The organism is Enterobacter sp. 04-C-12-SI-ECC (assembly GCF_047530715.1).
Classification (GTDB): domain Bacteria; phylum Pseudomonadota; class Gammaproteobacteria; order Enterobacterales; family Enterobacteriaceae; genus Enterobacter; species Enterobacter bugandensis.
This window is the reverse complement of the sequence record NZ_JBLKDI010000019.1, coordinates 1-113,402: the sequence shown is the minus strand read 5'-3', so window position 1 is coordinate 113,402 and position 113,402 is coordinate 1. Positions and strand designations below refer to the sequence as shown.

The 113,402-nt window shown below is 56.2% G+C and carries 101 protein-coding genes, 1 rRNA gene, 1 pseudogene and 1 riboswitch; of the genes and pseudogenes, 53 read left to right on the top strand and 50 right to left on the bottom strand.

Annotated features, from left to right (window positions below):
• Positions 1 to 433 precede the first annotated feature (433 nt).
• The gene (murI, locus tag ACMWL8_RS20415; RefSeq protein ID WP_028014824.1) at positions 434 to 1,285 is read right to left on the bottom strand and encodes a glutamate racemase; all 852 of its coding nucleotides are present in this window, start codon (positions 1,283 to 1,285) and stop codon (positions 434 to 436) included.
• Positions 1,230 to 3,077 (bottom strand): TonB-dependent vitamin B12 receptor BtuB, encoded by a 1,848-nt coding sequence (gene btuB / locus ACMWL8_RS20410; protein WP_045260264.1) that lies wholly within the window; start codon positions 3,075 to 3,077, stop codon positions 1,230 to 1,232. Before btuB ends, murI begins: the two co-directional genes overlap by 56 nt.
• Positions 3,078 to 3,142: 65 nt before the next feature.
• A riboswitch (cobalamin riboswitch) is annotated at positions 3,143 to 3,319 on the bottom strand.
• A 104-nt stretch (positions 3,320 to 3,423) separates the two neighbouring features.
• Here btuB and trmA point away from each other — a divergent pair.
• The gene (gene trmA, locus ACMWL8_RS20405) at positions 3,424 to 4,524 is read left to right on the top strand and encodes a tRNA (uridine(54)-C5)-methyltransferase TrmA (protein WP_045260263.1); all 1,101 of its coding nucleotides are present in this window, start codon (positions 3,424 to 3,426) and stop codon (positions 4,522 to 4,524) included.
• Between the two features lie 55 nt (positions 4,525 to 4,579).
• On the opposite strand, the gene ACMWL8_RS20400 is transcribed toward trmA, so the two are convergent.
• The gene (locus tag ACMWL8_RS20400) at positions 4,580 to 4,939 is read right to left on the bottom strand and encodes a YijD family membrane protein (protein ID WP_008501783.1); all 360 of its coding nucleotides are present in this window, start codon (positions 4,937 to 4,939) and stop codon (positions 4,580 to 4,582) included.
• 9 nt (positions 4,940 to 4,948) lie between these two features.
• A complete protein-coding gene (gene fabR / locus ACMWL8_RS20395) occupies positions 4,949 to 5,587 on the bottom strand; it encodes an HTH-type transcriptional repressor FabR (RefSeq protein WP_008501784.1) in 639 nt (212 codons plus the stop codon).
• Between the two features lie 196 nt (positions 5,588 to 5,783).
• Between fabR and sthA the strand changes: the two genes are divergently transcribed.
• On the top strand, positions 5,784 to 7,184 hold the full coding sequence (gene sthA, locus ACMWL8_RS20390) for a Si-specific NAD(P)(+) transhydrogenase (protein WP_045260262.1): 1,401 nt from the start codon (positions 5,784 to 5,786) through the stop codon (positions 7,182 to 7,184).
• Here sthA and oxyR read toward each other — a convergent pair.
• From oxyR to argC, 4 genes are all read right to left on the bottom strand, one after another.
• Positions 7,167 to 8,084: a DNA-binding transcriptional regulator OxyR gene (gene oxyR, locus ACMWL8_RS20385; RefSeq protein ID WP_025758848.1), complete on the bottom strand. Its 918-nt coding sequence runs from the start codon at positions 8,082 to 8,084 to the stop codon at positions 7,167 to 7,169. The two genes, sthA and oxyR, sit on opposite strands and share 18 nt — an antisense overlap.
• 303 nt (positions 8,085 to 8,387) lie before the next feature.
• The gene (argH, locus tag ACMWL8_RS20380; protein ID WP_045260261.1) at positions 8,388 to 9,761 is read right to left on the bottom strand and encodes an argininosuccinate lyase; all 1,374 of its coding nucleotides are present in this window, start codon (positions 9,759 to 9,761) and stop codon (positions 8,388 to 8,390) included.
• Between the two features lie 75 nt (positions 9,762 to 9,836).
• Positions 9,837 to 10,613, bottom strand: a complete 777-nt coding sequence (argB, locus tag ACMWL8_RS20375; RefSeq protein WP_098946274.1) for an acetylglutamate kinase — start codon at positions 10,611 to 10,613, stop codon at positions 9,837 to 9,839.
• A 6-nt stretch (positions 10,614 to 10,619) separates the two neighbouring features.
• Positions 10,620 to 11,624 carry an N-acetyl-gamma-glutamyl-phosphate reductase gene (gene argC / locus ACMWL8_RS20370; RefSeq protein ID WP_045260260.1) on the bottom strand — a complete coding sequence of 335 codons (1,005 nt, stop codon included), beginning with the start codon at positions 11,622 to 11,624 and terminating at the stop codon, positions 10,620 to 10,622.
• Positions 11,625 to 11,712: 88 nt separating this feature from the next.
• On the opposite strand from argC, the gene argE reads away from it, so the two are divergent.
• The 5 genes from argE to gldA all read left to right on the top strand — a co-directional run bounded on the left by argE (position 11,713) and on the right by gldA (position 18,504).
• Complete coding sequence (gene argE, locus ACMWL8_RS20365; RefSeq protein ID WP_028014830.1) at positions 11,713 to 12,864, top strand: acetylornithine deacetylase; 1,152 nt, start codon at positions 11,713 to 11,715, stop codon at positions 12,862 to 12,864.
• 259 nt (positions 12,865 to 13,123) lie between these two features.
• A complete protein-coding gene (ppc, locus tag ACMWL8_RS20360; protein ID WP_045260259.1) occupies positions 13,124 to 15,775 on the top strand; it encodes a phosphoenolpyruvate carboxylase in 2,652 nt (883 codons plus the stop codon).
• Positions 15,776 to 15,832: 57 nt separating this feature from the next.
• Positions 15,833 to 16,597 carry a helix-turn-helix domain-containing protein gene (locus ACMWL8_RS20355; RefSeq protein WP_045260258.1) on the top strand — a complete coding sequence of 255 codons (765 nt, stop codon included), beginning with the start codon at positions 15,833 to 15,835 and terminating at the stop codon, positions 16,595 to 16,597.
• A 128-nt stretch (positions 16,598 to 16,725) separates the two neighbouring features.
• Positions 16,726 to 17,388, top strand: coding sequence for a fructose-6-phosphate aldolase (gene fsa, locus ACMWL8_RS20350; protein ID WP_045260257.1), 663 nt, complete (start codon positions 16,726 to 16,728; stop codon positions 17,386 to 17,388).
• A gap of 12 nt (positions 17,389 to 17,400) precedes the next feature.
• Positions 17,401 to 18,504, top strand: a complete 1,104-nt coding sequence (gldA, locus tag ACMWL8_RS20345) for a bifunctional L-1,2-propanediol dehydrogenase/glycerol dehydrogenase (protein WP_045260256.1) — start codon at positions 17,401 to 17,403, stop codon at positions 18,502 to 18,504.
• Positions 18,505 to 18,594: 90 nt separating this feature from the next.
• On the opposite strand, the gene katG is transcribed toward gldA, so the two are convergent.
• From katG to metB, 4 genes are all read right to left on the bottom strand, one after another.
• Positions 18,595 to 20,775: a catalase/peroxidase HPI gene (gene katG / locus ACMWL8_RS20340; protein ID WP_028014834.1), complete on the bottom strand. Its 2,181-nt coding sequence runs from the start codon at positions 20,773 to 20,775 to the stop codon at positions 18,595 to 18,597.
• Positions 20,776 to 20,921: 146 nt separating this feature from the next.
• Positions 20,922 to 21,809: a methylenetetrahydrofolate reductase gene (gene metF, locus ACMWL8_RS20335; protein WP_041911801.1), complete on the bottom strand. Its 888-nt coding sequence runs from the start codon at positions 21,807 to 21,809 to the stop codon at positions 20,922 to 20,924.
• Positions 21,810 to 22,034: 225 nt separating this feature from the next.
• Positions 22,035 to 24,467: a bifunctional aspartate kinase/homoserine dehydrogenase II gene (locus ACMWL8_RS20330; protein WP_041911800.1), complete on the bottom strand. Its 2,433-nt coding sequence runs from the start codon at positions 24,465 to 24,467 to the stop codon at positions 22,035 to 22,037.
• 2 nt (positions 24,468 to 24,469) lie between these two features.
• Positions 24,470 to 25,630 (bottom strand): cystathionine gamma-synthase, encoded by a 1,161-nt coding sequence (gene metB / locus ACMWL8_RS20325; protein WP_021242813.1) that lies wholly within the window; start codon positions 25,628 to 25,630, stop codon positions 24,470 to 24,472.
• A gap of 275 nt (positions 25,631 to 25,905) precedes the next feature.
• Here metB and metJ point away from each other — a divergent pair, with 275 nt between their 5' ends.
• Entirely contained in the window at positions 25,906 to 26,223 is a 318-nt protein-coding gene (gene metJ, locus ACMWL8_RS20320; protein WP_003862042.1) for a met regulon transcriptional regulator MetJ, read from the top strand.
• 48 nt (positions 26,224 to 26,271) lie between these two features.
• Here the strand turns inward: metJ and rpmE are convergent, their stop codons facing one another.
• Positions 26,272 to 26,484, bottom strand: coding sequence for a 50S ribosomal protein L31 (rpmE, locus tag ACMWL8_RS20315; protein WP_003862040.1), 213 nt, complete (start codon positions 26,482 to 26,484; stop codon positions 26,272 to 26,274).
• Between the two features lie 200 nt (positions 26,485 to 26,684).
• Between rpmE and priA the strand changes: the two genes are divergently transcribed.
• The 7 genes from priA to rraA all read left to right on the top strand — a co-directional run bounded on the left by priA (position 26,685) and on the right by rraA (position 34,641).
• On the top strand, positions 26,685 to 28,880 hold the full coding sequence (gene priA, locus ACMWL8_RS20310) for a primosomal protein N' (RefSeq protein WP_045260255.1): 2,196 nt from the start codon (positions 26,685 to 26,687) through the stop codon (positions 28,878 to 28,880).
• 119 nt (positions 28,881 to 28,999) lie between these two features.
• Positions 29,000 to 30,025 (top strand): DNA-binding transcriptional regulator CytR, encoded by a 1,026-nt coding sequence (gene cytR / locus ACMWL8_RS20305; protein WP_045260254.1) that lies wholly within the window; start codon positions 29,000 to 29,002, stop codon positions 30,023 to 30,025.
• A gap of 93 nt (positions 30,026 to 30,118) precedes the next feature.
• On the top strand, positions 30,119 to 31,105 hold the full coding sequence (gene ftsN, locus ACMWL8_RS20300; protein WP_028014839.1) for a cell division protein FtsN: 987 nt from the start codon (positions 30,119 to 30,121) through the stop codon (positions 31,103 to 31,105).
• 94 nt (positions 31,106 to 31,199) lie between these two features.
• Positions 31,200 to 31,730, top strand: coding sequence for an ATP-dependent protease subunit HslV (gene hslV / locus ACMWL8_RS20295; protein ID WP_014072345.1), 531 nt, complete (start codon positions 31,200 to 31,202; stop codon positions 31,728 to 31,730).
• Between the two features lie 9 nt (positions 31,731 to 31,739).
• Positions 31,740 to 33,074, top strand: coding sequence for an HslU--HslV peptidase ATPase subunit (hslU, locus tag ACMWL8_RS20290; protein ID WP_028014840.1), 1,335 nt, complete (start codon positions 31,740 to 31,742; stop codon positions 33,072 to 33,074).
• 68 nt (positions 33,075 to 33,142) lie between these two features.
• Positions 33,143 to 34,063: a 1,4-dihydroxy-2-naphthoate polyprenyltransferase gene (gene menA / locus ACMWL8_RS20285; protein WP_045260253.1), complete on the top strand. Its 921-nt coding sequence runs from the start codon at positions 33,143 to 33,145 to the stop codon at positions 34,061 to 34,063.
• Between the two features lie 92 nt (positions 34,064 to 34,155).
• Complete coding sequence (gene rraA, locus ACMWL8_RS20280; RefSeq protein WP_014885702.1) at positions 34,156 to 34,641, top strand: ribonuclease E activity regulator RraA; 486 nt, start codon at positions 34,156 to 34,158, stop codon at positions 34,639 to 34,641.
• A gap of 584 nt (positions 34,642 to 35,225) precedes the next feature.
• Here rraA and zapB read toward each other — a convergent pair.
• The gene (gene zapB / locus ACMWL8_RS20275) at positions 35,226 to 35,465 is read right to left on the bottom strand and encodes a septal ring assembly protein ZapB (RefSeq protein WP_028014842.1); all 240 of its coding nucleotides are present in this window, start codon (positions 35,463 to 35,465) and stop codon (positions 35,226 to 35,228) included.
• 398 nt (positions 35,466 to 35,863) lie between these two features.
• Between zapB and ACMWL8_RS20270 the strand changes: the two genes are divergently transcribed.
• The 4 genes from ACMWL8_RS20270 to fpr all read left to right on the top strand — a co-directional run bounded on the left by ACMWL8_RS20270 (position 35,864) and on the right by fpr (position 40,195).
• Positions 35,864 to 36,709 (top strand): MIP/aquaporin family protein, encoded by an 846-nt coding sequence (locus tag ACMWL8_RS20270; protein WP_028014843.1) that lies wholly within the window; start codon positions 35,864 to 35,866, stop codon positions 36,707 to 36,709.
• 21 nt (positions 36,710 to 36,730) lie between these two features.
• Entirely contained in the window at positions 36,731 to 38,239 is a 1,509-nt protein-coding gene (glpK, locus tag ACMWL8_RS20265; protein ID WP_028014844.1) for a glycerol kinase GlpK, read from the top strand.
• 102 nt (positions 38,240 to 38,341) lie between these two features.
• Entirely contained in the window at positions 38,342 to 39,352 is a 1,011-nt protein-coding gene (gene glpX / locus ACMWL8_RS20260; protein ID WP_028014845.1) for a class II fructose-bisphosphatase, read from the top strand.
• A gap of 96 nt (positions 39,353 to 39,448) precedes the next feature.
• Entirely contained in the window at positions 39,449 to 40,195 is a 747-nt protein-coding gene (gene fpr / locus ACMWL8_RS20255; RefSeq protein WP_045260252.1) for a ferredoxin--NADP(+) reductase, read from the top strand.
• Here fpr and ACMWL8_RS20250 read toward each other — a convergent pair whose 3' ends face one another.
• Positions 40,196 to 40,615, bottom strand: coding sequence for a DUF805 domain-containing protein (locus tag ACMWL8_RS20250; RefSeq protein ID WP_028014847.1), 420 nt, complete (start codon positions 40,613 to 40,615; stop codon positions 40,196 to 40,198).
• A 112-nt stretch (positions 40,616 to 40,727) separates the two neighbouring features.
• Here ACMWL8_RS20250 and ACMWL8_RS20245 point away from each other — a divergent pair, with 112 nt between their 5' ends.
• Both ACMWL8_RS20245 and tpiA read left to right on the top strand, forming a co-directional pair.
• A complete protein-coding gene (locus tag ACMWL8_RS20245; RefSeq protein ID WP_045260251.1) occupies positions 40,728 to 41,324 on the top strand; it encodes a DUF1454 family protein in 597 nt (198 codons plus the stop codon).
• A gap of 111 nt (positions 41,325 to 41,435) precedes the next feature.
• The gene (gene tpiA / locus ACMWL8_RS20240) at positions 41,436 to 42,203 is read left to right on the top strand and encodes a triose-phosphate isomerase (protein WP_006808674.1); all 768 of its coding nucleotides are present in this window, start codon (positions 41,436 to 41,438) and stop codon (positions 42,201 to 42,203) included.
• Between the two features lie 38 nt (positions 42,204 to 42,241).
• Here tpiA and ACMWL8_RS20235 read toward each other — a convergent pair whose 3' ends face one another.
• The 6 genes from ACMWL8_RS20235 to cpxP all read right to left on the bottom strand — a co-directional run bounded on the left by ACMWL8_RS20235 (position 42,242) and on the right by cpxP (position 48,285).
• The gene (locus tag ACMWL8_RS20235) at positions 42,242 to 43,546 is read right to left on the bottom strand and encodes an SLC13 family permease (protein WP_045260250.1); all 1,305 of its coding nucleotides are present in this window, start codon (positions 43,544 to 43,546) and stop codon (positions 42,242 to 42,244) included.
• A gap of 73 nt (positions 43,547 to 43,619) precedes the next feature.
• A complete protein-coding gene (locus tag ACMWL8_RS20230) occupies positions 43,620 to 44,363 on the bottom strand; it encodes a CDP-diacylglycerol diphosphatase (protein WP_045260249.1) in 744 nt (247 codons plus the stop codon).
• A gap of 107 nt (positions 44,364 to 44,470) precedes the next feature.
• Entirely contained in the window at positions 44,471 to 45,460 is a 990-nt protein-coding gene (locus ACMWL8_RS20225) for a sulfate ABC transporter substrate-binding protein (RefSeq protein WP_028014851.1), read from the bottom strand.
• A 134-nt stretch (positions 45,461 to 45,594) separates the two neighbouring features.
• Complete coding sequence (gene pfkA / locus ACMWL8_RS20220; RefSeq protein WP_028014852.1) at positions 45,595 to 46,557, bottom strand: 6-phosphofructokinase; 963 nt, start codon at positions 46,555 to 46,557, stop codon at positions 45,595 to 45,597.
• Between the two features lie 174 nt (positions 46,558 to 46,731).
• Positions 46,732 to 47,625 carry a CDF family cation-efflux transporter FieF gene (gene fieF / locus ACMWL8_RS20215; RefSeq protein WP_028014853.1) on the bottom strand — a complete coding sequence of 298 codons (894 nt, stop codon included), beginning with the start codon at positions 47,623 to 47,625 and terminating at the stop codon, positions 46,732 to 46,734.
• 153 nt (positions 47,626 to 47,778) lie between these two features.
• Positions 47,779 to 48,285: a cell-envelope stress modulator CpxP gene (gene cpxP, locus ACMWL8_RS20210; protein ID WP_028014854.1), complete on the bottom strand. Its 507-nt coding sequence runs from the start codon at positions 48,283 to 48,285 to the stop codon at positions 47,779 to 47,781.
• A gap of 150 nt (positions 48,286 to 48,435) precedes the next feature.
• On the opposite strand from cpxP, the gene cpxR reads away from it, so the two are divergent.
• Positions 48,436 to 49,134, top strand: a complete 699-nt coding sequence (gene cpxR / locus ACMWL8_RS20205; RefSeq protein ID WP_006179159.1) for an envelope stress response regulator transcription factor CpxR — start codon at positions 48,436 to 48,438, stop codon at positions 49,132 to 49,134.
• Positions 49,131 to 50,504 (top strand): envelope stress sensor histidine kinase CpxA, encoded by a 1,374-nt coding sequence (gene cpxA, locus ACMWL8_RS20200; RefSeq protein WP_003862003.1) that lies wholly within the window; start codon positions 49,131 to 49,133, stop codon positions 50,502 to 50,504. The genes cpxR and cpxA overlap by 4 nt, the downstream gene beginning before the upstream one ends.
• A 52-nt stretch (positions 50,505 to 50,556) precedes the next feature.
• On the opposite strand, the gene yiiM is transcribed toward cpxA, so the two are convergent.
• On the bottom strand, positions 50,557 to 51,231 hold the full coding sequence (gene yiiM, locus ACMWL8_RS20195) for a 6-hydroxyaminopurine reductase (RefSeq protein WP_045260248.1): 675 nt from the start codon (positions 51,229 to 51,231) through the stop codon (positions 50,557 to 50,559).
• Between the two features lie 71 nt (positions 51,232 to 51,302).
• Positions 51,303 to 51,923, bottom strand: a complete 621-nt coding sequence (sodA, locus tag ACMWL8_RS20190) for a superoxide dismutase [Mn] (RefSeq protein WP_045260247.1) — start codon at positions 51,921 to 51,923, stop codon at positions 51,303 to 51,305.
• 288 nt (positions 51,924 to 52,211) lie between these two features.
• Here sodA and rhaT point away from each other — a divergent pair, with 288 nt between their 5' ends.
• On the top strand, positions 52,212 to 53,246 hold the full coding sequence (gene rhaT, locus ACMWL8_RS20185; RefSeq protein WP_045260246.1) for an L-rhamnose/proton symporter RhaT: 1,035 nt from the start codon (positions 52,212 to 52,214) through the stop codon (positions 53,244 to 53,246).
• On the opposite strand, the gene rhaR is transcribed toward rhaT, so the two are convergent.
• Together rhaR and rhaS are read right to left on the bottom strand one after the other, a co-directional pair.
• Positions 53,247 to 54,095 (bottom strand): HTH-type transcriptional activator RhaR, encoded by an 849-nt coding sequence (rhaR, locus tag ACMWL8_RS20180; protein WP_028014857.1) that lies wholly within the window; start codon positions 54,093 to 54,095, stop codon positions 53,247 to 53,249.
• Positions 54,096 to 54,168: 73 nt separating this feature from the next.
• The gene (gene rhaS / locus ACMWL8_RS20175) at positions 54,169 to 55,005 is read right to left on the bottom strand and encodes an HTH-type transcriptional activator RhaS (protein WP_041911785.1); all 837 of its coding nucleotides are present in this window, start codon (positions 55,003 to 55,005) and stop codon (positions 54,169 to 54,171) included.
• 301 nt (positions 55,006 to 55,306) lie between these two features.
• On the opposite strand from rhaS, the gene rhaB reads away from it, so the two are divergent.
• The 5 genes from rhaB (at position 55,307) to rhaM (ending at position 60,449) form a co-directional block, all read left to right on the top strand.
• On the top strand, positions 55,307 to 56,776 hold the full coding sequence (gene rhaB, locus ACMWL8_RS20170) for a rhamnulokinase (protein ID WP_045260245.1): 1,470 nt from the start codon (positions 55,307 to 55,309) through the stop codon (positions 56,774 to 56,776).
• Positions 56,773 to 58,032, top strand: a complete 1,260-nt coding sequence (gene rhaA / locus ACMWL8_RS20165; RefSeq protein ID WP_045260244.1) for an L-rhamnose isomerase — start codon at positions 56,773 to 56,775, stop codon at positions 58,030 to 58,032. The genes rhaB and rhaA overlap by 4 nt, the downstream gene beginning before the upstream one ends.
• Positions 58,033 to 58,128: 96 nt before the next feature.
• Positions 58,129 to 58,959 (top strand): rhamnulose-1-phosphate aldolase, encoded by an 831-nt coding sequence (gene rhaD, locus ACMWL8_RS20160; protein WP_045260243.1) that lies wholly within the window; start codon positions 58,129 to 58,131, stop codon positions 58,957 to 58,959.
• 30 nt (positions 58,960 to 58,989) lie between these two features.
• Positions 58,990 to 60,138 (top strand): lactaldehyde reductase, encoded by a 1,149-nt coding sequence (fucO, locus tag ACMWL8_RS20155; RefSeq protein WP_045260242.1) that lies wholly within the window; start codon positions 58,990 to 58,992, stop codon positions 60,136 to 60,138.
• Positions 60,135 to 60,449 carry an L-rhamnose mutarotase gene (gene rhaM / locus ACMWL8_RS20150; RefSeq protein WP_045260241.1) on the top strand — a complete coding sequence of 105 codons (315 nt, stop codon included), beginning with the start codon at positions 60,135 to 60,137 and terminating at the stop codon, positions 60,447 to 60,449. Before fucO ends, rhaM begins: the two co-directional genes overlap by 4 nt.
• Positions 60,450 to 60,487: 38 nt before the next feature.
• Here the strand turns inward: rhaM and ACMWL8_RS20145 are convergent, their stop codons facing one another.
• The 5 genes from ACMWL8_RS20145 to ACMWL8_RS20125 form a co-directional block, all read right to left on the bottom strand.
• Positions 60,488 to 61,426, bottom strand: coding sequence for an Abi family protein (locus tag ACMWL8_RS20145; RefSeq protein WP_052682972.1), 939 nt, complete (start codon positions 61,424 to 61,426; stop codon positions 60,488 to 60,490).
• Positions 61,427 to 61,626: 200 nt separating this feature from the next.
• Positions 61,627 to 62,898, bottom strand: coding sequence for an MFS transporter (locus ACMWL8_RS20140; RefSeq protein WP_045260240.1), 1,272 nt, complete (start codon positions 62,896 to 62,898; stop codon positions 61,627 to 61,629).
• 44 nt (positions 62,899 to 62,942) lie between these two features.
• Entirely contained in the window at positions 62,943 to 65,066 is a 2,124-nt protein-coding gene (locus tag ACMWL8_RS20135; protein ID WP_045260239.1) for an alpha-galactosidase, read from the bottom strand.
• Between the two features lie 104 nt (positions 65,067 to 65,170).
• Positions 65,171 to 66,166 (bottom strand): LacI family DNA-binding transcriptional regulator, encoded by a 996-nt coding sequence (locus ACMWL8_RS20130; protein WP_045260238.1) that lies wholly within the window; start codon positions 66,164 to 66,166, stop codon positions 65,171 to 65,173.
• Positions 66,167 to 66,183: 17 nt separating this feature from the next.
• Positions 66,184 to 66,732: a helix-turn-helix domain-containing protein gene (locus tag ACMWL8_RS20125; protein ID WP_003861973.1), complete on the bottom strand. Its 549-nt coding sequence runs from the start codon at positions 66,730 to 66,732 to the stop codon at positions 66,184 to 66,186.
• A 103-nt stretch (positions 66,733 to 66,835) separates the two neighbouring features.
• Between ACMWL8_RS20125 and ACMWL8_RS20120 the strand changes: the two genes are divergently transcribed.
• Positions 66,836 to 67,495: an AzlC family ABC transporter permease gene (locus ACMWL8_RS20120; RefSeq protein WP_028014867.1), complete on the top strand. Its 660-nt coding sequence runs from the start codon at positions 66,836 to 66,838 to the stop codon at positions 67,493 to 67,495.
• The gene (locus ACMWL8_RS20115) at positions 67,495 to 67,818 is read left to right on the top strand and encodes an AzlD domain-containing protein (protein ID WP_028014868.1); all 324 of its coding nucleotides are present in this window, start codon (positions 67,495 to 67,497) and stop codon (positions 67,816 to 67,818) included. Before ACMWL8_RS20120 ends, ACMWL8_RS20115 begins: the two co-directional genes overlap by 1 nt.
• A gap of 40 nt (positions 67,819 to 67,858) precedes the next feature.
• On the opposite strand, the gene ACMWL8_RS20110 is transcribed toward ACMWL8_RS20115, so the two are convergent.
• Together ACMWL8_RS20110 and fdhD are read right to left on the bottom strand one after the other, a co-directional pair.
• Positions 67,859 to 68,071 (bottom strand): DUF1471 domain-containing protein, encoded by a 213-nt coding sequence (locus tag ACMWL8_RS20110; protein WP_028014869.1) that lies wholly within the window; start codon positions 68,069 to 68,071, stop codon positions 67,859 to 67,861.
• Between the two features lie 114 nt (positions 68,072 to 68,185).
• Positions 68,186 to 69,022, bottom strand: coding sequence for a formate dehydrogenase accessory sulfurtransferase FdhD (gene fdhD, locus ACMWL8_RS20105; RefSeq protein ID WP_045260237.1), 837 nt, complete (start codon positions 69,020 to 69,022; stop codon positions 68,186 to 68,188).
• A 371-nt stretch (positions 69,023 to 69,393) separates the two neighbouring features.
• Here fdhD and fdnG point away from each other — a divergent pair, with 371 nt between their 5' ends.
• The 4 genes from fdnG to fdhE are packed head-to-tail and all read left to right on the top strand — an operon-like array spanning position 69,394 to position 74,917.
• Entirely contained in the window at positions 69,394 to 72,444 is a 3,051-nt protein-coding gene (gene fdnG, locus ACMWL8_RS20100) for a formate dehydrogenase-N subunit alpha (protein ID WP_120266861.1), read from the top strand.
• A 12-nt stretch (positions 72,445 to 72,456) separates the two neighbouring features.
• A complete protein-coding gene (gene fdxH, locus ACMWL8_RS20095) occupies positions 72,457 to 73,359 on the top strand; it encodes a formate dehydrogenase subunit beta (RefSeq protein ID WP_003861960.1) in 903 nt (300 codons plus the stop codon).
• The gene (gene fdoI, locus ACMWL8_RS20090; RefSeq protein WP_015569914.1) at positions 73,356 to 73,991 is read left to right on the top strand and encodes a formate dehydrogenase cytochrome b556 subunit; all 636 of its coding nucleotides are present in this window, start codon (positions 73,356 to 73,358) and stop codon (positions 73,989 to 73,991) included. The genes fdxH and fdoI overlap by 4 nt, the downstream gene beginning before the upstream one ends.
• A complete protein-coding gene (fdhE, locus tag ACMWL8_RS20085) occupies positions 73,988 to 74,917 on the top strand; it encodes a formate dehydrogenase accessory protein FdhE (RefSeq protein WP_028014872.1) in 930 nt (309 codons plus the stop codon). Before fdoI ends, fdhE begins: the two co-directional genes overlap by 4 nt.
• A gap of 38 nt (positions 74,918 to 74,955) precedes the next feature.
• On the opposite strand, the gene ACMWL8_RS20080 is transcribed toward fdhE, so the two are convergent.
• Both ACMWL8_RS20080 and ACMWL8_RS20075 read right to left on the bottom strand, forming a co-directional pair.
• A complete protein-coding gene (locus ACMWL8_RS20080; protein ID WP_045260265.1) occupies positions 74,956 to 75,330 on the bottom strand; it encodes a PIN domain-containing protein in 375 nt (124 codons plus the stop codon).
• A complete protein-coding gene (locus tag ACMWL8_RS20075) occupies positions 75,330 to 75,572 on the bottom strand; it encodes a ribbon-helix-helix domain-containing protein (protein ID WP_015569912.1) in 243 nt (80 codons plus the stop codon). Before ACMWL8_RS20075 ends, ACMWL8_RS20080 begins: the two co-directional genes overlap by 1 nt.
• Before the next feature lie 198 nt (positions 75,573 to 75,770).
• On the opposite strand from ACMWL8_RS20075, the pseudogene ACMWL8_RS20070 reads away from it, so the two are divergent.
• Positions 75,771 to 76,689: pseudogene (locus ACMWL8_RS20070) on the top strand (alpha/beta hydrolase).
• Positions 76,690 to 76,697: 8 nt separating this feature from the next.
• Here the strand turns inward: ACMWL8_RS20070 and fabY are convergent.
• The 6 genes from fabY to ACMWL8_RS20040 form a co-directional block, all read right to left on the bottom strand.
• Positions 76,698 to 77,639, bottom strand: a complete 942-nt coding sequence (gene fabY / locus ACMWL8_RS20065; protein ID WP_028014875.1) for a fatty acid biosynthesis protein FabY — start codon at positions 77,637 to 77,639, stop codon at positions 76,698 to 76,700.
• A gap of 44 nt (positions 77,640 to 77,683) precedes the next feature.
• Entirely contained in the window at positions 77,684 to 78,121 is a 438-nt protein-coding gene (gene dtd, locus ACMWL8_RS20060) for a D-aminoacyl-tRNA deacylase (protein ID WP_008501836.1), read from the bottom strand.
• Positions 78,118 to 78,999 carry a virulence factor BrkB family protein gene (locus ACMWL8_RS20055; protein WP_045260235.1) on the bottom strand — a complete coding sequence of 294 codons (882 nt, stop codon included), beginning with the start codon at positions 78,997 to 78,999 and terminating at the stop codon, positions 78,118 to 78,120. The genes dtd and ACMWL8_RS20055 overlap by 4 nt, the downstream gene beginning before the upstream one ends.
• Positions 78,993 to 79,592, bottom strand: coding sequence for a glucose-1-phosphatase (gene yihX / locus ACMWL8_RS20050; RefSeq protein WP_045260234.1), 600 nt, complete (start codon positions 79,590 to 79,592; stop codon positions 78,993 to 78,995). Before yihX ends, ACMWL8_RS20055 begins: the two co-directional genes overlap by 7 nt.
• A gap of 87 nt (positions 79,593 to 79,679) precedes the next feature.
• Positions 79,680 to 80,150 (bottom strand): hypothetical protein, encoded by a 471-nt coding sequence (locus ACMWL8_RS20045; RefSeq protein ID WP_045260233.1) that lies wholly within the window; start codon positions 80,148 to 80,150, stop codon positions 79,680 to 79,682.
• Complete coding sequence (locus ACMWL8_RS20040) at positions 80,147 to 80,890, bottom strand: winged helix-turn-helix domain-containing protein (protein WP_045260232.1); 744 nt, start codon at positions 80,888 to 80,890, stop codon at positions 80,147 to 80,149. The genes ACMWL8_RS20045 and ACMWL8_RS20040 overlap by 4 nt, the downstream gene beginning before the upstream one ends.
• Positions 80,891 to 81,437: 547 nt before the next feature.
• Here ACMWL8_RS20040 and ACMWL8_RS20035 point away from each other — a divergent pair.
• Positions 81,438 to 82,055 carry a transcriptional regulator gene (locus ACMWL8_RS20035; protein WP_045260231.1) on the top strand — a complete coding sequence of 206 codons (618 nt, stop codon included), beginning with the start codon at positions 81,438 to 81,440 and terminating at the stop codon, positions 82,053 to 82,055.
• A gap of 71 nt (positions 82,056 to 82,126) precedes the next feature.
• A complete protein-coding gene (locus ACMWL8_RS20030; protein ID WP_045260230.1) occupies positions 82,127 to 85,057 on the top strand; it encodes an autotransporter outer membrane beta-barrel domain-containing protein in 2,931 nt (976 codons plus the stop codon).
• Between the two features lie 35 nt (positions 85,058 to 85,092).
• Here ACMWL8_RS20030 and ACMWL8_RS20025 read toward each other — a convergent pair whose 3' ends face one another.
• Entirely contained in the window at positions 85,093 to 85,887 is a 795-nt protein-coding gene (locus ACMWL8_RS20025) for a DeoR/GlpR family DNA-binding transcription regulator (RefSeq protein ID WP_045260229.1), read from the bottom strand.
• Between the two features lie 34 nt (positions 85,888 to 85,921).
• Complete coding sequence (locus ACMWL8_RS20020; RefSeq protein ID WP_045260228.1) at positions 85,922 to 86,818, bottom strand: sugar kinase; 897 nt, start codon at positions 86,816 to 86,818, stop codon at positions 85,922 to 85,924.
• 155 nt (positions 86,819 to 86,973) lie between these two features.
• Here ACMWL8_RS20020 and yihU point away from each other — a divergent pair, with 155 nt between their 5' ends.
• From yihU to ompL, 7 genes are all read left to right on the top strand, one after another.
• Positions 86,974 to 87,864, top strand: a complete 891-nt coding sequence (gene yihU, locus ACMWL8_RS20015) for a sulfolactaldehyde 3-reductase (RefSeq protein WP_414751612.1) — start codon at positions 86,974 to 86,976, stop codon at positions 87,862 to 87,864.
• 17 nt (positions 87,865 to 87,881) lie between these two features.
• Positions 87,882 to 88,757, top strand: coding sequence for a sulfofructosephosphate aldolase (gene yihT / locus ACMWL8_RS20010; RefSeq protein ID WP_045260226.1), 876 nt, complete (start codon positions 87,882 to 87,884; stop codon positions 88,755 to 88,757).
• Positions 88,758 to 88,771: 14 nt separating this feature from the next.
• On the top strand, positions 88,772 to 90,013 hold the full coding sequence (yihS, locus tag ACMWL8_RS20005; protein WP_023345127.1) for a sulfoquinovose isomerase: 1,242 nt from the start codon (positions 88,772 to 88,774) through the stop codon (positions 90,011 to 90,013).
• A gap of 16 nt (positions 90,014 to 90,029) precedes the next feature.
• Positions 90,030 to 92,054, top strand: a complete 2,025-nt coding sequence (locus ACMWL8_RS20000; protein WP_045260225.1) for an alpha-glucosidase — start codon at positions 90,030 to 90,032, stop codon at positions 92,052 to 92,054.
• Positions 92,055 to 92,099: 45 nt separating this feature from the next.
• On the top strand, positions 92,100 to 93,482 hold the full coding sequence (locus ACMWL8_RS19995; RefSeq protein WP_045260224.1) for an MFS transporter: 1,383 nt from the start codon (positions 92,100 to 92,102) through the stop codon (positions 93,480 to 93,482).
• Between the two features lie 43 nt (positions 93,483 to 93,525).
• On the top strand, positions 93,526 to 94,950 hold the full coding sequence (locus ACMWL8_RS19990) for an MFS transporter (protein WP_045260223.1): 1,425 nt from the start codon (positions 93,526 to 93,528) through the stop codon (positions 94,948 to 94,950).
• A 74-nt stretch (positions 94,951 to 95,024) separates the two neighbouring features.
• Complete coding sequence (gene ompL, locus ACMWL8_RS19985; protein WP_045260222.1) at positions 95,025 to 95,711, top strand: porin OmpL; 687 nt, start codon at positions 95,025 to 95,027, stop codon at positions 95,709 to 95,711.
• 51 nt (positions 95,712 to 95,762) lie between these two features.
• On the opposite strand, the gene typA is transcribed toward ompL, so the two are convergent.
• Entirely contained in the window at positions 95,763 to 97,586 is a 1,824-nt protein-coding gene (typA, locus tag ACMWL8_RS19980; protein ID WP_028014891.1) for a ribosome-dependent GTPase TypA, read from the bottom strand.
• Between the two features lie 378 nt (positions 97,587 to 97,964).
• Between typA and glnA the strand changes: the two genes are divergently transcribed.
• The 4 genes from glnA (at position 97,965) to ACMWL8_RS19960 (ending at position 102,238) form a co-directional block, all read left to right on the top strand.
• Positions 97,965 to 99,374: a glutamate--ammonia ligase gene (gene glnA / locus ACMWL8_RS19975; protein ID WP_008501856.1), complete on the top strand. Its 1,410-nt coding sequence runs from the start codon at positions 97,965 to 97,967 to the stop codon at positions 99,372 to 99,374.
• A 169-nt stretch (positions 99,375 to 99,543) separates the two neighbouring features.
• Positions 99,544 to 100,593, top strand: a complete 1,050-nt coding sequence (gene glnL / locus ACMWL8_RS19970) for a nitrogen regulation protein NR(II) (protein ID WP_014172250.1) — start codon at positions 99,544 to 99,546, stop codon at positions 100,591 to 100,593.
• Positions 100,594 to 100,604: 11 nt separating this feature from the next.
• On the top strand, positions 100,605 to 102,017 hold the full coding sequence (gene glnG, locus ACMWL8_RS19965; protein ID WP_045260221.1) for a nitrogen regulation protein NR(I): 1,413 nt from the start codon (positions 100,605 to 100,607) through the stop codon (positions 102,015 to 102,017).
• Between the two features lie 110 nt (positions 102,018 to 102,127).
• Positions 102,128 to 102,238 (top strand): YshB family small membrane protein, encoded by a 111-nt coding sequence (locus ACMWL8_RS19960; RefSeq protein WP_017382667.1) that lies wholly within the window; start codon positions 102,128 to 102,130, stop codon positions 102,236 to 102,238.
• Positions 102,239 to 102,291: 53 nt separating this feature from the next.
• Here the strand turns inward: ACMWL8_RS19960 and hemN are convergent, their stop codons facing one another.
• Together hemN and yihI are read right to left on the bottom strand one after the other, a co-directional pair.
• Complete coding sequence (gene hemN, locus ACMWL8_RS19955; protein ID WP_045260220.1) at positions 102,292 to 103,665, bottom strand: oxygen-independent coproporphyrinogen III oxidase; 1,374 nt, start codon at positions 103,663 to 103,665, stop codon at positions 102,292 to 102,294.
• A 188-nt stretch (positions 103,666 to 103,853) separates the two neighbouring features.
• Positions 103,854 to 104,369: a Der GTPase-activating protein YihI gene (gene yihI / locus ACMWL8_RS19950; protein ID WP_028014895.1), complete on the bottom strand. Its 516-nt coding sequence runs from the start codon at positions 104,367 to 104,369 to the stop codon at positions 103,854 to 103,856.
• Positions 104,370 to 104,946: 577 nt separating this feature from the next.
• On the opposite strand from yihI, the gene yihA reads away from it, so the two are divergent.
• On the top strand, positions 104,947 to 105,576 hold the full coding sequence (yihA, locus tag ACMWL8_RS19945) for a ribosome biogenesis GTP-binding protein YihA/YsxC (RefSeq protein ID WP_014885764.1): 630 nt from the start codon (positions 104,947 to 104,949) through the stop codon (positions 105,574 to 105,576).
• A gap of 312 nt (positions 105,577 to 105,888) precedes the next feature.
• Here yihA and polA read toward each other — a convergent pair whose 3' ends face one another.
• Positions 105,889 to 108,681, bottom strand: a complete 2,793-nt coding sequence (gene polA, locus ACMWL8_RS19940) for a DNA polymerase I (RefSeq protein ID WP_045260219.1) — start codon at positions 108,679 to 108,681, stop codon at positions 105,889 to 105,891.
• Positions 108,682 to 109,121: 440 nt separating this feature from the next.
• Here polA and ACMWL8_RS19935 point away from each other — a divergent pair, with 440 nt between their 5' ends.
• Positions 109,122 to 110,030 carry an acyltransferase gene (locus tag ACMWL8_RS19935; protein WP_045260218.1) on the top strand — a complete coding sequence of 303 codons (909 nt, stop codon included), beginning with the start codon at positions 109,122 to 109,124 and terminating at the stop codon, positions 110,028 to 110,030.
• Between the two features lie 23 nt (positions 110,031 to 110,053).
• Here the strand turns inward: ACMWL8_RS19935 and dsbA are convergent, their stop codons facing one another.
• From dsbA to ACMWL8_RS19920, 3 genes are all read right to left on the bottom strand, one after another.
• Positions 110,054 to 110,677: a thiol:disulfide interchange protein DsbA gene (gene dsbA / locus ACMWL8_RS19930; protein WP_028014899.1), complete on the bottom strand. Its 624-nt coding sequence runs from the start codon at positions 110,675 to 110,677 to the stop codon at positions 110,054 to 110,056.
• A gap of 27 nt (positions 110,678 to 110,704) precedes the next feature.
• Positions 110,705 to 111,691 (bottom strand): serine/threonine protein kinase, encoded by a 987-nt coding sequence (locus ACMWL8_RS19925; protein ID WP_045260217.1) that lies wholly within the window; start codon positions 111,689 to 111,691, stop codon positions 110,705 to 110,707.
• Positions 111,692 to 111,766: 75 nt separating this feature from the next.
• Positions 111,767 to 112,036: a YihD family protein gene (locus tag ACMWL8_RS19920; protein WP_045260216.1), complete on the bottom strand. Its 270-nt coding sequence runs from the start codon at positions 112,034 to 112,036 to the stop codon at positions 111,767 to 111,769.
• A gap of 68 nt (positions 112,037 to 112,104) precedes the next feature.
• Between ACMWL8_RS19920 and mobA the strand changes: the two genes are divergently transcribed.
• Positions 112,105 to 112,689 (top strand): molybdenum cofactor guanylyltransferase MobA, encoded by a 585-nt coding sequence (mobA, locus tag ACMWL8_RS19915; RefSeq protein WP_045260215.1) that lies wholly within the window; start codon positions 112,105 to 112,107, stop codon positions 112,687 to 112,689.
• The gene (gene mobB, locus ACMWL8_RS19910) at positions 112,686 to 113,189 is read left to right on the top strand and encodes a molybdopterin-guanine dinucleotide biosynthesis protein MobB (RefSeq protein ID WP_045260214.1); all 504 of its coding nucleotides are present in this window, start codon (positions 112,686 to 112,688) and stop codon (positions 113,187 to 113,189) included. The genes mobA and mobB overlap by 4 nt, the downstream gene beginning before the upstream one ends.
• Before the next feature lie 98 nt (positions 113,190 to 113,287).
• On the opposite strand, the gene rrf is transcribed toward mobB, so the two are convergent.
• Positions 113,288 to 113,402, bottom strand: a 5S ribosomal RNA gene (rrf, locus tag ACMWL8_RS19905).

The following is a 113,402-nucleotide window of genomic DNA, read 5'->3' as shown; positions in this document are numbered from 1 at the left end:
TTAGGCCTGCCGCCAGCGTTCAATCTGAGCCATGATCAAACTCTTCAATTTAAGTTTGATGCTCGTGAATTAAACTTCGTAATGAATTACGTATGTTCACTCAGAGACTTGGTATTCATTTATTGTCCGAAGACATTAAGAATCCATGTCACTTTGAGTGCCCACACAGATTGTCTGATAAATTGTTAAAGAGCAGTGCAACGCGGCTTTCAGCTCACCGTTGCGAGGTCACGTATATTACGTTTTCCTCATTCAGAGTCAAGCGATTATTTTCACTTTTCTCTGTTGGCGTTCATCTCTGAACCCCGCTAACCCGGCGGCCTGTAAGCCGTTGTTCCGTGTCAGTGGAGGCGCATTATAGGGAGTTCTCAGACGTTGACAACCCCTCTTTTAAAAAAAACTTTCAACCGTCTCTTTTTTGCTCAAAACCGTGCTACAGCGCCAGTTTTTCGAGCGTTTCAAAGCCATAACGGCGTAAAACGGGTAAAAGTTGCTCAGTCTCTTTCGTGATAGCCATGCAAAATGCGATATTTGCATCGGTAGATTTCGCATCCGGCGCTTCATGCTCCAGCAGCCAGGCCGTACGACGGGCGATCGCCGCACCAGAATCCACCAGCCGCGTCCCCTCCGGAAGCACTTCTAATAGCTCTTCCTGCAAGAGAGGGAAGTGGGTGCAGCCCAGCACAACCGTATCCGGTGGTTCGGGCATCCGCAGCCACGGACGAAGAATACGACGCAGCTCTTCGAGCGATACCGTCTCGCCGTGCAGTTTCGCTTCCGCCATCTCCACCAGCTCTGCGGAGCCAAGCATTGCAATCTGGCATTCGTTAGCAAAACGGTCGATCAGCTCGCGGGTATAAGGACGCTTCACCGTGCCACGCGTGGCCAGCAAGCCCACGATACCGTTCGCCGTCAGGCGCGCGGCAGGCTTTATGGCAGGAACAACGCCCACAACCGGGAACTGGAATTTCTCACGCAGGGCGGGAAGAGAAACGGTGCTCGCCGTATTACAGGCAATGACCGCCAGCGCAAGGGGATAGCGCTTTTGTACCGCGGTGACGATTTCAACCACGCGCTCAACGATAAAGTCTTCACTCTTCTCCCCATACGGAAAAGCGACGTTATCGAAGGCGTAGATGTAATGGAGATCCGGCAGGAGATGCCGAATCTCATCGTAGACCGAAAGCCCACCGACGCCGGAATCAAACACCAGCACGGTAGGGCGCGGATTAGAAGGTGTAGCTGCCAGACAAGGTGTATTCCCGTCCTGCAGTTTGGTAGCCATAAACTGTCTCGTAATCTTTATCGAACAGGTTGGCTATTTTACCACGAACTGTGAGGTGTGAGGTGACCGGATATGAAACTGCGACATCCCACAGGCTCACACCGCCCATTTTCACTTTTTCTGACGGATAAGAACCAAAATCAGTGTCGTAACGCGTGCCGAGATAGTGATACGTCAGGCTCCAGTCGAACTCATAGATCTGCGTATCGAGCTGATATTTCACCTGCTGCTTAGCACGACGGTCCAGAAGTTCGTTGGTCGCCGCATTGCGGGCATCCACATAGTCGTAACCAACGGTATGCGTCAACGGACCTGTATCAAACGACGCCGTCGCTTCCACACCCTTAATGCGTGCTTTGCCGACGTTGTAATATTCCTGAAGGTTATTATTGAAGTCGATGAGATTATCAACGTCATTACGATAGCCGGACACGCGCCAGCTCACGCCTGCCGTCAGGCCTTCAAACGCCCCTTCCCATTGCTTGCTCTCTTCTGGATCAAGATGGTCATTGCCATAGAAGCCATAGAGTTGACCCAGATTCGGGGCCTTATAGGCCGTACCATAAGAAGCAATGAAGCGGTAACCGTCCACGAACTCCCACGCTGCACTGCTTTGCCAGGTGCCATGGCGACCAAACTGAGAGTTGTCATCGCTGCGAACCGCCCCTTCCAGAGTGAAATCGCCCAGCTGCTGCAGCCCGGTCAGGTAGACGCCGGTGTTACGCAGCTTGTAGCCGTTGGTCACGTAGTTTGTACCCGGCTCGGTGCTCTGCTTCTGCCAGTCAACGCCCGCACCAATGTTCCCGTGCCCCACATCAACGGAGTTGAGCCACTGGACGTTGTACTGTTTGATTTCATCCAGCGTGGCCGTCGAATCGTAACGGCCCAAATTAGGGTCGTAGTTATAGTCTTTGCTGTGGCTATAGCTGGTGAGCAGCTGTGAATGGAATATATCCTCGTTAAAGCGTAGTCCTGCGTCCCAGGTTTGGCTATAGAGCTGGCGGGTATCGACCAGAACGTCAGGGGTAAATGAGCTGTAGTAACCGTCATAGGCCGTACGGTTGCTGTAGCCAAAGCCGCGAACAAATCCGCTCCACTGGTCTGAGAATGCATGATCCAGTGCGCCGTAGAGCGTTTTATTCATAAATCCGTCGCGATCGGTCTGGGCAAGGCCACCATTGTTGCCGTCCGCAACCACATCGAAACCTTTGGTATAGGTGTAATCCCCCGCCAGCGTGACGCGCGTGCTGTCGCCCAGCGTTTGCTGGGTACTGCCGCCATAATTCTGGTAACCGTGCGACCCTACGCCGGCATTCAGCGTCGTACCGTCCTTCGCGCGAGTGGTAATAATGTTGACTACACCGCCAATCGCATCCGAGCCGTATACCGCCGAACGCGGTCCACGCACATATTCGATACGCTGCACCAGGGAGATCGGGAACTGGCTGAGATCGGACGACCCCGTGACGCCCGCCTGGTTAAGGCGGATGCCGTCAACGAGAATCAGGACGTGGCTGGAGTTGGTGCCACGGATAAAGAGAGAAGAGAGTTGCCCCATCCCGCCATTTTGCGCCGTGTCCACGCCGGGCAAGCGACGCATAACGTCCAGCACCGAGGTTGACTGCCAGCGGTCAATATCGGCACGCGTAACCACCGACGTTGCTGCCAGAATAGTTTTTTCAGGTTGTTCAAAACGATTTGCCGTCACCACCAACGAGTCAGCGCTATCCTGCGCCCAGCCCGAAAATGCCGTGACGGACAGCGCCGTCAACAGCGATACTTTTTTAATCATTGTTAAAGCATCCACAATATAAGAAGGATGCCGCAGGCCTCATCTATAGCACGCGATGATGAAACCAAATGCGACGTGATCCCGGCAGGTCTTCGGGCTAGGTGGCGTTATACGGATGAAGACTTCCCATTTTCACAGTGTCTACAGCTCTCATCCCGCCAGTCTTTACCGCTGCGCGTCAGCTCCAGATTTTCACTGGATTCCCTTTTCACTCTCAGGAGACCGGAAACAGAATGCTACAATTAGACACGTATAGATGTCCAGACAGCTATTGGCCATTAAATCTGGACATCCCCTGAACAATCCCTACAATCCCCGCGTAATTCTTTATCACTCAGGACGCATCATGACCCCAGAACACCTCCCGACAGAACAGTACGACGCGCAGCTGGCCGAGAAAGTTGTCCGCCTGCAAAGTATGATGACGCCTTTCAACGCGCCCGTTCCCGAGGTGTTCCGCTCCCCTGTCAGCCACTACCGCATGCGCGCCGAGTTCCGCATCTGGCATGACGGCGACGACCTGTACCACATCATTTTCGATCAGCAGACCAAATCACGCATTCGCGTGGACAGCTTCCCGGCAGCGAGCGAGCTTATCAACCAGCTGATGACGCTGATCATTGAAGGCGTGCGCAACAATCCGGTGCTGCGCAACAAGCTGTTCCAGATTGACTATCTGACCACGCAAAGCAATCAGGCGATTGTCTCTCTGCTGTACCACAAAGCGCTGACCGACGAATGGCGCGAGCAGGCCGAAGCCCTGCGCGATGCGCTGCGTGCGCAGAACATCAACGTGCACCTGATTGGCCGCGCGACCAAAACCAAAATCATGCTGGATCAGGATTACGTCGACGAGCGTCTGCCGGTGGCGGGTAAAGAGATGGTTTACCGTCAGGTGGAGAACAGCTTCACCCAGCCGAATGCCGCGATGAACGTGCAGATGCTGGAGTGGGCGCTGAAGGCGACGGAAGGATCTAAGGGCGATCTGCTTGAGCTGTACTGCGGTAACGGCAACTTCTCGCTGGCGCTGGCGCGTAACTTCGAACGCGTGCTGGCAACGGAAATCGCCAAGCCGTCGGTAGCGGCCGCGCAGTACAACATCGCCGCTAACCATATCGATAACGTGCAGATCATTCGCATGGCGGCAGAAGAGTTCACCCAGGCCATGAACGGTGTACGCCAGTTTAACCGCCTGGAAGGGATCGATTTGAAGAGCTATCAGTGTGAGACGATTTTTGTCGACCCGCCGCGCAGCGGCCTGGACAGCGAAACCGAAAAGATGGTGCAGGCGTACCCGCGTATTTTGTACATCTCCTGTAACCCGGAGACGCTGTGCAAGAATCTGGAAACATTAAGCCAGACGCACAAGGTTGAACGTCTGGCGCTGTTCGATCAGTTCCCGTATACACACCATATGGAGTGCGGTGTACTGCTCACGGCGAAGTAACTAGCCGGCGTTTTCGGCAGGTGGCGCTTCGCTTACCTGCCCTACTCAGACCTCATTACTCTGGCAGTTGGCTCTTGCGGCTACGCATGCGCGAGCCAATCCAGAACACCAGCGCCACGGACAGTACCGCAGGGAAGAAGTTAGAGCCGATATCAGGATACTCCGCGCGCACCACGGTGCTATACAGCAATACGCCCAGAATAAAACAGGCAGCGGCCAGCCCCGGTAACCCAACCGGCATCGTACGGTTCAGGTAACGCTGATGCAGGCAGTAGACCGTCAGCACCAGCGCAATAAGCGGGAAAATCGAAAATGGCACGATGGAGCTAAAAATAGCGGCAAACGTGCCATTAATGGATAAGCCAGCGATCAATGCCAGCAACAGCGTCCCTTTATCCTGACCTGACTGTTTCATTACTCACCTTCACTCTTCGGTTTGATGTGCCAGTTTCTCTTGTTCACGGCGATACCAGTAGTACGCGCCTTTGGAGATCATCCTGAGCTGCAATACCAGTCGCTCTTCAAGCTGCTTGCGTTGTTCAATGCTGACGTCCAGCGCTTCGGCACCCGCGCTGAACACAATCGTCACCATCGCCTCGGCCTGTGCTTCAGTAAAGGCACGCGGCATATGGTTTTCGAGTTCAAGATAGTCGGCAAGTTCCGCGATGAAGTGCTGAATTTCCCGCGCGACGGCGGCACGAAACGCTGCCGATGTGCCCGAACGCTCGCGCAGAAGCAGACGAAACGCGTTGGGGTTATTGCCGATAAATTCCATAAACGTCGACACGGAGGTGCGGATCACGCTGCCGCCTTTGGCGATACGCTGACGCGCCTGGCGCATCAGCTGGCGCAGCATCAAACCGCTCTCGTCGACCATGGTCAGGCCCAGTTCATCCACATCACGAAAGTGACGATAGAAGGACGTTGGCGCAATCCCGGCCTCGCGTGCGACTTCGCGCAGGCTCAAACTGGCAAAACTCCGCTCAGCACTCAGTTGACTGAATGCGGCTTCCACCAGCGAACGCCGGGTTTTCTCTTTTTGTTGTGCTCTTACGCCCATCACGATAGTTGAATCCTTCCAAAGGCCTGATGGCACTATACCAGAGAATAAAATTAATCTGTTTGCTCAGCTTTGTGAATGATTGTTTACGTGCGGTTTGTGCTCCACTGCCGGAAAAAAGCACAACGATAATTGGGTTACCCTGGCAATGATGTTATGATTCTGTTGCTTTTATGTATAAGAACAGGTAAGCCTTGCCATGCCACATTCCTACGATTACGACGCAATAGTTATTGGTTCCGGCCCCGGCGGCGAAGGTGCTGCTATGGGTCTGGTGAAACAGGGAGCCAGAGTAGCGGTCATCGAGCGCTACCATAATGTCGGCGGCGGTTGCACCCACTGGGGCACCATCCCATCGAAAGCCCTCCGCCACGCCGTTAGCCGCATTATCGAATTTAACCAGAACCCTCTTTACAGCGACCACTCCCGACTTCTTCGTTCCTCCTTTGCCGACATCCTGAATCACGCGGATACCGTCATTAACCAGCAGACGCGCATGCGTCAGGGCTTTTATGAGCGTAACCATTGTGAAATCCTGCAGGGCAACGCGCATTTTGTGGATGAACACACCCTGGCACTCGAATGCCACGACGGTTCGATTGAGACGATCACCGCTGAAAAATTTGTGATTGCCTGCGGTTCACGCCCTTACCATCCGGCCGACGTCGACTTCTCACACCCACGCGTCTACGACAGCGACTCCATTCTGAGCCTGCACCATGAACCCCGCCACGTCATTATCTATGGCGCAGGGGTCATCGGCTGCGAATACGCGTCGATCTTCCGCGGAATGGATGTCAAAGTTGACCTGATTAACACCCGCGATCGCCTGCTGGCGTTCCTCGATCAGGAAATGTCAGACTCCCTCTCCTACCACTTCTGGAACAGCGGCGTGGTGATTCGTCACAACGAAGAGTACGAGAAAATAGAAGGCTGCGATGACGGTGTGATCATGCACCTGAAGTCCGGTAAGAAGCTGAAGGCGGACTGCCTGCTGTACGCCAACGGCCGTACCGGCAATACCGATTCACTGCGGCTGGAAAATATCGGGCTTGAAACAGACAGCCGCGGTCAGCTGAAGGTCAACAGCATGTATCAGACCGCGCTGCCGCACGTATACGCGGTGGGCGACGTAATTGGCTACCCGAGCCTGGCCTCCGCCGCTTACGATCAGGGCCGCATTGCCGCTCAGGCGCTGGTGAAAGGCGAAGCGACGGCGCATCTGATCGAAGATATCCCGACGGGGATCTACACCATTCCGGAAATCAGTTCCGTGGGAAAAACCGAGCAGCAGCTGACGTCAATGAAGGTGCCTTACGAGGTAGGTCGTGCGCAGTTTAAACATCTGGCGCGGGCGCAGATCGTGGGGATGAGCGTAGGTACGCTGAAAATTCTGTTCCATCGCGAGACGAAAGAGATCCTCGGGATTCACTGCTTTGGTGAACGCGCGGCGGAAATCATTCATATCGGCCAGGCAATCATGGAGCAGAAAGGTGGTGGTAACACCATTGAGTACTTCGTTAACACCACCTTTAACTACCCGACCATGGCAGAAGCCTATCGGGTAGCCGCGCTGAACGGCTTAAACCGCCTGTTTTAACGCGCTGTCAAAATGGCCATCCATCGCACCGCGGATGGCCTCTGCCAGCTGCTCATAGCGGCTGCGCAGCGGTGACCCTGGGCGATACACCAGGCCAATGGTGCGACGCGGCTCCGGCTTAATGCACGGCAGGTACACCACGCCATCACGCTTACGCTCGCGTGGCACGGCCAGCGCAGGCAGCAGCGTAATACCGCTTCCCGCCGCCACCATATTACGCAGCGTTTCCAGACTGGTTGCGCGGAAGTGGGTATCTTCGTCAGCGCCCGCTTCGAAGCAGAAGCCCATCGCCTGATCGCGCAGGCAGTGACCGTCTTCCAGCATCAGCAGCTTTTCACCCGCCAGATCGGCCATCGGCACGCGATCGCGGTTCGCCCACGGGTGATCTTCATAGATCGCCAGCATCATCGGCTCATCGAACAGCGGTACTTCAATAAACGCTTCGCTCTCTTTTACCAACGCCAGAATGGCGCAGTCGAGCTTGCCGCTGTCCAGCTGCGCCAGCAGCTGATGGGTTTGCGCTTCGTGCAGGTACATTTCGAGTTTCGGGAACGTCTGGTGCAGCATTGGAATGATGTGCGGTAACAGGTACGGGCCAACGGTTGGGATCAGGCCAATATGCAGCGGGCCGGACATGGCCTCTCCCTGCTGGCTTGCCATTTCCTTGAGCACTTTGACCTCGCGCAGCACGGTGCGCGCCTGATCCACCAGCAGAAGACCGGCCTGGGTGAACAGCACCTTACGGCTGGTGCGCTCCAGCAGCATCACGCCCAGCTCGTCTTCCAGCTTGCGGATCTGCCCGCTCAGCGTCGGCTGGCTGACGTGGCAGGAATCTGCCGCGCGGCGAAAGTGACGATGCTCGGCTAACGCTACCAGGTATTCAAGATCACGAATATTCATTATTCATCCTCCGTCGCCACGATAGTTCATGGCGATAGATAGCATAGCAATGAACGATTATCCCTATCAAGCATTCTGTTGAATAATACACCACATAGACGAGGCGGCCGTGTTTGACCCTTGACGTCCCCGCACCGTCAGCGAGTTTCTCTCAAAACTCGAACAACTAAAGCCAACGTGAACTTTTGCGGACCCCGTGGTCCGCTTTTTTTTTGCGTAAAAAAGCCTGGCGCTAAGCCAGGCTCCGTTTTTCTCCCTCTCCCTGTGGGAGAGGGCCGGGGTGAGGGCACCAGCCCGCACGGTTCAAATCAGGCGGTTTTTCGCATCCGCAATCGCCTGCGCCACCTGCTTCGGCGACACGCCGCCTTTCGCCGCACGTTTATCCAGGCAGGACTGCAGCGCCAGAATCGGGTACACATCCTCCCCGATCGCCGCGCTGAATTTTTGCAGGTCGGCAAGCGCCAGATCTTCCAGCGGTTTACCCTGACGAATCGCTTCCACCACCGCTTCGCCCACAATATGGTGCGCCTCGCGGAACGGTACGCCCTTCGCGACAAGGTAGTCCGCCAGTTCAGTAGAGTTGGCATAGCCCTGCTGCGCCGCTTCCTGGCAGCGCGGACGTTTCACCTGAATGCCGTCCAGCACCAGCGCGCCCATGTGCAGGCAGTCAAGCCAGGTGTCGAGCGCGTCGAACAGCCCTTCCTTGTCTTCCTGCATATCTTTGTTATACGCCAGCGGCAGCCCTTTCAGGGTCATCATCATACCGGTCAGCGCGCCCTGCACGCGACCGCACTTGCCGCGGATCAGCTCCAGCGCGTCCGGGTTTTTCTTCTGCGGCATCAGGGATGAGCCTGAGGTCACGCGGTCGGACAGCTCAACGAAGCCCGCTTCACCGGAGTTAAAGAAGATCAGGTCTTCGGCAAAGCGCGAAAGATGCACCATCCCGATAGAGGCATTGGAGAGCAGCTCCAGCACGTGGTCACGGTCAGAGACGCTGTCCAGGCTGTTACGGGTGGCGGAGGCAAAGCCCAGCCATCCTGCCAGCTGCTCGCGGTCGATTTCATACGCCGTACCGGCCAGCGCACCGCTGCCCAGCGGGCTGACGTCCAGACGCTTCAGGGTATCCTGCAGACGGCTTTCGTCACGCGCCAGCATCTCAACATAGGCCAGACACCAGTGCGCAAAGGTCACCGGCTGCGCGCGCTGCAGATGGGTATAACCCGGCATCACCGCATCCTGATTGTTCTGCGCGGTCTCTACCAGCGCACTTTGAAGCTGACGGTTGGCCGCCAACAGTTCGCCAACGGTCTCTTTACACCACAGCTTCAGGTCGGTGGCGACCTGGTCGTTACGGCTACGGCCGGTGTGCAGCTTTTTACCCAGCTGACCGACTTTGTCGATCAGCTTGCCTTCCACCCAGCTGTGAATATCTTCGGCATCGCTCTGCAGGATTTGCTGCGGATCCAGACGCACCTCTTCCAGCAGGTTGTTCAGCGCCTCTTCCAGCTGCTGCTGTTCGTCTGCGGTCAGTACGCCAACGGTCACCAGCGCTTTGGACCAGGCCACAGAGCCGACAATATCCTGTTCGGCCAGGCGGTAGTCGAAGCGCAAAGAGTCGTTGAACTGTTTGAACCGTTGATCCGCTGCCTGTGTAAAACGCCCACCCCAAAGTGCCATAACATCGTTCCTTTATTCGTTAGTTCCGCCGGGTGCGCTTCGCTTACCCCGGCCTACGGTCATTCAATAAAAAACTTACGCCAGAATACGCGTGCCAATCGGCGTGCCGTTAAACAGCGCCGGGAGCTGCTCCGCGTGACGCCAGGAGGCGATATCCACCGGGCGGCCCAGCGTGCGCGCTGCATCCAGCGCGGCGTTCACTTTGACGATCATGCCGTCGGTAATAATGCCCTGAGCGATCAGCTGCTCGGCTTTGGCGGCGGTCATTTCCGCTATGCGCTGGCCTTTACCGTCAAGAATGCCGCTCACGTCGGAGAGCAGGATCAGGTCTGCGCCCAGCGTGGCCGCCAGCGCGGTTGCCGCCTGGTCCGCGTTAACGTTCATCAGCTCGCCCTCTTCGGTCACGCCGATAGAGCTCACCACCGGCAGGAAACCGCCTTCCAGCAGGGTGTTAATCAGCTTAGGCGAACCTGGCTGCGCCAGTCCAACATGGCCGAGCTCTTCATCGAGCTGGGTCACTTTTACGCTATCACCGTCGCCCAGGTAGAGGCCAACGGACGCAATATGGTGTTTCTTCGCCCATGCCAGCAGCGTTTTGTTCGCCGTGCCCGCCAGCGCGCCGGTAATGATGTCAATCTGGTCAGCAGGCGTGACGCGCAGGCCATTTTTCTTTTTCACCGGCAGATTCAGCCCTTTCATCAGCTCATCCACCACGCAGCCGCCGCCGTGCACAATCACCAGCGGACGCTGGTGCGATTCGCGATAGTTCACCAGCGCGGTAAACAGGCGCTCCAGCGCTTCTTCGCTGTCCAGCAGTACACCACCGAGTTTGATAATTAATGGGTTCATCATCACACCTTAAATAAGAGCCTGCGTTTCAGGGAAGCCGAAACGAATATTTGCACACTGCATTGCCTGTGCGGCAGCGCCTTTGAGTAAGTTATCTTCTGCGGCGACCACAATCAGATGCTCGCCCTGTACGGCAAAGCCGATATCGCAGAACGGCAGGCCAACCACGTTTTTGAGCGCCGGCACGCCTTTGTCGTACAGACGCACCAGCGGTTTATCCGCATACGCCTGCGTGAAGGCCTCGCTCACCTGGTCTTTCGTCACGCCCGACTTCAGGCGACAGGTGATGGTTTCGAGGATCCCGCGCGGGAAGCTGCCCAGGTGCGGGGTAAAAATCACCTCCGCGCCCAGATGGGTGGTGATTTCAGGGTGATGGCGGTGATTAAACACGCCATACGGCTGAAGGCTCACTTCGCAGAAGCTGTTGGAGATAGCGGCCTTGCGCCCCGCACCACTCACGCCGCTGGTGGCGTTGATCACCGGCCACTGGCTCAGATCCAGCAGACCGGCGTCGATTAGCGGCTTCAGGGAGAGCTGCGCCGCCGTCGGGTAGCAGCCCGGAACGGCAATCAGGTCCGCTTCTTTCAGTTTATCCGCACTCCACTCCGCCAGGCCGTACACCGCTTTTTCAAGCAGATCCGGATGCTGATGAGTGAAGCCGTAATATTTTTCGTAGAACGCGCCGTCGTTAACGCGGAACGCGCCGGAGAGGTCAAACACCACGCAGCCGGCCGCCAGGAACTGCGGCGCAAGGTCGTGGCTGACCTCGTGCGCGGTGGCTAAAAACACCACGTCGACGCCGTTAGTAAACTCGCTGATGTCAGACATCGGCTGCAGCGGCAGATCGACCATGCCCTTAAGCTGCGGATGCAAATCGGAAATTAACTTTCCTGCATCATTGCTTTGCGCTGACACGGTCAAAGCGGTTATGGTCATATGAGGGTGGCGATTTACGTAGCTTACAAGCTCTGCGCCCGCATAACCGCTAGCGCCTACAATCAGCGTATTCAACATCGGGTTCCTTTATGCTCAACGTTAATGTATTTTTATTCACATTTATTGCATGAATATTGATACTATCACGACCTAAGGTGTGTCAACAATGAAAATGAACTTACCGCCATTTATCGAGATCTACCGCGCCCTGATTGCCACACCGTCCATCAGTGCGACCGAAGAAGCGCTGGATCAGAGCAATGAGTCTTTAATCAATCTGCTGGCGGGTTGGTTTAGCGATCTTGGGTTTAACGTTGAGGTTCAGCCCGTCCCCGGTACTCGCCACAAATTTAACCTGCTCGCCAGCACCGGAACCGGCGCGGGCGGGCTGCTGCTGGCCGGCCATACCGACACCGTACCGTTTGACGACGGCCGCTGGACGCGCGATCCGTTCACCCTGACCGAGCATGACAACAAGCTCTACGGTCTGGGCACCGCCGACATGAAAGGCTTCTTTGCCTTTATCCTCGACGCGCTGCGTGACGTGGACGTGACGAAGCTGAAAAAACCGCTCTACATTCTGGCAACCGCCGATGAAGAGACCAGCATGGCGGGCGCACGTTATTTCTCTGAAAACACGTCGATTCGTCCGGACTGCGCGATCATCGGTGAACCGACCTCTCTGCAGCCGATTCGTGCGCACAAAGGCCATATTTCTACCGCGGTGCGCGTGCTGGGCCAGTCCGGTCACTCCAGCGATCCGGCGCGCGGCGTGAACGCCATTGAGCTGATGCACGACGCCATTGGCCGCATTATGACCCTGCGCGACGATTTGAAAGAGCGGTATCACTACGAGGCATTCACCGTGCCGTATCCGACGCTGAACCTCGGTAGCCTGCACGGCGGCGATGCGTCCAACCGCATCTGCGCCTGCTGCGAACTGCATATGGATATCCGTCCGCTGCCGGGCATGACGCTGAGCGATCTGGATGGCCTGCTGAATGAAGCGCTGGCCCCGGTGAGCGAGCGCTGGCCGGGACGCCTGACAGTCTCCGAACTGCATCCGCCAATCCCGGGCTACGAATGCCCGCCAGACCATCAGCTGGTTCAGGTGGTGGAAAAACTGCTCGGCGAGAAAACCGACGTGGTGAACTACTGCACCGAAGCGCCTTTTATTCAAACGCTTTGCCCGACGCTGGTCCTCGGCCCTGGCTCCATTAATCAGGCCCACCAGCCGGATGAATATCTGGAAACCCGCTTCATCAAGCCCACCCGCGAGCTGATTACCCAGGTTGTGCATCACTTCTGCTGGCATTAAAACCGCACCGAATAGTCCCCTCTCCCACGTGGAGAGGGCAACAAATCGCATGATCGCCGTCACATTTCCATAAGCATTTCTTATCTGACGCAATGCGAATTAAATTTCGTAAATTGCCCGCATTTATTCGTTTGCTGAACCGTTTTCGCAGCAATTGACGACGGGGGTTTTACGTGGCTTTATAAAGGGAGATGACAAAATAATGTCCAGAAGATTTTCGCCTGGGCATAAACAAAAATGATGGGGTGACTGGGTTTTTATGAACGAACAATATTCCGCGTTGCGTAGTAATGTCAGTATGCTCGGCAAAGTGCTTGGAGATACCATCAAAGATGCGTTGGGGGAGAACATCCTCGACCGCGTTGAAACCATCCGCAAGCTGTCTAAATCTTCCCGTTCAGGTAACGAGGCCAGTCGTCAGGAGCTGCTTACCACCTTGCAGAACCTTTCGAACGATGAGCTGCTGCCCGTTGCCCGCGCCTTCAGCCAGTTCCTGAACCTGGCCAACACCGCTGAGCAATACCACAGCATTTCGCCAAACGGCGAAGCGGCCAGCAACCCGGAAGTCATTGCCCGCACCCTTCGTAAACTGAAAGACCAGCCAGACCTCAACGAAGCCACCATCAAAAAAGCGGTGGAGTCCCTTTCGCTGGAGCTAGTGCTGACCGCACACCCAACCGAAATCACCCGTCGTACGCTGATCCACAAGATGGTGGAAGTAAACAGCTGCCTGAAGCAGTTGGATAACAAAGACATTGCCGACTACGAGCGCAACCAGTTGATGCGCCGTCTGCGCCAGCTGATTGCCCAGTCCTGGCATACCGATGAAATTCGTAAGCATCGCCCAAGCCCGGTCGACGAAGCCAAATGGGGCTTTGCGGTGGTGGAAAACAGCCTGTGGGAAGGGGTACCGAACTACCTGCGCGAGCTGAACGAACAGCTGGAAGCGAACCTGGGCTACCGCCTGCCGGTAGACTTTGTGCCGGTGCGCTTCACCTCCTGGATGGGCGGTGACCGCGACGGCAACCCGAACGTGACCGCGGAAATCACCCGTCACGTCCTGCTGCTGAGCCGCTGGAAAGCGACCGACCTGTTCCTGAAGGATATTCAGGTGCTGATCTCCGAGCTGTCGATGGTTGAAGCGACGCCGGAACTGCGCGCGCTGGCCGGTGAAGAAGGTGCCAGCGAGCCGTACCGTTTCCTGATGAAAAAGCTGCGCGGTCAGCTGATGGCCACCCAGGCGTGGCTGGAAGCGCGCCTTAAAGGCCAGCGCCTGCCGAAGCCGGAAGGTCTGCTGAGCCAGAACGAACAGCTCTGGGAGCCGCTGTACGCCTGCTATAAATCACTCCAGGCCTGTGGCATGGGCATCATCGCCAACGGCGAACTGCTCGATACCCTGCGCCGCGTGAAGTGTTTCGGCGTACCGCTGGTGCGTATCGACGTGCGTCAGGAAAGTACCCGCCATACTGAAGCCCTGGGCGAGCTGACCCGCTATCTCGGCATCGGCGACTATGAAAGCTGGTCAGAAGCCGACAAGCAGGCGTTCCTGATCCGCGAATTGAACTCCAAGCGCCCTCTGCTGCCGCGCAACTGGGAGCCAAGCAACGACACCCGCGAGGTGCTCAACACCTGTAAAGCGATCGTCGATGCGCCGAAAGGATCGGTGGCCGCCTACGTGATCTCCATGGCGAAAACCCCGTCCGACGTGCTGGGCGTTCATCTTCTGCTGAAAGAAGCGGGCATCGACTACGCCCTGCCAGTCGCCCCGCTGTTTGAGACCCTCGACGACCTGAACAACGCCAACGACGTCATGACCCAGCTGCTGAACATCGACTGGTATCGCGGCTTTATTCAGGGCAAGCAGATGGTAATGATTGGCTATTCCGACTCCGCGAAAGATGCGGGCGTGATGGCGGCGTCCTGGGCGCAGTATCAGGCTCAGGATGCGCTGATCAAAACCTGCGAGAAAGCCGGTATCGAGCTGACCCTGTTCCACGGTCGCGGAGGCTCCATTGGCCGCGGTGGCGCGCCTGCTCACGCGGCGCTGCTCTCTCAACCGCCGGGAAGCCTGAAAGGCGGCCTGCGCGTGACCGAGCAGGGCGAGATGATCCGCTTCAAGTATGGCCTGCCGGAAGTGACCATCAGCAGCCTGTCGCTCTATACCAGCGCGATCCTGGAAGCGAACCTGCTGCCACCGCCGGAGCCAAAAGAATCCTGGTGCCGCATCATGGACGAGCTGTCAGACATCTCCTGCGATCTGTACCGCGGCTACGTGCGTGAAAACAAAGACTTCGTGCCTTACTTCCGTTCAGCAACGCCTGAGCAGGAGCTGGGTAAACTGCCGCTGGGCTCGCGTCCTGCAAAGCGTCGCCCGACCGGTGGCGTTGAATCCCTGCGCGCCATTCCATGGATCTTCGCCTGGACGCAGAACCGCCTGATGCTACCCGCCTGGCTGGGTGCCGGTGCCGCGCTGCAAAAAGTGGTGGAAGACGGCAAACAGAACGAACTGGAAACCATGTGCCGCGACTGGCCCTTCTTCTCTACCCGTCTTGGCATGCTGGAGATGGTCTTCTCGAAGGCCGACCTGTGGCTGGCGGAATACTACGACCAGCGGCTGGTGAAACCAGAGCTGTGGGCGTTGGGTAAAGAACTGCGCGAGCTGCTGGAAGGCGACATCAAAGTGGTGCTGGATATCGCCAACGACTCCCACCTGATGGAAGACCTGCCGTGGATCGCCGAGTCAATCCAGTTGCGTAACATCTACACCGACCCGCTGAACGTTTTACAGGCTGAACTGCTGCACCGTTCCCGTCTGGCGGAAGAGGAAGGTAAAGAGCCGGATCCTCGCGTTGAACAGGCACTGATGGTGACGATTGCGGGCGTTGCGGCGGGTATGCGTAACACTGGGTAATGCTTTATGCCGGGCAGGCGTTTTTAGCGCCGCCCGGCACGTTTCGGTAGTCTTCTCATGTATTCCGATATCACCCAAATTTTGACTGACCTGGTGAACCGCACGTTACCGCTGGGCCAGATTCATTTCTCAGCGCTGGCTGAACAGCATCCCCGAACATCTCCCTGCCTCGTCATTACCCTTGCTACCCCCTGTGAGGCGATATTTTCATCCTTTGGACACATCACGCTTCCACCGCCTAACGCCCTGAGCATACATTTCGGTAAGCAGCAGCTGACTCTCGATTTACAGCGTGACAACGCGTTTTTGCAGCAGCTACAGGTTCCCCGGCGTGGCCCGCGAACGGGTGCTTTTCTTCTGCAAGCGCTCACCGAATTACAGATGCAGCCAGACGAGCAAGACACAGCCATGCTGGTGGTATTAAGCTTGCTCAGCCACTGCCGGGATCTGCTTGGCAGTGACATCCACACCGCTAACCGCAGCCGGGCACTATTCGAAGCCGTTCGTAACTATATCGAAGAAAATTACGCCTCTTCGTTAACACGCGAATCCGTGGCACAGGCGTTCTACATCTCGCCGAATTACCTTTCCCATCTCTTTCAGAAGATCGGCCACATGGGGTTCAACGAGTATCTGACACAAACGCGGCTGGAACATGCCCGCCAGTTGCTGAAAGGCTACGATCTCAAAATTAAAGATATTGCCGCACGCTGCGGATTTCCTGACAGCAACTACTTTTGTCGCCTCTTTCGCAAGCACACCGAGCGTTCCCCTTCCGAATATCGTCGCCAGTATCACAGCCAGCTTATCGCCAAAAAATAGCATTGTGATCGCTATCGCACTTCGCTAAGGACATTACATTTGTCCAGTATTTGGCAAAATTGACCTGTATCCGCCGCACTCAGCCGGGCCTTATCCTTTATTCAACCTTTCTGACTTAAGGAAAAATAATGGAACTGTATCTGGATACCGCCAACGTGGCGGAAGTTGAGCGCCTGGCGCGCATTTTTCCCATCGCGGGCGTCACCACAAATCCGAGCATCATTGCCGCCAGCCGTGAATCCATCTGGGACGTGCTGCCGCGGCTGCAACAAGCCATCGGGGCGGAGGGCACGCTGTTTGCTCAAACCATGAGCCGCGACGCCGAAGGCATGGTGGCGGAGGCCAAACGCCTGAGTAACGCCATCCCGGGTATTGTGGTGAAAATTCCGGTCACCGCGCAGGGGCTTATCGCCATTAAAGGGCTGAAAAGAGAGGGTATTACCACGCTGGGCACCGCCGTTTACAGCGCCGCTCAGGGTTTACTGGCCGCGCTGGCAGGCGCGAAATACGTTGCGCCGTACGTCAACCGCGTCGACGCACAGGGCGGCGACGGTATTCGCATGGTACAGGAGCTGCAGTCCCTGCTGGAATTGCATGCGCCGGAAAGCATGGTGCTGGCTGCCAGCTTTAAAACACCGCGTCAGGCGCTGGACTGCCTGCTGGCCGGATGCGAGGCAATCACGCTCCCCTTAGACGTAGCGCAACAAATGCTCGGTACCCCAGCGGTAGAGTCGGCCATAGAAAAGTTCGAGCAGGACTGGAAAAACGCGTTTGGTAACCTCAATCTCTAAGGGAGAACTGTTATGGACCGTATCATTCAATCGCCGGGGAAATATATCCAGGGCGCGGATGTGCTGACCCGTCTCGGCGACTATCTGAAACCCCTGGCAAACCGCTGGCTGATCGTCGGCGATAAGTTTGTGCTGGGTTTTGCCGAAGACACCCTGCGCCAGAGTTTTAAAAAAGCCAAACTGCATGCCGAAATCGCGCCGTTTAGCGGCGAATGTTCGCAAAATGAAATCGATCGCCTGAAAAAGTTGGCCGACAGCGCCGACTGCCTGGCAGTACTGGGGATTGGTGGCGGTAAAACGCTTGATACCGCGAAAGCGCTGGCTCACTTTATGGACGTACCGGTCGCCATTGCGCCGACTATCGCTTCCACCGACGCGCCGTGCAGCGCCCTTTCCGTTATTTACACCGACAGCGGCGAGTTCGATCGCTACCTGATGCTGCCGCACAACCCGAATATGGTCATTGTGGATACGCAAGTGGTAGCAGGTGCGCCTGCACGTCTGCTGGCCGCCGGGATTGGCGACGCGCTGGCGACCTGGTTTGAAGCACGCGCCTGCTCGCGCAGCGGCGCGACCACCATGGCCGGGGGTAAATGTACACAGGCGGCATTAGCGCTCGCCGAGCTGTGCTACAACACGCTGGTTGAAGAGGGTGAAAAAGCGATGCTGGCGGCGGAACAGCATGTGGTAACGCCTGCGCTGGAACGCATTATCGAAGCCAACACCTATCTCAGCGGCGTCGGCTTTGAAAGTGGCGGGCTGGCGGCTGCACACGCTATTCATAACGGCATGACGGCGGTGCCTGACGCGCATCACTTCTATCATGGGGAAAAAGTGGCGTTTGGTACGCTGACGCAGCTGGTGCTGGAAAACGCGCCGGTAGAAGAAATTGAGACCGTCGCGGCGCTTTGCCACAGCGTAGGGCTGCCGATCACCCTGGCACAGCTGAACATCAAAGAGGATATTCCGGCCAAAATGCGTCTGATTGCCGAAGCCTCTTGTGCGGAAGGAGAAACGATCCACAACATGCCGGGAGGCGTCACGCCGGATCAGGTGTATGCGGCGCTGCTGGTGGCAGACCAGTATGGACAGCGATTCCTGCAGGAGTGGGAGTAATAAAAAGCCGGGTGGCGCTGCGCTTACCCGGCCTACATGGCACTTTAATTTGTAGGCCGGGTAAGGCGTAGCCGCCACCCGGCACAATGGCTACTTCACGTCAAACCGATCCAAATCCATCACCTTCGCCCATGCGGCAACGAAGTCACGGACAAACTTCTCGTGCGCATCGCTGCTGGCGTAAACCTCGGCCAGCGCGCGCAGGACGGCGTTCGAACCGAAGACCAGGTCGGCGCGGGTCGCGGTGTATTTCACTTCACCGCTGGCGCGATCGCTACCGGCAAACAGCTCGTTTGAATCGTCGGTCGCTTTCCACTGCGTGTTCATGTCCAGCAGATTCACGAAGAAATCATTGCTCAGCACGCCTTCGCGGTTGGTGAACACGCCGTTCTTACTGCCATCAAAGTTCGTGCCCAGCACGCGCAGGCCGCCGATCAGCACCGTCAACTCAGGTGCGGTCAGGGTCAGTTGCTGGGCTTTGTCGATCAGCAGCGACTCGGTGGTAGACACATCCACCTGTGCGCGATAGTTGCGGAAGCCGTCGGCAATCGGTTCGAGCAGGTTAAACATCTCGATATCCGTCTGATCCTGACGTGCATCCACACGGCCCGGCGTGAACGGCACGTTGACGTAAACGCCCGCGGCTTTCGCCGCCTGCTCAACGCCCACAACGCCCGCCAGCACGATGATATCCGCCAGCGAGGCTTTATTGGTGGTGCGCTGAATTGCTTCCAGAGCCGGTAACGCACGTACCGCCGCGGCGTTCACATCCCAGTCGCGCTGAGGCGCCAGCGCCAGACGCGCGCCGTTGGCGCCGCCGCGCTTGTCGCCACCGCGGAAGGTCGATGCAGACGCCCATGCCACTGAAACCAGCTCGCTCACGGAGAGGCCAGAGGCCGCGATTTCCGCTTTCAGGCTTTCAATGTCTTCCTGCGTCGGATGGAACACCGGCTGAGGCAGCGGATCCTGCCAAATCAGATCTTCTTTCGGCACTTCCGGGCCGATGTACCGCGCTTTTGGCCCCATATCACGGTGGGTCAGTTTGAACCACGCGCGCGCGAAGGCTTCGTTAAAGGCCTGCGGATCGTTCAGGAAGCGACGGGAAATTTTCTCGAATTCCGGGTCGAAACGCAGCGTCAGGTCGGTGACCAGCATGGTTGGCTTACGTTTTTTCGACGGGTCAAACGGGTCAGGCATGATTTCCGGCGCATCCACGGCTTCAAACTGAATCGCGCCTGCCGGGCTGCGGGTCTGCACCCATTCGTATTTGAACAGGTTCTCGAAGAAGTAGTTGCTCCACTGGGTAGGAGTTTGCGACCAGATGACTTCCAGCCCGGAGGTGATGGCGTCAGCGCCAATACCGGTGCCGTGCGTGCTGGCCCAGCCTAAGCCCTGCGCTTCAATCGGCGAGGCTTCCGGATCGGTACCTACGTGCGTGGCTTCACCCGCGCCGTGGGTTTTACCGAGCGTATGGCCGCCGGCAATCAGCGCGACGGTCTCTTCGTCGTTCATACCCATGTTGCCAAAGGTGGCGCGGATCGCCGCCGCAGCAGACAGCGGTTCACCGCTGGCGTTTGGCCCTTCCGGGTTCACGTAAATCAGCCCCATTTCGGTGGCCGCCAGCGGGCGTTTCGCCAGTGCTTCCGGGTCACGGTGGGTCAGCCAGGCTTTTTCATCACCCCAGTTCACGTCCAGATCCGGTTCCCAGACGTCTTCACGACCGGCGCCAAAACCAAAGGTGCGGAAGCCGGAGTTCTCCAGCGCCACGTTACCCGCGAGAATAAACAGGTCGGCCCAGGAGATTTTTTGTCCGTATTTTTGCTTGATTGGCCACAGCAGGCGGCGCGCTTTATCCAGGCTGACGTTATCAGGCCAGGAGTTCAGCGGCGCAAAGCGCTGTTGGCCGCGTCCGGCGCCGCCGCGTCCGTCAACGGAGCGGTAAGTACCGGCACCGTGCCAGGCCATGCGAATAAACAGACCCGCGTAGCTGCCCCAGTCGGCAGGCCACCACGGTTGAGAATCGGTTAACAGGGCTTTGAGATCGCCCTTGAGGGCGGAATAGTCGAGCTTGCTGAATTCTTTGCGGTAGTCGAAGTCTTCACCCAGAGGGTTCGAACGGTTGGAATGTTGGTTGAGAAGATCGATGCGGAGTTGTTTAGGCCACCACTCTTTGCTGCCGGTACCTGCGCCCGCGCTGTGATCGACGCCGCCCTGATGGAACGGACATTTGCCGGCGGATGCCGCGTTATTGGTCTCGTCTGACGTGCTCATCGCTATGCTCCCTTTACAGTGATACCGTTACGATATACACCACTAGCAATAAGATATAGTTGAATTAATCCACAGATTCGATAGTTAATACCTTTTAACTTTTTATATGATTAAAAAGCCCTCACTTTATGAGGGCTTTTTGCTGATTACGCCGGACGAACGCCCAGCGTATGACAAATGGCGTAGCTCATCTCCGCGCGGTTAAGCGTGTAGAAGTGGAAGTCTTTCACCCCTTCGCGGCTTAAGATCTTCACCATGTCCATCGCGATATTGGCCCCCACCAGCTTGCGGGTTTCCGCATCATCGTCCAGCCCTTCGTACATTTTGGACATCCACAGCGGAATGCGAACGTTGGTCATATCGGCGAACTTCTTCGCCTGTTTGAAGTTAGAGACTGGCAGAATGCCCGGGATAATTTCGACGTCGATACCTGCCGAGACGCAGCGGTCGCGGAAGCGCAGATAGCTTTCCACGTCAAAGAAGAACTGGGTGATGGCGCGGTTGGCACCGGCCTCCACCTTACGCTTCAGGTTAAGCAAATCCGCCTGGGCGCTTTTCGCTTCCGGGTGGACTTCAGGGTAGGCGGCCACGGAGATATCAAAATCAGCAACGTCTTTCAGCAGCGCGACCAGATCGGTAGCGTACATGTCCGGCTTGCCGCTTCCCGGCGGCAGATCGCCACGCAGGGCAACGATATGGCGAATCCCGTTGTTCCAGTAGTCCTGGGCAATGGCGCGCAGCTCATCGCGGGTGGCGTCAATACAGGTCAGATGCGGCGCTGCTTCCAGACCAGTACGATCTTTGATGCCTTTAATAATGCTGTGCGTGCGGTCACGCTCGCCGGAGTTGGCGCCGTAGGTCACGGAGACAAATTTCGGCTTCAGGCTGCTCAGGCGATCGATAGAGCTCCACAGGGTTTGCTCCATTTCACTGGTGCGCGGCGGGAAAAATTCAAAAGAGACGTTAATCTGGCCGTTTACTTCGGCCAGGCTCTGATTCAGTGCTTCCCGCTGGTTGGCGTGAAAAAAGCTCATACCTTACCTCTATCTTTCGCGTGTCATTGTCTGTTGTGTTGTGAACTTCTATACGTTTAGACGTCCAGATGTAAAAATGACGGAAAAGCGGCGTGACGTCAACAGAAATAATCACAATAACGGTGAGGTTTGCTCAGGGAAAATGAGGGAAATTCATGATGGGGGTGAGCGCGGTCTGATGCCCTCACCCTAACCCTCTCCCACAGGGAGAGGGAAATTCACTTTTTACAGCAGCTTAGCCAGACGGTTAATATCGGACTGGATAGCCCCAGCGGTGACATCGCGCCCCGCGCCCGGGCCGCGGATCACCAGCGGGTTATCGCGGTACCAGCGGCTTTCAATGGCAAAGACGTTATCGCACGGCAGCAGGGCCGCCAGCGGATGGTCAGGACGCACCGCCTCAACACCCACACGCGCCTTACCGTTCGCCTCGAAACGCGCCACGTAGCGCAGCACCAGCCCCATCTCGTTTGCCGCTTCCAGACGCTGCACCATCTGGTCATTCAGCTCGTCGCCGTTTTCGAAGAAGTGGTCAACAGAACCTTCTTCGCAGCCTGCAGGCACCAGCGACTCGACGCGGACGGAATCCGGTTCGATGTCATAACCGGCTTCACGCGCCAGGATCACCAGCTTGCGCATCACGTCTTTACCGGAGAGGTCAACGCGCGGATCGGGCTCGGTTAAGCCCTGCTGCCACGCCTGATCCACCAGGTCGGTGAACGGTACGGTGCCGTCAAACTGCAGGAACAGCCAGGAGAGCGTGCCGGAGAAGATCCCGCTCAGCGCCAGAATACTGTCGCCGCTTTCAATCAGGTCACGCACGGTATGGTTAACCGGCAGGCCCGCGCCAACGGTGGCATTATAGAGCCAGTGGCGGCCGGTTTTTTCAAACGCGTCGTGGATCTGACGGTATTTATCGGTGCTGCTCGCCCCCGCCAGCTTGTTGGCGCTGATGACGTGGAAACCGTGGCTGGCGAAATCCAGATACTGATCGGCAAGCTGTTCGCTGGCGGTGACGTCCAGCACCACCAGATCGTCATACGGGTGCGCGCGCATCCACAGGAACAGCGACTCTTCATCCTGCTCAACCGCTTCATCGTTAAAGAAGGCCAACGCCCGGCTGGCGTCCAGCCCTTCGTAGTTCAGCAGGCTGCGGCGGCTATCCACCACGCCCGCAAGAATAAATTCAAACCCGGTACGCGCCGAAAGCGTGACCTGTTCGCGGGCGAACAGCTCCAGCCAGCGGGAACCGATGTTACCCTTACCAAACAGCACCAGGCCGATGCGTTTTTCCGCGCGGAACAGCGAGGTGTGCAGACCCTGAATCAGGCTTTCGGTTGGGCCTTTACGCAGCACGGCGACCAGGCTGATGCCCTCTTCCGACTGCCAGGTGAACTCCACCGGCTGGCCCTTCAGCTGCTGCCAGAAACGGTGGCAGTGCAGCGGGTTACGGGTGACGCCCGCGCCGACCATCGCCACCAGCGCCAGCCCCTGACGCAGGCGAAGCTCGCCCGGCAGGCCCGCTTCGTCGAGAATTTTCAGCGCGCTGTCCGCCACTTCGGCGGTATAGCAGAACTGCAGCAGCTGACGATCGTTATGCACCCCAACGGCCAGCGGACGCACCTGGGCGCGTTTCAGGATCGTGTCGATATCTTTATGCGCCAGCCTGAAGTCCTGGCCCGCAGGGACCTGGAACTCGATCAGGCAGATGTCGTCGTGGCTGGTGACAATACGCGCCCCGGTTCCGGACGCCAGCACGCGCTCAATGCGGGTAGACCCCTGATCCGGCGTATAGCTACAGCGCAGCTGCAGGTCAATATCGCTGCCGGAAACCGGCTGCAGCGTACGGGCGTGCAGAACCGGTGCCGCCAGACGCGCCAGCTCGCTCGCTTCGTCGAGACGCAGCAGCGGAAGCAGGCAGGCATCTTTCACTTTACGCGGGTCCGCGCTGTAGACACCGGCCACGTCGCTCCAGATGGTAACGCGGGACACGCCCGCCAGGGCACCGATCTGCGTTGCCGAGTAGTCCGAGCCGTTACGGCCCAGCAGCACGGTTTCACCCGCGTTGCTGCGGCTGATAAAGCCAGTGACGACAATACGTTTGCCAGGATGCTGCACCAGCAGCTGTTGCAGCAGCGGATAGGACAACCCTTCGTCCACCTGCGGCTGCGCGGCGCGTTCCGCACGCAGGAAATCACGCGCGTCGAGCCAGGCCGCGTCCACGCCCAGGTGTTGCAGCACGGCGGCCATCAGGCGCGCGGACCACACTTCACCGTGGCCCACCACTTCGGCATACACCGCGTCGGTAATCCCGCTATCCAGCAGAGCAGCCAGACGCTCAAGGTCATGCGTGAAGGCGCTGATCAGCCCGTCCGCCACGTCCGCAGGCAGCAGGCCGGCAATCAGCTCGCTCTGGTAACGACGTAAGGACTGTTGCACCTGATGCGCAGAAAGGCGATCGGTCTGGCTCAGTTTCAGCCAGCTAATCAACTGGTTGGTGGTGCTGCCCGCCGCCGAGACAACCATCATGTCACCCGGCTGTGAATATTCGGTCATGATCCCTGCGACGCGCAGATAACATTTCACATCAGCAAGACTACTACCACCAAACTTGTGCAGCTGACGACCCTTCGCCCCTGCCTGCGCTATCACACTCATGATTACCCCTTGGCTGCGACCCGGAAGCCATTTTCCAGATCGGCAATTAAATCTTCAGAATCTTCAATACCGGTCGAGATACGCAGCAGCGTCTCGGAAATCCCGGCGGCGGCACGTGCTTCCGGTGCCATACCTGCGTGCGTCATGGTCGCGGCGTGGGAGATCAAGCTTTCAACCCCACCTAAGGATTCCGCCAGCGTAAACAATGACAGCCCGCTCAGGAAGCGACGCAGCGTTTGCTCGTCACCGTCCAGTTCAAAACTTAACATCGCGCCAAATCCCTTCTGCTGGCGCGCGGCAATCTCATGCCCCTGGTTTTCCGGCAGCGACGGGTGATAAAGCTTCTTCACCAGCGGCTGGGTTTTCAGGAAATCGACAATCGCCTGGGCATTACGCTGCGCCACGTCCATGCGCGGCGACAGCGTGCGGATGCCGCGCAACAGCAGGTAGCTGTCGAACGCGCCCGCGGTGACGCCGATGTTATTAGCCCACCATGCCAGTTCCGTGACAACGTCGGGATCTTTTGCAATCACCACGCCCGCCACCACGTCAGAATGGCCGTTCAGATATTTAGTGCATGAATGCAATACCAGATCCGCACCCAGTGCTAACGGGTTCTGAAGGGCCGGACTGAGGAAGGTATTATCCACTACACTTATCGCTCCCGCATCCCTTGCGAGCTGACAAATTTTCGCAATGTCGACAACGCGCAACAATGGGTTGCTTGGACTTTCCACCAGAACCAGCTTCGGCTTCTCTGCCAGCGCCTGTTTCAGCGCCTGTTCGTCGTTTTGATCGACAAACAGCACGCGGTAGCAGCCGCGCTTTGCCAGGCTATCAAACAGACGATAACTGCCGCCGTAACAGTCGTGCGGCGCAACCAGCAGATCGCCAGGCTTCAGGAACACCGTGGTCACCAGGTGAATGGCAGACATACCGGTATTGGTTAATACCGCACCCGCGCCGCCTTCCAGTTCCGCCAGCGCGCGCTGGGTTACATCACGCGTAGGGTTGCCGCGACGCGAGTAGTCATGCGCGCGCGGTTCATTAAATCCGGTGAAATTGTAGGTGCTGGAAAGATGAATGGGCGGGACAACGCAGCCGTACTGCTCGTCATCATTTAATCCGCTACGCACTGCGATCGTGGCCTGTTTACGCGTCATGGTGAGGGCTTCCTGGCGAATGAGGTGAAAAGTCAGCCACCAGAGTAAACATTGAAAGTATGGACGTCAATACATCTGGACATCTAAACTTCTTTGCGTATAGATTGAGCAATGCGCAAATAGCCGTTAAAATTATATGCTTTAGTGCACGCTGCAGCGGCAATATCCGTGCCACGGTATCGTCTCTACGGTAAACTACGCAAGATTACGGTTCAAAACGGGCAGTGACCGGTTTGCACCTTTAGATTAATGACTGAGAGGATTAAAGGTATCTCATGGCTGAATGGAGCGGCGAATATATCAGCCCATACGCTGAGCACGGTAAGAAGAGTGAGCAAGTAAAGAAAATTACGGTTTCCATTCCTCTGAAGGTGTTGAAGATCCTCACCGATGAACGTACGCGTCGTCAGGTGAACAACCTGCGTCACGCGACCAACAGCGAACTGCTGTGCGAAGCGTTCCTGCATGCGTTTACCGGCCAACCGTTGCCGAACGATGACGATCTGCGCAAAGAGCGTAGCGACGAAATCCCGGAAGAGGCGAAGGTGATCATGCGTGAACTGGGTATTGACCCGGAGACGTGGGAATACTGAGAAGCGGATACAAAAAAGGCACCTTGCGGTGCCTTTTTTTCGGGAAACTTATTTAGCGCCCGGGATGCTGAAACGCTTGTTGAAGCGGTCAACACGGCCACCGGTTGCAACATCACGCTGCTTACCAGTGTAGAACGGGTGGCATTTGCCGCACACGTCCAGGTTCAGATCGTGACCCACGGTAGAGCGGATCTGGATAGAGTTACCGCAAGAGCAGTTTGCAGTAATCATTTCGTATTTCGGGTGAATATCTTTTTTCATGGGAGAACCTCAGTTAAGGCCGCGTCGCTCTTCCAGCCCTAACGCCAGACACCACGCGATGTTGAATGTAAGTTCTTTGGCGTAAAGTACACCAAAGGCGGCGAATCATACAGAATTTAACCAACGTATGCAAACTGATCCGCACGCCGCTTTTACTAATGTGTATACTAACGCGCCACTTTTCAAGTCAGGAAGATTCGATGCCCGTCGCTCACGTTGCCCTGCCCGTTCCGCTTCCCCGCACCTTTGACTACCTGCTGCCCGACAGCATGAGCGCCAAAGCGGGCTGTCGCGTGACCGTGCCGTTTGGCAAACAGCAGCGCGTGGGGATCGTCGTCTCCGTCAGCGATAAAAGCGAATTGCCCCTCAATGAACTGAAATCGGTGGTTGAGGTGCTGGACAGCGAGCCGGTTTACTCCACCAGCACCTGGCGACTGCTGCTGTGGGCGGCAGATTATTATCATCACCCGATTGGCGACGTCCTGTTCCACGCCCTGCCGATCCTGCTGCGCCAGGGCAAGAGCGCCAGCCACGCCCCGATGTGGTACTGGTTTGCCACCGAACAGGGGCAGGCCGTGGACATCAACAGCCTGAAGCGTTCGCAGAAACAGCAGCAGGCGCTGGCAGCGCTGCGCCAGGGAAAAATCTGGCGGCACCAGGTCGACGAGCTTGAGGTCAGCGAAACGGCGCTACAGGCATTAAGAAAGAAAGGGTTGAGCGAGCTGGCCAGCGAAGCGCCCGCCCTTCACGACTGGCGCGACGGCTTCTCCGTCTCGGGCGATCGCCTGCGTCTGAATACCGAGCAGGCCACCGCGGTAGGCGCCATTCATAGCGCCTCGGACCACTTTTCCGCCTGGCTGCTGGCGGGCGTGACGGGCTCCGGCAAGACCGAAGTCTATCTGAGCGTGCTGGAAAACGTGCTCGCGCAGGGCAAACAGGCGCTGGTGATGGTGCCGGAAATCGGCCTGACACCGCAGACCATTGCCCGCTTCCGCGAGCGCTTTAACGCGCCCGTTGAGGTGCTGCACTCCGGGCTGAACGACAGCGAGCGCCTCAGCGCCTGGCTGAAAGCGAAAAACGGCGAAGCGGCGATTGTGATCGGCACCCGCTCGTCGCTGTTTACGCCGTTTAAAAACCTCGGTGTCATCGTCATCGACGAAGAGCACGACAGCTCCTATAAACAGCAGGAAGGCTGGCGCTATCACGCCCGCGATCTGGCGGTCTACCGTGCACACAGCGAGCAAATTCCCATTATTCTCGGATCCGCCACGCCTGCGCTCGAAACGCTGCACAACGTGCGCCAGCGTAAATACCACATGCTGCGCCTGACGCGCCGCGCGGGGAATGCCCGCCCGGCCATTCAGCACGTGCTGGATCTCAAAGGCCAGCAGGTGCAGGCCGGCTTAGCGCCCGCCTTGATTTCCCGCATGCGCCAGCATTTGCAGGCGGGGAACCAGGTCATTCTGTTCCTCAACCGTCGCGGATTTGCCCCCGCCCTGCTGTGCCACGACTGCGGCTGGATTGCCGAGTGCCCGCGCTGCGACCACTACTACACCTTCCATCAGGCCCAGCGACATTTGCGCTGCCACCACTGCGACAGCCAGCGTCCCGTGCCTCGCCAGTGCCCGTCATGTGGTTCCACGCATATCGTGCCGGTGGGGCTGGGAACGGAACAGCTGGAACAGGCGCTTGGCCCTTTCTTCCCGGACGTGCCTATTTCCCGAATCGACCGGGACACCACCAGCCGCAAGGGGGCGCTGGAGCAGCAGCTGGCGGAAGTGCATCGCGGCGGCGCGCGCATCCTGATTGGCACCCAGATGCTGGCCAAAGGGCACCACTTCCCGGACGTGACGCTGGTCGCCCTGCTCGACGTCGACGGCGCGCTGTTCTCGGCAGATTTCCGCTCCGCCGAGCGCTTCGCCCAGCTTTATACCCAGGTTGCCGGGCGTGCCGGACGCGCGGGTAAACAGGGCGAGGTAATACTGCAAACGCATCACCCTGAGCACCCGCTGCTACAGACTCTGCTGCACAAAGGTTATGACGCCTTTGCCGAGCAGGCGCTGGCCGAACGCCAGACCATGCAGCTGCCGCCGTGGACCAGCCACGTCATCATCCGCGCGGAGGATCATAACAACCAGCAGGCGCCGCTTTTCCTGCAACAGCTGAGGAATCTCCTGCAGGCCAGCCCGCTGGTGGATAACCAGCTGTGGATCCTGGGCCCGGTGCCGGCGCTGGCGCCAAAACGCGGTGGACGTTTCCGCTGGCAAATTTTGCTTCAGCACCCCTCGCGTATTCGCCTGCAGCACATCGTCAGCGGCACGCTGGCGCTCATCAATACCCTACCGGAAGCGCGTAAAGTGAAGTGGGTACTGGACGTCGATCCCATCGAAGGCTGAAGACGGATCGAAAAATTTAACGCGCCTCACACTTTTTATGAAAATTCTGTAACCGATTCCATTAACTATCTGTAAAAATGGTGATGTCCGCAGTTCGGTGTTCAGGCGAGGAGAAGACGTTGAAGTCCAGGAAAGAGGTTGCCACGGCGACCATGAAAGACGTTGCCGAGAAAGCACAAGTCTCAACGGCAACCGTGTCCCGCGCATTAATGAACCCGGATAAAGTCTCCCAGGCGACCCGTAACAAGGTTGAACAGGCGGCGCTGGAAGTGGGGTATTTCCCGCAGGCGATGGGGCGGAACGTCAAGCGCAATGAATCCCGGACCATCCTGGTAATAGTGCCGGATATCTGCGATCCCTTCTTCAGCGAGATCATTCGCGGTATCGAAGTGACGGCGGCGGAGCAGGGCTATCTGGTGCTGATTGGCGACTGCGCTCACCAGAACCAGCAGGAAAAAACCTTTATCGACCTCATTATCACCAAGCAGATTGACGGCATGCTGCTGCTTGGCTCGCGCCTGCCGTTTGATGCCAGCATCGAAGAACAGCGCAATTTACCGCCGATGGTAATGGCCAACGAATTTGCGCCTGAGCTTGAGCTACCGACGGTCCACATTGATAACCTCACCGCCGCGTTCAACGCCGTAAACTATCTCCAGGAGCTGGGGCATAAGCGGATTGGCTGCATTGCCGGGCCGGAAGAGATGCCGCTGTGCCACTACCGCCTGCAGGGCTATGTTCAGGCGCTGCGCCGTACCGGTGCGATTGTCGATCCGCACTATATTGCGCGCGGTGATTTTACCTTTGAAGCGGGCGGACAGGCGCTGGAGAAACTGCTGGCGCTGCCGGAACCGCCAACGGCGGTGTTCTGCCACAGCGACGTGATGGCGCTGGGTGCGCTTTCACACGCCAAGCGCCGTGGCTTACGTGTGCCGAAAGATTTGTCGATTATCGGATTCGATAACATTTCACTTTCAGAGTTTTGCGATCCACCGCTCTCCACCGTTTCACAACCGCGCTATCAGATTGGCCGCGAAGCGATGCTACTTCTGCTGGATCAGCTGCAGGGTCAAACGGTTAGCAGCGGCTCGCGTTTGCTGGACTGCGAGCTGATTATTCGCGGCACTACCCAGGCATTGACTTAAAGTAAACGCCTTTCGGACACCCTTATCTGGTCAAAGCCCCGCCGCTTAAGTAACATGGCGGGCTGACGAACGAATAAATACAGCGAAACGATAGTGGCACAACGAGATTATGTACGTCGCGGCCAGCCGGCACCTTCGCGACGCAAAAAGAGCAGTTCAAAAAGCAAGCAGCGTAATCTGCCTGCGGTCTCGCCAGCAATGGTCGCTATTGCTGCGGCCGTGCTGGTGGCCTTTATTGGCGGCCTGTACTTCATCACGCACCATAAAAAAGAAGAGTCCGAGGCCCTTCAGGGCAACAAAGTGGTGGGAAATGGTCTGCCGCCGAAACCTGAAGAGCGCTGGCGCTATATTAAAGAGCTGGAAAGTCGTCAGCCCGGCGTGCGTGCGCCTACTGAGCCCTCAGCCGGTGGCGAAGTGAAGAATGCCGATCAGCTGACGGACGAGCAGCGCCAGCTGCTGGCACAGATGCAGGCCGATATGCGCCAGCAGCCGACGCAGCTGAATGAAGTGCCGTGGAATGAACAAACGCCAGCGCAGCGTCAGCAAACGTTGCAGCTGCAGCGTCAGCGCCAGGCACAAATTCAACAGCAGCAACAGCAGCAGTGGACGCAAACTCAGCCGGTACAGCAGCCGAAGGCCCAGCCATACCAGCAACCGCAGCAGCAGACGCGTACGGTGCAGTCGCAGCCTGTTCAACAGCCAAAAGCGCAGCCGCCAAAGCAAGCGGCGCAGCCGTATCAGGATCTGCTCCAGACGCCAGCGCATACCACCGCGCAGCAGCCGAAAACGCAGCAGGCCGCGCCGGTAACCAAAGAGACCGAAGCGCCGAAGCAGACGGCAGAGAAAAAAGACGAGCGCCGCTGGATGGTGCAGTGCGGTTCGTTTAAAGGTGCCGAGCAGGCGGAAACGGTACGTGCTCAACTGGCATTTGAAGGGTTTGACTCACGCATTACCACCAATAACGGCTGGAACCGCGTGGTGATCGGCCCGGTTAAAGGCAAAGAAAACGCAGACGGCACCATTTCACGTTTGAAAGTGGCTGGCCACACAAACTGCATTCGACTCGCCTCCGGGGGTTGAAACCCCCAAAATCCCCCCCATCTATCATTTAATTCAGCCCTGAGCACAGGCTCAGGGCTTCTGTTTCCCGAATCTGTAACCAGGGGGTCTGCTCGTGACAACAATAGTAAGTGTACGCCGTAACGGCCAGGTGGTAATTGCCGGTGATGGCCAGGCCACGCTGGGTAATACCGTCATGAAAGGCAACGTGAAGAAAGTCCGTCGTCTCTACAACGACAAAGTGATCGCCGGTTTCGCAGGCGGCACGGCGGATGCCTTCACGCTGTTTGAACTGTTTGAACGCAAGCTGGAAATGCACCAGGGTCATCTGGTGAAAGCTGCCGTTGAGCTGGCAAAGGACTGGCGTACCGACCGTATGCTGCGCAAGCTCGAAGCGCTGCTGGCGGTCGCGGATGAAACCGCTTCGCTTATCATCACCGGTAACGGTGACGTGATTCAGCCAGAAAACGACCTGATTGCCATCGGCTCTGGCGGCCCTTATGCCCAGGCTGCAGCCCGCGCGCTGTTGGAAAATACCGACATGAACGCGCGTGATATCGCGGTGAAGGCGTTGGATATTGCAGGTGATATCTGCATCTATACCAACCACAACCACACCATCGAAGAATTGACCTCCAAAGCGTAAGGATCTCCCATGTCTGAAATGACCCCACGCGAAATTGTCAGCGAACTGAACAAACACATTATCGGCCAGGATAACGCCAAGCGCTCCGTGGCTATCGCGCTGCGTAACCGCTGGCGTCGTATGCAGCTTGACGAAGAGCTGCGTCACGAAGTCACCCCGAAAAACATTCTGATGATCGGCCCGACCGGCGTCGGTAAAACCGAAATCGCCCGTCGTCTGGCGAAGCTGGCGAACGCGCCGTTCATCAAAGTTGAAGCCACCAAGTTCACCGAAGTGGGCTATGTGGGTAAAGAAGTGGACTCTATCATCCGCGACCTGACCGATTCTGCAATTAAGATGGTGCGCGTCCAGGCGATTGAGAAAAACCGCTACCGCGCGGAAGAGATGGCCGAAGAGCGTATTCTCGACGTGCTGATCCCACCGGCGAAAAACAACTGGGGCCAGGCTGAACAGCAGGCTGAGCCTTCAGCCGCGCGTCAGGCATTCCGCAAAAAACTGCGTGAAGGCCAGCTGGACGACAAAGAGATTGAGATCGACCTCGCGGCCGCGCCGATGGGCGTGGAAATCATGGCGCCTCCGGGCATGGAAGAGATGACCAGCCAGCTGCAGTCCATGTTCCAGAACCTGGGCGGCCAAAAGCAGAAAGCGCGTAAGCTGAAAATCAAAGACGCGATGAAGCTGCTGATTGAAGAAGAAGCGGCGAAGCTGGTGAATCCGGAAGAGCTGAAGCAGGACGCTATCGACGCGGTTGAGCAGCACGGTATCGTGTTTATCGACGAAATCGACAAAATTTGTAAGCGCGGCGGCAATAGCTCCGGTCCGGACGTGTCCCGCGAAGGCGTACAGCGCGATCTGCTGCCGCTGGTTGAAGGCTGCACCGTCTCTACCAAGCACGGCATGGTGAAAACGGACCACATTCTGTTTATCGCTTCCGGTGCATTCCAGGTAGCCAGCCCGTCGGATCTGATCCCCGAACTGCAGGGTCGTCTGCCTATCCGCGTTGAGCTGCAGGCGCTGACCACCGAAGATTTCGAGCGCATCCTGACGGAGCCAAACGCCTCTGCTACCGTACAGTACAAGGCGCTGATGGCGACCGAAGGCGTGAACCTCGAGTTCACCGAAGACGGTATCAAGCGTATCGCCCAGGCTGCATGGCAGGTCAACGAAACCACCGAGAACATCGGTGCGCGTCGTCTGCACACCGTGCTGGAACGCCTGGTAGAAGACATCTCATATGACGCGAGCGACCTCAACGGTCAAACCATTACCATCGACGCAGACTATGTGAGCAAACATCTGGATGCGTTAGTGGCAGATGAAGATCTGAGCCGTTTTATCCTATAATCGCGGTTACTGCATTCTCATCACTGTTAATGGGGGCTAAGGCCCCCATTTTTATTGGCTAAATTACTATGACTGATATCAGCCGTACTCAGGCGTGGCTCGAAAGTCTGCGCCCTAAAACGCTTCCTCTGGCTTTTGCCGCCATTATTGTCGGCACCGCGCTTGCCTGGTGGCAAGGGCATTTCGATCCGCTGGTGGCAGGTCTGGCGCTCATTACCGCCGGGCTGCTGCAAATCCTCTCTAACCTCGCGAACGATTATGGCGATGCGGTAAAAGGCAGCGACAAGCCTGACCGTATCGGGCCGCTGCGCGGGATGCAAAAAGGGGTGATCACCCAGGCACAGATGAAGCGTGCGCTGATTATCACCGTGGCGCTGATTTGCTTATCTGGCCTGGCGCTGGTGACGGTCGCCTCGAAAACCACCAGCGACTTCATTGGCTTCCTGGTGCTGGGCCTGCTCGCCATTATCGCGGCCATCACCTACACCGTCGGCACGCGCCCTTACGGCTATATTGGCCTTGGGGATATCTCTGTGCTGGTGTTCTTCGGCTGGCTGAGCGTAATGGGGAGCTGGTACTTACAGGCGCATACGGTGATCCCTGCCCTGTTCCTCCCCGCGACCGCCTGCGGCCTGCTGGCGACGGCGGTGCTCAATATCAATAATCTGCGCGATATCGACAGCGATCGTGAGAACGGCAAGAACACGCTGGCGGTGCGTTTGGGGCCGGTGAATGCGCGCCGCTATCATGCCTGCCTGCTTATTGGCGCGCTGGTTTGCCTGGCGCTGTTTAACCTGATTTCCCTGCACAGTCTGTGGGGCTGGCTGTTTGTGCTTGCCGCGCCGCTGCTGGTTAAGCAGGCCCGCTTTGTGATGCGTGAACTCAGCCCGGCAGCCATGCCGCCGATGCTGGAGCGAACGGTAAAAGGCGCGCTGCTGACTAACCTGTTGTTCGTCATTGGGATTGTGTTAAGCCAGACGCTCAGTTAGCTGACAAATATCAATTAACAATTGATGATTTTGCCAACAACGCATTTCGCACGATATACTGAACACATTCGCAGCAACTGAGCGTTAAACCTATGAAATACGATACCTCCGAGCTTTGTGACATCTACCAGGAAGATGTCAACGTCGTTGAACCGCTGTTCTCCAACTTTGGTGGGCGGTCATCGTTTGGCGGGCAAATCGTCACGGTGAAATGTTTCGAGGACAACGGGTTGCTGTACGATCTGCTCGAACAGAACGGCCGTGGCCGCGTTCTGGTGGTCGACGGCGGCGGGTCCGTGCGTCGCGCACTGATTGATGCTGAACTGGCCGGCATTGCCGTCCAGAACGAGTGGGAAGGCATCGTGGTGTACGGCTCCGTGCGTCAGGTGGACGATCTGGAAGACCTGGATATCGGGATTCAGGCCATCGCGGCCATTCCGGTAGGCGCTGCGGGTGACGGCATCGGCGAAAGCGACGTGCGCGTTAACTTCGGCGGCGTGACCTTCTTCTCAGGCGATCATCTCTACGCCGATAATACCGGCATTATCCTTTCTGAAGATCCGCTGGATATCGAGTAATAAAACCATAAGCGTGAACCATAAAAAAACCGCCAACAGCAATGTGGCGGTTTTTTTGTCCCTCGGGATTCGCGGTCCGTTGGGAAGTTTTGCAACCTTTAACCAGGATTTTTATCTTACCCTGGTTCAAACCTCAGGTAACCTCATCGACCCTTTATAAATTCCTAATTATCTATGAAAACCTTAACTACGCTGCTATTGCTCATTATGATGCAGCGTCCCTTTCCGCCATTTCGCACATGGGCATCGGTCCAGGGAAAGGTGTAACCACAACCGTAAAGCAGCCTTTAACCAGGCTTGTGTCCACCGACTTATCACCGGTGGTGAACGGTGGAGCGGTTAGCCGCAGGGACCGCATAATGAAACGCTATTTATGTATCGCGTTCATTGTCGCCAGCGTACTCGTTGTAAAAAGTGATGAACCGATCGGGTTTGTTGCGTTTACCACGACAGCGCAGGACAAGTAGCGTTAAGGCCGCCTTGGGCGGCCTTTTTTATGGTTGGATGTCAGTCAGCGAGAACCATAAAAAAAGCCGGGTAGCGGCGTCGCCTTACCCGGCCTGTTCAGTTCATCCCAGTGGGAATCAGACTTCTTCCATACGTCCCAGCAGCGCCTGCAGGCGATCCTGCCAGCCGTTCTGCTGTTCGCGCAGCTGGTTGTTTTCGCGCTCCAGTTCTTCGCGGCCGTGCTGAGCGTTCTGAACTTCCTGCGCCAGGCTGTTGTTCTTTTCTTTCAGCTCTTCAATCTCCATCTGCAGCAGCGTGATGGTGTCAATCGCCTGCTGTACTTTCGCTTCCAGTTTCTCAAACACTTCTAAAGACATGATCCTACCTCTCCTGAATTGCAAGGCGACGCTTTAACGTAAACGCGCACAACATATGTTCCGATTGTATGGAGCGCAGTCGCCCCTGTCCAGCGGCATGCCACGCAGATCGCGGTTTGCAACACTTTTCGGCCTCGTCCTGGTGCGTTCGCGGCATATACCTCTAAGTTGTTAACCCATTCGTTAAAAAAATGATTCAGCTCACCGTGCGCGACTGATGCAAAAACGCGCTTTATGGCGCGAAAACGCTCATTTTATTGACACAGACCACACATTTTAATTTCGATATTTCTCGTTTTTGCTCGTTAACGATAAATTAACACTATGTCTACAGGGCATCGTGGCTGTCACGGGCGGCCACGCTAACAATAAACATCAATTTCTTCAGGATTCCGATTATGAGTCAGACATCAACCTTAAAAGGCCAGTGCATTGCCGAGTTCCTTGGTACCGGGTTGTTGATATTCTTCGGAGTGGGCTGTGTCGCTGCACTGAAAGTGGCGGGTGCCAGTTTTGGTCAGTGGGAAATCAGTATCATCTGGGGTCTGGGCGTGGCGATGGCCATCTACCTGACTGCAGGGGTCTCTGGCGCACATCTTAACCCGGCGGTGACTATCGCACTGTGGCTGTTCGCGTGCTTCGACGGACGCAAAGTTGTTCCCTTCATTATTTCTCAATTTGCCGGCGCGTTTTGCGCAGCGGCGTTAGTTTACGGGCTTTATTACAATCTTTTCATCGACTTCGAACAGACGCATCATATGGTGCGCGGTAGCGTCGAAAGTCTGGATCTGGCAGGCATCTTCTCAACCTACCCTAACCCGCATATCAATTTTGTGCAGGCGTTCGCAGTTGAAATGGTGATTACCGCTATTCTGATGGGCGTCATTATGGCTTTGGGCGATGATGGTAACGGCATTCCGCGTGGCCCGCTGGCGCCATTGCTGATTGGCCTGCTGATCGCCGTCATCGGTGCGTCCATGGGGCCGTTGACAGGGTTTGCGATGAACCCGGCGCGTGACCTGGGTCCAAAAACCTTCGCCTTCTTTGCAGGATGGGGCGACGTGGCTTTCACCGGCGGCAAAGATATTCCTTACTTCCTGGTACCGCTGTTCGGACCAGTCGTAGGGGCGGCACTGGGTGCATTTGGTTATCGCAAATTAATTGGTCGCCACTTACCGTGCGACACCTGTGTGGAAGAGGAGAAGGAAACGACTTCTACCGCACAACAAAAAGCTTCGCTGTAATCTGACTACGGGACACATACCATGACCGAAAAAAAATATATTGTTGCGCTCGACCAGGGCACTACCAGCTCCCGCGCTGTCGTAATGGATCATGACGCGAATATCGTCAGCGTGTCACAGCGCGAATTTGAGCAAATTTATCCGCGTCCAGGCTGGGTAGAACACGACCCGATGGAGATCTGGGCGTCACAAAGCTCCACGCTGGTGGAAGTGCTGGCGAAAGCCGACATCAGTTCCGACGAAATCGCCGCGATTGGTATCACCAACCAGCGTGAAACCACCGTGGTGTGGGAACGCGAAACCGGTAAGCCGATTTACAACGCCATCGTCTGGCAGTGCCGCCGTACGTCAGAGATCTGCGAACAGCTTAAGCGTGACGGGATGGAAGAGTACGTGCGTAGCGCCACCGGCCTGGTGGTTGACCCGTACTTCTCCGGCACCAAAGTGAAGTGGATCCTCGACCACGTGGAAGGTTCACGCGAACGTGCAAAACGCGGCGAGCTGCTGTTCGGTACCGTCGATACCTGGCTTATCTGGAAGATGACTCAGGGACGTGTCCACGTTACTGACTACACTAACGCCTCGCGCACCATGCTGTTCAACATCAACACCCTGGAGTGGGATGACAAGATGCTGGACGCGCTGGATATTCCGCGCGCAATGCTGCCTGAAGTGCGTAAGTCGTCTGAAGTCTACGGCCAGACCAATATCGGCGGTAAGGGCGGCACCCGTATTCCTATCGCCGGTATCGCCGGTGACCAGCAGGCGGCGCTGTTCGGCCAGCTGTGCGTCAAGGAAGGGATGGCGAAGAACACCTACGGCACCGGCTGCTTTATGCTGATGAACACCGGCGAGAAAGCGGTGAAATCAGAAAACGGCCTGCTGACCACCATCGCCTGCGGCCCGCGCGGCGAGGTGAACTATGCCCTGGAAGGTGCGGTGTTTATGGCGGGCGCATCTATTCAGTGGCTGCGCGACGAGATGAAGCTGATCAGCGATGCGTTTGACTCCGAGTACTTCGCGACCAAAGTGAAAGACACCAACGGCGTGTACGTGGTGCCAGCGTTCACCGGTCTGGGCGCACCGTACTGGGACCCGTATGCCCGCGGCGCAATTTTCGGCCTGACGCGCGGTGTGAACTCAAACCACATCATCCGCGCCACCCTGGAATCCATCGCCTACCAGACGCGTGACGTGCTGGAAGCGATGCAGGCAGACTCCGGCATTCGTCTGCACGCCCTGCGCGTGGACGGCGGCGCGGTGGCCAACAATTTCCTGATGCAGTTCCAGTCCGACATTCTGGGCACCCGCGTTGAGCGCCCGGAAGTACGTGAAGTAACGGCACTGGGCGCGGCGTATCTTGCGGGTCTCGCGGTAGGCTTCTGGCAGAACCTGGACGAGCTGCAGGAGAAAGCGGTCATCGAACGCGAATTCCGCCCTGGCATCGAAACCACCGAGCGCAACTACCGCTACAGCGGCTGGAAGAAAGCGGTGAAACGCGCCCTGGCGTGGGAAGAGCACGAAGAGTAAGACAAACTTATCCCTCTCCCCTTTGGGGAGAGGGGACTTAAAACCCCCTTTCCCACTCTGTGATAAACTTCGTGCAATTCCTTTTGATTGTACGAGTCCCTCATGAAACGTGAACTTGCTATCGAGTTTTCCCGCGTCACCGAAGCAGCCGCCCTTGCAGGCTATAAATGGCTGGGTCGTGGCGACAAAAATACCGCAGACGGCGCGGCCGTCCACGCCATGCGCATTGTGCTTAACCAGGTCAACATCGACGGCACTATCGTCATCGGTGAAGGCGAGATCGACGAAGCGCCGATGCTCTACATCGGTGAAAAGGTCGGGACCGGCAAAGGCGATGCGGTGGATATCGCGGTGGACCCGATCGAAGGCACGCGCATGACGGCGATGGGCCAGGCCAACGCCCTGGCGGTGCTGGCCGTGGGCGATAAAGGCTGCTTCCTCAACGCGCCGGACATGTACATGGAAAAGCTGATTGTCGGCCCTGGTGCGAAAGGTGCAATCGATCTCAGCCTGCCGCTGGACGCCAACCTGCGTAATATCGCGGCGGCGCTGGCTAAACCGCTCAACGAACTCACCGTGACCATTCTGGCGAAACCGCGCCACGACGCCACCATCTCTTATCTGCAGGCACTCGGCGTGCGCGTGTTTGCCATTCCGGATGGCGACGTTGCCGCGTCTATTCTGACCTGTATGCCGGACAGCGAAGTCGACGTGCTTTACGGCATCGGCGGCGCGCCGGAAGGCGTGGTCTCTGCGGCGGTGATCCGCGCGCTGGACGGCGATATGCAGGCGCGCCTTCTGCCGCGCCATGAGGTGAAAGGCGACAGCGACGAAAACCGTCGTATCGGTGAGGACGAGCTGGCGCGCTGCGCAGCGATGGGCATCGAAGCCAATAAAGTACTGGCGCTGAACGACATGGCGCGCAGCGATAACGTCGTCTTCTCTGCAACCGGCATCACCAAAGGCGATCTGCTGGACGGCATCACCCGCAAGGGCAACATGGCGACCACTGAAACGCTGCTGATCCGCGGTAAATCACGCACCATCCGACGCATTCAGTCCATTCACTATCTCGACCGTAAAGACCCGGACGTGCAGACGCATATTCTGTAAAACCGTTTGATCGATAGAGCTTTCCGGCCCGAAGGGGCTGGAAATGTTTCCCACAAGTACGGAAGATAGAACAGAGAAACAGCACAGGAGAAGATCATGGCGGACTGGGTAACAGGTAAAGTCACAAAGATAGAATTCTGGACCGATGCGCTATTTAGTCTCACCCTGCATGCTCCCGTTCACCCGTTTAAGGCCGGGCAATTTGCCAAGCTGGGTCTGGATGTCGACGGCGAGCGCGTGCAGCGCGCCTATTCTTACGTTAACGCGCCGGATAACCCGGATCTCGAGTTCTATCTGGTCACCGTTCCTGACGGTAAGCTCAGCCCGCGCCTTGCCGCCCTTCAGCCCGGCGACGATGTGCAGATTGTGAGCGAAGCGGCAGGCTTCTTTGTGCTCGAAGAGATCCCTGACTGCGACACGCTCTGGATGCTGGCAACCGGCACGGCCATCGGTCCGTATCTCTCTATCTTGCAGTACGGTAAGGATCTGGAGCGCTTCAAAAACATCGTGCTGGTGCACGCCGCGCGCTATGCCGCAGATTTAAGCTATCTCCCGCAGATGCAGGCGCTGGAACAGCAGTACGGCGGAAAGTTAAAGATTCAGACGGTAGTCAGCCGCGAAACCGTAGCAGGAGCGCTTACCGGTCGCGTACCGGCGTTAATTGAGAGCGGCGCACTGGAAGACGCGGTGGGTTTACCGATGACGGCCGAAACCAGCCACGTCATGCTGTGTGGCAACCCGCAGATGGTACGGGACACGCAGCAGCTTCTGAAGGATACCCGGCAGATGACGAAACATCTTCGCCGCCGGCCGGGCCATATGACCGCCGAACACTACTGGTGATCAGCGGTATTTCACCTCGACGGTATCTTTACCGTATTTATTTTCGCTCTGGGTGCCGATAAACGCGCCCAGATCGACAATCATCATCACGAAGATGACCGACGGCAGCAGCCTGCCCACGACCCACGGCAGGATGGAAGGCAGCATCGCCCAGTTCCCTGCCACCAGCATCCACGCCAGTATGATCAAAAATGCCCACGCGCCTGAGCGGCCGCGATCGTGCAGCCGTTTCACCACGACAGCCGCCGTTGGCCATAGCAGGCAGACCAGTGCAAATGCCGCCGTTTGCGTGCTCAGCCAGGCGTTATAAGCAACGAAAAAAAGAAGCAGCATGGCGACGACCCACGTCACCATCCAGACCCAGAAATCACGGCGTCCAATACGCCCTTTGAATGAAAACAGCCACTGCTGTATGGTCATGTAAGGTTCCTTATTATCGTTTAGCCCGCATTTTACCCTGGAGTTGTGACCTTTTGACAAGCCGACCAGATATCGTTTTAATCATGAGCACTTACGGCCAGGTGCAATGTTGATGAAAAATTCGGCACATTCTCTTTTCCTGTGTTTAGCGATGCTCGGCGCGGGTTTTCCGCTGCACGCCGCCAACACCGCGGCCCCCACCACTGCGCCGTATTTGCTGGCGGGCGCACCGTCTTTCGATCAGTCCATCAGCCAGTTTCGCGAAGCTTTCAATCAGGCCAACCCAGGGCTGCCGCTGGATGAGTTTCGCGCCATTGATAGCTCGCGCGATACCCCTACACTGACCCGTGCAGCGAGCAAGATTAACGAGAATTTGTATGCTTCCACGGCGCTGGAGCGCGGTACGTTAAAAATCAAAAGCATGCAAATCACCTGGCTGCCGATTCAGGGGCCAGAGCAGAAAGCGGCTAAATCGAAGGCGCTTGATTACATGAGCGCGGTGCTGCAGACGTTTACGCCTGCGCTGACGAAAAAGCAGAGCCAGCAAAAGCTACAAAAGCTGCTGGCCGCCGGTAAAAACAAACGGTACTACGCCACAACCGAAGGCGCGATTCGCTATGTAGTGGCGGATAACGGCGAAAAAGGACTGACCTTCGCCGTTGAACCGATTAAGCTGGCGCTATCTGACACCCTTGGCGGGGCCAATTAATGACAAAAAGCAAAGCCTTTCGAGGGAAAATCTCTATACTGATTCACAGACCATGCTGCCCGACAGGGCGGCCATATTCCTTAATTCGCTTATTTAGCGTGGAGAATTGAAATGCGACATCCTTTAGTGATGGGTAACTGGAAACTGAACGGCAGCCGCCACATGGTAAACGAACTGGTTGCAAACCTGCGTAAAGAGCTGGCTGGCGTGACCGGCTGCGCGGTTGCTATCGCTCCGCCGGATATGTACCTGGATCTGGCTAAACGTGCCGCTGACGGCAGCCACATCGTGCTGGGCGCGCAGAACGTTGACGTTAACCTGTCTGGCGCGTTCACCGGTGAAACTTCCGCTGAAATGCTGAAAGATATCGGCGCGAAATACATCATCATCGGCCACTCCGAGCGTCGCACCTACCACAAAGAATCTGACGAATTCATCGCGAAGAAATTTGCCGTGCTGAAAGAGCAGGGTCTGATCCCGGTTCTGTGCATCGGTGAAACCGAAGCGGAAAACGAAGCGGGCAAAACCGAAGAAGTGTGTGCACGTCAGATCGACGCCGTGCTGAAAACGCAGGGCGCGGCAGCGTTCGAAGGCGCGGTTATCGCTTACGAGCCAGTTTGGGCGATCGGTACCGGCAAATCTGCTACCCCTGCGCAGGCTCAGGCAGTTCACAAATTCATCCGTGACCACATTGCTAAAGCCGACGCGAAAGTGGCTGAGCAAGTGATCATCCAGTACGGCGGCTCCGTAAACGCCTCCAACGCTGCTGAGCTGTTCACCCAGCCAGATATCGATGGCGCGCTGGTTGGCGGTGCATCCCTGAAAGCGGACGCTTTCGCGGTGATCGTTAAAGCGGCAGAAGCGGCTAAACAGGCGTAATGGCCTTTGTGGCGGGTGGCGCTTGCGCTTACCCGCCGCTACAAACGCCCTAACACGCTAAACCACAGATAATCCAGCGGCAGCAGCACCAGATACGTCGCAATCGCCAGCGCCAGGCAGAGCACCATCCCCGCCCTTGCAGGCACCTTTCCTAGCCCCATCGCCACCACAATCGGCGATGCCTGATACGGCAGCAGCGGCGTGGAATAGCCCAGTACCTGAATCATGATCACCGACAGCAGCGGGAAACCGGTCGCGTCCGAGAAGCTCTGCGCCAGCGTGGTGTACAGCGCCGGAACGCCGTTGGCAGTCATAATGAAGTTGAGTGCCGTAGTAATTCCGGTTAGCGCCAGGAAGCTGGTGAAAGGTTTGTCCGCATCCAGCGGCATTATGCGCAGCAGCGCCTCGCCTACGGCCGCTCCGATACCCGTTTGCGTCACGACGATCGCCAGCCCGAGAATACCCGCAACGTAAATGCAGGTGCGCATATTTACCCCCGCCGAGAACTCCTCGCCGGTGATAAAACCAATGCGCGGCAGCATAACGATAATCGAGGCTGCCAGCCCCGTCCACGCCGGCCCCACGCCGTGCCAGCTCTCCGTCACCCACATGCCCAGCACCACCAGCAGCAGCCAGGCGAGTCGTTTTTCGTCACGCCCCATCGGTTCAGACAGCGTGAAATCCTTCGCCGGTTTCGGGCTGCCGGGGAACAGCCAGCAGATGAGGCCAATCAGAATCAGGCCTTTGAGAATACCGAGCACCGGCGTGTGCAGCAGCAGATACGGGACATAGTTCAGGTGAATGCCGTACGAGCCTTCCGCCGCGCCGCTCATGACCAGGTTAGGCACGTTGGCGGGCAGAATGGTGGCCGAGAGCTGGAAGGTACCGAAGCCGACTGCCAGCGCAAGGCCGAACCAGGCGCGGGAGCCGTCGGCGATACCGGCGCGTTTCGCCATCGCCGCGACAATGGGCATCAGCAGCGCAATACGCCCCATGTTTGACGGCATCACAAACGCCAGCGCGTAGCTGAGCAATACCACGCTCGCCACCATCAGCATCCAGGAGTCGGTGAGCTTTGCCGACAGCGCCCGGGCGGCCCTGTCCGCCAGGCCGGTCTTACGGATCGCCACGCCGAGCACAAAGCCGCTGAAGACAAGCCAGAAAGCCGACGAAGCAAAACCGCCAAAAATCACCTCCGGCGGGGCGATTCTGGCGGTCATCGCCGCCGTGAAAAACAGCAGCGCGGTGATAAATTCCGGCAACAGCGACGTCGCCCACAGCACGATGGTGACGCCGACGATCAGCGAGGGCAGCAGCAGAGGATGCGTTAACCAGAGCGACATACCTGTCTCCTGTAGATTTTTTCAGCAAGTCTACGGTGACAGGCAGCCTGAGTAAACGCGATTTATAGTGGGGTTACTTCAGGATAGCGCATTGATGATCCTGCAGTTCCTCTGCCGACGCGCGGTTAAGCGTGAGCAGGTTCCGCTCGGTCGCCAGCAAAACAAACGAACCATCCGACTGTTGCGCCATCGCCAGGGCGAAGCGCCCCATATGGTCGCGCGCTTCCGGCAGCTCTTCCGCCAGCATCATAAACGGACTGCGCTGGACCAGTTCATTCTCCGTCACCCGGCGTGCGAGGTACTCATGCCCTTCCAACCCACCCGGGAACGGTAGCCACTGGGTGCTGATGTCTCCCTGCGCCGCGTTGAGCTTCTCGCGCACGCCCGGGCGCAGGCAGGAGATATGGATATGGAAATGGTTTTGCGTGCGTCCGGTCGGTGAGTTAATCGTCAGCGAAATAGCGCTGTCCGGCACTTCAGAGCCACGCTTCAGGGTCATAAAGCTGCGCGACTGCCACGCCAGCCAGAAGAAGTTTGGCGTATGAGGCTCGGTCAGGAGCGGGCTTTCGGTGCCGTTGATGCGGTACGTTGGCATCAGCAGATACTGCAGCGGCCCGTTGCGGTCCTTAAATACCACATAGCCCGCATCAGGCTTCACCTGCGCGCAGGGTGCCGGGTTACGGTGCTGCAGCTGATTAGGCAGACACTGGTCGAGGACGATATGGCGCAACGCATTCGGATTACCCGCTTTTATCCAGTACACGCCGCCTGCGGCAAGGGCGATGACAATCAGGATCAGTAAGATAATTTTTTTCACAACGCGTTCCCTGTTTTCAATAGAGGCAAAAGAGTAACGCAAAATGATGACCAAATAAAAAACCCGGTGGATTTCTCACACCGGGTCGCCGTGTCGTTTGCTAACCGTTAACGCTGGCTAATCTGGTCGAAGGTGCCGCCATTAGAGAAGTGCTCTTTCTGCGCTTTCGTCCAGCCGCCGAACACATCATCAATGGTGAAGAGCTTCAGTTTCGGGAATTCGCTGTCGTATTTCTTCGCGACAGCCGCATCGCGCGGACGATAGAAGTTCTTCGCCGCGATTTCCTGGCCTTCCGGCGAGTAGAGATATTTCAGGTAGGCTTCCGCCACCGCTTTGGTGCCTTTCTTATCAACGACCTTATCGACCACGGAAACGGTCGGCTCGGCGAGGATGGATTCGCTCGGAGTCACGATCTCAAACTTGTCTTTACCCAGTTCGTGGGTCGCCAGCAGGGCTTCGTTTTCCCAGGCAATAAGCACGTCGCCAATTCCGCGCTCGACGAAGGTGTTAGTGGCACCGCGCGCGCCGGAGTCCAGCACTTCAACGTTTTTGTACAGGGATTTGACGAACTCCTGTGCTTTAGCCTGGTCACCGTTGTTGTGGTGCAGCGCGTAGCCCCAGGCCGCCAGGTAGTTCCAGCGTGCCCCGCCGGAGCTTTTCGGGTTCGGGGTAATCACAGAAACGCCCGGTTTGATCAGGTCGTTCCAGTCCTTAATCTGTTTCGGGTTGCCTTTACGCACCAGGAAGACGATGGTCGAGGTGTATGGCGCGGAGTTGTCCGGCAGGCGTTTGATCCAGTTTTTGTCGATACGGCCACGCTCGGCGATAGCGTCGACATCATAGGCCAGCGCCAGGGTAACCACGTCGGCTTCAATACCGTTAATCACAGATGTCGCCTGCTTACCAGAGCCACCGTGCGACTGGCGAACCACCACGTTATCGCCGGTTTCCTGCTTCCAGTGCGCCGCGAAGGCTTTGTTGTATTGATCGTACAGCTCACGCGTCGGGTCGTACGACACGTTGAGAAGTTGAATGTCCTTTGCCAGCACGCTGGTCGATGCCAGCAATAATGTTAACCCCACGCCCCATTTATTCATCGCCCAGCTCTCTTGTGTAGTGTTTTGATGAATGCAGCGTGCCAGAAAGCGAATCGATGATTAAAGAATAAAAAAAGATTGGCTATAACGTGGAGGAATAAAAGCCCTCTTCAGAAAGAAGAGGGCTTGAAGGATCAGTACAGTTTTTTCGCGCAGTCCAGCCAGTCACCTTTGAACGGACGCTTCATGTTTTCAATCGCGTCGATGATGTCATGATGCACCAGCTGTTCGTTCTGAATACCGACGCAGCGGCCACCGTGGCCCTGCAGCAGCAGCTCGATAGCGTACGCGCCCATACGGGACGCCAGAATACGGTCGTACGGGCCAGGGGAACCGCCGCGCTGGATGTGGCCCAGAACGGTCGCGCGGGTTTCGCGTTTGGTTTCGGTTTCGATGTACTTCGCCAGCTCGTCAACGTCACAGATGTGCTCGGTGATAGCCACAATCGCGTGTTTCTTACCTTTCGCGATACCGGCTTTGATTTCAGCAACCAGATCTTCGCGGCTGAATTCCACTTCAGGAACCACCACAAACTCACAACCACCGGCGATAGCCGCTGCCAGGGTCAGGTCACCGCAGTAACGGCCCATCACTTCAACGATAGAGATACGCTGGTGAGAAGAAGAGGTGTCACGCAGGCGGTCAATGGCTTCCACAACGGTGCCCAGCGCGGTGAAGTAACCGATGGTGTAGTCAGTGCCTTTGATGTCGTTGTCTATGGTGCCCGGCAGGCCGATGCACGGGAAGCCCATTTCGGTCAGACGTTTTGCACCCATGTACGAGCCGTCACCGCCGATAACGACCAGCGCGTCCAGACCACGCTTTTTCATGTTCTCGATAGCCACTTCACGGATGTGTTCGTCACGGAATTCCGGGAAGCGCGCAGACCCAAGGAAGGTACCGCCACGGTTGATCATGTCAGACACGCTGTAGCGGTCGAGCTGAACCATACGGTCTTCATACAGACCCAGGTAACCATCATAGATACCAAAAACTTCCAGACCTTCCGTCAGCGCTGCACGGACAACCCCACGAATTGCCGCGTTCATGCCCGGCGCATCACCGCCGCTTGTCAACACACCGATTTTCTTAATCATGACTACCTCTGAACTTAGGAATGCAAAATTGAAATCTGTTGCCGGAAGAAACTTATCGACCAACGAATACTGCAAATAGTATATCAATCCCTTCTGGCTGAATTGATTCAGGTCAGACCAAATGGCGGTAATTTATACACAAAATGCTGGCCTGGCTCACTTTTTTACAACGAATTACGAAAGCCCAACATGTCCGGGTACAACCGAGCAGGGATCCTGGTGAATGATGACGTCTGAACCAGGAAAACGCTGCAAAATCGCCTGCTCGACCTGCTCAGCAATAACGTGAGCCTGTACCAGTGGCAGGTTGTCTTCCATTTCAATATGAATCTGAATAAAGCGGGTCGGCCCTGACTGCCGCGTTCGAAGATCGTGTGCACCGCTGACGCCGGGCCAGGAGGTCACGATAGAAAAAATTTCGTTACGTTCTGAGTCCGGAAGAGCGCGATCGAGCAGTGATTGCACCGCGTCATACCCCATCCGCAGGGCGCTATATAAAATATAGATACCAATCCCTAACGCAAACAACGCATCGGCCCGATGCCAGCCATACCAGGCCAGACCGAGCGCAATAAGAATAGCCCCATTCATCATAACATCAGATTGATAATGAAGCATATCCGCCCGTACGGCCTGACTTTGCGTTTTGCGAACGACCCAGCGCTGGAACGTTACCAGAACAAGTGTGCTTATAAGTGCAATGACCGTGACGACCACGCCGACACCGGGATTGTTCATCGGTGAAGGTGAAACCAGATGCTGAATACCGGTCAAAAACAGGAACAGTGCAGAGCCAGAAATGAACATACTTTGCGCCAGCGCCGCGAGCGATTCCGCCTTGCCGTGCCCAAACGTGTGCTCTTCATCCGCCGGCTGCAGCGAGTAGCGCACCACCAGGAGGTTGGTCAGCGAGGCGGCGATATCGACCAGTGAATCCACCAGCGCCGCCAGAATACTGACCGAGCCGGTATACCACCAGGCAAAGATTTTGATCAGCAGCAGGCCAGAGGCCATGACGGTCGCCGCAATGGCGGCCCGGCTTACCAGCCTTCCATAGGATTGATTCATAAACGCTCCTGTCATGTCATGCCGCTAGTATAACGGAAGCATGGGGAGGCAAAGGATGAATAAACGGTTAACAAATCAGAATGCGGGGCAAAAAAAACCCCCACATCATGTGGGGGAAGACAGGGATGGTGTCTATGGCAAGGAAAACAGGGTTTACTGGTTACTACGGGTACTGCTATTGCTACTGAAAAACGTCGCTTCTGAGCTTCGCTGCATCCGTGCAACCTCACGCAGCTGGTCCATACGCTGCTGATGTTTGGCATTCAAAACCGCTTGCTGCTCGGGCGTTAGCAGGTGGAACATCTGGTTGCGGACCTTCGCCATTTCTACCTGGCGGGCAACCTGTTCCTGTGCCATTTTTTCGGCCTGAGCGCGAACAGCGCTTTCGTCAAAATTTTCTGCGGTGACAAGGCGATGCATTGTCTCCATTTCGCTAACATTAACAGGGGGCTGGTCGTGTCGTGCCCTCTGCATCAGATCTCGCATCTGTTGACGCTGATGTTCGGTTAAACTTATGCCGTCAAACATATGGCTTTGGCTGCTGTGCTGCGTTGCGCCCTCTTGCGAGGAACCGTTATCGCCGATGATAGCTACAGCAGCCTGGCTAAACGCACTGAACGCCAGCGTTGAGGCCATGACGGCAGCGGTAACTTTGCGCATCACTTGCTCCCAAAATCTTTCGTGTCGCGATTCAACGAGAGACAGTCTACGATTCAGGCTGCAAACATGCGTCAGGGGGTGTAAAACAACGTAAAGTCATGGATTAGATAGCCTTGATGTCGTAATTTCTGCCTCGGAGGTATTTAAACAATGAATAAAATCCTGTTAGTTGACGATGACCGAGAGCTCACATCCCTTTTAAAGGAGTTGCTCGACATGGAAGGTTTCAACGTCCTGGTTGCCCATGATGGCGAGCAGGCGCTGAGTCTCCTTGACGACAGCATCGATCTACTTTTGCTCGACGTAATGATGCCAAAGAAAAACGGTATTGATACGCTGAAAGAGCTTCGCCAGACACACCAGACCCCCGTTATCATGCTGACCGCCCGCGGCAGCGAGCTTGACCGCGTTCTCGGCCTTGAGCTGGGTGCGGATGACTATTTACCGAAGCCGTTCAACGACCGTGAACTGGTGGCCCGTATTCGCGCGATCCTGCGTCGTTCCCACTGGAGCGAGCAGCAGCAGAATACCGACAACAGCTCGCCAACGCTGGAAGTGGACTCCCTGAGCCTGAACCCGGGCCGTCAGGAAGCAAGCTTCGACGGCCAGACGCTGGAGCTTACTGGCACCGAGTTCACACTGCTGTATCTACTGGCGCAACATCTTGGCCAGGTGGTATCGCGTGAACATTTAAGCCAGGAAGTGCTGGGCAAACGCCTCACGCCGTTTGACCGCGCCATCGACATGCACATCTCTAACCTGCGCCGCAAGCTGCCGGAGCGTAAAGACGGTCACCCATGGTTTAAAACCCTGCGTGGTCGCGGTTATCTGATGGTTTCTGCTTCATGATAGGCAGCTTAACCGCCCGCATCTTCGCCATCTTCTGGCTGACGCTGGCACTGGTTTTAATGCTCGTTTTGATGTTGCCAAAACTCGACTCACGCCAAATGACGGAGCTTCTCGACAGCGAGCAACGTCAGGGCGTGATGATCGAGCAGCACGTGGAAGCGGAGCTGGCAAACGATCCGCCGAACGATTTAATGTGGTGGCGCAGGCTGTTTCGCGCTATCGACAAGTGGGCGCCGCCAGGACAACGTCTTTTGCTGGTTACCAGCGAAGGCCGCGTGATTGGCGCCGATCGCAATGAAATGCAGATCATCCGCAACTTTATTGGCCAGGCGGATAACGCCGATCACCCACAGAAAAAGAAATATGGTCGGGTAGAGATGGTCGGCCCTTTCTCGGTACGGGATGGGGAAGATAACTACCAGCTCTACCTGATTCGCCCTGCGAGCAGTTCCCAGTCCGACTTCATCAACCTGCTGTTTGACCGTCCGCTTCTGCTGCTGATCGTCACGATGCTGGTCAGTTCCCCGCTGCTGTTATGGCTGGCGTGGAGCCTGGCGAAACCGGCTCGTAAGCTGAAAAACGCGGCGGACGAAGTGGCACAAGGCAATCTCAGGCAGCATCCGGAGCTGGAATCCGGGCCGCAGGAGTTCCTGGCCGCCGGCACCAGCTTTAACCAGATGGTGAGCGCGCTTGATCGGATGATGACGGCCCAGCAACGCCTGCTGTCGGACATCTCACACGAACTGCGTACGCCGCTCACGCGCTTACAGCTGGGCACCGCCCTGCTGCGTCGCCGCAGCGGGGAAAGCAAAGAGCTGGAGCGTATTGAAACGGAAGCGCATCGTCTGGACAGCATGATTAACGATCTGCTGGTGATGTCGCGCAACCAGCAGAAAAACGCGCTGGTGAGCGAAACGGTGAAAGCCAATCACCTGTGGCACGAGGTGCTGGATAACGCGGCCTTCGAAGCGGAGCAGATGGGGAAATCGTTCACCGTCAACTTCCCGCCGGGCCCGTGGCCGCTGTACGGTAACCCTAACGCGCTGGAAAGCGCGCTGGAGAATATCGTGCGTAACGCCCTGCGCTACTCGCACACGAAGATTGAAGTGGCGTTTTCGGTGGATAAAGACGGGATCACCGTCATTGTCGATGACGATGGTCCAGGCGTCAGCCCGGAAGATCGCGAGCAGATTTTCCGTCCGTTCTACCGCACCGACGAAGCGCGCGACCGTGAGTCCGGCGGTACGGGGCTGGGTCTGGCGATTGTAGAAACCGCCATGCAGCAGCACCGCGGCTGGGTAAAAGCCGACGACAGCCCGCTGGGCGGGCTGCGGTTAACGCTGTGGCTACCGCTGTATAAGCGTTCGTAACGGTATGTGCCGGGTGGCGGCTTCGCCTTACCCGGCCTACGTTCTACGGAACCTATTTCCCCCACAATCTCCGCGAACTACTCTCGATCTTCCCGCTTATACGCCGCTTCTGCATCGTTCTCGTCCAACTGATAGACAACCCCGCCGCCGACAGCAGGCGATGATACTGTTCATCGTCAAAAGGCATATGCCAGGCAATCGCGCAGGCGTCGTAAACGGACACGTCGCTCAAACGCGACGCGAGCTCAAGCGGGGCATCCGCAGATACTTGTCCTGCAAGCACCACGCGGTACAGCCAGCCAGTTTTACCCGTGTTTTGCAGCTGGGCCGACATATCCTGAATCCCAAAATGGTAGTTGAGCTTGAAGCACGGCGAGCGTGGCTGGGTGACCTGAATCAGGGCATCGCCCCAGCGGTAAATATCGCCAATAAAGACGTTCTTTTCCGTCAGCCCTTCCGTTGAGAGATTTTCGCCAAACGCGGGCGCGACGAAGAGGTCCGCCTGCTCAGGAAATTCGATTTTCCAGTGCTGATAGTGCTCGCGCGGATAGTGGCACAGCGCGCGATCGGGCCCGCCGTGGATTTTCTTTTCGGCCTGCTGGTCGCCCACAAGCCCGAGCTCGGTCAGCGACAGTTCACCGTCGACCTGCACTTTGGCGATGGCGCTCGGGCGGCTGCCGTCGTACTCCCTTACCTTGCCTGTAAACACGTTCACCGGGTAATGCATCGCTGCCTCCATTACGCAGATACAAAAAAAGCGAGTCATCAGACTCGCTTCTCACAGGCGTCAATGCAACCTTATTTTTTAGCGGCGAAACGCGCTGCTGCTTCGTCCCAGTTCACGACATCCCAGAACGCTTTGATGTAGTCAGGGCGACGGTTCTGGAACTTCAGGTAGTAAGCGTGTTCCCACACGTCCAGACCCAAGATTGGGAAACCGGATGCGCCAGAGATCGCTTCACCCATCAGCGGGGAGTCCTGGTTAGCAGTAGAAACCACTGCCAGCTTGTCGCCTTTCAGAACCAGCCACGCCCAGCCAGAGCCGAAGCGGGTTGCAGCGGCTTTTTCGAATTCCGATTTGAAGTTGTCTACGGAACCGAAGTCGCGCTCGATAGCCGCTTTCAGGTCGCCCTGTAGGGTGGTGCCGGTTTTCAGGCCTTTCCAGAACAGGCTGTGGTTAGCGTGACCGCCCGCGTTGTTACGCAGTACGGTTTTCTTGTCTGCTGGCAGCTGGTCCAGCTTGGTGATCAGCTCTTCAACAGGCAGATTAGCGAACTCAGGCAGGCTTTCCAGCGCCGCGTTCGCGTTGTTCACGTAGGTCTGGTGGTGTTTAGTGTGATGGATTTCCATCGTCTGCTTGTCGAAATGCGGTTCCAGTGCGTCGTAGGCATACGGCAGGGATGGCAGTGTATAACTCATAATCCTCTCCATTATTGTCGGGCGGCACAGCTGTTAATGCCGCGTAAGCAGTTGGTTCATTATAGTTAATTAAATGATATTGAAAATGATTATCAATGCCGTAGTTTTTATATGGTTATTCGGTTTTTGAGAAATAAAGGAATTGTGAGTCTGCTCACGCGCTTAACGTGCTGATTGCCATTCAAAACAAAAGTGCGGCAACCTTCTGAAGGTTCCTGAACAGCCTAATTTTTACACTCATCAAGTCGGGGGGAAGCCTCCGGCTATAAAAACGATGAGGACGTAAAAATGAATCATGCGATTACGATGGGTATCTTCTGGCATTTAATAGGCGCAGCCAGTGCAGCCTGTTTCTATGCCCCGTTCAAAAAGGTGAAAGGCTGGTCGTGGGAAACCATGTGGTCCGTTGGCGGTACCGTGTCCTGGCTGATTTTGCCGTGGACAATCAGCGCCATGCTGCTGCCCGATTTCTGGGGCTACTTCTCCTCCTTCAACGCCTCCACCCTGCTACCGGTATTCCTGTTCGGCGCGATGTGGGGCATCGGCAACATCAACTACGGCCTGACCATGCGCTACCTCGGGATGTCGATGGGTATCGGCATCGCGATTGGCATTACGCTGATAGTGGGCACGCTGATGACGCCAATCCTTAACGGCCATTTCGACGTGCTGATCAACACCCAGGGCGGCCGGATGACGCTGCTGGGCGTGCTGGTGGCGGTGATCGGCGTGGGAATCGTTACCCGCGCAGGCCAGCTAAAAGAACGCAAGATGGGCATCAGGGCCGAAGAGTTCAACCTGAAGAAAGGGCTGCTGCTGGCGGTGATGTGCGGGGTCTTCTCGGCGGGCATGTCGTTCGCCATGAACGCCGCCAAACCGATGCACGACGCCGCTGCGGCGCTGGGCGTTGACCCGCTGTATGTTGCCCTGCCAAGCTACGTGGTGATCATGGGCGGCGGCGCGCTGGTAAACCTCGGTTTCTGCCTCATTCGTCTGGCAAAAGTGAAGAACCTGTCGCTAAAAGCCGACTTCTCGCTGGCAAAACCGCTGATCCTTACCAACATTCTGCTCTCCGCGCTCGGCGGCCTGATGTGGTATCTGCAGTTCTTCTTCTACGCCTGGGGCCACGCCAGCATTCCGCCGCAGTACGACTACATAAGCTGGATGCTGCACATGAGCTTCTACGTGCTGTGCGGCGGTCTGGTTGGGCTGGTGCTGAAGGAGTGGAACAACGCCGGACGTCGTCCGGTTGGCGTACTGAGCCTGGGCTGCGTGGTGATTATCATTGCGGCCAATATCGTCGGCCTCGGCATGGCGAACTGATTACGCTGCTTTTCGACTGCGATGACGCCACTGAACCGGCGTCATCCCCACCTCACGGTTAAACACCACCGAAAAGTAATTACTGTCCTCAAAGCCGCAGCGCATCGCCACTTCACTGACCATCAGCTCCGTATGCTGTAACAGATACTGAGCGTGGCAGATGCGCAGCTGGCGCAGATAATGGTTTATCGTCATTCCCGTCTGGGTGCGGAACTGCTGGCGCAGCGCGCGCTCGCTGCACTGCTCCTGCTCGCAGAATTTTTCCAGCACAAAGCTTTTATTCAGGCTGCCCGCAAGCCGGGCAATCAGCTTATCCAGCAGCGCTTCCTGCGTGGTGGCGGAAGGATTATCCGTGGCGTAACGATGGCGCTTCAGGGTCATCACCAGCTGAGCGAAGAGCAGCTCCGACATCTGGTTTGCCACCGGGTCGCTCTTCTGGCTCTCCTGCTCCAGCTGGGAAATCGTCTGGCGCACCTGAGCCATGCCGCTGCTGCTTAAGCGCCAGTGCGGTTCGCCTCCGGCATTCAAAATGCCCGGAATGTTGCTCGCCCAGTCGACATTCAATTTAAGCCTGTCAGGGCAGTAGATGACGTTCTGCAACACCAGATCGTTAACCGAGGCGTAGGCGTGTTTGTCTTCGGCGCGAATGTAAAACAGATCCCCGCGCGTGATGCGGTAGGGCCGGTCGTTGAGGACGTGCAGGCCGTTGCCGCGCCACACCAGCACCAGCTCGCAGAATTCATGGGTGTGCTCGGCAAAAACGTTTTGCGGGTAACGGTCGGCCACCGCGACGGCCTGACTCGCGGAGGCAAAAAAATCATCTTTGCGAAGAATTAACTGAGCGGCCACACCACAACCTCTACGGCGAATAACCGGGCATTATTAGCTTTTTTGCGGCCAGAAAACGGTGACTGCCCTCGCGTTACTGAAGCAACGCGTCTTTCCCCTGACGAATATCGCGCGGCGACCAGCTAAATTCCCGGCGAAATAGCGTCGAAAAGTGATTACTGTCGCCGAAACCGCAGCGATAAGCAATTTCTGTAACGCTTTCGTCGGTATGCCGTAAAAGGTGACGCGCTTTGATCAGGCGCAGACGGTTAAGGTAACGCTGCGGCGTGAGCCCGGTATGCTGCTTGAGCTGACGATGCAGCGTGCGCAGCGAGAGCGAAAAGTCGTCCGCCAGCGTTTCCCAGCAGACATCTTCAGCGAAATGATCTTCCAGCCAGGCCATAAGCTGGTTCAGCCGTGCGTCATTATTTTCCATCCCTTCCACCAGGCTGCTGCGGCGCAGCAGCACCAGCAGCTGCATAAACAGCAGCTCGCGGGTGGCAATCGCGTGCGTCTCCTGCCCGTCCTCGCTCTGCTCCATCTGGCTCACCAGCTGACGCACCTGCTGTAACGTGGATTGATTCACCCGCCAGTGCGACGGGTAGTGGCCGTCCTTCTCCTGCGGCAACAGCTGATTCAACCCGGAGAGAAACTGGAACGCGTCCGGGGAACGATAGAGCACGTTGGTCAGACACAGGTTGTCGGTATGTTCATACAGGTGTCTGTCGTGGTCGCGCACGAAGCACACCGTACCGCCGCTGATGGTATACGGCTGACCGTTGAATACGTGGATGCCTGTTCCGTGCTCAACAATCACAATCTCATGAAAATCATGATGATGCTCCGGGAACGCAGCCTGAGGAAGCCGTGGCTCAATCGCGACGGGAGAAGCCCCCGAAGGAAAAAAATCGACGCTGTGCAGTACGGTCATAACGGCCCCCACCAATGAGAAAAGTTCTCAAAATAGTAATTAAGGCCCTCCACGCTCACCTTAAATTTTTGACAGTAAACCGCGCAAAAGCTGCCGGTTTTTCAAGAAACAGGAGGAAAGATCGGGAAATGCGGTCACCGTCACACTGCCTGCAAACCCCGTCATTACTGGAAACTGTGAACTCCCTCACGTTCACCTTTGCTTTCTTGCCAGCGCGAGATTTGGGCTGTCAGTGGCGAGAAGGTGGCTATTTCTTCCCTTTCTTACACTCATCGCTAATGACTTAAGAAAGGACCCGACCATGACTTTTCGCCATTGTGTGGCTGTCGATTTAGGCGCATCCAGCGGCCGTGTAATGCTCGCCACCTGGGACTGTGACCAGCACACCCTTACGCTTCGCGAAATGCACCGTTTCGCCAATTGTCTGCAAAAACAGGACGGTTTTGTGACCTGGGATATCGATGCGCTGGAGGCGGAGATCCGCACCGGACTTCACAACGTCTGCGAAGACGGTATCCGCATCGACAGTATCGGCATTGATACCTGGGGCGTGGATTACGTGCTGCTGGACAGTCACGGCGAACGCGTTGGCCTGCCCGTCTCCTACCGCGACAGCCGCACCGATGGGCTGATGGCGCACGCCATCGCGCAGCTTGGCAAGGAGAACATCTATGGTCGCAGCGGCATTCAGTTTCTGCCGTTTAACACGCTGTACCAGCTGCGCGCGCTGGTGGAGCAACAGCCAGAGCTGGTTGAAAAGGTGGCGCATGCGCTGCTGATCCCGGATTACTTAAGCTATCGTCTGACCGGCAACATGAACTGGGAATACACCAACGCCACCACCACGCAGCTGGTCAATATCAACACCGATAACTGGGATGAACACCTGCTGGCATGGACGGGCGCCTCGCCGTCCTGGTTCGGCGCGCCAACCCATCCGGGTAATGTGATCGGCCAGTGGATTTGCCCGCAGGGGAATGAAATTCCCGTTGTCGCCGTCGCCAGTCACGACACCGCAAGCGCGGTCATTGCCTCGCCGCTCGCCAGCAAAGACGCGGCCTATCTCTCCTCCGGCACCTGGTCGCTGATGGGTTTTGAGAGCAAAACGCCTTACACCAGCGACGCCGCGCTGGCCGCCAATATCACCAACGAAGGCGGTGCCGAAGGACGCTACCGCGTGCTGAAGAACATTATGGGCCTATGGCTGCTCCAGCGGGTGCTGAAAGAGCAGAACGTCACCGACCTGCTCGCGCTTATCGCGGAAACCGAAAAGCTAAAGGCCTGCACCTTCCTGATTAACCCGAACGACGACCGCTTTATTAACCCGGTGCACATGAGCGCTGAGATCCAGGCCGCCTGTTTTGACGCGGGGCAGCCGGTACCTTCCCGCCCCGCCGAGCTGGCGCGCTGTATTTTTGACAGCCTCGCCCTGCTCTATGCCGACATCCTGAGCGAACTGGCTGACCTTCGCGGTAAACCGTTCAGCCAGCTGCACATCGTGGGCGGCGGCTGCCAGAACCAGCTGCTGAACCAGCTCTGCGCCGATGCCTGCGGCATTACCGTGGTGGCAGGCCCCGTAGAGGCTTCCACGCTCGGCAACATTGGCATTCAGTTGATGACGCTGGACGAACTATCAAACGTCGACGATTTCCGTTCGGTGGTGACGGCGAATAACAGCCTGACCACCTTCACCCCCAATCCCTGCCATGACATTGCCCGCTACCGGGCGCAGTTTCAGCAAAAACGACTGACTAAGGAGCTTTGCGCATGACCACTCAACTTGAACAAGCCTGGGACCTGGCTAAACAGCGTTTCGCCGCCGTCGGCGTGGATGTCGAAGAGGCGCTGCGCCAGCTCGACCGTCTGCCCGTCTCCATGCACTGCTGGCAGGGTGATGACGTTGCCGGCTTCGAGAATCCGGGCGGTTCCCTGACGGGTGGCATTCAGGCAACGGGTAACTACCCGGGAAAAGCGCGTAACGCCACCGAACTGCGTGCGGATCTTGAAATAGCGTTGAGCCTCATCCCAGGGCCAAAACGGCTGAACCTGCACGCGATTTATCTCGAATCCGACGCGCCGGTCGCGCGTAACGAAATCAAACCGGAACACTTTAAGAACTGGGTGGAGTGGGCAAAGGCCAACCGGCTGGGACTGGATTTTAACCCGTCCTGCTTCTCGCACCCGCTGAGCGCGGACGGGTTTACCCTTGCACACGCCAACGACGAAATCCGGCATTTCTGGATCGACCACGTGAAGGCGAGCCGCCGCGTCTCGGCCTATTTCGGCGAGCAGCTCGGCACGCCGTCGGTGATGAATATCTGGATCCCGGACGGCATGAAGGACATCACCGTAGACCGTCTGGCGCCACGCCAGCGCCTGCTGGCCGCGCTGGATAAAGCCATCAGCGAGAAGCTTGATCCGGCGCACCATATCGACGCGGTGGAGAGCAAGCTGTTCGGCATTGGCGCAGAAAGCTACACCGTCGGCTCGAACGAGTTCTACATGGGCTACGCCACCAGCCGCCAGACCGCGCTGTGCCTGGATGCTGGCCACTTCCATCCAACGGAAGTCATCTCCGACAAAATTTCCGCCGCCATGCTCTACGTGCCGCGCCTGCTGCTGCACGTCAGCCGTCCGGTGCGCTGGGACAGCGACCACGTGGTCCTGCTGGACGACGAAACCCAGGCGATTGCCAGCGAAATCATCCGCCACGATCTGTTTGACCGCGTGCACATCGGGCTCGACTTCTTCGACGCCTCCATCAACCGCATCGCGGCGTGGGTTATCGGCACCCGCAACATGAAAAAAGCGCTGCTGCGCGCTCTGCTGGAACCAACCGCCGCGCTGAAACAGCTTGAAGAAAACGGCGACTACACCGCACGTCTGGCGCTGCTGGAGGAGCAAAAGTCCCTGCCGTGGCAGGCGGTATGGGAGATGTACTGCCAGCGTCACGATGCCCCGGCGGGCAGCCAGTGGCTGGACAACGTGCGGGCGTATGAGAAAGACGTGCTCGCCGCTCGTCAGTAAAAAATATCGCCCGGCAGCGCATTGCATGCCGGGCCTACAGGTAAAAGCAGGCCGGGTAAGCGTAACGCCACCCGGCATTTTCAAAGGAAACACTGTATGCAGACCATCACCACCTCCTGGTTCGTCCAGGGCATGATCAAAGCCACCTCCGACGCCTGGCTGAAGGGCTGGGACGAGCGCAACGGCGGCAACCTCACGCTGCGCCTGGACGATGCGGACATCGAGCCGTACGCCGCCGATTTTCACCAGAAGCCGCGCTATATTGCCCTGAGTCAGCCGATGCCGCTGCTCGCCAACACGCCGTTTATCGTTACCGGCTCCGGCAAGTTCTTCCGAAACGTTCAACTGGACCCGGAAGCCAATCTCGGCGTCGTGAGGGTAGACAGCGACGGCGCGGGCTACCACATTCTGTGGGGGCTAACGGACGACGCGGTGCCGACCTCTGAACTGCCGGCGCACTTCCTCTCCCACTGCGAGCGCATCAAGGCGACTGACGGCAAAGACCGCGTGATCATGCACTGCCACGCCACTAACCTGATCGCCCTGACCTACGTGCTGGAAAATAATTCTGATTTCTTTACCCGCAAGCTGTGGGAAGGCAGTACCGAATGCCTGGTGGTGTTCCCGGACGGTGTCGGTATTCTGCCGTGGATGGTGCCGGGTACCGACGAAATCGGCCAGGCGACCGCGACGGATATGCAAAAGCACGCCCTGGTGCTGTGGCCGTTCCACGGCGTCTTCGGCAGCGGTCCGACGCTGGATGAAACCTTCGGCCTGATCGACACCGCCGAGAAATCCGCGGAGGTGCTGGTGAAGGTCTACTCCATGGGCGGCATGAAGCAGACCATCACCCGGGAAGAGCTGATCGCGCTGGGCAAACGTTTTGGCGTTACCCCGATGCAGTCGGCCCTGGATTTATACGCGTAACGCCACAGGCGATAGTTAAGGAGAATTATCATGAGCTTTATGTTGGCACTTCCCAAAATTAGCCTGCATGGCGCGGGTGCAATCGGCGATATGGTCAACCTGGTAGCGACCAGGCAGTGGGGCAAAGCGCTGGTTGTCACCGACGGCCAACTGGTGAAACTGGGCCTGCTCGACAGCCTGTTTACCGCGCTGGACGCCCATCAAATGTCATATCACCTGTTCGATGAGGTGTTTCCGAACCCGACGGAAGCGCTGGTGCAAAAAGGATTTGCGGCTTACCGGGACGCGGAGTGTGATTACATCATCGCCTTTGGCGGCGGCAGCCCGATTGATACCGCCAAAGCGATAAAAATCCTCACCGCCAACCCGGGTCCGTCAACCGATTATTCCGGCGTCGGCAAAGTGAAAAACGCGGGCGTGCCGCTGGTGGCGATCAACACTACTGCAGGCACCGCGGCAGAGATGACCAGCAACGCAGTGATCATCGATTCCGCGCGTCAGGTGAAAGAAGTCATCATCGACCCGAACATCATCCCGGATATCGCGGTGGACGATGCCAGCGTGATGCTTGATATTCCGGCCCCGGTGACCGCCGCGACCGGTATGGATGCGTTAACGCACGCCATTGAAGCCTACGTGTCCGTTGGCGCGCACCCGCTGACCGATGCCAACGCGCTGGAAGCGATTCGCCTGATCAACCTCTGGCTGCCGAAAGCGGTCGACGACGGTCATAACCTGGAAGCGCGCGAGCAGATGGCGTTTGGTCAGTACCTGGCAGGTATGGCGTTTAACAGCGCAGGGCTGGGGCTGGTACACGCTCTGGCGCACCAGCCGGGCGCAACGCACAACCTGCCGCATGGCGTGTGTAACGCCATCCTGCTGCCGATCATCGAAAACTTTAACCGCCCGAACGCGGTCACGCGTTTTGCCCGCGTGGCGCAGGCAATGGGCGTCGATACCCGCGGGATGAGCGATGAAGCCGCCAGCATGTCCGCCATTCAGGCGATTCGCGACCTGAGCGCCCGCGTCGGCATTCCGTCCGGCTTCAGCCAGCTCGGCGTCACCAAAGCCGATATCGAAGGCTGGCTGGATAAAGCCCTCGCCGATCCGTGCGCGCCGTGCAACCCACGCACCGCCAGCCGCGACGAGGTCCGCGAGCTGTACCTGGAGGCATTATGATCCGCAAAGCGTTTGTGATGCAGATAAACCCGGACGCGTACGAGGAGTACGCGCGTCGCCACAATCCGATCTGGCCCGAACTGGAAGCTGTCCTGAAAGCCCACGGCGCGCACCACTACGCCATTTATCTCGACAGAGAACGCAACCTGCTTTTTGCGACGGTGGAGATTGAGTCGGAGGAGCGCTGGAACGCAGTGGCGAATACCGACGTGTGCCAGCGCTGGTGGAAATATATGGCTGACGTCATGCCGTCGAACCCGGATAACAGCCCGGTGAGTTCGGGACTGAAAGAGGTGTTTTACTTAGCGTAACGGCAAAGCAGGTGATGCAACGCACGCGTCACCTGCTTTTAGCGCAAGGTTCTCAATCCATAAACTACCGTATCATGCTCCCAGATGATGGTTTCGTTCCTCTCTTTCGCATCGTGACAGTACTGTTCGATAACGGCAATCTGCTCGGGCGATAACGCACAAAACGGTTTCGTATAACGATAGATATTAAGCTCTTCTAGTGAACAAACGCGTCTGGCATTCTCAAACAGCCCTACCTTTTTCATCACCTTAAGCAGATTAATATCAAGGGCTTCGATGATAAGTTCAATCTTGTTTATCTTGACTCTTATCGTATCAATCGCCGTTCTTGCGTCATTCACGTTTGGCGCTTTAACCCAGATAGGTTCGTGATGGGAAATACGGTTGCGATACTCTCTCAGTTCAAAGATGAGATCGATCAGCGTTTTTCTGACTTTTTGCGGGTTCGTGTTGATTCTGGCGTAATTTTTAAATACTTTACTCAATGATTTTGGCCATAAATACCCGTGGTTATCTCGCGGCGCGGGAGCGTTAAACTCATTATTCAAAACATAATGCCAGGTACTAAAATCCGTTGAGGCAATAATACGATCGTGACTCCATTCCGGGACCGGTTGCACCTGAGCATAAGCTCCTCGCCTGCGTCTCATCTCTTTTTTGCGCCATTCCCGGGTAAGGCACTCTTTAGCCTTTTCGATGTTTTTATAGAAATGACACTCATCCCGGTCTTTTGTGCAGTGAATCGTTTCCCACCACATATCGCCAAATCTCACCCTGGCTTCTCTGTCGACGGCGTTTCTTAAAGAGATCTCAAGGTTTTGGAGGAGAGGATAAATGGACGCTGCTGCATGCTGAGACCAGATGTATATGCCGTATAATTCGCATTCATTATTCGGACGAAACGTTGTGCGATATCCGTCCAGACGTATTGATGAGATCAATGAAATAATCGGTTTATAATTAGTAGCTTGCGGCATTTATTCGTGCTCCCAGAACGATGTGCCGAAGCATACCATAGACCTGTAGATACAGTTGACGGTGGATCCTTCAACCGTTAGAATTTGGTCCTGAAAGCCTGTACTGTCTACTTCCCCTTTTTATAGGTTCTGGTTGCGTACACCATAGGCAAAGCGATTTATGAAACCCACCTCTGGTGGGTTTCGTCGTTTTACAGCGCCTATGCCTGGTTCGCCTCCACCGTGTTACTTCGTGTAGCAATCTCCCGCCTGCTGCTCAGCGTAAACGCCGACACCACCGTAATCGCCAGCACGAAACAGCCCAGCATCAGGTACGTCTCCTGGAAGCCGATCCGGTCATACATATTTCCGGCAAAGGCGGAGAGGAAAATCGCTGCCGACTGTTTGGCAAACTGGAAGCCAATCAGGTAGATGGTGGCCGACAGGCGCGTATCAAACACTCCGGTAATGTATTTGAATGCCCCCACCAGCAGGAACGGGACTTCCAGGGCGTGCAACATCTTGAGGGCGATGACCTCCACGGCGGTGGTGGCAAACGACGAGCCGATAATGCGCGTCGCCATAATCACCCCGGCGATCAGCAACGTGTTCTTCGCGCCGATGCGGTTAATGATCCACGGCGAGCAGAACATGATGATGGCGTTACAAATCTCCCCCGCCGTGGTGGCAAAACCAAAGGCGCGGGTCCCTTCCTGCGGCGTGGCGAAGAAGGTTTTAAAGAAGGTGGCAAACTGCTGGTCGAAAACGTCATACACGCAGGCTACGCCAATCACGTACAGGATGAACATCCACATTCTGCGCTGGCGGAACAGGTTGAACACGGTTTTAGCGGTGATCTGCGGCTGGTTCGCGCCCAGGGCGTTCATCACCTGCGCCGTCTGGTTGGGCTTCGGTTTCGCGACCACCAGCAACAGCATCAGCAAAAGTGCCGCCGCCGATCCCATCCAGAAAACATACGACGGATCGATGCCGAACAGGATGCCGCCCGTTGAGGCGCACAGCCCCCAGCCGAGGCAGCCAAACATGCGCGCCTTGCCGTACTCAAAGAAGCTGTTGCGGCTCACGCGTTCAATGTAGGCCTCAATGGCCCCGGATCCGGCTGAAAAAACAAAGCCGATATACAGCCCGCCGCTCAGCGCGCCCAGCCAGATATTGGCTTTCAGCAGCGGCGCGAAGACGTACAGGAAGAACGGTGCGAACAGAAACAGCAGCACCGAGATTATCCACAGCAGGTGTTTTTTCAGCCCCAGCTTGTCCGAAATGACGCCCAGCACCGGCTGGAACGCGATGGCAGACAGCGAGATGCAGGAGAAGACAATCCCGGTATGGGTTTTGTTCAGACCGATGATGTCCGACAGCCAAATCGGCAGGAACGGAAAGCAGGTGGCCATGATGAAGAAGTAGAGAAAGAAGAACAGCCCGAAGATCCAGAAATTGGGGTTGTCTTTGTGGGTACAGGTTGTTGTGTTCATTATTTTTATCCTCAACGGAGGGCCGGTTGCCCGGCCCGTCACCTTTACACGCGTTCCACGCCAATCAGAATGGCGGTTTCCGGATCCAGAATCGGCAGCGCAATACCCGCCCGCATCAGCCATTCGCCGCTTGCCGTTTGCGGGGCTTCCATCCACGCTGGCAGCTTGCGCATGGTGTGCCCCCCCTCGCCCGTGATCTGAATGTTCGGATGATCCAGCAGCGTGATACGGTACTGCGCGCTGGCGTCTAACCCCGGCATGCGCAGCGGCATCATCAGGGTGTAATCCGGCATCGCGAGCTGGCTGACCATAAACAGCCCCTGCGTTTTGTCTTCGCTCACTATACCCTGCGCCAGCGTGGTGGCATCCGGCATGTCCACGCGCCACTGGGTACCGTGATGAATCACCTCGCGCCACCGCTTATACAGCGCGGCGTAATGGCGATAGCCCTCACGCTCCTGCACATCGACGGTGAGCGGATCCAGCTCCAGCCCCATATGCCCAAACAGCGCCGTCAGCCCACGGAAAGCGATGCTATGCTGGCGGAAGGTGGCGTGACATTTATGATGACCGATATGCGCCCCCATCACCTCCGGCGGGAAGAAGTAGCTCATGCCGCGCTGGATCGTGTTGCGCTCCAGCGCGTCGTTGTTGTCGGAAGCCCAGAAACGGTGGCTGCGGGTCAGCACTTCATAATCGATTCGCCCCCCGCCGGAGGAGCAGGATTCAAATTCAATGTGCGGAAAACGCTCGCCCAGCACGTCCAGCAGGCGGTAAAACTGGCGAGTCTGCGCGTCGGCGGCGGCTTTACCGTTGTGCCCGGGCTGCACCAGTTCGCGGTTCATGTCCCATTTCACGTAATCAACCGCATGCTCGCCCAGCAGCCAGCTCATGCGCTCCACCAGGTAATCAAAGGCCTGCGGGATGTTGAGATTGAGCACCAGCTGGTGCCGCCCGGTCGCCTGGGGATAGCCCGGCAGCGCCAGCACCCAGTCAGGATGCGCGCGATACAGATCGGAATCCGGGTTAATCATCTCCGGCTCGATCCAGATGCCAAACTCCATGCCGAGCCGTTTAACGTGACTGATTACCGGCGTCAGGCCGTTCGGGTATTTTTTCTCATCCAGGTACCAGTCGCCCAGCGCGGCATGGTCGTCGTTGCGGCCTTTGAACCAGCCGTCGTCAATGATAAAGCGCTCCACGCCCAGCGCGGCGGCCTCGTCGGCCATGCGCATGATGTACTCCGGATCGTGGCTGAAGTAGATCCCCTCCCAGGTATTGAGGTGTACCGGGCGCGGTTTGTTTTCCGGGAAGCGGATGATGCTGTTGCGCAGGTAGCGGTGGAACTGCTGGCTCATGCCGTTCAGCCCGTGCGGGGAGTAGCTGGCATACAGGCGCGGCGTCCAGAGCGTTTCGCCCTCTTCAATCGCCATTTCACCCGGCAGGTAGAGTGCTTCTGCCTGTATATAACGGCGACCATCGGTTTTCGCTTCGGCGCGCAGGCGGTGGTTGCCGCTCCAGCCCAAATGCACGCCCCAGACGTCGCCCTGCATTTCGCTGAACGATGGCGTACCGGCGATCAGCGCCGGAAAATGTTCGTGGGACGTTTTACCCCGACGGTTTTCAATGATAAAGCTGTCGTGTTCAAGCGTGACGCGGTGCGGCTGAAATTCTCTGATCCAGCGTCCGTGAAAGGCCATAACCTCCTGCGCGCGCTCGGCCACCGGCAGCGTGACGGCGAATCGGTCCACCTGCCACACCTGCGCTTTCAGGTTGGTTACTCCATGGCGCACCACCAGCACGCCGCTGGCCTCCAGCGTCAGCTCGCTGGTCAGACGCAGTCCCGCGCATTCATCTTCGGCGGTTATCGTCAGGGTGTTTACGTCCTGCTGCACCTGCGTGGTTTTAAACACCGGGGAACCGTCCAGCCCCTGGCGATGCCCCTCAATACCGGGCGAGCCAAACAGCCCGTGCCCCAGTTCGGCCATCAGCGTCACCGGGGAGTCCACATCCAGCCTGCCGTTTGCCACCGGCCGAGCCAGCGTAGCGACATTCTGCGGCGAAAAGTGCTGAAGGTGCGGCCCCCAGTAGAGAATTTCGGCGAACGGTTGGGTTTTTATCACCACGTCAACCGTGGTGCTTTCGAGTCGTAAAATGGCATCTTGCATCAGACATCTCCTGTCGTCGGGATGTCTTGAGTGTTGATCCGAAACGTTTCGGATACAAACCAAAACGTTTCGGATCTGTGATCGGGTTTGGAAATTTACGCGGTTTAGGCCGTCTGGCCCGGGAAGAATTCGGGCTGCCAGAGCACCTGGAGCCGTTCGACGTCGTCGCCGTTAATCAGCTGGCGCACCATATCGGCAATCTGTTTCCCGACGCCCTGACGAGTGGACTGGATCACTGCCGCCACGTCAGCATCAACGATGCTGTCCTGTGGAAGTCCGTCATAAACCACCAGCGCAACGGCGTTCTCGCCTGTCAGGCGGCCCAGTTCCGCCAGCGCCATCGCCGCGCCGTCGCCGTGGGTGTTGCAGTCGGTAATGATGGCCGTGGGGGGCTGCGGCAGGGAGAGAAGTTCTTTCGTGGTGGCATACCCCACGCGGCGCGAAGGGGGCATAGCGCGCAGCCATTCGCTGGAGAGCCCGGCTTCCCGCAGCGCGTCCAGGTAGCCCTGTCGCCGCTGGGTGATGAATGCCTGATTATTGCTTTCGCCCAGCAGGGCGATGCGCTGATGGCCTTTCTCAATCAGCCAGCGGGTGGCCTGGTACGTGCCAGCATAGTTGTCAAAGTCGAACCATGCGTACGGCTGCGGCAGCTGACTGCGGCCAAGCGCCAGAAAAGGGAAACCGACGGCCTGCAGCTGTTCAAGTCGCGGATCGCGATCGAGCGTGTGGGCCACAATCAGCGCATCCACGCGGCGGCTTTGCACCATGCGCATATAGCTGTGCTTATCCGCCAGATCATCGTCGGCGATGAGCAGCAGGTCGATCTCATGTCGCGCCAGTTCGTGGCTAATTTCGCCGACCATGTCCATAAAAACGCTATTATTGAGTGGAACAGGATGCACGGGAAAAACGAGGCCGACGGCATCGATTTTGCCCATCTTCAGCCGGCGCGCAAACGTATTAGGTCGGTAACCACGGCGCTGGGCCTCCGCCTCCACGCGGGCGCGCGTCTCAGCAGACACATCGTCATACCCGTTGAGGGCGCGGCTGACGGTAGTGACGGACAGCCCCAGTTCTTTAGCAATGGCTTTGAGCGACATGATTTTCCGTATCTTCGTTAATTTTGTTCCGCCACCAGAAGGGCGTGGGTGTCTGGCTCCAGCGCCTTAAAGATATGCGGCTGGTCGGCAGGGTAGCAAATGTAATCGCCCGGGCCGAGTTCTTCCGCCGCGTCGATCAGGCCGACCATCGCCCGCCCCTGGGTCACGATAATATGCTCAACCGACCCCGGCGGATGCGGCTGGGAAATACGGTCTGCGCCCGGCTGCGTCAGCAGCAGATAGATATCACGACGCGCGCCCGGCGGACACGCCGCCAGCAAAATCGCCTCGTAGTTTGCCTGCCCGGCAACCACCTTGGTGCCCTCGCCGCGGCGGATCACCTGCGTGACGGGCTGCTGCGGCTCCAGTAACCGGGCAAACGGAATATCCAGCGCCACGCAAAGCGACCAGAGCGTTTCCAGGCTAGGATTGCCGTTGCCAGACTCCAGCTGAGAAAGCGTAGATTTGGCGATCCCGGCACGGCGGGCAATTTCCGCCAGTGACAGCCCGGTTCGCAGGCGTTCCCGCACCAGGCTTTTGGCGATCACGCTGATTGGCTGCGTCATAAAAACGGCCTCTGTCTCTCTATAACGAACGATTCGTTCATCTTGTAAAACGATCTTGATGCGTTCATTATAATAGAAATACGTTCGATATGGCTAAAATGATATGAAGAATCCCCTCTCTTGCCTGAAAGGCGACACGATAAAAGCGATAATTTTGGTCTGCCTCGCGGTAGGCGTGGTCGGCATGTCTTACGGCTCCCTGGCGATGGCCTACGGTTTTCCGCTGTGGGTGCCGTTTGTGCTTTCCCTCACGGTGCTGGCGGGCGCATCCGAGTTTATGTTTATCGGCATTGTGGCAAGCGGAGGTAACCCGCTGGCGGCAGCGGCCGCCGGTTTGCTGGTCAACGCGCGCCATGTGCCGTTTGGCGTGACGGTGCGTGAACTGGTGGGCAAACGGGGTTTGAGCTATCTCGGCTGTCACATCATGAACGATGAAAGCGTGGTGTTTGGCCTGTCGCAAAAAACGCCCGAGCAGCGTAAAGCGGCCTACTGGCTGTGCGGTTTAGGCGTGGCGATTATCTGGCCGGTGGGGGCGCTGCTGGGTGCCATGGTCGGTAAACTGCTGCCGGACCCGGAGACCATCGGGCTGGACGCGGTGTTTCCGGCGATCCTGCTGGCGTTAGTGGTACCCGCGTTTAAAAACCGTACCACGCTGATCCGCGCCTGCAGCGGTGCCGCGCTATCACTGGCTGCCGTGCCGTTTGCCCCGGTGGGTTTACCGGTTCTGCTCTCGTTACTCGGTCTCGCTGCGAGGAAAAAATAATGGGAAACATGACGTTTTTTATTCTCGGCATCGCCATCCTTTCTGCCGGAACCTACCTGATGCGTCTCGGCGGGGCAAAGCTGGGCAACCGGCTGGCTCTCTCTGAACGATCACAGGCGCTGCTTTCCGATGCGGCTACCGTTTTGCTGTTCTCCGTCGCGCTGGCGACCACGTTTTATGAAGGGGAACATTTTGCGGGCATGGCGCGCGTGCTGGGCGTGGGGTTCGCGGTGTTTCTGGCATGGCGAAAAATGCCGTTAATTGTGGTGATCGTCGCGGCGGCGGTGGTGACGGCGCTGCTGCGTCTGGCGGGTATAAACTAAAAAAGCGCCCCAAGGGCGCTCTTTCGACGGTATAGCGAAATTATTTGTTCAGTTCAGCGGTCATGTGTACGCGGTTACCGGTGAACGCCTGGGTAATTTTGTAGGATGACGCGCCCGCTTCCTGAGCCTGAGCCGCGATTTTCGCTTCTGCGCTATCAATGGTGGAAGCAGAGGCGGTCACTGTCTGTGCAGCGAAAGAACCGAAAGAAGTAGCCAGAGCGATTACAGCGACAAAAGTTTTGATGCTTTTCATGATATAAACCCTTTCATTAAGTTGTTTAGGTAAGGCACCGTGCCTTGATGAGATAAATACTAGCCCTCATCCTGAACAACTAAAAGCGGAAGGATTTGCTATTATCGTTCAAAATTACTGATCAACCATTAACCGCTGCGGATGGGTATAAATCGTCGCCCTGCCCGGCTTGCAGAACCCCACCAGCGTCAGATTGCAGCGCTCCGCCACCTCCACCGCCAGCGTGGTTGCCGCCGACACCGCAAACAGAATCTCCACGCCGCACATCGCGGATTTCTGCACCATCTCATAGCTGGCGCGGCTGGAAACAAGCGCCGCGCCCTGCTGCCAGAGATCGCTTTCCCCCGCACGACGGCCTAATAGCTTGTCGAGCGCGACGTGGCGGCCCACGTCCTCATGCCCTCCAGCAATATCTCCTGACGGCAATACCCACGCCGCCGCGTGCGTGCAGCCGCTCAGTTGGCCGATGGGCTGAACATCGTTGAGATTTTCCAGCGCACGGTCGAGATGCGCCAGATTGAAGGTCTGGGTAAACGGCAGTGGCGCAACGGGCTTGCCAATATCATTAAGCTGCTCAACACCACAGACACCGCACCCGGTACGCCCGGCCAGCGCGCGGCGGCGCTCTTTCAGCCCCATAAAGCGGCGGCTGGAGAGTTCGATTTGCACTTCAAGACCGTTACACGCCTGAACCACGTCCATGCCGTAGATCTCCTGCGGGTGCGAAATGATGCCTTCCGAAAGGGAAAAACCGATGGCGAACAGTTCGAGATCTTTGGGTGAGGCCATCATCACCACGTGCGAAATACCGTTGTAAACGAGGGCAACGGGCACTTCTTCAGCCAGAAAATCGGGTGTGGCATGGGTAATGTGGGGCGGTCTGCGTACCGACATTTCCACAATGCCCGCAGGCAGTGGCGATGAGCGGGTAGCACGGTTTTGTTTAGACACAGCGGTATTCCTGAACAACCACGGAAGTAGGCCTGCTATTGCAGCATAAACCGCAGGCCTTACGCATAGTATGGATCAACTTTTCGACACTCATTGTCCTACTCATTAAGAAGAGGTGCAACCCGGCCCCCGCTACACCCCTTTAACATGCAGAGCTTATAGTGTGATCAGTGTCACACTTTATAATCAACACAGTGATAATACGTTCACTTTGTATTAACGCCGTTGGAACAGGTATACCGACATTGTGGTATTCTGATGATATCCCTCGGAGAAATGAGGGATTAACGCAAATTTTTCTCCTTTGCGGTCAATTCTCAACCGCGAAGTTAAAACTACATATATAAGCAATGTCGAACAAGGAGTGACCCATGCAGGTCAGCAGAAGGCAGTTCTTTAAGATCTGCGCTGGCGGTATGGCAGGCACCACGGCGGCGGCACTGGGCTTTGCGCCCGGCGTAGCGCTGGCGGAAACACGGCAGTACAAACTGCTGCGCACCCGCGAAACCCGTAACACCTGTACGTACTGCTCCGTCGGCTGTGGGCTGTTGATGTATAGCCTCGGCGACGGTGCGAAAAACGCCAAAGCGTCTATTTTCCATATCGAAGGCGACCCGGACCATCCGGTCAACCGCGGCGCGCTGTGCCCGAAAGGGGCCGGTCTGGTGGACTTTATCCACTCCGAAAGCCGTCTGAAATTCCCGGAATATCGTGCACCTGGCTCCGATAAATGGCAGCAAATCAGCTGGGAAGAGGCGTTTGACCGCATCGCAAAACATATTAAAGAAGACCGCGATGCCAACTTTATTGAGAAGAACGCCGACGGCGTCACGGTCAACCGCTGGCTCTCCACCGGGATGCTGTGTGCTTCTGCCTCCAGCAACGAAACCGGCTATTTAACCCAGAAATTCACGCGCGCACTCGGTATGCTCGCGGTCGACAACCAGGCGCGTGTCTGACACGGACCAACGGTAGCAAGTCTTGCTCCAACATTTGGTCGCGGTGCGATGACCAACCACTGGGTCGACATCAAGAACGCCAACCTCATTGTGGTGATGGGCGGTAACGCCGCTGAAGCGCACCCTGTCGGGTTCCGCTGGGCGATGGAAGCCAAAATCCACAACGGTGCGAAACTGATTGTGATCGATCCCCGCTTTACGCGTACAGCGTCAGTGGCGGATTTCTACACCCCTATTCGTTCAGGTACTGACATCACTTTCCTGTCAGGCGTACTGCTGTACCTGATGACCAACGAAAAATACAACCGCGAATACACCGAAGCCTATACCAACGCCAGCCTGATCGTGCGTGAGGATTACCACTTCGAAGATGGCCTGTTTAGCGGTTACGACGCGGAAAAACGCAAGTACGACAAAACCAGCTGGAACTACGAGCTGGATGAGAAAGGCTTTGCGAAGCGTGACACCACCCTGCAACACCCGCGCTGCGTGTGGAACCTGCTGAAAGAGCACGTTTCCCGCTACACGCCGGAGGTTGTCGAGAACATCTGCGGCACGCCGAAGGCGGACTTCCTGAAGGTCTGCGAGCTGATCGCGGAGACCAGCGCGAAGGACAAAACCGCCTCGTTCCTGTACGCCCTCGGCTGGACGCAGCACTCCATCGGCGCGCAGAACATCCGCACCATGGCGATGGTTCAGCTCCTGCTCGGCAACATGGGGATGGCAGGCGGCGGCGTGAACGCCCTGCGCGGTCACTCCAACATTCAGGGTCTGACCGACCTCGGCCTGCTGTCTCAGAGCCTGCCGGGCTATATGAACCTGCCAAGCGAAAAACAGACCGACCTGCAAACCTACCTGACGGCCAGCACGCCTAAACCGCTGCTCGAAGGCCAGGTGAACTACTGGGGCAACTATCCGAAGTTCTTCGTCTCGATGATGAAAGCGTTCTTCGGTGATAAAGCAACGGCGGAAAACAGCTGGGGCTTTGACTGGTTGCCGAAGTGGGATAAAGGCTACGACGTTCTGCAGTATTTCGAGATGATGCACCAGGGCAAAGTGAACGGCTATCTCTGCCAGGGCTTTAACCCTGTCGCGTCGTTCCCGAACAAGAACAAGGTTGTTGAGTCGCTGTCAAAACTGAAGTTCCTGGTGACGATTGACCCGCTCAATACCGAGACCTCGACCTTCTGGCAGAACCACGGCGAATCAAACGACGTCGATCCGTCGAAGATTCAGACCGAAGTGTTCCGCCTGCCGTCTACCTGCTTCGCGGAAGAGAATGGTTCTATCGTCAACTCCGGCCGCTGGCTGCAGTGGCACTGGAAAGGCGCGGACGCCCCGGGCATCGCCATGAACGACGGCGAGATCCTGGCCGGTATCTTCTTACGCCTGCGTAAGATGTATGCGGCAGAAGGCGGCGCGAACCCTGAGCCGGTGCTGAATATGACCTGGAACTACTCGACGCCGGAAAATCCTGCGCCGGAAGAAGTGGCCATGGAGAGCAACGGTAAGGCGCTGGCGGACGTTATCGACCCGGCCACCGGCGCGGTTCTGGCGAAGAAAGGCGACCAGCTCAGCACCTTCGCCCACCTGCGCGATGACGGTACCACCTCCAGTGGCTGCTGGATCTTTGCCGGTAGCTGGACGCCGAAAGGCAACCAGATGGCCAACCGCGACAACGCCGACCCGTCGGGCCTCGGCAATACGCTGGGCTGGGCATGGGCATGGCCGCTGAACCGCCGCATCCTCTATAACCGTGCCTCCGCTGACCCGCAGGGTAACCCGTGGGATCCGAAGCGTCAGCTGCTGAAGTGGGACGGCGCGAAATGGGGCGGCGTGGATATTCCGGACTACAGCACTGCCGCACCAGGCAGCGACGTTGGGCCGTTTATCATGCAGCCTGAAGGGATGGGGCGCCTGTTTGCTATCGACAAGATGGCGGAAGGGCCGTTCCCGGAACACTACGAGCCGTTTGAGACGCCGCTGGGCACCAACCCGCTGCACCCGAACGTTGTCTCTAACCCGGCAGCGCGTATCTTCAAGGGCGACTTTGAAGCGCTGGGTAAAAAAGACAAGTTCCCGTACGTGGGCACCACTTACCGTCTGACCGAACACTTCCACTACTGGACCAAGCACGCGCTGCTTAACGCCATCGCGCAGCCGGAACAGTTTGTGGAGATCGGCGAGAAGCTGGCGAACAAGCTCGGCATTGCCCATGGTGATACCGTGAAGGTCTCCTCTAACCGCGGCTACATCAAGGCCAAGGCGGTGGTGACCAAGCGTATTCGCACGCTGAACGTTCACGGTCAGCAGGTGGATACCATCGGCATCCCAATTCACTGGGGCTATGAGGGCGTGGCGAAGAAAGGGTTCATTGCGAACACCCTGACGCCGTTCGTCGGCGATGCGAACACGCAGACGCCGGAGTTTAAGGCCTTCCTCGTGAACGTGGAAAAGGTGTAACGGAGACGACTTATGGCTTATCAATCTCAAGACATTATCCGTCGTTCCGCGACTAACGGTTTCACGCCCGCGCCTCAGGCGCGGGACCACCAGCAGGAAGTGGCGAAGCTGATCGACGTGACCACCTGTATCGGCTGTAAAGCCTGTCAGGTGGCATGCTCTGAGTGGAACGACATCCGTGACGAAGTGGGTCACAACGTCGGGGTGTACGACAACCCGGCAGACCTGACCGCCAAGTCCTGGACGGTAATGCGTTTCTCGGAAGTGGAGCAGAACGACAAACTGGAATGGCTTATCCGCAAAGACGGCTGTATGCACTGCGCGGATCCGGGCTGCCTGAAGGCGTGTCCGTCAGAAGGGGCTATCATTCAGTATGCCAACGGCATCGTCGACTTCCAGTCCGAGCAGTGCATTGGCTGCGGCTACTGCATCGCGGGCTGTCCGTTCGACGTGCCGCGCATGAACCCGGAAGACAACCGCGTCTACAAATGTACCCTGTGCGTTGACCGCGTTAACGTGGGCCAGGAGCCTGCATGCGTGAAGACCTGCCCAACCGGCGCTATCCACTTTGGCTCCAAAGAGGATATGAAAACGCTGGCGGCAGAGCGCGTGGGCGAGTTGAAAACCCGTGGTTATGACAACGCGGGCCTGTACGATCCGGCCGGGGTTGGCGGTACGCACGTGATGTACGTGCTGCACCACGCCGACAAGCCGAACCTGTATCACGGCCTGCCGGAGAACCCGGAAATCAGCGCCACCGTGAAGTTCTGGAAAGGCATCTGGAAACCGCTGGCCGCGGTGGGCTTTGCTGCCACCTTCGCAGCGAGCATCTTCCACTACGTCGGCGTCGGTCCGAACCGTGCGGAAGAGGAAGACGACAACCTGCATGAAGAGAAAGACGAGGTGCGCAAATGAGAAAACGTGACACCATCGTGCGCTACACCGCGCCGGAACGCATCAACCACTGGGTCACCGCCTTCTGCTTCATGCTGGCGGCGATAAGCGGGCTGGGGTTCTTCTTCCCCTCCTTCAACTGGCTGATGCAGATCCTGGGCACGCCGCAGCTGGCGCGCATCCTTCACCCGTTCGTGGGTGTGGTGATGTTTGCCTCGTTTATCATCATGTTTTTCCGCTACTGGCACCATAACCTAATCAATCGGGATGATATCTTTTGGGCGAAGAATATTCGTAAGATCGTCGTCAACGAGGAAGTGGGTGATACCGGGCGTTATAACTTCGGCCAGAAATGCGTATTCTGGGCGGCGATTATCTTCCTGGTCCTGTTGCTGGTGAGCGGCGTGATCATCTGGCGTCCGTACTTTGCGCCTGCTTTCTCAATCCCGGTGATCCGATTTGCGCTAATGCTGCATTCATTTGCCGCAGTGGCGTTAATTGTGGTTATCATGGTGCATATTTACGCCGCCCTCTGGGTGAAAGGCACCATTACCGCGATGGTGGAAGGATGGGTAACCAAAACGTGGGCGAAGAAACATCACCCGCGCTGGTACCGTGAAGTCCGCCAGAAACAGGAAAAGTCATCTGAATGAGTATTCGCATAATCCCGCAAGATGAGCTGGGGTCGAGCGAGAAACGTACGGCGGAGTATATTCCGCCGTTGTTATTCCCCAGACTCAAGAACCTCTACAACCGCCGCGCAGAGCGTCTGCGCGAGCTGGCAGAGAACAACCCGCTGGGCGATTTTCTGCGTTTTGCCGCGCTGGTCGCCCATGCGCAGGAGGTGGTGCTGTACGATCACCCGCTGCAAATGGACCTGACCGCGCGCATCAAAGAAGCTAACGAGCAGGGCAAGCCGCCGCTGGATATTCACGTCCTGCCGCGCGACAAGCACTGGCATAAGCTGCTGCATTCGCTGATTGCCGAGCTGAAGCCGGAAATGAGCGGCACGGCGCTGGCTGTCATTGAGAACCTGGAAAAAGCCTCTGACTTGGAGCTGGAAGAGATGGCGAGCGCGCTGTTTGCCTCCGACTTCTCGCTGGTCAGCAGCGATAAAGCGCCGTTTATCTGGGCCGCGCTGTCGCTCTACTGGGCGCAAATGGCGAGCCTGATCCCGGGCAAAGCCCGCGCCGAATACGGCGAAGCGCGCCAGTTCTGCCCGGTGTGCGGCTCAATGCCGGTCTCCAGCATGGTGCAGATTGGGACCACGCAGGGGCTGCGCTACCTGCACTGCAACCTGTGTGAAACCGAGTGGCACGTGGTGCGCGTGAAGTGCAGCAACTGCGAGCAGACTCGCGATCTCAACTACTGGTCGCTGGAAAATGAAGACGCGGCGGTGAAAGCCGAAAGCTGCGGCGACTGCGGAACCTACCTGAAGATCCTGTATCAGGAAAAAGACCCGAAAGTCGAAGCGGTGGCCGACGATCTCGCCTCGCTGATTCTGGATGCGAAGATGGAGCAGGAGGGCTTTGCCCGCAGCTCGATCAACCCGTTCCTGTTCCCGGGCGAAGGGGAGTAATCTCCGTGAGAGTGCCGGGCGGCGCGAGCTTGCCCGGCCTACACCTGGTAAGGCGTAAGGACCTCGTCAATACCCGCAAAAACTTTCGTGTTGCGAGAAATCAACGGACATTTTCTGCTCTGCGCTGTAGCCAGGATGATAGCATCAGGCAGTTTCATTCCATGCTTCTCACGTAGTAAAACGCTTCTTTCCGCGATATCCCGAGACACATCAATAATTTCAAAAGCGCCCATCACGGCTGCCGTTTTCGCTTCATGACCATGCCTGCGAGCGCCCACCATCACTTCCATCCAGGTAATTAAGCTGATGGCTCGATGCGACGCGGTATGCTCAATCGCATCCGCAGCTTCAACACGGTTGTTGAAGAGATCAATGAGAATATTGGTATCAAATACTGCCATGTGCTCCATGATTACCACTCCTCACGCAGCTTGCGTTCATACTCAAGCCCGTCCTCTTTTCTGTCTCCCCACAGACCAAGCGCATTTCGGATAACAGAAGAACTCTGCTGGTCGAGATACAGCTCTATCGCTTCGCGAAGCAGTTCAGCACGTGGTTGATTTCGCAATTGCTTGAGGTTATCCAAACGTTGAATCACGTCATCAGACAAATCGATAAGTATTCTGCCCATATCAAGTTCCGCCAAAACGCTCATATATCACCTTAGTATATCATCTTTGGTTAATTTTCAGGCAAAATACTCTTTATCAATTTAGGGTGAAAGGACGTTTTTTAGGGAATGATCGATTTTGCGAGCCGCTTTCCACAATATGCACCTCTCAACATTTCTCTATTTTCATCTGCTGTAAACCAGGCTATAAACTGTATAAAAACACAGTAAAAGGACGTAACCATGGCTCTGGAGAAGGGTATTGATAAGCTGGTACAGGAGTTTATTGCCGCAGGAAGACCTTCCTCGCGAAAGCAGAGTATTGATGACCGGAGAAGCGGATATGTCGCCAGCACAGCGCTGGCCGGGGAAAAAGAAACTCGTGTCCAGATTGAAACGCTTGTTCTTGAGGATTTGACCTTTCGGGTCTTTTCGCCTGTCAATGCCCCTGAAACGTTACCTTGTGCCCTCTACTATCATGGCGGTTGTTTTGTCAGCGGTGGGTTTGAAACCCATGATAATCAGCTTCGCCAACTGGCGTTTTACGGTAACTGTCGGGTCATTGCGGTTCAGTACAGACTCGCACCCGAGCATACCTTCCCCGCTGCGCATGACGATGCAGAGAGAGCGGCAGATCTTGTCTGACAAAATGCAGAACAATTAGGTGTGGATAAAAACCGGATTACACTTTGTGGAGACAGCGCGGGAGGCCATCTTGCGCTGGTAACATCATTGCGGCTTAAGGCCAAAGGTCTCTGGGATCCCGCACAACTCATTCTTATCTACCCATGCTCGACGCTACGGCCAGTTTTGAAAGCTATACCCTCATGGCATGGATTACGTGATTACTCGCGATACCCTTTTGAGCGGCTATGAAATGTATCTGGCTGGAGCCGACCGTCAGCATCCTGAAGTCAGCCCGCTGTGGCGCAACGACTTTAGCGGTCTGCCAAAGGTCCACATTGTTACCGCTGAGTATGATCCGTTACGCGACGAAGGCGAGGCGCTTTGTCAGCGCCTCACGGAGCAAGGCGTGAAGTGTACCGCTCAACGATGGCGGGGTGTAATACACGGCTTCTTTCAGTTGAGTGGAATTAGCCAGTCAGCGCGAGACGTTATGCGAGATATTGCCTGGCGCATTAACCATGCCGGACGAGAGTGAGAAGGAGACTACTCCTCCTCGTTCCCGCCCTCTTCATAAGCGCCATACGGCTTCGCAGGAAGAACGATATAGGTGCCTTCAAACACCGCGCCCGGCGTTTCATCGCCGAACAGCTCAACCTGCATCTGCACGCGCGCTTTGCGGCCACGTGCCAGACGATCAAGATCGCCGCCCAGCGCGCCAAGGTCCGCCACCGCGCTCGGCTTGCCGCTGATCGGCGCACTGTAGCGAATGTGGGCATCGGCCAGAATAATGGTGCCGCCAAGATGCCGCTCGCGCAGCATTAGCCAGATCAGCCCCCAGCCGGTGAGCGTCGCCAGGGAAAACAGGCTGCCGGCAAACAGGGTGTGGTGAGGGTTCTGATTGCCGGTTTCCGGCATGGTGGTAATGAATTTTTGCCCGGTGTACTGCTGAATGCGCACGCCCATCTTTTCACTCAGAGGGATGTGTTCATACCAGGCCTGCTGCAGCTGCCCGCACCAGTCCGCGCGATGAAGAATATCGTCCAGCGTGGCGATGGGTTTGATCATCAAAAAGTGGCGAATCGGCGTGGTTTGCGGGGCGGTGATTTCACCCTGGTTAACAAAACCGAGTTTGGCAAAAAACTCCACGGCATCTTCCCGGGCGCTACAGGTGACGCGCTTAACGCCTTCCTGACGGGCGACGGACTCCAGCGTCATCGCCATTAGCGTCCCCAGCCCTTTATCCTGCACGGAAGGGTGAACCGCCATAAAACGAATCGACGCTTCGTTATCAGCGTTGATATACAGTCGCCCGACGGCGACGAGGTTGCCCTCTTCGTCCATCACCATCTGATGATGGGCCATCGCATCCCAGGCGTCGCGTTCAGATCCTTTTGGCTGATGCAGTGGCTTGCGCAGCATTTCCCAGCGGAACTGGTAATACGCTTCTAACTCTTCTTCCGTTTGCGGTACTCGAAGGTGATACATAGCTGTACTCTCTCTTGTTACCCGCGGCCACGCCGCCAGTTGGCTCATACCTGGAGCCAGAATGTGACGGGGCCATCGTTCACCAGCGAGACCTGCATATCTGCAGCGAATCGTCCGGTTTGCGTATTCATTTCCTGTTGGCGACAACGCTCAACAAAGTATTCGTAAAGTGCTTCTGCACGATCCGGCGCGGCGCCTTTAGAGAAACTTGGGCGCATGCCGCGCTCGGTATCCGCTGCCAGCGTAAACTGGGAAACCACCAGCACGCTGCCGCCCGCCTGCTGGACGTTCAGATTCATCTTGCCTTCCGCATCGCTGAATATGCGGTAGCCCAGCACGCGCTCGCATAAGCGGTTCGCTTTTTGTTCGTCATCATCCTTTTCGACACCTAACAACACCAAAAGTCCTGGGCCAATTTCACCCGTCACCTCTCCCTCCACGGTGACGCTGGCACGGGTTACGCGCTGTATCAATGCAATCATGGTTGGTCTGCTTCTAATTGTTTTTCAGCTTCTGCTGCTTTTTTAAGTTCGCGGTATACGCCGAGAGTGACAGTTATTTCGGCGCCAAGCAAGACGATACACCAGGTCCAGTAAACCCAGACAAACAAAATGGGGATCACCGCCAGCACGCCGTAAATCAGCTGATAAGACGGGAACATGGTGATGTAAAGGGCAAACCCTTTTTTACCCAGTTCAAAAAGCACTGCCGCCACCAGCGCCCCAACTACCGCATCGCGGTTAGGCACGCGCGTGGTCGGTACAACGCTATAGAGCAGCCAGAACGAGAGCCAGGACAGGATCAGCGGAAAAATACGCAGCACGTTATCAATCACGCTGTTTAAATCACTCGCCCAGCGCAAGGAGAGAAGATACGAACTGATTGCCAGACTCGCCCCAGCCAGCAACGGCCCCAGCGTTAAAATCATCCAGTAGACGGCAAATGAATAGACCTTAGGACGGATTTTTTTGCTTCGCCAGATGGTGTTAAGCGCGCTGTCGATAGAGTACATCAGCAGCAGCGCGGTGACGATAAGGCCGCACGCCCCCACCGCCGTCATCTTGCTGGAGTTGGCAACAAACTGCTCGATGTAGTTCTGGATAACATCCCCGGTGGCCGGGATGAAGTTCGCGAAGACGAAATGGCGAAGCTGCAGGCTAACGTCCGCGAACATCGGGAATGCGGAAAAGAGCGCAAAGATAACCGCCACCAGCGGCACTAATGAGAGCAACGACACGTAGGCGAGGTTACCTGCCAGCGTGGTCATGTTGTCCTCATCAATGCGGTGCCAGAGCAACTTCAGCCAGGCCCTCAACGGGCGAGTATGATGCGTGGCTTTTTGATGAACGGTTTTTAGCATAACTGCTTCGCAAAGTAGTTCGGTATCGTCTCTTTTCCGGTCACCAGAATTGACGTGATACCCAACTGGTTAGCTCCCTCTATATTATCGGCGTTGTCATCGAAAAAGACCGCATCGGCCGCGGTGAATCCCTCTGCCTGCAAAACAGCCTGATAAATTCGCGCTTCAGGCTTACGCATACCCATCTCTTGGGAAAGATAGATCTTATCTGCCGCCGCCTTAACTTCGGGGTATTCCTCTGGCCAGAAGGTCGTGTGCAGACGGTTGGTGTTAGACAACACGACCACCCGGTGCCCCTGCTCGCGCAGTTTGTGCATAATGTCGATCACTTCCGGACGGATCGCGACGAATACCGCCTGCCAGCCGTGAGAAAATTGTTCATAGCTTAACGAAAGCCCCATCTCCTGGCAGAAGCGTTCAGCAAACTCTTCATCGCTAATCTCGCCGCGTTCATGCTGATGGAAGGTCTCACCCATCGCGAAATCCTGCTTTAACGTCGCCAGCGGCACACGGCTAAAGTCGCTCCAGGCACCCAGCACCCGGTTAAAATCGATATCGACGATTACGTTTCCTAAGTCAAAGATATAAAGCATGTTTATCTCCTTTCGCCGTGGAGAGATAACTGTAGCGGGAATCACGAGATTTGACTATGCGTGCCGTCTAAGGTGTGCGATTGATTTTTACGGCGCGTTTTTACGGCAGTACAGCGAAGGGACGTTCGACGCGGCAAAAAGCCACGCTCCACGGTACTCATCAATCATCAGGCTCAGATCTCTTCCCGGCGTGCGATAAAAACCCGGTAGCGTTGCATTGATATCTGCCCCATCCGCACTATCGGCGAAGGTTTTAACAATACGATCGTTATTCAATACGCGCGCGTTCTGGTGATCGCTGTAGTGGAAATAGATGGTGCGGTTGACTTCAGAAACCACGTGACCAAACAGTTTACCGTTAATGACAGCGGTCCCTTCCCGATGCTGCATTCGCCATGAAACCGTTCCTACAAATCGGTTTTTACCAATCGTCCATTCCACATCACCTGTACAGCGTATCGGCGCACTCGAAAAATGCGAATACGCTAGCCAGCCGCTGGTAATAGCAGCCCCCAGCAACGCCGCCAGCAAAATAATACGATTCCCGAGTGTCATCATTGCTCATGCGCCCAAAAATAATGCGTGGTACATAACGCTGCCGCGTCATGTCGCGCATCGTTATTACAGACAAACGCCGCGATTCGCTCCGTTTTACTATAGCCGATGAGAAAAATGTATCGGTTCCCGGCACACAGGCTGGGGTAATTTTTTAACAAGCGAAGGTAATGGTCCTGCATATGTTCATTAGGTGCATAAAAGAGTTGGCAGGCGTTGGTCGTGCTGCCCATTGAAAGTGGAATGTAGTGACTAAACGGCATGTTCTGGTGATGTTTATATAATATGACCCCGTTAATAAGCGCGATCAGAAAAAGCGCAGCGGTGGCTATTATTAACCACGCCGGCTTCTTCATCGCGGTGCCTTCGGCTATTGCCGCGTCTTCACTGGCAATTACCGGCTCGGCGGTTGGGGTAAATACTTCAACCTGGGTGGCTTCGGAAAGCGTCAGCCCGCGACGCGAAATCGTTTTTACCGTATCGCGCGGTAACCCCACTTCAGCCAGCGCATTGCGCAATGTCAAAATGGCCTGGTAAAAGGTATTCGGTGTGGTGACATCGTTACGCTCACCCCATCCCACCACCATTAACTGATTTTGCGAAATTATTTCGCCAGGATGGGTAACGAGATAAAGAAAGCAGAGATTGGCAGGAAGCTGCAAATGTATCGTGCGCCCGGTAATATGATTCGCCAGGGTTTTGTTTTCCGGGTCATACTCGACCAGCTTGTTAATAAGATACAATTTCACTTTCCTCTGCAATAACAATATTTAACCCCACAAACCCAAAAAACATACGTATATTTAACAACAGTATAGGTCAGAAGGATTAGAGCGCGACACACCTGTACCTAAGATTAGAAACATCGCATTATTTTTCAATTGATTACAAGTCGGTTTTCTTAGGTGAGCCTCAGCTAAAAGGACATAATGAGATTTCATTACACTTCACCAGGTCAAATAATTATATTGAGCCACACGTTGAGAAAAGACTGACGTTCAGGCAGATCGAGGTGACGAATCTTTAGCTATTAGTGCTATTTCGTCAATTTCCTTCCAGGGTTGTTTTTGCCGAATAATCTTAATGGATTGATGAATATTCCTGGGTAAGGTCTGGTAATCAATGTTCTGTCGCTATGTCTGCGGCCTGCAAGAATAGAGACAGCCAGGAATTTATTTTCTCTGGCATTATTTCTCATAAATACGACAGAAACGCTGGATATGTTTCAAGATTGACACATTTGAAAGGCAATGAAATATTGATAATGAAAATAAGACAGGAGTGGACTGGATGATAACATCGTCGCGAAAGGTTGTCCGCTGTATAAGCTGCGAATTGTCCTGTCAGTTATTTCCGGATAACACGGTGCGTTCACAATACTGTGGCAGCGCCTCCTTCGCAGTTTGGCCGGTGGGAAATCATTTCCTGCAACTTGCAGTAGAAAATAAAATATTGTCTGGGAACAAGAATCATTTATTACGCGGATTTATTTTTGTAGATTTTGCGATGTATAACCTGCGCCTGCTTGTCGATCCGCAATGGATTGAACATCTGGCGATGACCAACATGCACATCGTGCTTATCGCGGACCGTAAACTGGAGGCGTTGGCTCACTACTTTTTCGCTCACCATAGTGAAATAAAGGGAATTATTTATTCAGATGACGATAACGCTATATTGCAGGAAAAAATTAACCATCTTTTTTCCGGCAGGCGAGTGAGCAGCAGGCGTGGTAATACCCTGAACACTGTTGAATTCACTTTACTTAACAGACTTATTTCAGGGGTGTGCCTCCGGGAGATAATAAAAACAACCAGCGTTGATGTGAAAAAAATTTACGTTCATAAAATACGATTAGAGAGGAAGTTAGGTACCAGCATTCATAAAATACTCGTTTCTATTTTGTAATTTCAACTTCTTAACATACCCACATTTTATGGTGTGGAGGATGTTTTACACCTGAAAGAAAGGGGGCAGTTATGCCATATTTATTGAAACATTCACCTGTCGCCGTTGCGATTTCGCTGGCACTATCGTCAGCGCTATTTACCGCGAATGCTGCAGTTATCGATTTTGCTAATTTACCAGCCACCGGAGCAGTAACGGATTTGCCTGCGGAAATACAGGCGCTGATTCCTGCAACGGCAAACGCGAACTTTAGCAAAAATACCAGCGATCCTAACTATGTCTACCAGTACAGCCCGGGCAATATTCCAGTCTACGGGGATGGGATCACTCTCGAAGGGCCGGGGGCGGAAGCCTTTGAGCACTCCGTGACCGTTATTCAGAACTCCACGTCCGGCAGCCCGGGGGTGATATTTGGTGACGACCTGACTATTCGTACCCAGTCAAAAGCGGCTGCCAATAACGGTAAAGATGTCGACGGTATTCGTACCCACGGTATGAACACGCCGAATAACCCGGTATTTATCATTACCGGCGACCGCACCCACATTTACGTTAATGGCCAAAGCGGCGATGGCATCAATGCCGGGTACAGCTCCTTCAGCCAGGGTTCTCTCGGCTCCGCCAATATTTATGTGGGTGACGATCTCTATATCGAAACCACCGGCAGTACCGGTCGCGGTATTAGCGCCTATGCACTGAATGATGCCTCGAAGGCCAAAAATAACATTGTCGTCGGCGATCGTGCGCATATTGTGACGCGGGGTACCTACGCCGAGGGGATTCGTACCAACCAGAGCGGCTCATCCGTCCGTCTGGGGGATGAGGCCACCATCGAAACATTTGGCACCTCGGCCTACGGCCTGTATGCGGGTTCTGCCTCCAGAATCGAGCTGGGAAAAAAAGCGACCATTACCACCGACGCAGCCAGTGCCTCCGGCGTGTACTCTACCGGCTCGTCAACCATCACCCTTGATGAAGGCGCGACCATCACCACCAACGGTGCCAGCGCGCATGGCATCTACGCTTACACAGCAGCGGTAAATGTGGGAGATAACGTCACCATTGCGGTCAACAGCAGCGAGAAAACCAGCAGCTCCGCCCAGGCACCGCACGGGATGTATGCCTGGTCACGCGGCGTGATAACGCTCGACGGTGGGGCAACCATTACCACCGCAGGCCAGCGCGACCAGGGTAGCTATGCCCTGAACGCCAGCAATGGCGGAATTATTGATGCCTCTGCAGGCGGAAAATTCCTCCTTAACGGCGATATCCTCGCCGCAGGTGGCGTCGCGGCCAACAGTACCCTTCCGGCACAAAACAGTACCATTACGTTGACAATGGGTAACAGCTCGCTGTGGAACGGAGCATCGTACATAGAACGCAACGCTGCCGGGACCGGTACTCTCGCGCTTACGATGAATGATGCCGTCTGGAATATGCGTGACAGCTCAACGCTGACCAGCCTGACCCTGAACGCGGGCGGCACGATAAATTTCCAGCATAATGAGGACGTGGCCTGGCAAACCCTGACCATCAACGAGGATTACACAGGCAACGGCGGCAAGCTGGTTTTCAATACCGTGCTGTCTGACGATACCTCTGAAACTGACAGGCTGATTGTTGAAGGAAACACATCCGGTCGCACCGCGGTTGACGTAAACAACATTGGTGGTGCAGGCGCACAAACCGTTGAAGGGATTGAAATAGTCAGCGTTGGCGGCAACTCGGAGGGAACGTTTGAGAAGGCCAGCCGTATCGTAGCGGGGGGTTATGACTATAACGTTGTGCAGAAAGGTAAGAACTGGTTTCTGACCAGCCTGGCTGAACCCGTTGACCCTCCTGTTGACCCGGTAGATCCCCCTGTTGACCCGGTAGACCCACCGGTCGACCCCGTCGACCCGCCTGTTGACCCGGTAGATCCACCTGTTGATCCTGTCGACCCGCCTGTCGTCCCGGTAGATCCGCCCGTCGACCCGGTGATTCCGCCGCAAGAACCGGTACCGCCACCTGCGCCGCCGAAAAGCGAGCATCAGTATCGCCCAGAATTTGGCAGCTATCAGGCAAACAGCTATGCGGCAAATACGCTGTTTATGACCCGCCTGCACGATCGTCTGGGTGAAACGCAGTACACCGACATGCTCACCGGCGAGCAAAAAGTGACGAGCCTTTGGATGCGTAACGTCGGCGGGCATGCGCGTTTCAACGACGGCAGCGGCCAGCTAAAAACGACAGCCAACCGTTACGTACTGCAGTTAGGTGGCGATATCGCCCAATGGAGCACAGATGGCCTGGACCGCTGGCATCTTGGCCTGATGGCGGGCTACGGTAACAGCCAAAGCCGGAGCGCTTCCAGCCTGACCGGATACCACTCACGTGGCGAAGTGAATGGCTATAGCGTAGGTCTGTACGGTACCTGGTACGCAAACGAAGCCAATAAAAGCGGCACCTACGTTGATAGCTGGGTGTTGTATAACTGGTTTGACAATAAGGTGATGGGGCAGGACCAGGCGACCGAGCGTTATCGCTCCAGCGGCATAACCGCCTCTGTCGAAGCGGGCTATAGCGTTAAGGTGGGTGAAAGCGGCCGCAACAGCTACTGGATCCAGCCGAAGGCGCAGGCCGTTTGGATGGACGTGCAGGCTGACGACCATCGCGAGCGTAACGGCACGCGGGTGAAAGACGAAACCCAGGGCAACCTGATGACGCGTCTCGGCGTGAAGGCCTATATCAGCGGACATAACGCGATGGATGACGCTAAATCACGCACCTTCCAGCCGTTTATTGAAGCGAACTGGATCCACAATACCCAGACCACGCGCATCCGCATGGATGACGTCAGCAATGAGATGCGCGGTACGCGCAATATTGGTGAGTTAAAGACGGGCGTAGAGGGGCAGATTACCCCGCAGCTTAGCGTCTGGGGCAATGTGGCACAGCAGATTGGCGATAAAGGCTACAGCGATACGCAGGGAATGCTGGGAATAAAATACAGCTTCAAATAACAAAAAAGCCGCTGAGAAATCAGCGGCTTTTTGCTTCAGGCGATATCATCGCTGGTACAGGCCAGCACCGTTTCAACCTTGCTGGATTTCAGATGATTTTGCAGCGCCGAGCCGGGCATCTCATCGGTGAAAAGAGCCGTTGTCTGCGCCACGTTGCCAATTTCCACCGCGGCGGATGCGTTAAATTTCGTATGATCGGCCGCCAGCAAAATGTGGCGAGCGTGGGCCATCATGGTTTTCACCACGCTGGCTTCATTTACGTCAAACTCCATCATCGCGCCGTCGTGCTCAATCGCCCCGACGCTGGTCACGAGATAGTCCGCCCGAAAACCAGACACAAACGCCGTCGCCGCAGGCCCGATAATGCCGCCGTTGTGCGGGCGCAGCGTGCCGCCGGGCACCATCACTTCAAAGCGCGGGTTCTTATACAAAATATGCGCCACCCGCAGGCTGTTGGTGATAATGCGCAGGTGGTTATGGTTTAGCAGCGCCCGGGCAACGTGCTCCACGGTCGTGCCGATCGTGATGAAAATAGTTGAGCCATCGGGAATATAGTCCGCAATGGCTTCGGCTATCGCCCGCTTCTCTTCAGTAAGCGACACTTCGCGCTGCTCGAAGGCCGTGTTCACCACGCTTGACGCTCTGCCCGCCCCGCCATGATGACGCGTGATCAGCCCCTGCTCGCTCAGCTTGCGGATATCCCGACGCACCGTTTGCGTGGAGACATCCAGCAGTTGCGCCAGCTCATCAATGTTCATATAGCCGCGATCGGCAATCAGCGTCAGCAGCTGATCGTGACGCGGGTTGCCGGTCAGTTCGGTAAGGCTCATAGGCTGTCCTCTGAAAACCATCACGCTCCGCATTTTATACAAAAAGTGACAAAAAAGAGCGGGTTTGATCACAGTCGGGTATACCCGCGCGCCCGCCGGGCTTTGTGCATTTCAGGGCTGCGACGGCGCTGGCAAAACGCACGGCGTCTGCGGCGGTGGATTGCTGCCCCAGGCTGAACGCCAGCGCGCCGTGAAAAACGTCGCCCGCGCCAGTGGTATCCACCACCTTCACCTCAAAGCCGGATTGATGACACAAGGCGCCGTTTTCCAGCCAGTAGCAGCCGTCTCGCCCCTGAGTGACATACACATGTCCATTTGTGAGCGTTTGTGCTTTTTTAAGGGCATCTTCTGCTTTATCCAACTGAGTTAGTCGCCGCAGGCCCGGCGCGGAGAAGGCCGCGTGGTCGCTTAAGGCTATCAGCTCCGCGATGTCCTGCGGGGTAACGTCGGCATCAAGCAAAGTAGGAACGCCCTGCTGACGGGCCAGGGTAAACGCCTGTTTTGCCCCGTCATGCCAGCGCACGTCTGCTAACACGATATCCCATTGCGAGAAGTCGATTTCATGCAGCCAGTCTGCCTCGGCGGGCAGATCGGGGCTGGGGTAGTTGGCAATCACTCGTTCTCCGCCTGCGTCCACCAGCACCGCGGATTGTGACGATCGGGCACCTTTAAACACGCGTGTATAGCGGGTGTTCACCCCCAGGGATTCCAGCTCCGCCAGCAGCCGTCTGCCGGTATCGTCGTCCCCCACCCGGCCAATAAAATCCACTTCCGCACCCAGTTTTGCCGCGGCCACCGCCGCCGTGGCCGCCGGACCGCCGCCCACTTCCGTATAGTCTTTCGCGACATATTTCCCTCCTTCCTTAGGTAAATCATCGAGATACCAGATGCGATCCAGCGCGGTAATGCCGACACAAACGATGCGAGTCATGGTGATTCCTTCTGCGATTTCTGATGCCTTCATTTTAATTTCACCAAATGTTTAAAAAGTGACCCGTGTCAATTTTTTGACCATAAATTACAAATACGATCAAAAACAGACAACAAAAACGCGCAGAAATTGACACAATGTGACAGGAGAGAGGCATGTCAGCAATCGCATTTATCGGTTTAGGGCAGATGGGCGCGCCAATGGCGAAGAATCTGTTGAAGCAAGGCCACCAGCTTAACGTGTTTGACGTGAACCCGCAGGCGGTTCAGGCGCTGGTAGAGAGCGGCGCACGGGCGGCGGCTACGCCTGCTCAGGCCGCAACGGACGCCGAATTCGTCATTACCATGCTGCCAAACGGCGACCTGGTGCGCAGCGTGCTGTTCGGCGAGCACGGCGTGTGCGAAGGGTTATCCCGCGACGCACTGGTGATTGATATGTCCACCATCCACCCGCTGCAAACCGACGCGCTGATCCGCGACATGGCTGAACGAGGCTTCAGCCTGATGGACGTGCCCGTGGGACGCACGTCTGACCATGCCATCGCCGGCACGCTGCTCCTGCTGGCGGGCGGCACCGCGCAGCAGGTGGAACGCGCCCCCCCCGTCTTAATGGCGATGGGCAATGAGCTGATTAACGCCGGCGGGCCGGGCATGGGCATCCGCGTGAAGCTCATCAATAACTACATGAGCATCGCCCTGAACGCGCTTTCCGCCGAGGCGGCCGTGCTGTGTGAAGCACTTGGCCTCTCCTTTGACGTGGCGCTGAAGGTGATGAACGGCACGCCGGCGGGTAAAGGTCACTTCACCACCTCATGGCCGAACAAGGTGCTGAAAGGCGATCTTTCACCCGCCTTCATGATCGACCTTGCGCATAAAGATCTGGGGATCGCCCTGGACGTGGCTAACCAGCTCCACGTTCCGATGCCGCTGGGCGCGGCGTCCCGCGAAGTTTACAACCAGGCTCGCGCCGCCGGGCGCGGGCGCGAAGACTGGACGGCCATTCTTGAACAGGTTCGCGCATCTGCCGGGCTGAAAAAATCACACTGATACGAAAGGACTGAGGAATGACGATGTACACCCTGAAAGATATCACCCGACCTTCCGGCGGTTTTGCAATGCTGGCCGTGGATCAGCGCGAAGCGATGCGCCTGATGTTTGCCGCCGCAGGCGCGCCGGTGCCGGTAACCGACCAGCACCTGACGGATTTTAAGGTCAACGCGGCGAAGATCTTGTCGCCGTACGCCTCTGCCATTCTCGTCGACCAGCAGTTCTGCTATCGCCAGATTGTGGAGCAGCAGGCCGTAGCCAACAGCTGCGCGATGATTGTGGCGGCCGACGAGTTTATTCCGGGGAACGGTATTCCGGTCGACAGCGTGGTGATCGACAAAAGCATCGACGCCCAGGCGGTCAAACGCGACGGCGGCAAGGCGCTGAAGCTGCTGGTGCTGTGGCGTAGCGATGAAGATCCGCAGCAGCGCCTGGAGATGGTGAAAGCGTTCAATACGCTGTGCCACGACAACGGGCTGCTGAGCATTATCGAGCCGGTGGTGCGTCCGCCACGTCGCGGAGCCGAATTTAACCGCGAACAGGCGATTATCGATGCGGCTAAAGAGCTGGGCGACAGCGGTGCCGACCTTTACAAGGTGGAGATGCCGCTGTTCGGCAAGGGCACGCAGCAGGAACTGCTGGCGGCCTCGCAGAAGCTGAACGAGAACATCGCCATGCCGTGGGTGATCCTCTCCTCCGGTGTGGACGATAAGCTGTTCCCGCGCGCCGTGAGCGTGGCGATGCAGGCTGGGGCATCGGGCTTTTTAGCCGGTCGCGCCGTCTGGTCATCGGTGATTGGCCTGCCGGATACCGAGCTGATGCTGCGTGATATTTCCGTACCAAAACTTCAGCGTCTGGGTGAGATCGTCGACGAAATGATGGCTCGCCGTTAAGAAAGGACCCGAACATGAAATGGTTTAACACCCTGAGCCACAACCGCTGGCTCGAACAAGAGACCGACCGCATTCTTGATTTCGGCAAAAACGCCGCCGTACCGACCGGCTTTGGCTGGCTGGGCAATAACGGGCAGGTGCGCAGCGATATGGGCACCCATCTTTGGATCACCGCCCGCATGCTGCACGTGTACGCGGTGGCGGCAAACATGGGCCGTCCCGGCGCGTATGCCCTGGTTGAACACGGCATCAATGCCCTGAACGGTCCGCTGCGCGACAAGCAGCACGGCGGCTGGTACGCCTGCGTAAACGATGAAGGCGTGATTGATGCCTCCAAGCAGGGCTATCAGCACTTCTTCGTCCTGCTGGGCGCGGCGAGCGCCGTCACCACCGGCCACCCGCAGGCACGCAAGCTGCTGGACGATGCCATCGAGGTGATTGAGCGCTACTTCTGGAGCGAACAGGAGCAAATGTGCCTTGAGTCCTGGGATGAAGCCTTCAGCAAAACGGAAGATTACCGCGGCGGTAACGCCAACATGCACGCCGTGGAAGCCTTCCTGATTGTCTATGACGTGACCCACGACCGGAAATGGCTCGACCGCGCCCTGCGCATCGCCTCGGTGATTATTCACGACGTGGCGCGCAAAGGTGAGTATCGCGTTAACGAGCATTTCGACACCGACTGGAACCCGATCCGCGATTACAACATCGATAACCCTGCTCACCGCTTCCGCGCCTACGGCGGCACGCCGGGGCACTGGATTGAGTGGGGCCGCCTGATGCTGCATCTGCGCGCCGCGCTGGAAGCGCGCTTTGAAACCCCGCCGGAGTGGCTGCTGGAAGATGCAAAAGGCCTGTTCCACGCCACCATCCGCGACGCCTGGGCACCCGACGGCGCCGACGGGTTTGTCTACTCCGTGGGCTGGGACGGCAAGCCTATCGTGCGGGAACGCGTGCGCTGGCCAATCGTCGAGGCGATGGGCACGGCCTATGCCCTCTATACCGTGACCGGCGAGGCGCAGTACGAAGCCTGGTATCAGAAGTGGTGGGATTACTGCATCAAGTACCTGATGGATTACGAAAACGGTTCCTGGTGGCAGGAGCTGGACACCAATAACGAAGTGACCACCAAAGTCTGGGACGGCAAGCAGGATATTTACCATCTGCTGCACTGCCTGGTGATCCCCCGCCTGCCGCTGGCGCCGGGCTTAGCGCCTGCCGTCGCCGCCGGATTGCTGGATAGCCAGGCCAAATAATAAAGACGGAGTTTTTATGCGTACCCTACACAATATTGACCTGAAAAATAACGAACGTGGCTTCACCCTGCGCTGGCAGGATCGCCTGATTTTATCCCACTCCGAAGAAGCGCCTTGCCTGTGGATCGGAGCAGGCGAAGCCGATATCGAGATGTTTCGCGGCAATTTCAGCATTAAAGACAAGCTCAACGAAAAGATTGCCCTGACGGACGCGACCGTCTCGCAGCAAAGCGCGGGCTGGGCCATCCGCTTTACACGCGGCGATGCGGTAAGCGCGACCCTGCTGGTGGGCGTGGATGCGGAAGGCCGTCTGGAGCTGAAGCTGAAAAATGATGCCGCCAGCCATAACCGCATCTGGCTGCGGCTGGCGGCGCAGCCGGAAGATCATATCTACGGCTGCGGCGAGCAGTTCTCGTACTTCGATCTGCGCGGCAAGCCGTTCCCGCTGTGGACCAGCGAGCAGGGCGTGGGCCGCAACAAGCAGACCTACGTCACCTGGCAGGCCGACTGCAAAGAGAACGCGGGCGGCGATTACTACTGGACCTTCTTTCCGCAGCCTACCTTCGTGAGCACCCAGAAGTACTACTGCCACGTGGATAACAGCTGCTACATGAACTTTGACTTCAGCGCGCCGGATTTCCACGAGCTGGCGTTCTGGGAAGATAACGCCACGCTGCGCTTCGAATGTGCACAAACCTACGTCGATCTGCTGGAAAAACTGACCGGCCTGCTGGGACGTCAGCCTGAGCTGCCGGACTGGGTGTACGACGGCGTGACGCTGGGCATACAGGGCGGCACCGAGGTGTGCCAGCAGAAGCTCGACGCCATGCGCGAGGGCGGCGTGAAGGTAAACGGCATCTGGGCGCAGGACTGGTCCGGCATCCGCATGACCTCCTTCGGCAAACGCGTGATGTGGAACTGGAAGTGGAACAGCGAACTCTATCCGCAGCTTGATGAACGGATTGCGAAGTGGAAACAGGAAGGGGTGCAGTTCCTCTCCTATATCAACCCGTACGTCGCCAGTGATAAAGATCTCTGCGAAGAGGCGGCGAAACGCGGCTATCTGACCAAAAACGCCAACGGTGAGGACTACCACGTTGAATTCGGCGAGTTCTACGCGGGCGTTATCGACCTGACCAACCCGGAAGCCTACGGCTGGTACAAAGAGGTCATTAAAAAGAACCTGATCGAACTGGGCTGCGGCGGCTGGATGGCCGATTTCGGGGAATATTTGCCGACCGATACCTTCCTGCACAACGGCGTGAGCGCGGAGATCATGCATAACGCCTGGCCTGCCCTGTGGGCGAAATGTAACTACGAGGCGCTTCAGGAGACCGGCAAACTCGGCGAGATCCTGTTCTTCATGCGCGCGGGCTACACCGGCAGCCAGAAGCACTCGGTGATGATGTGGGCGGGGGATCAGAACGTCGACTGGAGCCTGGATGACGGCCTGGCGTCCGTCATCCCTGCGGCGCTGTCGCTGGCGATGACCGGGCACGGCCTGCACCACAGCGACATCGGCGGCTATACCACCCTGTTCGAGATGAAGCGCAGCAAGGAGCTGCTGCTGCGCTGGTGCGACTTCAGCGCCTTTACGCCGATGATGCGTACCCACGAGGGCAACCGCCCTGGCGACAACTGGCAGTTCGACGGCGATGCGGAAACCATCGCGCACTTCGCGCGCATGACCACCGTGTTCACCACCCTGAAGCCGTACATCAAAGCTGCGGTTGCGCAGAACGCGAAAAGCGGCCTGCCGGTGATGCGTCCGCTGTTCCTGCACTATGAGGACGACGCGCGCGCCTACACGCTGAAATACCAGTACCTGTTTGGCCGCGATCTGCTGGTGGCACCGGTTCATGAAGAGGGCCGCCGGGACTGGTCGCTCTATCTGCCGCAGGACAGCTGGGTCAATGCGTGGACAGGGGACATCTGCCAGGGCGGTGACGTGACCGTTGATGCCCCGATCGGCAAGCCGCCGGTCTTCTATCGCCAGCACAGCGAATGGGCAGATTTGTTTAGCACCTTACGTGATATCTGATAAGGCTCGCCCGCAGGGAAACCTGCGGGCAGACGGAGAACAATAATGAGTCAACATACTTCCGATCCGGCAACCCTACGCCTGCCGTTTAAAGAAAAACTCGCCTACGGGATGGGCGATCTCGGCTCTAACATCCTGCTGGATATCGGCACGCTCTATTTGCTGAAGTTTTACACCGACGTGCTGGGGCTGCCCGGCACCTACGGCGGGATTATCTTCCTGATTGCGAAGTTTTTTACCGCCTTCACCGATATGGGCACCGGTATCATGCTCGACTCCCGACGCAAGATTGGCCCGAAAGGGAAATTCCGCCCGTTCGTGCTGTATGCCGCCTTCCCGGTGACCTTACTGGCAATTGCCAACTTCGTCGGTACGCCATTTGAGATGACCGGCAAAACGGTGATAGCAACGGTGCTGTTCATGCTGTACGGCCTGTTCTTCAGCATGATGAACTGCTCTTACGGCGCGATGGTGCCCGCCATCACCAAAAACCCGGACGAGCGCGCCTCGCTGGCGGCCTGGCGTCAGGGCGGCGCCACGCTCGGCCTGCTGCTCTGTACGGTGGGCTTTGTCCCGGTGATGAACCTGATTGAGGGTAACGACCAGCTTGGCTACATCTTTGCCGCCACTCTCTTCTCGCTGTTCGGGCTGTTCTTTATGTGGTGGTGCTATAAGGGCGTTACCGAGCGTTACGTCGAGACGCAGCCTGCTAATCCAGCGCAAAAGCCGGGGCTGCTGCAGTCGTTTCGCGCCATTGCCGGGAACCGTCCGCTGTTTATCCTGTGTATCGCGAACCTGTGCACGCTGGGCGCGTTTAACGTTAAGCTCGCCATTCAGGTCTACTACACGCAGTACGTGCTGAAAGACCCGATCCTGCTGTCGTACATGGGCTTCTTCAGCATGGGCTGTATTTTTATCGGCGTCTTTATGATGCCCGGCGCGGTGCGGCGCTTCGGCAAGAAAAAGGTCTACATCAGCGGGCTGATGATTTGGGTGGCGGGCGATCTGCTCAACTACTTCTTCGGCGGCGGCTCGGTGAGCTTTGTGGCGTTCTCCTGCCTGGCGTTCTTCGGCTCCGCGTTCGTGAACAGCCTGAACTGGGCGCTGGTGTCCGATACCGTGGAATACGGCGAGTGGCGCACCGGCGTACGCTCCGAGGGGACGGTCTATACCGGCTTTACCTTCTTCCGTAAGGTCTCGCAGGCGCTGGCGGGCTTCTTCCCGGGGATCATGCTCACGCAGATCGGCTATGTGCCCAACGTGGTGCAGTCCGCCGGGACGGTTGAAGGGCTGCGGCAGCTGATATTTATCTATCCGAGCCTGCTGGCGGTCATCACCATCGTGGCGATGGGCTGCTTCTACAACCTCAACGAGAAGATGTATGTGCGCATCGTGGAAGAGATCGAACTGCGCAAACGTACGGCATAAATGACGTGATAGAGCGCCCTGCGGGGCGCTCTGAGGATCGACCATGACACACAATACTGATCCGTTAACCCTGAAATTGAGCCCGCGAGAGAAGTGCGCCTACGGGATGGGCGATTTTGGCTCGAACCTGATGCTGTGTATTGGCACGCTGTACCTGCTGAAGTTTTATACCGATGAACTGGGGATGCCCGCGTTCTACGGCGGCATTATTTTCCTGGTGGCGAAGTTTTTTACCGCGTTCACCGACATGCTGACCGGGGTGCTGCTGGATTCCCGGCGTAACATTGGCCCGAGGGGGAAGTTCCGGCCATTCATACTTTACGCCTCCGTCCCGGTGGCGCTGGTCGCGACGGCGCAGTTTATGGCCAACGACTTTAGCCTGACGGTCAAAACGGCCATCGCCACCGTGCTCTTCATGATGTTTGGGCTCTGCTACAGCCTGATGAACTGCGCCTACGGTGCGATGGTCCCTGCCATCACCAAAAACCCGAACGAGCGCGCGCAGCTGGCGGCGTGGCGACAGGGCGGCGCCACGGTGGGGCTGTTGCTCTGCACCGTCGGCTTTATGCCCATTCAGGCGCTGTTCGTCCACCAGCCCTCCCTCGGCTATCTGGTGGCTGCGCTGGTGTTCGCCACCGGCGGCCTGTTCTGCATGTGGTGGTGCTACAGCGGGGTGAAAGAGCGCTATGTCGAGATAACGCCCGATCACCATAAGCCCGGCATTCTGAAATCGTTCTGCGCGATTTTTCGCAATCCGCCGCTGCTGGTGCTGTGCATTGCCAACCTGTGTACTCTCGCCGCGTTCAACATCAAGCTGGCGATTCAGGTCTATTACACCCAGTACGTGCTGAACGATCTGCATCTGCTGTCGTGGATGGGCTTTTTCAGCATGGGCTGCATTCTGATTGGCGTGTTTCTGGTGCCCGGCGCGGTGAAGCGCTTTGGCAAGAAGCCCGTCTATCTGGGCGGGCTGGCGCTGTGGGCGGTGGGCGACGTGCTGAACTTCTTCTGGGGAACCAGCTCCCTGCTGTTCGTGCTGTTTTCCTGCATGGCCTTTTTCGGCACCGCGTTTGTGAACAGCCTGAACTGGGCGCTGGTGCCGGATACCGTTGATTACGGCGAGTGGAAAACCGGCATCCGCGCCGAGGGATCGGTTTACACCGGCTACACCTTCTCGCGCAAAATCTCTGCCGCTCTCGCCGGCTTCCTGCCCGGCATCATGCTGACCCAGATCGGCTACGTTCCTCATGCGGTGCAGAGCGCGGGCACGCTGCTGGGTTTGCGTCAGCTTATTTTCCTCTGGCCGTGCGGCCTGGCAATCGTCGCCGCCGTGACCATGGGGCTGTTTTATAAACTCAACGAAGCGCGCTTCGCCTTTATTATCGAGGAGATTGGAAAACGGAAAAAACAGTCAGCGAATACCCCTGAGATAACACCCAACAATAAAGCGTCAGCAGTCACTTTATAACAATAAATTCGGCCCGTATTTCCTTCCTGTTCATCAGGAGGGAGGCCTTTCTGTACCTGATACATGGACAAATTATGAAAAGAATCATCACTGTACTGATCGTGTCGTCTGTGTCCTGCCCGGTATTCGCCGGGGCATATGTTGAAACCCGCGAAGCCTACAATACGGCCTCTGAGCTGCACGAAGTGATCCTGCGTGCCGGCTATAACTTCGATATGGGCGCGGGATTGATGTTCACCAACGCCTACAACGTGGGGAGGTGGGATGAGCTCAAGCACAGCTATAACGAAATAGAGGGGTGGTATCCGCTCTTTAAACCGACGGACAAACTCACCTTCCAGCCGGGCGGGTTGATCAACGACAGCAGCGCCGGTTCGGGTGGCGCGGTTTATTTAGATACCAACTATAAATTCACGGACGGGTTTAATCTGACGTTCCGCTATCGCTATAACCATAACAATTACGATACGCCGGACTATAACGGGCAGATGGATAAGAACGACACGCACGAATTTGCCAACTACTGGAATTTCAAGGTGACGGATGCGTTTTTCTACACCTTTGAGCCGCATTTTTTCCAGCGGATAAATGATTACCACAGCAAAAATGGCAAAGACCATCACTGGGAAATTACCAACAAGTTCAGCTATAAGATCGACAGAAACTGGCTGCCGTACCTCGAACTCCAGTGGCTGGACAGATGGAATGATTACAACCGCGAGCAGTACAGGATCCGCCTGGGGTTACGTTATTCGTTCTAATAAAAAAGCCGCTGATTTCTCAGCGGCTTTTTTTACTACGGATTGACCGTATTAGTCTTCTTTCGCACCGCGCATAGCACGTTTACGATCGTTCTCGGTCAGGTGACGTTTACGGATACGAATTGACTGTGGAGTCACTTCTACCAGTTCGTCATCATCAATGAACTCCAGAGCTTGCTCCAGGGTCATCTTGATCGGCGGAACCAGAACCGTTGCTTCGTCAGTACCGGACGCACGCATGTTGGTCAGCTTCTTACCGGTCAGGCAGTTTACCGTCAGGTCGTTAGAACGGCTGTGAATACCGATGATCTGGCCTTCGTAAACTTCAGCACCGTGACCCAGGAACAGCTTACCGCGATCCTGCAGACCGAACAGCGCAAACGCAACCGCTTTACCCTGACCGTTGGAGATCAGTACGCCGTTGTTACGCTGGCCCACTTCGCCCGGACGAACGTCGTCGTAGTGGCTGAAGGTGGAGTACAGCAGGCCGGTACCGGAGGTCATGGTCATGAACTCAGAACGGAAGCCGATCAGGCCACGGCTTGGGATCACGTAGTCGAGACGTACGCGGCCTTTGCCGTCTGGATTCATGTTTTTCAGGTCGCCTTTACGCTCGCCCAGTGCCTGCATCACAGAACCCTGGTGCTGCTCTTCTACGTCCAGCGTTACGTTTTCGAACGGCTCTTGTTTACGGCCATCGATTTCGCGGAAGATTACTTTCGGACGGGAAACCGCCATCTCGAAACCTTCACGACGCATGTTTTCGATCAGAACAGACAGGTGCAGCTCACCACGACCGGAAACGCGGAATGCATCAGCGTCTTCGGTTTCTTCAACGCGCAGCGCAACGTTGTGCACCAGCTCTTTGTTCAGACGGTCAAGGATCTGACGAGAGGTAACGAACTTACCTTCTTTACCACAGAACGGAGAGGTGTTGACGTTGAAGAACATGGATACGGTTGGTTCATCAACGGACAGGGCTGGCAGCGCTTCGACGTTCTGCGGATCGCAGATGGTGTCGGAGATGTTCAGTTCACCCAGACCGGTGATCGCGATGATGTCGCCCGCTTCAGCGATGTCGCTCTCGATACGCTCAAGACCCAGGTGAGTCAGGACTTTACCGACTTTACCGTTACGGGTTTTGCCTTCGCTATCGATGATAGTGACCTGCTGGTTAGGCTTCACTTTACCGCGCTTGATACGGCCAATGCCGATTACGCCAACGTAGTTGTTGTAGTCGAGCTGGGAGATCTGCATCTGCAGGGTGCCTTCCAGGTCAACGTTTGGCGCAGGAACACGGTCAACAATCGCCTGATACAGCGGGGTCATGTCTTCAGCCATGTCTTCGTGGTCCAGACCTGCGATACCGTTCAGCGCAGAGGCGTAAACGATAGGGAAGTCCAGCTGCTCGTCGGTCGCGTCGAGGTTAACGAACAGGTCGAAGACCTGGTCAACAACCCAGTCAGGACGCGCGCCAGGGCGGTCAACTTTGTTGATAACAACGATTGGCTTCAGACCATGGGCAAAAGCTTTTTTGGTCACGAAGCGCGTCTGTGGCATTGGGCCATCCATTGCGTCAACGACCAGCAGAACGGAGTCTACCATGGACATTACACGTTCAACTTCACCACCGAAGTCGGCGTGCCCTGGGGTATCAACGATGTTGATACGGTAGTCATTCCATTTAATCGCGGTGTTTTTCGCGAGGATGGTAATCCCACGCTCTTTCTCCAAATCGTTGGAGTCCATCACGCGTTCTTGGGTTTCGGCACGCGCATCAAACGTACCGGATTGCTGCAGCAGCTTATCAACCAGGGTAGTTTTACCATGGTCAACGTGCGCGATGATGGCGATGTTACGCAAATTTTCGATCACAACTTTGCCTCAGGCATTTAGAAATAGCGCGTTATTGTACACGGATTAATCGCACTACAAAACAGGATCACAAACATCCCCCGCAAACAAGTATTGCAGAGATGCTTTGTGATCGCTTTCACGGAGCGGTAAAAGGGCACTTTAACGTAAATTGCACCAATATGGTGCTTAATGTTCACATTGAAGCACTATACTGGTGCAACAAATCCATCATGGTGCAGCCCTTTTGCACTATGGTGCGCATGATAACGCCTTTTTGGGGTGTTTTAAAAGTTGGCACAGATTTCGCTTTATAAAAAATACATGGCAACAGCCAGTACCAACAGAAATTGAAGACCTCGTTACCACGACGACAATGACCAATCTGGAGAGTTAAGTATGTCCGCTGAACACGTTTTGACGATGCTGAACGAACATGAAGTGAAGTTTGTTGATCTGCGCTTCACCGATACCAAAGGTAAAGAACAGCACGTCACAATCCCTGCTCATCAGGTGAACGCCGAATTCTTTGAAGAAGGCAAAATGTTTGACGGCTCCTCCATTGGTGGCTGGAAAGGCATTAACGAATCCGACATGGTTCTGATGCCAGACGCAACCACAGCGGTCATTGATCCGTTCTTCGAAGAACCAACTCTGATCATTCGCTGCGACATCCTCGAGCCAGGCACGCTGCAGGGCTACGACCGCGACCCACGTTCTATCGCTAAACGCGCTGAAGAGTACCTGCGTTCCACCGGCATCGCGGACACCGTTCTGTTCGGGCCAGAGCCAGAGTTCTTCCTGTTCGACGACATCCGCTTCGGTGCCTCTATTTCTGGCTCCCACGTGGCTATCGACGACATCGAAGGCGCATGGAACTCTTCCACCAAATACGAAGGTGGTAACAAAGGTCACCGTCCTGGTGTGAAAGGCGGTTACTTCCCGGTTCCTCCGGTCGACTCTGCGCAGGACATCCGTTCCACCATGTGTCTGGTGATGGAAGAGATGGGCCTGGTTGTTGAAGCGCACCACCACGAAGTGGCGACTGCGGGTCAGAACGAAGTGGCAACCCGCTTCAACACCATGACCAAAAAAGCGGACGAAATTCAGATCTACAAATACGTTGTGCACAACGTTGCGCACCGTTTCGGTAAAACCGCGACCTTCATGCCAAAACCAATGTTTGGCGACAACGGTTCCGGTATGCACTGCCACATGTCTCTGTCCAAGAACGGTACCAACCTGTTCTCTGGCGACAAATATGCCGGTCTGTCCGAGCAGGCGCTGTATTACATCGGTGGTGTTATCAAACACGCTAAAGCGATCAACGCCCTGGCGAATCCAACCACTAACTCCTACAAGCGTCTGGTCCCGGGCTACGAAGCGCCAGTTATGCTGGCCTACTCTGCGCGTAACCGTTCTGCTTCCATCCGTATCCCGGTGGTGGCGTCGCCAAAAGCGCGTCGTATCGAAGTGCGCTTCCCGGACCCAGCGGCTAACCCATACCTGTGCTTCGCAGCGCTGCTGATGGCCGGTCTGGACGGTATCAAGAACAAGATCCACCCAGGCGAAGCGATGGACAAAAACCTGTACGACCTGCCGCCAGAAGAAGCGAAAGAGATCCCACAGGTTGCTGGCTCTCTGGAAGAAGCCCTGCAGGCGCTGGATGCAGACCGCGAGTTCCTGACTGCGGGTGGCGTATTCACTGACGACGCTATCGATGCTTACATCGCCCTGCGTACTGAAGAGAACGACCGCGTGCGTATGACTCCGCATCCGGTTGAGTTCGAACTGTACTACAGCGTTTAATTTAGTTGTTTTACCCGGCGTCAAAAGCGCCGGGGGTAGTTGCCGTGGAAACTTTTAGCCCATCTCCGGATGGGCTTTTTTCTCCACCAACAACCTGATCTCACGCGCTTTTTACGCCGAAACCGCTATACTGCACTAAAACAGTGCAACGACTCCAGGAGACTGCTGAATGGCAACTGGCACGCTGCCCGATGCTGGGCAGATCCTCAATTCTTTGATTAACAGCATCCTGCTGGTCGACGACGAACTGGCCGTCCATTACGCCAACCCGGCGGCGCAACAGCTGCTCGCCCAGAGTTCACGCAAACTGTTTGGCACCCCGCTTCCTGAGTTGTTGAGCTATTTCTCGCTGAATATTGGCCTGATGCAGGAAAGTTTGCAGGCCGGTCAGGGGTTCACCGATAACGAAGTCACGCTGGTGATCGACGGGCGCTCACATATTCTTTCCCTTACCGCGCAACGTTTGCCGGAAGGACTGATCCTGCTGGAAATGGCGCCGATGGATAATCAGCGTCGCCTGAGCCAGGAGCAGCTTCAGCATGCGCAGCAAATTGCCGCCCGTGACCTGGTGCGAGGTCTGGCGCATGAAATCAAAAACCCGCTGGGTGGGTTACGCGGCGCGGCGCAGCTTCTGACCAAAGCCCTGCCCGACCCTGCGCTGGCGGAGTATACCAACGTCATCATTGAGCAGGCGGACCGCCTGCGTAACCTGGTCGATCGCCTGCTCGGGCCGCAGCAGCCGGGTATGCACGTTTCAGAAAGTATTCATAAAGTCGCTGAACGGGTGGTGAAGCTCGTCTCCATGGAGCTGCCGGAGAACGTCACGCTGGTGCGTGATTACGACCCAAGCCTGCCGGAACTGGCGCATGACCCGGACCAGATTGAGCAGGTTCTGCTGAATATTGTGCGCAATGCCCTGCAGGCGCTGGGGCCGGAAGGCGGCGAGATTATTTTACGCACCCGCACCGCCTTCCAGCTCACGCTGCACGGCGTGCGCTATCGTCTGGCGGCACGCATCGACGTTGAGGATAACGGGCCTGGCATTCCTTCTCATCTGCAGGACACCCTGTTCTACCCAATGGTAAGCGGGCGCGAAGGCGGTACGGGACTGGGCTTATCTATCGCCCGCAGCTTGATCGATCAGCACTCCGGAAAAATTGAATTTACCAGTTGGCCGGGACATACCGAGTTTTCGGTTTTCCTGCCGATTAAAAAATAAAGGTGACGTTTATGCAACGAGGGATAGTCTGGGTAGTCGATGACGATAGCTCCATCCGTTGGGTGCTTGAACGCGCGCTCACAGGGGCAGGTTTAAGCTGCACGACGTATGAGAGCGGCAGCGAGGTGCTCGACGCACTCACCACCAAAACGCCGGACGTTCTGCTGTCGGATATTCGCATGCCGGGCATGGACGGGCTGGCGCTGTTAAAGCAGATCAAACAGCGCCATCCTATGCTTCCGGTCATCATAATGACGGCTCATTCCGACCTGGATGCCGCGGTGAGCGCCTATCAGCAAGGGGCGTTCGATTACCTGCCCAAACCGTTTGATATCGACGAAGCGGTGGCGCTGGTTGAGCGCGCGATTAGCCACTACCAGGAGCAACAACAGCCGCGCCACGCACCCGATTTTGGGCCAACCACTGACATCATCGGCGAAGCGCCGGCGATGCAGGACGTGTTTCGCATTATTGGCCGTCTGTCCCGCTCGTCCATCAGCGTGTTGATTAACGGGGAATCGGGTACAGGTAAAGAGCTGGTGGCGCATGCGTTACATCGCCACAGCCCGCGGGCAAAAGCGCCGTTTATCGCCCTGAACATGGCGGCGATCCCGAAGGATTTGATTGAGTCCGAGCTGTTCGGCCACGAAAAAGGGGCGTTTACCGGCGCGAATACCATTCGCCAGGGGCGCTTTGAGCAGGCTGACGGCGGCACGCTGTTCCTGGACGAGATCGGCGATATGCCGCTGGACGTTCAAACTCGCCTGCTGCGCGTGCTGGCCGACGGGCAGTTTTACCGCGTGGGCGGCTATGCGCCGGTGAAGGTGGACGTGCGTATTATCGCCGCGACGCACCAGAACCTGGAGCTGCGCGTGCAGGAGGGCAAATTCCGTGAGGATTTATTCCATCGCCTGAACGTGATCCGCGTCCACCTGCCGCCGCTGCGCGAGCGTCGGGAAGATATCCCGCGCCTGGCGCGTCATTTCCTGCAGGTGGCGGCCCGCGAGCTGGGCGTGGAAGCCAAGCAGCTTCATCCTGAAACCGATGCCGCCCTCACCCGTCTGGCGTGGCCGGGCAACGTACGCCAACTGGAAAACACCTGCCGCTGGCTGACCGTGATGGCCGCCGGACAGGAAGTGTTAATTCAGGATCTCCCTGCCGAACTGTTTGAGGCCACCGCGCCCGAAAGCAGCACCGGGCACGCGCTGCCGGACAGCTGGGCAACGCTGCTGGCGCAGTGGGCCGACCGCGCGCTGCGTTCCGGTCATCAAAACCTGCTGTCTGAGGCTCAGCCAGAGATGGAGCGTACGCTATTGACCACCGCGCTTCGTCATACGCAGGGCCATAAGCAAGAAGCCGCGCGCCTGCTGGGATGGGGACGTAATACCCTGACGCGCAAGCTGAAAGAGCTGGGAATGGAGTGATCGTACGCCGCTGTGTAAAGGTTATTAATTGAGCGCAAATTGCCGTTATTTTGCGCTTTACTGTTCCGATGAGTTTTGTATGATCGTGCCCGGAAATTGGGGGAACCATCATGCTGGAATCATTAGTGACTTTACTGTCGAGCGGAGCAGCTGAAAGCCACACGCCACAAACTGCCGTTGCTGCAGTATTATGTGCGGCGCTGGTTGGGCTGTTTAGCTAGCAGGTTGAAATGTAAAAGCCGGGTAGCGGCTTCGCCTTACCCGGCTTTGCGCCTTAAATCACCCGTGAAAACTGCTGCATACGCGCCTTCTGGCGCAGATACGCGTCAAAGCACATGCAGATATTACGGATCAACAGACGCCCTTTCGGCGTGACCTCAATCGCACTCTCCGACACATCCACCAGCCCGTCTTTCGCCAGCGGCGCCAGCAGCTTCAGGTCTTCCGCGAAATACTCGCTGAAGTTCAGTTCCCACTGCGCTTCCACCTCGCTAAAGTCGAGACGGAAGTTGCAGATAAGCGCCTTAATCACATCACGACGAATGCAGTCGTCACGGGTCAGCGCGATGCCGCGCCATAGCGCGTTGCCGGTTGCATCAACCTGCTGGTAATAGAGCTTCAGCTCCTTCTGGTTCTGCGCGTAGCAGTCACCGATCATGCTGATGGCGGAGACACCCATGCCGAGCAGATCGGTATCGCCCTGTGTGGTATAACCCTGGAAGTTACGGTGCAGTACGCCTTCGCGCTGGGCAATCGCCAGCTCGTCATCCGGACGGGCAAAGTGATCCATCCCGATAAATTGATAGCCGCTCTCCGTCAGAGAGGTGATAGTTTCCTGCAGGATATCCAGCTTCTGCTGGGCAGAAGGCAGATCGGCATCTTTGATTTTGCGCTGGGCGGCGAATAGCGTCGGCAGGTGCGCGTAGTTAAAGACGCTCAGGCGGTCCGGGCTAAGTTCAGCCACGCGCTTCAGCGTGAAGGCGAAGCTCTCCGGCGTCTGCTTTGGCAGGCCGTAAATCAGGTCGATGTTGGTCGAGGTAAAGCCGATGTCACGCGCGTGGTTGAGTAAGGCGAAGATAAATTCCTCGTCCTGCTCGCGGTTGACCAGACGCTGTACCTCTTTATTGAAATCCTGCACGCCCATGCTCAGACGATTAAAGCCTTCGGCGCGTAAGTGATCCAAGACATCCAGCTCAATTTCACGCGGATCGACTTCGATCGAGATTTCAGCGTCGTCGTTAAAATTGAAATTTCCGCGCAGCAGCGTCATCAGGCGGCTTATCTGCGCTTTGTTCAGATAGGTTGGCGTACCGCCGCCCCAGTGAAGCTGGCTGACGTGACGGCCTTTAAACAGCGGCGCGCGGTGCACAATTTCCTGTTCGAGCGCATCGAGGTATTGGTCGGCTTTATCATGCTGACGGGTCACGATTTTATTGCAGCCGCAGAAGTAGCAGAGCTTGTGGCAGAACGGAATATGGACGTAGAGCGACAGCGGACGCTCTGGATAGCGCGCGACGGCCTGCTGAAAATCCCCCTCGCCGAAGGCATCGGAGAACTCCAGCGCGGTGGGGTATGAGGTATAACGCGGCCCGGAATAGTTATACTTCTGGATTAGGGCCAAATCCCAGTCGATAGTTGGTGCTGACATGCTCACTCCTTCCGTTGGTGTCGCGTTCGTATACGGCGGCCCGTTCTGGCCCCATCGCGGGCCATCATTCGGGTGCGCAGCCACTTCTGTCGCCGCGACAACCGCCGTAGTTTAACGAATAACCACACCAGATAACATATAACCGGAAGGGTTATAAGCAGGACTATCGTGCCTGCCGGGTGCAAATGTTAGTTTCCACCTTTCAGAAGACGCATCATATCTTCCTGCTTTTCTTCTTCCTCTTCGTCGTCTTCGTCATCGTAAGACAGACCCAGCTTCTGCATTAGCTCATCAATGCGGTCCAGTTTGGCATCTACCCATGACTGCTCTTCGGCGGTCAGGGTTTCACCCTCTTCAAGACGTTCCAGCAGCGCGTCCAGGCGCTCATCGTTCTCCAGCATATCCAGCTCAGCCTGCGGTGAAAGCATAGGTTTCTCGCTCTTTGGTTTGTGCTGCTTAGTGACCGGGGTGTCTGTCACGCCCAGTGGAATGGGAGTTTTACTGCCGATACGAGGGTCTTTCTGCTGTTTGCCTTTTGCAGAGGCGCCCGCTGCACCACCGCCGTTGGCACGGCTACCCGCAGCATGACCGCGATGTTTTTTGTCGCGTTTGCGGTCGCGCGCTTCCTGGTTCAGTTCTTCGCGCGTTTTGCGGCGTGCTTTTGCAGGGCGTTTCGCGCCCGCAGCGGAGGTTGGTTTTTTCATGATGTTTTATCTTAAAGTCGTTTTCTTCAGTATAGAATTGCGGCGAAATCTAGCAGAAAGCAAGCAAAGAAAAAAGGCGACAGAGCAATCTGTCGCCTTTTTTCCTGACTCACAACCCTTAACGGGTCAGACATTCCATGTTTACCAACAACACACCCTGTTTATCCTTTGGCTGATACCGTCCGTGTATGGTTCCATTTCCTGTTAAAACGCCTCCAGGCGCTGGTCGTCCTGACTATCCTGCGTCTTCGCCTCCTGGCGCTCCTGACCCTAATCCTTAAGTTGAATTCCTGTTGGCTTCCTCGCCCTGACGCATACTTTACCTTGTTCCGTTAAACTAACAAGCGACGAAACGGTACAAATACGGATTTTCAGATAATTACCTGGAAATAAGATTATGATTTAAAACAGTTTGCATTTTTTGACGCCTGCGAATTCTCTGAAATCTCCCATAGCAACATTAGCCGATCTCTTACAGCCGTTTGGGCATTCGCCTGCAAGCCTCGTGCAATCAGAAAAGCCTTTTGCCCGCATTCGGGTATAATCCCTCCAGATTACGATTTTTGGAGACGACCACGTGACTACCTGGAACTACCAACAGACGCATTTTGTCACCAGTGCGCCCGATATTCGCCACCTGCCTTCTGATACCGGTATTGAAGTGGCATTTGCTGGCCGCTCCAATGCGGGGAAATCCAGCGCCCTGAATACGCTGACCAATCAGAAGAACCTGGCGCGTACCTCAAAAACACCTGGCCGTACCCAGCTGATTAACCTCTTTGAAGTGGCTGAAGGCAAACGCCTCGTAGACTTGCCGGGATACGGTTATGCGCAGGTGCCTGAAGAGATGAAGATCAAGTGGCAGCGTGCGCTGGGCGAATACCTGGAAAAACGCATGTGCCTGAAAGGTCTGGTGGTGCTGATGGATATTCGTCACCCGCTAAAAGATCTCGATCAGCAGATGATCGACTGGGCCGTAGCAAGCGATATTGCCGTGCTGGTGCTGCTGACGAAAGCCGACAAGCTGGCAAGCGGCGCGCGTAAAGCGCAGGTGAATATGGTTCGCGAAGCGGTACTGGCCTTCAATGGCGATGTACAGGTTGAGCCTTTCTCTTCGCTGAAAAAACAGGGCGTGGACAAGCTGCGTCAGAAGCTCGACAGCTGGTTTAACGAGCTGGAACCCGCGACGGAAGCGGAAGAAGAGTAATACCGAGCGCGGCGATGTCCGCGCTTTTTTTTGCCCGAACTTTTCTTTGCCGCAATAAAAAACGCCCCAGTCATTACTGACTGGGGCGGCTAAAATATTCAGCCAAATCCGATTACGTGAAGTAAAAGGTCTGAAAGATAGAACATCTTACCTCTGTACCCTACGTCGATAACTCTACCCCTTTTTGTGCTGCAGAAAAAGCACTTTTTGTAGTTTTTTTTCATTCTTTACATAGGGAATTCTAATGATCGTCACAAAACGCGCTTTCTTATGTTGCAAAATTACATAAACAGCGCGTTATGCGAAGAACCTTTAGTGAGCTTGATCCCAGTTTTCACCACTTCCCACTTCCACCAGCAACGGCACGTCTAGCGTCATGCTGCTTTCCATGAGTTCGTGGATCTTTTTCGACACAATATCGAGATCGTCTTTGTGCACTTCAAACACCAGTTCATCGTGTACCTGCATGATCATTTTCACGCGCGGCTTCTCTTTCTCCAGCCAGGCATCAACAGCGATCATTGCGCGCTTGATGATGTCCGCTGCGGTACCCTGCATCGGGGCGTTGATCGCCGCACGCTCTGCGCCAGCGCGGCGCGCCGCGTTGCTGGATTTGATGTCCGGGAGATAGAGACGACGGCCATCCAGGGTTTCAACGTAACCTTTCTCTTTCGCCTGCGCGCGGGTGCGTTCCATATATTCCAGAACGCCCGGATAACGCTCGAAGTAAAGATCCATATACTTCTGCGACTCTTTGCGCGGAATGTTTAGCTGGCGTGAAAGGCCAAACGCGCTCATGCCGTAGATTAGACCGAAGTTGATCGCTTTTGCACTGCGGCGCTGTTCGTTGGTCACGTTGTCCAGCGGTAAACCAAAGACCTCCGCCGCGGTCGCCCGGTGGATGTCTTTTCCTTCCGCAAATGCCGTCAGCAGACCTTTATCGCGGGACAGGTGCGCCATAATGCGCAGTTCAATTTGCGAGTAGTCAGCCGAGACAATCAGGTAGTCATCAGGGGCTATAAAGGCCTGACGAATGCGGCGCCCTTCCTCATTACGCACCGGAATGTTCTGCAGGTTAGGATCGGTTGACGAGAGACGCCCGGTTGCCGCTACCGCCTGATGATACGACGTGTGCACACGGCCCGTTTTCGGGTTGATCATTAGCGGAAGTTTGTCCGTGTAGGTAGACTTCAGCTTTGCGAGACCACGGTACTGGAGAATCACTTTTGGCAGCGGGTAGTCCAGCGCCAGCTCTTCCAGCACCTCTTCAGAGGTTGACGGCGCGCCGCCAGGGGTTTTCTTCAGCGGCTTGATGCCCTGCTTTTCAAACAGAATGGTTTGCAGCTGCTTCGGTGAAGAGAGGTTAAACGGCTCGCCGGCAAGCTCATGCGCTTTCTGCTCGAGCTCGGTCAAACGCTGCGCGAGCTCGCCAGAGTGGTTATGCAGCACCGTTGGGTCGATCTTAACGCCATTGCGTTCGATACGGGACAGCACGGGCACCAGCGGCATTTCAATATGCTGGAATACATTCAGCGGACCTTCGTGCTTCTGCAGTTTTGGCCACATCTTCAGATGCAGTTGCAGCGTGACGTCGGCATCTTCCGCCGCGTAGCGCCCTGCCTCTTCGAGAGCAATCTGGTTAAAGGTGAGCTGATTTTTCCCTTTACCGGCAATCTCTTCAAAGGTAATGGTTTTGTGCTTGAGCCAGCGGTCAGATAAGGAATCCATATCATGGCGGCCCGCCACGCTGTCCAGAATGTAGGATTCGAGCATAGTGTCAAAGGCAATCCCGCGCAGCTCAATGCCGTAGTTCTGCAGAATGCCGCGGTCGTACTTGAGGTTTTGCCCAACCTTAAGCGCCTTTTCGTCTTCCAGAATCGGCTTCAGTAGCTCGAGCGCGCGCTCGCGGGAGATCTGCTCCGGCGCATCCAGGTAGTCGTGCGCCACGGGAACGTAGGCGGCAATACCCGGCTCTGTCGCAAAGGACAATCCCACCATATTGGCTGAAATGTTGTCGAGGCTGTCTGTTTCGGTGTCAAAGGCAAAGACCGGGGCTTTTTTCAGTTTCTCGATCCAGGCGATCAGCTGTGACTCTTCCAGAATGGTTTCGTAGTTGTCGAAGGAGAGCGCTGCGGCTTCTTCTTCCGCCTGATCTTCGGCATCAACGACAATCGTCTCTTTCGGCTTAGCAGCAGGTTTGGTCCCTTTAGCCTGCAGCCATTTACCGGCTTCTACGTCAGTGGTCCAGCGCTTGAATTCGTATTTCTTAAACAGGCTCAGCAGGTCGTCAGCGGAAGGCTGTTGCACTTCCAGCTGCTCACAGCCCAGCTCCAGCTCCACATCGGTTTTGATTGTTGCCAGCTTATAGGAGAGATAAGCCACCTCTTTGTTCTCTTCCAGCTTCCCGGCCATGGTTTTTGCGCCACGGAAGGAAAGTCCGGCGATTTTGTCTGGTTCAGCGTAGAGCGTGTCCAGACCACCCAGCCCCTGAAGCAGCGCCTGCGCGGTTTTTTCACCGACGCCAGGAACGCCAGGAATGTTATCCGAGGAGTCGCCCATCAACGCGAGGAAGTCGATAATCAGCTCTGGCGGCACGCCATACTTAGTGACTACTTCTTCTGGCCCCAGAATGGTGTTGGTCATGGTGTTGATCAGGGTAATACCTGGCGTCACCAGCTGCGCCATATCTTTATCACCGGTGCTGATCAGCACCGGACGGCCCATTTTTTCAGCTTCACGCGCCAGCGTACCGATGACGTCGTCAGCCTCCACGCCAGAGACGGCCAGCAGCGGCAGGCCCATTGCTTTCACCATGGCGTGCAGCGGCTCAATCTGCGCACGCAGATCGTCAGGCATTGGCGGACGATGGGATTTGTAATGTTCGAACAGTTCATCGCGGAAGGTTTTGCCTTTCGCATCAAAAACGACAGCCGCATGGGTGGGCTGATACTGAAGAATCAGGCTGCGCAGCATGTTCAGCACGCCGTACATCGCGCCGGTAGGTTCCCCTGCGCTATTGGTCAGAGGAGGAAACGCATGGTACGCCCGATACAGGTAAGAAGAGCCGTCGACGAGAATAAGTGGGTTTTCTGGGATCTGAACCATAATGTCCGTGCCTTTAATCAATTTATGCGTAAAGGATGCCACAGAAGGATGAAAACATCAGTTATTCAGGTTCGATACAGGAAAAGATTTTGCGATCGTGAGGATCGCTCGCAAAATTCAAACTGTGGATAAGTTTGTGAATATTTTCACTTCAAATGAAAAACAGATACTAAAAGCAGGCGCGCGTTGAGAATAAATTATTACATATCATAATGTTAACAACTAACACTGCATGAAAATAGCCTGGTGATGGCAATTTAGTCTATGTGGATATAAGTCCTGATTAGCGCACAATATTAGAGAAATCTTCTGCTTCAGGGGAAAAGCCGTCTATTGACGATATGAAAGCGCCATAATTTTGTCATTTTTCTGATAAAATCAGCCCCCTGCGCCGTATCATCGGCCGACCCATTAAAGCTAACCACCTGAAAAAGCTCATCATGTCGAGATTGCTCGCTGCATTAACATTACCGCTAAGTATCATTTTAACTATTCTGGTGACGATTGCGTGTTCTGTGCCAATCATTATCGCCGGGATCGTTAAACTGCTGCTGCCTGTGCCTGCGGTATGGCGATCCGTCTCTGCGTTTTGTAATTTCATGATGTATTGCTGGTGTGAAGGGCTGGCGATCCTGCTGTGCCTGAATCCGCATCTGAAATGGGATGTCGAAGGGCTGGAGAGCCTCAACAAAAAGAACTGGTACCTGCTGATTTGCAATCATCACAGTTGGGCGGACATCGTGGTGTTATGCGTGCTTTTTCGCAAACATATCCCGATGAACAAGTACTTCCTGAAGCAGCAGCTCGCCTGGGTGCCCTTTATCGGGCTGGCCTGCTGGGCGCTTGATATGCCGTTTATGAAACGCTATTCGCGCAGCTATCTGATTCGTCATCCGGAGCGTCGCGGTAAGGATGTGGAGACCACGCGCCGCTCCTGTGAAAAGTTTCGCGCACATCCAACGACCATCGTGAACTTTGTTGAAGGCTCACGGTTTACGGAAGATAAACGTCAACAAACACGCTCCCCTTATCAGAACCTGCTTCCGCCAAAGGCGGCGGGTATTGCGATGGCGCTTAACGTGCTGGGTGCACAGTTCGATAAACTTCTGAACGTTACGCTCTGCTATCCGGAAAATGACAGGACGCCATTTTTCGATATGCTCAGCGGCAAGCTGACGCGCATTGTTGTTCGGGTGAATTTAGTGCCGATCGATGCCGGACTGCACGGTGACTACGTTAACGATAAGAATTTCAAACGTGGTTTCCAACAGTGGCTTAATACGCTCTGGAAAGAGAAAGACGAACAGATAGACAGCATTAAATCTTCATACAAAAACGCCGGTCAGTGACCGGCGTTTTCATATCAACGAAATTACTTCTTCTCAACCAGGTATTTCACGGTATCAGCATACTGCTGTACGAAAATATCCATGCTGCTGGTGTCCATGCCCTGCATGTTCAGCTGATATTTGCCGTTAACAAACATTGCCGGAACGCCCTGAAGCTGCAGATCAGCGGCCGCTTTTTCCTGCTGAGCAACCAGAGATTTCACTACAAAGCTGTTCCACGCGGCGTCGTACTCTTCACCTTTCACACCGGCATCAACGAACACTTTGCGGATATCCGCAGTGGTCTGAACGGTCTGGGTTTTCTGTACGGCTTCGAACATTGGAGCAGTGATTTTATCTTCCACGCCCAGCGCCATCGCAACCGCCCACGCCTGAGTCAGGTCTTTACCCAACGGGCCCAGGAACTCAACGTGGTACTTGGTCATTTTGGTGCCTTCCGGCAGCTTCTTCTTCACGTTGTCAGAAACATGCAGCACTTCTTCGAATTGATAGCAGTGCGGGCAGTAGAATGAGAAGAACTCCAGTACCTGTGGCTCGCCAGCAACCGGCTTTTCCAGCGTGATAAACTGTTTACCGTCGGTAAACTGCGCAGCAGAAGCGCTAAATGCCAGAATCATACCTGCCAGCGCCAGCCAAATTTTTTTCATGATTAACTCTCTCCTGGGTGTGTCCAATTAATACATCGGCGTTAATTGCAGAGGGGGTTCCTGAAGAACCTTAACCTGCTGAGTGAATGTAGATATCTGGCTGCGCCAGTAATCTTCTCCGGTAAGCCACGGGAAATTACGAGGAAATGCGGGGTCGTCCCAACGCCTGATTAACCATGCGAGATAATAAACAAAACGCATCGCACGTAAAGGCTCAATCAGGGCAATTTCGTCTGAATTAAACGGGCTAAATTCTTCATAGGCTTCAATAATCGTTTCAAGCTGCATGCGCTGCTCGGCTTTGTCGCCATTGAGCAGCATCCACAGATCCTGAACCGCTGGTCCCATGCGCGCATCGTCGAGATCGACAAACAGCGGTCCATCGCGCCAGAGAATATTTCCGGCGTGACAATCGCCATGCAGGCGCAGAACGGAAATATCATCACGCCAGCAGGTTTTCACCGCAGCAATAAGCTTATCAGTGGCGTTGAGGAAATCATCCTTTAACGCAGCGGGGATCAGCGCAGACGTTTCGAATATCTGACGTGGTTCGGTGAGATATTCGTGAATCCCGATCGTTGGTCGGGCAGTGAACGCTGTTTTACGTCCCGTCTGATGAATGCGTCCCAGATAGCGGGCAACCCACTCCATCTGATCGATATTATCCGCTTCAAACTGGCGGCCACCCAGACTGGGAAATACGGCGTAGTAAAACCCTTCATGCGTGAGCAGCGTTTGGTTATTGAACTTTATCGGCGCGGCAATGGGGACGTCATCAACCAGCAGATCGTGAGCAAACTGGTGCTCCTCCTGAATTTGCTGTGCAGACCAACGTTCAGGGCGATAGAACTTTACGACGAAGCGCTGACGATCCTCGTCCTGAAATTGATAGACGCGGTTTTCGTAGCTGTTTAACGGAGTTAGCCCGGAATCCACACGCATACCCTGTTCAAACAGGGCATCCATAATGGTATCCGGGTGTAGTGTCTGGAAAGTAAAAGCCTGGTCGTTCATCCGATCATCCGGAAATTATACGAATGATTCAGGATATCATCTTGTAGCGATTTCGGTGGCTCCGCTTACAAGCTTTTACTCTTTAATTACGCCTCGGGCGCGCAGCAATGCAGTTTTAAAATCTTCCTCATAATCCTTCTGAATACCAGGAATAACAGCATCTTTGGCTGAGTCGCGCATTTTGAGGTGGTAGATCAGGATGTCGTCGGAAAGGTCTGCCAGATCGCCGTCAAAACCTGACTCTTTTGCCAGTTTCTGTAAGAATTGCATCAGATTCAGCTCTGGCTCTTTTTGCCAGGCTGGCTGGAGGAGTTCAATGACTTCATACAGACGTTTACATTTCATGGTGGTGCTCCTTTCATTTAGAGTGACACGTTAGCAGGGTCAATCCCACAATAAAAGAGGCGATATTCGTGAATCTTAGCCTGGAAATCACTGGGGTCGTTCTGGCAGGCGGCAGAGCTACGCGGATGGGCGGGGAAGATAAGGGGCTTCAGCTCCTGAAAGGCAAGCCCTTATGGCAGCATGTCGCTGATACGCTTGTCGATCAGGTATCGGCAATGGCGCTGAGCGCAAATCGCCATATCGATATTTACCAGCGCAGCGGGTTTCCCGTTTATCAGGATAATCTCGCAGATTTTCCGGGGCCGCTGGCCGGCATGCTTTCGGTGATGCAGCAGTCGCAGGGAGAGTGGTTTCTCTTTTGTTCGTGTGATACGCCTTTTATACCCACCTGCCTGGTGGAACGGATGGTGCAACAGCGAGGTGATTCACCCGTGGTCTGGGTGCATGACGGCGAGCGCGACCACCCAACTATCGCGCTCATTAACCGATCCCTGATTCCTGCTATGAGCGACTATCTGGCTTCCGGAGAACGAAGAGTGATGGTGTTTATGCGTAAGGTCGGCGGACATGCTGTTGATTTTAGCGACATGAAAACATCGTTCGTGAATGTAAACACAATAGAAGATTTACAGGTCATGCAGGAGAAGAGATGAACTCTGTTTTAGCCATTTCCGCCTGGAGTGGGACAGGAAAAACCACGTTGCTGAAAAAACTGATACCCGCGCTGTGCGCCCGCGGTATTCGTCCAGGCTTGATTAAGCATACTCACCATAATATGGATGTCGATAAGCCGGGCAAAGATAGCTATGAGCTGCGCAAAGCGGGTGCCGCGCAGACAATGGTAGCAAGCAACCAGCGTTGGGCATTGATGACAGAAACGCCGGATGAGGCACCGCTGGATCTCGCGTATCTGGTGAGCCGGATGGATCACTCCACGCTGGATCTGGTGCTGGTTGAGGGATTTAAGCATGAGGCCGTGCCTAAGATCCTGCTGTTCAGAAGCGATGCCGGGCACGATATCAGCGAGTTAACGCTGGATGAGCATGTGATTGCGGTGGCCAGCGATGTTGCTCTCGATATAGAGGTTCCGGTGCTGGATTTAAATGATGAGGATGGGATTGCTGAGTTTATTGTGAAGTGGAGTGCGGTCTGACTTGCCGGATGGCGGCTTTGCCTTACCCGGCGTACGGTTTGTGCAGCGCAGAAACGCAAAAAGGCCATCCTTTCGGATGGCCTCTTCACTTGTTTGATGCCTGGCAGTTCCCTACTCTCACATGGGGAGACCCCACACTACCATCGGCGCTACGGCGTTTCACTTCTGAGTTCGGCATGGGGTCAGGTGGGACCACCGCGCTAAAGCCGCCAG

What these genes read in the sequence shown, in the direction of transcription:
- ACMWL8_RS20250 (WP_028014847.1), bottom strand. Translation starts at nt 40,615, where the DNA reads ATGACCATACAGCAGTGGCTGTTTTCATTCAAAGGGCGTATTGGACGC.
- fdoI (WP_015569914.1), top strand. Translation starts at nt 73,356, where the DNA reads ATGAGAAAACGTGACACCATCGTGCGCTACACCGCGCCGGAACGCATC.
- ACMWL8_RS20145 (WP_052682972.1), bottom strand. Translation starts at nt 61,426, where the DNA reads ATGCCGCAAGCTACTAATTATAAACCGATTATTTCATTGATCTCATCA.
- rhaM (WP_045260241.1), top strand. Translation starts at nt 60,135, where the DNA reads ATGATCCGCAAAGCGTTTGTGATGCAGATAAACCCGGACGCGTACGAG.
- metJ (WP_003862042.1), top strand. Translation starts at nt 25,906, where the DNA reads ATGGCTGAATGGAGCGGCGAATATATCAGCCCATACGCTGAGCACGGT.
- argB (WP_098946274.1), bottom strand. Translation starts at nt 10,613, where the DNA reads ATGATGAACCCATTAATTATCAAACTCGGTGGTGTACTGCTGGACAGC.
- ACMWL8_RS20045 (WP_045260233.1), bottom strand. Translation starts at nt 80,150, where the DNA reads ATGATGACACTCGGGAATCGTATTATTTTGCTGGCGGCGTTGCTGGGG.
- priA (WP_045260255.1), top strand. Translation starts at nt 26,685, where the DNA reads ATGCCCGTCGCTCACGTTGCCCTGCCCGTTCCGCTTCCCCGCACCTTT.
- hslU (WP_028014840.1), top strand. Translation starts at nt 31,740, where the DNA reads ATGTCTGAAATGACCCCACGCGAAATTGTCAGCGAACTGAACAAACAC.
- cpxA (WP_003862003.1), top strand. Translation starts at nt 49,131, where the DNA reads ATGATAGGCAGCTTAACCGCCCGCATCTTCGCCATCTTCTGGCTGACG.
- ACMWL8_RS20140 (WP_045260240.1), bottom strand. Translation starts at nt 62,898, where the DNA reads ATGAACACAACAACCTGTACCCACAAAGACAACCCCAATTTCTGGATC.
- glnA (WP_008501856.1), top strand. Translation starts at nt 97,965, where the DNA reads ATGTCCGCTGAACACGTTTTGACGATGCTGAACGAACATGAAGTGAAG.
- argC (WP_045260260.1), bottom strand. Translation starts at nt 11,624, where the DNA reads ATGTTGAATACGCTGATTGTAGGCGCTAGCGGTTATGCGGGCGCAGAG.
- murI (WP_028014824.1), bottom strand. Translation starts at nt 1,285, where the DNA reads ATGGCTACCAAACTGCAGGACGGGAATACACCTTGTCTGGCAGCTACA.
- ACMWL8_RS20020 (WP_045260228.1), bottom strand. Translation starts at nt 86,818, where the DNA reads ATGACTCGCATCGTTTGTGTCGGCATTACCGCGCTGGATCGCATCTGG.
- rpmE (WP_003862040.1), bottom strand. Translation starts at nt 26,484, where the DNA reads ATGAAAAAAGATATTCACCCGAAATACGAAATGATTACTGCAAACTGC.
- ACMWL8_RS20110 (WP_028014869.1), bottom strand. Translation starts at nt 68,071, where the DNA reads ATGAAAAGCATCAAAACTTTTGTCGCTGTAATCGCTCTGGCTACTTCT.
- yihS (WP_023345127.1), top strand. Translation starts at nt 88,772, where the DNA reads ATGAAATGGTTTAACACCCTGAGCCACAACCGCTGGCTCGAACAAGAG.
- menA (WP_045260253.1), top strand. Translation starts at nt 33,143, where the DNA reads ATGACTGATATCAGCCGTACTCAGGCGTGGCTCGAAAGTCTGCGCCCT.
- ACMWL8_RS20135 (WP_045260239.1), bottom strand. Translation starts at nt 65,066, where the DNA reads ATGCAAGATGCCATTTTACGACTCGAAAGCACCACGGTTGACGTGGTG.
- ACMWL8_RS19925 (WP_045260217.1), bottom strand. Translation starts at nt 111,691, where the DNA reads ATGAACGACCAGGCTTTTACTTTCCAGACACTACACCCGGATACCATT.
- dtd (WP_008501836.1), bottom strand. Translation starts at nt 78,121, where the DNA reads ATGATTGCATTGATACAGCGCGTAACCCGTGCCAGCGTCACCGTGGAG.
- rraA (WP_014885702.1), top strand. Translation starts at nt 34,156, where the DNA reads ATGAAATACGATACCTCCGAGCTTTGTGACATCTACCAGGAAGATGTC.
- glpK (WP_028014844.1), top strand. Translation starts at nt 36,731, where the DNA reads ATGACCGAAAAAAAATATATTGTTGCGCTCGACCAGGGCACTACCAGC.
- gldA (WP_045260256.1), top strand. Translation starts at nt 17,401, where the DNA reads ATGGACCGTATCATTCAATCGCCGGGGAAATATATCCAGGGCGCGGAT.
- yihT (WP_045260226.1), top strand. Translation starts at nt 87,882, where the DNA reads ATGACGATGTACACCCTGAAAGATATCACCCGACCTTCCGGCGGTTTT.
- yiiM (WP_045260248.1), bottom strand. Translation starts at nt 51,231, where the DNA reads ATGCATTACCCGGTGAACGTGTTTACAGGCAAGGTAAGGGAGTACGAC.
- ACMWL8_RS20120 (WP_028014867.1), top strand. Translation starts at nt 66,836, where the DNA reads ATGAAGAATCCCCTCTCTTGCCTGAAAGGCGACACGATAAAAGCGATA.
- rhaA (WP_045260244.1), top strand. Translation starts at nt 56,773, where the DNA reads ATGACCACTCAACTTGAACAAGCCTGGGACCTGGCTAAACAGCGTTTC.
- tpiA (WP_006808674.1), top strand. Translation starts at nt 41,436, where the DNA reads ATGCGACATCCTTTAGTGATGGGTAACTGGAAACTGAACGGCAGCCGC.
- mobB (WP_045260214.1), top strand. Translation starts at nt 112,686, where the DNA reads ATGAACTCTGTTTTAGCCATTTCCGCCTGGAGTGGGACAGGAAAAACC.
- hemN (WP_045260220.1), bottom strand. Translation starts at nt 103,665, where the DNA reads ATGTCAGCACCAACTATCGACTGGGATTTGGCCCTAATCCAGAAGTAT.
- polA (WP_045260219.1), bottom strand. Translation starts at nt 108,681, where the DNA reads ATGGTTCAGATCCCAGAAAACCCACTTATTCTCGTCGACGGCTCTTCT.
- ACMWL8_RS19935 (WP_045260218.1), top strand. Translation starts at nt 109,122, where the DNA reads ATGTCGAGATTGCTCGCTGCATTAACATTACCGCTAAGTATCATTTTA.
- rhaS (WP_041911785.1), bottom strand. Translation starts at nt 55,005, where the DNA reads ATGACCGTACTGCACAGCGTCGATTTTTTTCCTTCGGGGGCTTCTCCC.
- fpr (WP_045260252.1), top strand. Translation starts at nt 39,449, where the DNA reads ATGGCGGACTGGGTAACAGGTAAAGTCACAAAGATAGAATTCTGGACC.
- ACMWL8_RS20075 (WP_015569912.1), bottom strand. Translation starts at nt 75,572, where the DNA reads ATGAGCGTTTTGGCGGAACTTGATATGGGCAGAATACTTATCGATTTG.
- oxyR (WP_025758848.1), bottom strand. Translation starts at nt 8,084, where the DNA reads ATGAATATTCGTGATCTTGAATACCTGGTAGCGTTAGCCGAGCATCGT.
- dsbA (WP_028014899.1), bottom strand. Translation starts at nt 110,677, where the DNA reads ATGAAAAAAATTTGGCTGGCGCTGGCAGGTATGATTCTGGCATTTAGC.
- yihU (WP_414751612.1), top strand. Translation starts at nt 86,974, where the DNA reads ATGTCAGCAATCGCATTTATCGGTTTAGGGCAGATGGGCGCGCCAATG.
- rhaB (WP_045260245.1), top strand. Translation starts at nt 55,307, where the DNA reads ATGACTTTTCGCCATTGTGTGGCTGTCGATTTAGGCGCATCCAGCGGC.
- ACMWL8_RS20400 (WP_008501783.1), bottom strand. Translation starts at nt 4,939, where the DNA reads ATGAAACAGTCAGGTCAGGATAAAGGGACGCTGTTGCTGGCATTGATC.
- fabY (WP_028014875.1), bottom strand. Translation starts at nt 77,639, where the DNA reads ATGTATCACCTTCGAGTACCGCAAACGGAAGAAGAGTTAGAAGCGTAT.
- fieF (WP_028014853.1), bottom strand. Translation starts at nt 47,625, where the DNA reads ATGAATCAATCCTATGGAAGGCTGGTAAGCCGGGCCGCCATTGCGGCG.
- glnG (WP_045260221.1), top strand. Translation starts at nt 100,605, where the DNA reads ATGCAACGAGGGATAGTCTGGGTAGTCGATGACGATAGCTCCATCCGT.
- metF (WP_041911801.1), bottom strand. Translation starts at nt 21,809, where the DNA reads ATGAGCTTTTTTCACGCCAACCAGCGGGAAGCACTGAATCAGAGCCTG.
- ppc (WP_045260259.1), top strand. Translation starts at nt 13,124, where the DNA reads ATGAACGAACAATATTCCGCGTTGCGTAGTAATGTCAGTATGCTCGGC.
- ACMWL8_RS20130 (WP_045260238.1), bottom strand. Translation starts at nt 66,166, where the DNA reads ATGTCGCTCAAAGCCATTGCTAAAGAACTGGGGCTGTCCGTCACTACC.
- trmA (WP_045260263.1), top strand. Translation starts at nt 3,424, where the DNA reads ATGACCCCAGAACACCTCCCGACAGAACAGTACGACGCGCAGCTGGCC.
- argE (WP_028014830.1), top strand. Translation starts at nt 11,713, where the DNA reads ATGAAAATGAACTTACCGCCATTTATCGAGATCTACCGCGCCCTGATT.
- ACMWL8_RS20225 (WP_028014851.1), bottom strand. Translation starts at nt 45,460, where the DNA reads ATGAATAAATGGGGCGTGGGGTTAACATTATTGCTGGCATCGACCAGC.
- cpxR (WP_006179159.1), top strand. Translation starts at nt 48,436, where the DNA reads ATGAATAAAATCCTGTTAGTTGACGATGACCGAGAGCTCACATCCCTT.
- zapB (WP_028014842.1), bottom strand. Translation starts at nt 35,465, where the DNA reads ATGTCTTTAGAAGTGTTTGAGAAACTGGAAGCGAAAGTACAGCAGGCG.
- btuB (WP_045260264.1), bottom strand. Translation starts at nt 3,077, where the DNA reads ATGATTAAAAAAGTATCGCTGTTGACGGCGCTGTCCGTCACGGCATTT.
- ACMWL8_RS20125 (WP_003861973.1), bottom strand. Translation starts at nt 66,732, where the DNA reads ATGACGCAGCCAATCAGCGTGATCGCCAAAAGCCTGGTGCGGGAACGC.
- glpX (WP_028014845.1), top strand. Translation starts at nt 38,342, where the DNA reads ATGAAACGTGAACTTGCTATCGAGTTTTCCCGCGTCACCGAAGCAGCC.
- rhaT (WP_045260246.1), top strand. Translation starts at nt 52,212, where the DNA reads ATGAATCATGCGATTACGATGGGTATCTTCTGGCATTTAATAGGCGCA.
- ACMWL8_RS20330 (WP_041911800.1), bottom strand. Translation starts at nt 24,467, where the DNA reads ATGAGTGTGATAGCGCAGGCAGGGGCGAAGGGTCGTCAGCTGCACAAG.
- cpxP (WP_028014854.1), bottom strand. Translation starts at nt 48,285, where the DNA reads ATGCGCAAAGTTACCGCTGCCGTCATGGCCTCAACGCTGGCGTTCAGT.
- ACMWL8_RS19990 (WP_045260223.1), top strand. Translation starts at nt 93,526, where the DNA reads ATGACACACAATACTGATCCGTTAACCCTGAAATTGAGCCCGCGAGAG.
- ACMWL8_RS20355 (WP_045260258.1), top strand. Translation starts at nt 15,833, where the DNA reads ATGTATTCCGATATCACCCAAATTTTGACTGACCTGGTGAACCGCACG.
- ACMWL8_RS19995 (WP_045260224.1), top strand. Translation starts at nt 92,100, where the DNA reads ATGAGTCAACATACTTCCGATCCGGCAACCCTACGCCTGCCGTTTAAA.
- ACMWL8_RS20025 (WP_045260229.1), bottom strand. Translation starts at nt 85,887, where the DNA reads ATGAGCCTTACCGAACTGACCGGCAACCCGCGTCACGATCAGCTGCTG.
- ACMWL8_RS20000 (WP_045260225.1), top strand. Translation starts at nt 90,030, where the DNA reads ATGCGTACCCTACACAATATTGACCTGAAAAATAACGAACGTGGCTTC.
- glnL (WP_014172250.1), top strand. Translation starts at nt 99,544, where the DNA reads ATGGCAACTGGCACGCTGCCCGATGCTGGGCAGATCCTCAATTCTTTG.
- yihI (WP_028014895.1), bottom strand. Translation starts at nt 104,369, where the DNA reads ATGAAAAAACCAACCTCCGCTGCGGGCGCGAAACGCCCTGCAAAAGCA.
- metB (WP_021242813.1), bottom strand. Translation starts at nt 25,630, where the DNA reads ATGACGCGTAAACAGGCCACGATCGCAGTGCGTAGCGGATTAAATGAT.
- ACMWL8_RS20030 (WP_045260230.1), top strand. Translation starts at nt 82,127, where the DNA reads ATGCCATATTTATTGAAACATTCACCTGTCGCCGTTGCGATTTCGCTG.
- ACMWL8_RS19960 (WP_017382667.1), top strand. Translation starts at nt 102,128, where the DNA reads ATGCTGGAATCATTAGTGACTTTACTGTCGAGCGGAGCAGCTGAAAGC.
- ACMWL8_RS20115 (WP_028014868.1), top strand. Translation starts at nt 67,495, where the DNA reads ATGGGAAACATGACGTTTTTTATTCTCGGCATCGCCATCCTTTCTGCC.
- katG (WP_028014834.1), bottom strand. Translation starts at nt 20,775, where the DNA reads ATGAGCACGTCAGACGAGACCAATAACGCGGCATCCGCCGGCAAATGT.
- argH (WP_045260261.1), bottom strand. Translation starts at nt 9,761, where the DNA reads ATGGCACTTTGGGGTGGGCGTTTTACACAGGCAGCGGATCAACGGTTC.
- fucO (WP_045260242.1), top strand. Translation starts at nt 58,990, where the DNA reads ATGAGCTTTATGTTGGCACTTCCCAAAATTAGCCTGCATGGCGCGGGT.
- pfkA (WP_028014852.1), bottom strand. Translation starts at nt 46,557, where the DNA reads ATGATTAAGAAAATCGGTGTGTTGACAAGCGGCGGTGATGCGCCGGGC.
- fdxH (WP_003861960.1), top strand. Translation starts at nt 72,457, where the DNA reads ATGGCTTATCAATCTCAAGACATTATCCGTCGTTCCGCGACTAACGGT.
- sodA (WP_045260247.1), bottom strand. Translation starts at nt 51,923, where the DNA reads ATGAGTTATACACTGCCATCCCTGCCGTATGCCTACGACGCACTGGAA.
- ACMWL8_RS19920 (WP_045260216.1), bottom strand. Translation starts at nt 112,036, where the DNA reads ATGAAATGTAAACGTCTGTATGAAGTCATTGAACTCCTCCAGCCAGCC.
- sthA (WP_045260262.1), top strand. Translation starts at nt 5,784, where the DNA reads ATGCCACATTCCTACGATTACGACGCAATAGTTATTGGTTCCGGCCCC.
- yihX (WP_045260234.1), bottom strand. Translation starts at nt 79,592, where the DNA reads ATGCTTTATATCTTTGACTTAGGAAACGTAATCGTCGATATCGATTTT.
- ACMWL8_RS20245 (WP_045260251.1), top strand. Translation starts at nt 40,728, where the DNA reads ATGAAAAATTCGGCACATTCTCTTTTCCTGTGTTTAGCGATGCTCGGC.
- ACMWL8_RS20270 (WP_028014843.1), top strand. Translation starts at nt 35,864, where the DNA reads ATGAGTCAGACATCAACCTTAAAAGGCCAGTGCATTGCCGAGTTCCTT.
- fsa (WP_045260257.1), top strand. Translation starts at nt 16,726, where the DNA reads ATGGAACTGTATCTGGATACCGCCAACGTGGCGGAAGTTGAGCGCCTG.
- rhaD (WP_045260243.1), top strand. Translation starts at nt 58,129, where the DNA reads ATGCAGACCATCACCACCTCCTGGTTCGTCCAGGGCATGATCAAAGCC.
- ompL (WP_045260222.1), top strand. Translation starts at nt 95,025, where the DNA reads ATGAAAAGAATCATCACTGTACTGATCGTGTCGTCTGTGTCCTGCCCG.
- ACMWL8_RS20235 (WP_045260250.1), bottom strand. Translation starts at nt 43,546, where the DNA reads ATGTCGCTCTGGTTAACGCATCCTCTGCTGCTGCCCTCGCTGATCGTC.
- ACMWL8_RS20055 (WP_045260235.1), bottom strand. Translation starts at nt 78,999, where the DNA reads ATGCTAAAAACCGTTCATCAAAAAGCCACGCATCATACTCGCCCGTTG.
- ACMWL8_RS20035 (WP_045260231.1), top strand. Translation starts at nt 81,438, where the DNA reads ATGATAACATCGTCGCGAAAGGTTGTCCGCTGTATAAGCTGCGAATTG.
- fdhE (WP_028014872.1), top strand. Translation starts at nt 73,988, where the DNA reads ATGAGTATTCGCATAATCCCGCAAGATGAGCTGGGGTCGAGCGAGAAA.